Source organism: Agrobacterium sp. lyk4-40-TYG-31 (assembly GCF_030209855.1).
Classification (GTDB): domain Bacteria; phylum Pseudomonadota; class Alphaproteobacteria; order Rhizobiales; family Rhizobiaceae; genus Agrobacterium; species Agrobacterium vaccinii.
In genome coordinates this window covers 1-114,834 of the sequence record NZ_JARVRE010000007.1, presented here as the reverse complement: position 1 = coordinate 114,834, position 114,834 = coordinate 1, and the positions used below count along the sequence as shown (strand labels likewise).

Annotated in this window: 109 protein-coding genes and 1 pseudogene (1 of these 110 only partly in view); 49 read left to right on the top strand and 61 right to left on the bottom strand. The window is 58.8% G+C overall.

The genetic code is table 11. The annotated features are described in order from the left end of the window. From QRN55_RS15660 to QRN55_RS15650, 3 genes are all read right to left on the bottom strand, one after another. Positions 1–332, bottom strand: partial view of a GNAT family N-acetyltransferase gene (locus QRN55_RS15660; RefSeq protein ID WP_284777411.1) — the start only. Its footprint begins 457 nt before the window's first position; 332 of the gene's 789 nt are visible here — the first part of the coding sequence; it begins with the start codon at positions 330–332; its stop codon lies beyond the left edge, outside the window. Between the two features lie 3 nt (positions 333–335). Next, entirely contained in the window at positions 336–1,577 is a 1,242-nt protein-coding gene (gene argJ, locus QRN55_RS15655) for a bifunctional glutamate N-acetyltransferase/amino-acid acetyltransferase ArgJ (RefSeq protein WP_284777410.1), read from the bottom strand. A gap of 78 nt (positions 1,578–1,655) precedes the next feature. Further along, positions 1,656–2,531 (bottom strand): peptidylprolyl isomerase, encoded by an 876-nt coding sequence (locus QRN55_RS15650; RefSeq protein WP_233137567.1) that lies wholly within the window; start codon positions 2,529–2,531, stop codon positions 1,656–1,658. A gap of 240 nt (positions 2,532–2,771) precedes the next feature. Between QRN55_RS15650 and secA the strand changes: the two genes are divergently transcribed. The 5 genes from secA (at position 2,772) to QRN55_RS15625 (ending at position 9,981) form a co-directional block, all read left to right on the top strand. After that, on the top strand, positions 2,772–5,483 hold the full coding sequence (secA, locus tag QRN55_RS15645) for a preprotein translocase subunit SecA (RefSeq protein WP_284777409.1): 2,712 nt from the start codon (positions 2,772–2,774) through the stop codon (positions 5,481–5,483). A gap of 48 nt (positions 5,484–5,531) precedes the next feature. Continuing rightward, the gene (locus QRN55_RS15640) at positions 5,532–6,413 is read left to right on the top strand and encodes a glycosyltransferase family 8 protein (RefSeq protein WP_284777408.1); all 882 of its coding nucleotides are present in this window, start codon (positions 5,532–5,534) and stop codon (positions 6,411–6,413) included. 131 nt (positions 6,414–6,544) lie between these two features. Further along, the gene (locus QRN55_RS15635; RefSeq protein WP_284777407.1) at positions 6,545–7,432 is read left to right on the top strand and encodes a DMT family transporter; all 888 of its coding nucleotides are present in this window, start codon (positions 6,545–6,547) and stop codon (positions 7,430–7,432) included. Positions 7,433–7,654: 222 nt separating this feature from the next. After that, complete coding sequence (locus tag QRN55_RS15630; RefSeq protein ID WP_502871332.1) at positions 7,655–8,935, top strand: GNAT family N-acetyltransferase; 1,281 nt, start codon at positions 7,655–7,657, stop codon at positions 8,933–8,935. A gap of 149 nt (positions 8,936–9,084) precedes the next feature. Continuing rightward, complete coding sequence (locus QRN55_RS15625) at positions 9,085–9,981, top strand: LON peptidase substrate-binding domain-containing protein (RefSeq protein ID WP_284777406.1); 897 nt, start codon at positions 9,085–9,087, stop codon at positions 9,979–9,981. Positions 9,982–10,120: 139 nt separating this feature from the next. Here QRN55_RS15625 and QRN55_RS15620 read toward each other — a convergent pair whose 3' ends face one another. Next, entirely contained in the window at positions 10,121–10,708 is a 588-nt protein-coding gene (locus tag QRN55_RS15620) for a hypothetical protein (protein ID WP_284777405.1), read from the bottom strand. 376 nt (positions 10,709–11,084) lie between these two features. On the opposite strand from QRN55_RS15620, the gene QRN55_RS15615 reads away from it, so the two are divergent. The 7 genes from QRN55_RS15615 (at position 11,085) to QRN55_RS15585 (ending at position 17,553) form a co-directional block, all read left to right on the top strand. Then, positions 11,085–12,695: an ABC transporter substrate-binding protein gene (locus QRN55_RS15615; RefSeq protein ID WP_284777404.1), complete on the top strand. Its 1,611-nt coding sequence runs from the start codon at positions 11,085–11,087 to the stop codon at positions 12,693–12,695. Positions 12,696–12,730: 35 nt separating this feature from the next. Next, positions 12,731–13,687: an ABC transporter permease gene (locus QRN55_RS15610; protein WP_502871331.1), complete on the top strand. Its 957-nt coding sequence runs from the start codon at positions 12,731–12,733 to the stop codon at positions 13,685–13,687. Then, a complete protein-coding gene (locus QRN55_RS15605) occupies positions 13,684–14,514 on the top strand; it encodes an ABC transporter permease (protein ID WP_284777402.1) in 831 nt (276 codons plus the stop codon). Before QRN55_RS15610 ends, QRN55_RS15605 begins: the two co-directional genes overlap by 4 nt. Then, on the top strand, positions 14,511–15,305 hold the full coding sequence (locus QRN55_RS15600) for an ABC transporter ATP-binding protein (RefSeq protein ID WP_284777401.1): 795 nt from the start codon (positions 14,511–14,513) through the stop codon (positions 15,303–15,305). The genes QRN55_RS15605 and QRN55_RS15600 overlap by 4 nt, the downstream gene beginning before the upstream one ends. Beyond that, positions 15,302–16,102 (top strand): ABC transporter ATP-binding protein, encoded by an 801-nt coding sequence (locus QRN55_RS15595; RefSeq protein WP_284777430.1) that lies wholly within the window; start codon positions 15,302–15,304, stop codon positions 16,100–16,102. The genes QRN55_RS15600 and QRN55_RS15595 overlap by 4 nt, the downstream gene beginning before the upstream one ends. Beyond that, a complete protein-coding gene (locus tag QRN55_RS15590; protein WP_284777400.1) occupies positions 16,089–17,186 on the top strand; it encodes a pyridoxal-phosphate-dependent aminotransferase family protein in 1,098 nt (365 codons plus the stop codon). The genes QRN55_RS15595 and QRN55_RS15590 overlap by 14 nt, the downstream gene beginning before the upstream one ends. A 184-nt stretch (positions 17,187–17,370) precedes the next feature. Then, complete coding sequence (locus QRN55_RS15585) at positions 17,371–17,553, top strand: hypothetical protein (RefSeq protein WP_111841692.1); 183 nt, start codon at positions 17,371–17,373, stop codon at positions 17,551–17,553. A 244-nt stretch (positions 17,554–17,797) separates the two neighbouring features. Here the strand turns inward: QRN55_RS15585 and QRN55_RS15580 are convergent, their stop codons facing one another. The 6 genes from QRN55_RS15580 to QRN55_RS15555 form a co-directional block, all read right to left on the bottom strand. After that, positions 17,798–18,643 (bottom strand): dipeptide ABC transporter ATP-binding protein, encoded by an 846-nt coding sequence (locus QRN55_RS15580; RefSeq protein WP_111841691.1) that lies wholly within the window; start codon positions 18,641–18,643, stop codon positions 17,798–17,800. Beyond that, a complete protein-coding gene (locus tag QRN55_RS15575) occupies positions 18,640–19,506 on the bottom strand; it encodes an ABC transporter ATP-binding protein (protein WP_284777399.1) in 867 nt (288 codons plus the stop codon). The genes QRN55_RS15580 and QRN55_RS15575 overlap by 4 nt, the downstream gene beginning before the upstream one ends. Before the next feature lies 1 nt (position 19,507). Then, positions 19,508–20,374, bottom strand: a complete 867-nt coding sequence (locus QRN55_RS15570) for an ABC transporter permease subunit (RefSeq protein ID WP_422387372.1) — start codon at positions 20,372–20,374, stop codon at positions 19,508–19,510. 67 nt (positions 20,375–20,441) lie between these two features. Beyond that, positions 20,442–21,446, bottom strand: a complete 1,005-nt coding sequence (locus tag QRN55_RS15565; protein ID WP_111841689.1) for an ABC transporter permease subunit — start codon at positions 21,444–21,446, stop codon at positions 20,442–20,444. A 140-nt stretch (positions 21,447–21,586) separates the two neighbouring features. Further along, positions 21,587–23,188, bottom strand: a complete 1,602-nt coding sequence (locus QRN55_RS15560) for an ABC transporter substrate-binding protein (RefSeq protein WP_284777398.1) — start codon at positions 23,186–23,188, stop codon at positions 21,587–21,589. Between the two features lie 290 nt (positions 23,189–23,478). Next, positions 23,479–24,165, bottom strand: a complete 687-nt coding sequence (locus QRN55_RS15555) for a superoxide dismutase (protein ID WP_284777397.1) — start codon at positions 24,163–24,165, stop codon at positions 23,479–23,481. 135 nt (positions 24,166–24,300) lie between these two features. On the opposite strand from QRN55_RS15555, the gene QRN55_RS15550 reads away from it, so the two are divergent. From QRN55_RS15550 to QRN55_RS15540, 3 genes are all read left to right on the top strand, one after another. After that, on the top strand, positions 24,301–25,365 hold the full coding sequence (locus QRN55_RS15550; protein WP_284777396.1) for an NAD(P)-dependent alcohol dehydrogenase: 1,065 nt from the start codon (positions 24,301–24,303) through the stop codon (positions 25,363–25,365). Positions 25,366–25,465: 100 nt separating this feature from the next. Next, positions 25,466–26,518 carry a sugar phosphate isomerase/epimerase family protein gene (locus QRN55_RS15545; protein ID WP_065699303.1) on the top strand — a complete coding sequence of 351 codons (1,053 nt, stop codon included), beginning with the start codon at positions 25,466–25,468 and terminating at the stop codon, positions 26,516–26,518. A gap of 19 nt (positions 26,519–26,537) precedes the next feature. Continuing rightward, positions 26,538–27,725 carry a Gfo/Idh/MocA family protein gene (locus tag QRN55_RS15540; protein WP_284777395.1) on the top strand — a complete coding sequence of 396 codons (1,188 nt, stop codon included), beginning with the start codon at positions 26,538–26,540 and terminating at the stop codon, positions 27,723–27,725. A gap of 758 nt (positions 27,726–28,483) precedes the next feature. Here QRN55_RS15540 and QRN55_RS15535 read toward each other — a convergent pair. The 4 genes from QRN55_RS15535 to QRN55_RS15520 form a co-directional block, all read right to left on the bottom strand. Then, on the bottom strand, positions 28,484–32,119 hold the full coding sequence (locus QRN55_RS15535) for a putative Ig domain-containing protein (protein WP_284777394.1): 3,636 nt from the start codon (positions 32,117–32,119) through the stop codon (positions 28,484–28,486). Between the two features lie 438 nt (positions 32,120–32,557). Further along, a complete protein-coding gene (locus tag QRN55_RS15530; protein ID WP_112501780.1) occupies positions 32,558–33,085 on the bottom strand; it encodes a GNAT family N-acetyltransferase in 528 nt (175 codons plus the stop codon). Positions 33,086–33,103: 18 nt separating this feature from the next. Further along, the gene (locus QRN55_RS15525) at positions 33,104–33,427 is read right to left on the bottom strand and encodes a DUF6916 family protein (RefSeq protein ID WP_112501779.1); all 324 of its coding nucleotides are present in this window, start codon (positions 33,425–33,427) and stop codon (positions 33,104–33,106) included. Beyond that, positions 33,424–34,113, bottom strand: coding sequence for a phage tail protein (locus QRN55_RS15520; protein ID WP_162694746.1), 690 nt, complete (start codon positions 34,111–34,113; stop codon positions 33,424–33,426). The genes QRN55_RS15525 and QRN55_RS15520 overlap by 4 nt, the downstream gene beginning before the upstream one ends. A 343-nt stretch (positions 34,114–34,456) precedes the next feature. On the opposite strand from QRN55_RS15520, the gene QRN55_RS15515 reads away from it, so the two are divergent. The 6 genes from QRN55_RS15515 (at position 34,457) to QRN55_RS15490 (ending at position 38,825) form a co-directional block, all read left to right on the top strand. Beyond that, positions 34,457–35,131: a permease gene (locus QRN55_RS15515; protein WP_284777393.1), complete on the top strand. Its 675-nt coding sequence runs from the start codon at positions 34,457–34,459 to the stop codon at positions 35,129–35,131. A gap of 125 nt (positions 35,132–35,256) precedes the next feature. After that, positions 35,257–35,658: an energy transducer TonB gene (locus tag QRN55_RS15510; RefSeq protein ID WP_284777392.1), complete on the top strand. Its 402-nt coding sequence runs from the start codon at positions 35,257–35,259 to the stop codon at positions 35,656–35,658. A gap of 149 nt (positions 35,659–35,807) precedes the next feature. After that, complete coding sequence (gene rpsU / locus QRN55_RS15505; RefSeq protein ID WP_111841677.1) at positions 35,808–36,068, top strand: 30S ribosomal protein S21; 261 nt, start codon at positions 35,808–35,810, stop codon at positions 36,066–36,068. Positions 36,069–36,699: 631 nt separating this feature from the next. After that, the gene (locus tag QRN55_RS15500) at positions 36,700–37,071 is read left to right on the top strand and encodes a response regulator (RefSeq protein WP_284777391.1); all 372 of its coding nucleotides are present in this window, start codon (positions 36,700–36,702) and stop codon (positions 37,069–37,071) included. A 217-nt stretch (positions 37,072–37,288) separates the two neighbouring features. Further along, the gene (locus QRN55_RS15495; RefSeq protein ID WP_111841675.1) at positions 37,289–37,618 is read left to right on the top strand and encodes an ArsR/SmtB family transcription factor; all 330 of its coding nucleotides are present in this window, start codon (positions 37,289–37,291) and stop codon (positions 37,616–37,618) included. Between the two features lie 457 nt (positions 37,619–38,075). Beyond that, a complete protein-coding gene (locus tag QRN55_RS15490; RefSeq protein WP_284777390.1) occupies positions 38,076–38,825 on the top strand; it encodes a Crp/Fnr family transcriptional regulator in 750 nt (249 codons plus the stop codon). A 36-nt stretch (positions 38,826–38,861) separates the two neighbouring features. On the opposite strand, the gene QRN55_RS15485 is transcribed toward QRN55_RS15490, so the two are convergent. Next, complete coding sequence (locus QRN55_RS15485) at positions 38,862–39,830, bottom strand: isocitrate lyase/PEP mutase family protein (protein ID WP_284777389.1); 969 nt, start codon at positions 39,828–39,830, stop codon at positions 38,862–38,864. 178 nt (positions 39,831–40,008) lie between these two features. On the opposite strand from QRN55_RS15485, the gene QRN55_RS15480 reads away from it, so the two are divergent. The 14 genes from QRN55_RS15480 to QRN55_RS15415 all read left to right on the top strand — a co-directional run bounded on the left by QRN55_RS15480 (position 40,009) and on the right by QRN55_RS15415 (position 55,132). Continuing rightward, on the top strand, positions 40,009–40,488 hold the full coding sequence (locus QRN55_RS15480) for a tripartite tricarboxylate transporter TctB family protein (protein WP_284777388.1): 480 nt from the start codon (positions 40,009–40,011) through the stop codon (positions 40,486–40,488). Positions 40,489–40,499: 11 nt separating this feature from the next. Continuing rightward, on the top strand, positions 40,500–42,014 hold the full coding sequence (locus QRN55_RS15475; RefSeq protein WP_111841671.1) for a tripartite tricarboxylate transporter permease: 1,515 nt from the start codon (positions 40,500–40,502) through the stop codon (positions 42,012–42,014). A 16-nt stretch (positions 42,015–42,030) separates the two neighbouring features. Then, positions 42,031–42,978: an isocitrate lyase/PEP mutase family protein gene (locus QRN55_RS15470; protein ID WP_284777387.1), complete on the top strand. Its 948-nt coding sequence runs from the start codon at positions 42,031–42,033 to the stop codon at positions 42,976–42,978. Beyond that, positions 42,975–43,943, top strand: coding sequence for a Bug family tripartite tricarboxylate transporter substrate binding protein (locus QRN55_RS15465; protein WP_284777386.1), 969 nt, complete (start codon positions 42,975–42,977; stop codon positions 43,941–43,943). Before QRN55_RS15470 ends, QRN55_RS15465 begins: the two co-directional genes overlap by 4 nt. Then, on the top strand, positions 43,943–44,995 hold the full coding sequence (locus tag QRN55_RS15460; RefSeq protein ID WP_112501769.1) for an AbrB family transcriptional regulator: 1,053 nt from the start codon (positions 43,943–43,945) through the stop codon (positions 44,993–44,995). The genes QRN55_RS15465 and QRN55_RS15460 overlap by 1 nt, the downstream gene beginning before the upstream one ends. Positions 44,996–45,097: 102 nt before the next feature. Next, positions 45,098–45,862, top strand: coding sequence for a GntR family transcriptional regulator (locus QRN55_RS15455; protein ID WP_284777385.1), 765 nt, complete (start codon positions 45,098–45,100; stop codon positions 45,860–45,862). Between the two features lie 170 nt (positions 45,863–46,032). Then, positions 46,033–46,224: a CsbD family protein gene (locus tag QRN55_RS15450; RefSeq protein WP_111841667.1), complete on the top strand. Its 192-nt coding sequence runs from the start codon at positions 46,033–46,035 to the stop codon at positions 46,222–46,224. 835 nt (positions 46,225–47,059) lie between these two features. Then, a complete protein-coding gene (locus QRN55_RS15445) occupies positions 47,060–47,536 on the top strand; it encodes a hypothetical protein (RefSeq protein ID WP_284777384.1) in 477 nt (158 codons plus the stop codon). Further along, positions 47,533–50,631, top strand: coding sequence for an HsdM family class I SAM-dependent methyltransferase (locus QRN55_RS15440; protein WP_284777383.1), 3,099 nt, complete (start codon positions 47,533–47,535; stop codon positions 50,629–50,631). Before QRN55_RS15445 ends, QRN55_RS15440 begins: the two co-directional genes overlap by 4 nt. Continuing rightward, on the top strand, positions 50,631–51,284 hold the full coding sequence (locus QRN55_RS15435; RefSeq protein WP_284777382.1) for a hypothetical protein: 654 nt from the start codon (positions 50,631–50,633) through the stop codon (positions 51,282–51,284). Before QRN55_RS15440 ends, QRN55_RS15435 begins: the two co-directional genes overlap by 1 nt. A gap of 28 nt (positions 51,285–51,312) precedes the next feature. Then, positions 51,313–52,134: a hypothetical protein gene (locus QRN55_RS15430; protein WP_284777381.1), complete on the top strand. Its 822-nt coding sequence runs from the start codon at positions 51,313–51,315 to the stop codon at positions 52,132–52,134. Beyond that, positions 52,131–53,015: a hypothetical protein gene (locus QRN55_RS15425; protein WP_284777380.1), complete on the top strand. Its 885-nt coding sequence runs from the start codon at positions 52,131–52,133 to the stop codon at positions 53,013–53,015. Before QRN55_RS15430 ends, QRN55_RS15425 begins: the two co-directional genes overlap by 4 nt. Positions 53,016–53,033: 18 nt before the next feature. Then, positions 53,034–53,654 (top strand): hypothetical protein, encoded by a 621-nt coding sequence (locus QRN55_RS15420; RefSeq protein WP_284777379.1) that lies wholly within the window; start codon positions 53,034–53,036, stop codon positions 53,652–53,654. Between the two features lie 143 nt (positions 53,655–53,797). After that, positions 53,798–55,132, top strand: coding sequence for a hypothetical protein (locus QRN55_RS15415; RefSeq protein ID WP_284777378.1), 1,335 nt, complete (start codon positions 53,798–53,800; stop codon positions 55,130–55,132). A 186-nt stretch (positions 55,133–55,318) separates the two neighbouring features. Here QRN55_RS15415 and QRN55_RS15410 read toward each other — a convergent pair whose 3' ends face one another. The 17 genes from QRN55_RS15410 to QRN55_RS15330 form a co-directional block, all read right to left on the bottom strand. Then, complete coding sequence (locus tag QRN55_RS15410) at positions 55,319–55,549, bottom strand: DUF2274 domain-containing protein (protein WP_284777377.1); 231 nt, start codon at positions 55,547–55,549, stop codon at positions 55,319–55,321. 2 nt (positions 55,550–55,551) lie between these two features. Continuing rightward, a complete protein-coding gene (locus QRN55_RS15405; protein ID WP_502871334.1) occupies positions 55,552–56,652 on the bottom strand; it encodes a TraB/TrbI/VirB10 family type IV secretion system protein in 1,101 nt (366 codons plus the stop codon). A 29-nt stretch (positions 56,653–56,681) separates the two neighbouring features. Continuing rightward, the gene (gene trbG, locus QRN55_RS15400; protein ID WP_284777375.1) at positions 56,682–57,695 is read right to left on the bottom strand and encodes a P-type conjugative transfer protein TrbG; all 1,014 of its coding nucleotides are present in this window, start codon (positions 57,693–57,695) and stop codon (positions 56,682–56,684) included. Further along, complete coding sequence (gene trbF / locus QRN55_RS15395; protein WP_284777374.1) at positions 57,692–58,381, bottom strand: conjugal transfer protein TrbF; 690 nt, start codon at positions 58,379–58,381, stop codon at positions 57,692–57,694. The genes trbG and trbF overlap by 4 nt, the downstream gene beginning before the upstream one ends. Further along, complete coding sequence (trbL, locus tag QRN55_RS15390; protein ID WP_284777373.1) at positions 58,378–59,745, bottom strand: P-type conjugative transfer protein TrbL; 1,368 nt, start codon at positions 59,743–59,745, stop codon at positions 58,378–58,380. The genes trbF and trbL overlap by 4 nt, the downstream gene beginning before the upstream one ends. A 3-nt stretch (positions 59,746–59,748) precedes the next feature. Continuing rightward, on the bottom strand, positions 59,749–60,036 hold the full coding sequence (trbK-alt, locus tag QRN55_RS15385) for a putative entry exclusion protein TrbK-alt (RefSeq protein WP_284777372.1): 288 nt from the start codon (positions 60,034–60,036) through the stop codon (positions 59,749–59,751). A gap of 20 nt (positions 60,037–60,056) precedes the next feature. After that, positions 60,057–60,839 carry a P-type conjugative transfer protein TrbJ gene (gene trbJ / locus QRN55_RS15380; RefSeq protein ID WP_284777371.1) on the bottom strand — a complete coding sequence of 261 codons (783 nt, stop codon included), beginning with the start codon at positions 60,837–60,839 and terminating at the stop codon, positions 60,057–60,059. Positions 60,840–60,841: 2 nt separating this feature from the next. Continuing rightward, the gene (gene trbE, locus QRN55_RS15375; protein WP_284777370.1) at positions 60,842–63,292 is read right to left on the bottom strand and encodes a conjugal transfer protein TrbE; all 2,451 of its coding nucleotides are present in this window, start codon (positions 63,290–63,292) and stop codon (positions 60,842–60,844) included. A gap of 9 nt (positions 63,293–63,301) precedes the next feature. Further along, positions 63,302–63,583, bottom strand: coding sequence for a VirB3 family type IV secretion system protein (locus tag QRN55_RS15370; protein ID WP_009450537.1), 282 nt, complete (start codon positions 63,581–63,583; stop codon positions 63,302–63,304). After that, positions 63,583–63,915: a TrbC/VirB2 family type IV secretion system protein gene (locus QRN55_RS15365; RefSeq protein WP_284777369.1), complete on the bottom strand. Its 333-nt coding sequence runs from the start codon at positions 63,913–63,915 to the stop codon at positions 63,583–63,585. Before QRN55_RS15365 ends, QRN55_RS15370 begins: the two co-directional genes overlap by 1 nt. Continuing rightward, a complete protein-coding gene (gene trbB / locus QRN55_RS15360; protein ID WP_284777368.1) occupies positions 63,912–64,892 on the bottom strand; it encodes a P-type conjugative transfer ATPase TrbB in 981 nt (326 codons plus the stop codon). Before trbB ends, QRN55_RS15365 begins: the two co-directional genes overlap by 4 nt. A gap of 145 nt (positions 64,893–65,037) precedes the next feature. Then, the gene (locus QRN55_RS15355; RefSeq protein ID WP_284777367.1) at positions 65,038–65,499 is read right to left on the bottom strand and encodes a ribbon-helix-helix domain-containing protein; all 462 of its coding nucleotides are present in this window, start codon (positions 65,497–65,499) and stop codon (positions 65,038–65,040) included. A gap of 14 nt (positions 65,500–65,513) precedes the next feature. Beyond that, positions 65,514–67,502: a conjugal transfer protein TraG gene (locus tag QRN55_RS15350; protein ID WP_284777366.1), complete on the bottom strand. Its 1,989-nt coding sequence runs from the start codon at positions 67,500–67,502 to the stop codon at positions 65,514–65,516. 142 nt (positions 67,503–67,644) lie between these two features. Next, the gene (locus tag QRN55_RS15345) at positions 67,645–68,637 is read right to left on the bottom strand and encodes a LysR family transcriptional regulator (RefSeq protein ID WP_284777365.1); all 993 of its coding nucleotides are present in this window, start codon (positions 68,635–68,637) and stop codon (positions 67,645–67,647) included. Positions 68,638–68,727: 90 nt separating this feature from the next. Next, positions 68,728–69,570 (bottom strand): enoyl-CoA hydratase/isomerase family protein, encoded by an 843-nt coding sequence (locus tag QRN55_RS15340; protein WP_080801681.1) that lies wholly within the window; start codon positions 69,568–69,570, stop codon positions 68,728–68,730. Between the two features lie 538 nt (positions 69,571–70,108). Continuing rightward, positions 70,109–70,903, bottom strand: coding sequence for a DUF3313 domain-containing protein (locus QRN55_RS15335; RefSeq protein ID WP_111783421.1), 795 nt, complete (start codon positions 70,901–70,903; stop codon positions 70,109–70,111). 149 nt (positions 70,904–71,052) lie between these two features. Further along, positions 71,053–72,348, bottom strand: coding sequence for an FAD-dependent monooxygenase (locus tag QRN55_RS15330; protein WP_284777364.1), 1,296 nt, complete (start codon positions 72,346–72,348; stop codon positions 71,053–71,055). A gap of 86 nt (positions 72,349–72,434) precedes the next feature. Between QRN55_RS15330 and QRN55_RS15325 the strand changes: the two genes are divergently transcribed. Further along, complete coding sequence (locus QRN55_RS15325) at positions 72,435–73,025, top strand: TetR/AcrR family transcriptional regulator (RefSeq protein WP_111783489.1); 591 nt, start codon at positions 72,435–72,437, stop codon at positions 73,023–73,025. A gap of 125 nt (positions 73,026–73,150) precedes the next feature. On the opposite strand, the gene QRN55_RS15320 is transcribed toward QRN55_RS15325, so the two are convergent. From QRN55_RS15320 to QRN55_RS15310, 3 genes are read right to left on the bottom strand one after another with little or no spacing between them, the layout of a single operon-like run. Further along, on the bottom strand, positions 73,151–74,047 hold the full coding sequence (locus tag QRN55_RS15320) for an efflux RND transporter periplasmic adaptor subunit (RefSeq protein WP_284777363.1): 897 nt from the start codon (positions 74,045–74,047) through the stop codon (positions 73,151–73,153). After that, entirely contained in the window at positions 74,044–74,259 is a 216-nt protein-coding gene (locus tag QRN55_RS15315; protein ID WP_284777362.1) for a DUF1656 domain-containing protein, read from the bottom strand. Before QRN55_RS15315 ends, QRN55_RS15320 begins: the two co-directional genes overlap by 4 nt. Beyond that, complete coding sequence (locus tag QRN55_RS15310; RefSeq protein WP_284777361.1) at positions 74,249–76,363, bottom strand: FUSC family protein; 2,115 nt, start codon at positions 76,361–76,363, stop codon at positions 74,249–74,251. Before QRN55_RS15310 ends, QRN55_RS15315 begins: the two co-directional genes overlap by 11 nt. A 77-nt stretch (positions 76,364–76,440) precedes the next feature. On the opposite strand from QRN55_RS15310, the gene QRN55_RS15305 reads away from it, so the two are divergent. Then, positions 76,441–77,247: an AraC family transcriptional regulator gene (locus QRN55_RS15305; protein WP_111783416.1), complete on the top strand. Its 807-nt coding sequence runs from the start codon at positions 76,441–76,443 to the stop codon at positions 77,245–77,247. Between the two features lie 77 nt (positions 77,248–77,324). Here QRN55_RS15305 and QRN55_RS15300 read toward each other — a convergent pair whose 3' ends face one another. The 9 genes from QRN55_RS15300 to QRN55_RS15260 form a co-directional block, all read right to left on the bottom strand. Then, entirely contained in the window at positions 77,325–78,830 is a 1,506-nt protein-coding gene (locus tag QRN55_RS15300) for a DUF3363 domain-containing protein (protein ID WP_502871333.1), read from the bottom strand. A gap of 880 nt (positions 78,831–79,710) precedes the next feature. Further along, complete coding sequence (locus QRN55_RS15295) at positions 79,711–80,421, bottom strand: lytic transglycosylase domain-containing protein (RefSeq protein WP_284777360.1); 711 nt, start codon at positions 80,419–80,421, stop codon at positions 79,711–79,713. 4 nt (positions 80,422–80,425) lie between these two features. Beyond that, positions 80,426–80,761, bottom strand: a complete 336-nt coding sequence (locus QRN55_RS15290; RefSeq protein ID WP_284777359.1) for a DUF736 domain-containing protein — start codon at positions 80,759–80,761, stop codon at positions 80,426–80,428. A gap of 35 nt (positions 80,762–80,796) precedes the next feature. Continuing rightward, entirely contained in the window at positions 80,797–81,342 is a 546-nt protein-coding gene (locus QRN55_RS15285; protein ID WP_284777358.1) for a S26 family signal peptidase, read from the bottom strand. Beyond that, positions 81,339–81,857 carry a DUF2840 domain-containing protein gene (locus tag QRN55_RS15280; protein WP_284777357.1) on the bottom strand — a complete coding sequence of 173 codons (519 nt, stop codon included), beginning with the start codon at positions 81,855–81,857 and terminating at the stop codon, positions 81,339–81,341. The genes QRN55_RS15285 and QRN55_RS15280 overlap by 4 nt, the downstream gene beginning before the upstream one ends. After that, the gene (locus QRN55_RS15275; RefSeq protein ID WP_284777427.1) at positions 81,854–82,135 is read right to left on the bottom strand and encodes a hypothetical protein; all 282 of its coding nucleotides are present in this window, start codon (positions 82,133–82,135) and stop codon (positions 81,854–81,856) included. The genes QRN55_RS15280 and QRN55_RS15275 overlap by 4 nt, the downstream gene beginning before the upstream one ends. Continuing rightward, positions 82,104–82,757, bottom strand: a complete 654-nt coding sequence (parA, locus tag QRN55_RS15270; protein WP_284777356.1) for a ParA family partition ATPase — start codon at positions 82,755–82,757, stop codon at positions 82,104–82,106. The genes QRN55_RS15275 and parA overlap by 32 nt, the downstream gene beginning before the upstream one ends. Further along, positions 82,754–83,845 carry a replication initiator protein A gene (locus QRN55_RS15265; protein ID WP_284777355.1) on the bottom strand — a complete coding sequence of 364 codons (1,092 nt, stop codon included), beginning with the start codon at positions 83,843–83,845 and terminating at the stop codon, positions 82,754–82,756. The genes parA and QRN55_RS15265 overlap by 4 nt, the downstream gene beginning before the upstream one ends. Then, a complete protein-coding gene (locus QRN55_RS15260; protein WP_284777354.1) occupies positions 83,846–84,118 on the bottom strand; it encodes a helix-turn-helix transcriptional regulator in 273 nt (90 codons plus the stop codon). 467 nt (positions 84,119–84,585) lie between these two features. Between QRN55_RS15260 and QRN55_RS15255 the strand changes: the two genes are divergently transcribed. Next, on the top strand, positions 84,586–84,876 hold the full coding sequence (locus tag QRN55_RS15255; protein ID WP_111783487.1) for a DNA -binding domain-containing protein: 291 nt from the start codon (positions 84,586–84,588) through the stop codon (positions 84,874–84,876). 7 nt (positions 84,877–84,883) lie between these two features. On the opposite strand, the gene QRN55_RS15250 is transcribed toward QRN55_RS15255, so the two are convergent. Both QRN55_RS15250 and QRN55_RS15245 read right to left on the bottom strand, forming a co-directional pair. Further along, entirely contained in the window at positions 84,884–85,522 is a 639-nt protein-coding gene (locus tag QRN55_RS15250) for a DUF2285 domain-containing protein (protein WP_350225190.1), read from the bottom strand. Then, a complete protein-coding gene (locus QRN55_RS15245; RefSeq protein WP_284777353.1) occupies positions 85,464–85,679 on the bottom strand; it encodes a transcriptional regulator domain-containing protein in 216 nt (71 codons plus the stop codon). Before QRN55_RS15245 ends, QRN55_RS15250 begins: the two co-directional genes overlap by 59 nt. Positions 85,680–85,931: 252 nt before the next feature. Here QRN55_RS15245 and QRN55_RS15240 point away from each other — a divergent pair. Beyond that, positions 85,932–86,120, top strand: a pseudogene (locus QRN55_RS15240) (PIN domain-containing protein); the annotation flags it as partial. 79 nt (positions 86,121–86,199) lie between these two features. Here QRN55_RS15240 and QRN55_RS15235 read toward each other — a convergent pair. The 15 genes from QRN55_RS15235 to QRN55_RS15165 form a co-directional block, all read right to left on the bottom strand. Then, a complete protein-coding gene (locus QRN55_RS15235) occupies positions 86,200–86,526 on the bottom strand; it encodes a DUF736 domain-containing protein (RefSeq protein WP_112524347.1) in 327 nt (108 codons plus the stop codon). A 217-nt stretch (positions 86,527–86,743) separates the two neighbouring features. Beyond that, a complete protein-coding gene (locus tag QRN55_RS15230; RefSeq protein ID WP_284777352.1) occupies positions 86,744–86,950 on the bottom strand; it encodes a hypothetical protein in 207 nt (68 codons plus the stop codon). A 357-nt stretch (positions 86,951–87,307) separates the two neighbouring features. Continuing rightward, entirely contained in the window at positions 87,308–88,435 is a 1,128-nt protein-coding gene (locus tag QRN55_RS15225; RefSeq protein ID WP_284777351.1) for a DUF3800 domain-containing protein, read from the bottom strand. 101 nt (positions 88,436–88,536) lie between these two features. Next, positions 88,537–88,977, bottom strand: coding sequence for a hypothetical protein (locus QRN55_RS15220; RefSeq protein ID WP_284777350.1), 441 nt, complete (start codon positions 88,975–88,977; stop codon positions 88,537–88,539). Between the two features lie 151 nt (positions 88,978–89,128). After that, complete coding sequence (locus QRN55_RS15215; protein ID WP_284777349.1) at positions 89,129–90,055, bottom strand: DUF2493 domain-containing protein; 927 nt, start codon at positions 90,053–90,055, stop codon at positions 89,129–89,131. Between the two features lie 307 nt (positions 90,056–90,362). Then, positions 90,363–91,400, bottom strand: a complete 1,038-nt coding sequence (locus QRN55_RS15210; protein ID WP_284777348.1) for a DUF7146 domain-containing protein — start codon at positions 91,398–91,400, stop codon at positions 90,363–90,365. After that, positions 91,400–95,722: a strawberry notch family protein gene (locus QRN55_RS15205; protein ID WP_284777347.1), complete on the bottom strand. Its 4,323-nt coding sequence runs from the start codon at positions 95,720–95,722 to the stop codon at positions 91,400–91,402. Before QRN55_RS15205 ends, QRN55_RS15210 begins: the two co-directional genes overlap by 1 nt. Before the next feature lie 158 nt (positions 95,723–95,880). Beyond that, entirely contained in the window at positions 95,881–96,525 is a 645-nt protein-coding gene (locus tag QRN55_RS15200) for a DUF8835 domain-containing pootine (protein ID WP_284777346.1), read from the bottom strand. Next, positions 96,518–96,934, bottom strand: coding sequence for a hypothetical protein (locus QRN55_RS15195; RefSeq protein WP_284777345.1), 417 nt, complete (start codon positions 96,932–96,934; stop codon positions 96,518–96,520). Before QRN55_RS15195 ends, QRN55_RS15200 begins: the two co-directional genes overlap by 8 nt. 64 nt (positions 96,935–96,998) lie before the next feature. Beyond that, positions 96,999–97,547, bottom strand: coding sequence for a hypothetical protein (locus tag QRN55_RS15190; protein ID WP_284777344.1), 549 nt, complete (start codon positions 97,545–97,547; stop codon positions 96,999–97,001). A gap of 197 nt (positions 97,548–97,744) precedes the next feature. Continuing rightward, positions 97,745–97,909, bottom strand: coding sequence for a hypothetical protein (locus tag QRN55_RS15185; RefSeq protein WP_010335706.1), 165 nt, complete (start codon positions 97,907–97,909; stop codon positions 97,745–97,747). Positions 97,910–98,326: 417 nt separating this feature from the next. Next, positions 98,327–98,632, bottom strand: coding sequence for a hypothetical protein (locus QRN55_RS15180; RefSeq protein WP_284777343.1), 306 nt, complete (start codon positions 98,630–98,632; stop codon positions 98,327–98,329). A gap of 97 nt (positions 98,633–98,729) precedes the next feature. After that, positions 98,730–100,868, bottom strand: a complete 2,139-nt coding sequence (locus QRN55_RS15175; RefSeq protein ID WP_284777342.1) for a ParB/RepB/Spo0J family partition protein — start codon at positions 100,866–100,868, stop codon at positions 98,730–98,732. A 124-nt stretch (positions 100,869–100,992) separates the two neighbouring features. After that, entirely contained in the window at positions 100,993–101,388 is a 396-nt protein-coding gene (locus tag QRN55_RS15170) for a DUF2958 domain-containing protein (protein ID WP_284777341.1), read from the bottom strand. Further along, entirely contained in the window at positions 101,376–102,344 is a 969-nt protein-coding gene (locus tag QRN55_RS15165) for an ArdC family protein (protein ID WP_284777340.1), read from the bottom strand. Before QRN55_RS15165 ends, QRN55_RS15170 begins: the two co-directional genes overlap by 13 nt. A gap of 288 nt (positions 102,345–102,632) precedes the next feature. Between QRN55_RS15165 and QRN55_RS15160 the strand changes: the two genes are divergently transcribed. From QRN55_RS15160 to QRN55_RS15115, 10 genes are all read left to right on the top strand, one after another. Further along, positions 102,633–104,447, top strand: a complete 1,815-nt coding sequence (locus QRN55_RS15160) for an McrB family protein (RefSeq protein ID WP_284777339.1) — start codon at positions 102,633–102,635, stop codon at positions 104,445–104,447. Beyond that, on the top strand, positions 104,447–105,733 hold the full coding sequence (locus QRN55_RS15155; protein ID WP_284777338.1) for an McrC family protein: 1,287 nt from the start codon (positions 104,447–104,449) through the stop codon (positions 105,731–105,733). Before QRN55_RS15160 ends, QRN55_RS15155 begins: the two co-directional genes overlap by 1 nt. Positions 105,734–105,929: 196 nt before the next feature. Then, positions 105,930–107,990, top strand: a complete 2,061-nt coding sequence (locus tag QRN55_RS15150) for an ATP-dependent nuclease (protein WP_284777337.1) — start codon at positions 105,930–105,932, stop codon at positions 107,988–107,990. Beyond that, on the top strand, positions 107,983–109,743 hold the full coding sequence (locus tag QRN55_RS15145; protein WP_284777336.1) for a UvrD-helicase domain-containing protein: 1,761 nt from the start codon (positions 107,983–107,985) through the stop codon (positions 109,741–109,743). Before QRN55_RS15150 ends, QRN55_RS15145 begins: the two co-directional genes overlap by 8 nt. 217 nt (positions 109,744–109,960) lie before the next feature. Then, complete coding sequence (locus QRN55_RS15140) at positions 109,961–110,623, top strand: Fe(II)-2OG oxygenase family protein (RefSeq protein WP_284777335.1); 663 nt, start codon at positions 109,961–109,963, stop codon at positions 110,621–110,623. Next, a complete protein-coding gene (locus QRN55_RS15135) occupies positions 110,620–111,573 on the top strand; it encodes a hypothetical protein (protein ID WP_284777334.1) in 954 nt (317 codons plus the stop codon). Before QRN55_RS15140 ends, QRN55_RS15135 begins: the two co-directional genes overlap by 4 nt. A 108-nt stretch (positions 111,574–111,681) precedes the next feature. Continuing rightward, entirely contained in the window at positions 111,682–112,464 is a 783-nt protein-coding gene (locus QRN55_RS15130; RefSeq protein WP_284777333.1) for a DUF6650 family protein, read from the top strand. A 158-nt stretch (positions 112,465–112,622) separates the two neighbouring features. Further along, positions 112,623–112,814, top strand: coding sequence for a hypothetical protein (locus QRN55_RS15125; protein WP_284777332.1), 192 nt, complete (start codon positions 112,623–112,625; stop codon positions 112,812–112,814). A 71-nt stretch (positions 112,815–112,885) separates the two neighbouring features. Next, positions 112,886–113,086 carry a type II toxin-antitoxin system Phd/YefM family antitoxin gene (locus QRN55_RS15120; RefSeq protein WP_284777331.1) on the top strand — a complete coding sequence of 67 codons (201 nt, stop codon included), beginning with the start codon at positions 112,886–112,888 and terminating at the stop codon, positions 113,084–113,086. A gap of 39 nt (positions 113,087–113,125) precedes the next feature. Then, on the top strand, positions 113,126–114,823 hold the full coding sequence (locus tag QRN55_RS15115; RefSeq protein WP_284777330.1) for a recombinase family protein: 1,698 nt from the start codon (positions 113,126–113,128) through the stop codon (positions 114,821–114,823). Positions 114,824–114,834: the final 11 nt, after the last annotated feature.

Sequence of the window (114,834 nt, the reverse complement as noted above, 5' to 3'; positions counted from 1 at the left end):
ACCTCTTCGAACACGTTCCAGCCATCGCCGGTCAGATGTTCCACAAGTTGCGGCGGCATCAGGGTCGTTTCCCGAACGATCAGCGGGCGCCCGAAATCCTCGAAGCGTTTGCGCGCCTTTTCCAGACGCAGACCGCACTGGCCGTAATCCGAAGGGTCGAGAGGCACCACGCAGTTGATCCGCTTGGACGGGTGAGAACCCGTCAACCGTACCTGCCAGCTGCCATCATAGACGACCGAAGACGCAGGCCATGCCCGGAAGCTGACCGCTTCCAAACGCCGCACGAGGGGAAGATTGACGGTGAGATTGCGCTTATTATCGAAAGAACTCACCGATCAGCTCCGGTAGTCGCCGTTGATCTCGACATACTCCTTGGTCAGATCGCAGGTCCAGACCGTGGCCGTTCCCTCGCCCAGACCGATATCGACCTTCACGGGAATATCCTGCTGCTTCATCGCGGCACTGGCATCGGCTTCCGAATAATCCGGGTCACGCTCGCCATTGACCGCCACGCGCACGCCGCCGAACCAGATGGCCAGACGGTCACGGTCGGCCATTTCACCAGCCTTGCCCACGGCCATGACGACACGGCCCCAATTGGCGTCTTCGCCTGCAACCGCCGTCTTGACCAAAGGTGAGTTGGCAATGGAAAGGGCAATCTTCTTGGCAGCAGCATCGTTTTCAGCGCCAGTCACGGTGATTTCCACCATTTTACGGGCGCCTTCGCCATCGCGGACAACCTGTAACGCCAGATCCTTCAACAGCGCGTTCAGCGCGTCTCGGAAGGAACCCAATCTCGCATCGTCGGCGTTTTCCACGCGTGCCTGTCCGTCTGCACTGGCAGCACCGGTCGCAAACAGCATCAGCGTGTCGGAAGTGGATGTATCGCTATCGACTGTTACAGAATTGAAGGTCGGGCCGACACCGGCAGACAGCAGTGCCTGCAAAGCCTGTGGCGCAATATCGGCATCCGTGACCACGAAAGACAACATCGTCGCCATATCCGGTGCAATCATGCCCGCGCCCTTGGCAATACCGTTGATCGTGACGGTGACGCCATCGATTTCAGCGCTGCGTGTCGCGACCTTCGGATAGGTATCCGTGGTCATGATCGCCTTGGCCGCTTCCTGCCAGAAATTATCAGTGGCGTCGCTGTTCATCTGGCCCAGAACGCCTGCGAACTTTGTCGCGTCCAGCGGCTCGCCGATAACGCCGGTGGAGGCGAGGAAGACTTCGCTTGTCGCACAGCCCACAGCTTCGGCGGCAGACTTGCCGGTCAGCTCCGTCGCTGCCTTGCCCTTTGTCCCCGTAAATGCGTTGGCGTTGCCGGAATTGACGACGACTGCGCGCGCAACGCCGCCTGCAAGGTTGGCCCGGCAGAAATCGACCGGGGCGGATGGGCATTTGGATTTGGTGAAAACGCCTGCAACGCTTGCAGGCTTGTCGAACACCATCAAAAGAACGTCGGTGCGGTTCTTGTACTTGATGCCAGCGGCAGCCGTTGCCATTCGCACCCCGCGAAGCGCGGGCATGTCTGGATATGATTTCGGGGCGAGCGGAGAAACGGCAGTGGACATTGGCGGGGAACCTGCTTTTTTCGGAGTGGATAAAACGAAAACGGGGCGGCTTGGCGCCGCCCCGTAAATTGCGGAGAATTACTGCTGTGCAGGTGCAGGTGGCTCGGCTGCCTGCTGCTTGCTGGCTTCTTCGTAAGCCTTGCGCATCGCCTCGTCGGGAATGTCGATCTTCTGCTCGGCCTTGGCCTTTTCGATCAGCGCAACATACTTGTCGCGCATGACGAGCTGGCGAACCTGAGCTTCGACCTGATCGAATGCCGGTGGCGGTGCAACGCGCTTGTCGTCGAGCTTGATGACGTGGAAGCCGAACTGCGACTTCACAGGCTCCTTGGTGTAGGCGCCCTTCTCAAGCTTGAAAGCAGCTTCTTCAAATTCAGGAACCATGCGGCCCTTGCCGAACCAACCCAGATCGCCGCCGTCATCCTTGTTGGAATCGGTGGACTTTTCCTTGGCCAGCGCTGCGAAATCCTTGCCAGCATCCAGCTGCTTGATCACGTCCTTGGCTTCTTCTTCGGTCGCAACCAGAATGTGCGAAGCCTTGACTTCCTCTTCCTGTGGCAGGGCGGCGACTTCCTTTTCGTAACGCGCCTTGACTTCTGCGTCGGTGACGGCGTCCACCACATGCTTGCGGAAATAGGCATTGTGCAGTTCGCGGTCGGTGATGAAAGCGAGGCGCTTCTTGAAGTCCTCGGTCTTCTCAAGACCTTCGGCAGTCGCATCCTTCACCAGCAGCTTGACGTCGATAGCGCCGGACAGGGCGGCAACTTTCTTCTGCTCATCGGGAAGCTGGGCCAGCTGCGGGTCGAGGTTGCTCATGGCCAGGTCGAGTTCGGACTGGCGGATTTCCAGATCGCCGACCTTGGCAACAACGGCATCTTCCTGCGCGAAAGCGGGAAACTGAAGACCAAGGGTGGCCACGATCACAGCAGCCGCAATTCTATTATAGCGCAACATATTAAACCTTTCGGAGACAATGCCGGCTCCAGACGTGGTTTTCCGGCTGAAAAAACTTCCAAACACCGGAATGTGGCCATTCTGTAACGGGCAGAACCGTTGACATCATTTGCCCCCCCTCTTATCTGTCGCGTAACCTCGCGTCCAGATACGTTTCAGGGTCAAGTCTGTCATTTGTGCTTTATTGCGATGGCAGACCCCGAAGACGTGGCAAACGGAATTTCAGAAAGGGCCACTAAGATGGTCAGTCTCGGCGGAATCGCCCGCAAGTTGTTCGGCTCGGCAAATGAGCGCCGTGTGCGCTCCTATCGTAGCAATATCAGTGCCATAGGCGCGCTCGAAGAGGAGATGAAAGCACTCTCCGACGAAGCGTTGAAGGCAAAGACGGTGGAGTTCCGCCAGCAGCTTGCCGATGGAAAAACCTTGGACAGCCTTCTCGTTCCGGCATTCGCCGTGGCGCGGGAAGCATCCCGCCGCGTGCTCGGCATGCGCCCCTTCGACGTTCAGTTGACGGGCGGCATGATTCTCCATTCCGGCGATATTTCCGAAATGAAGACGGGTGAAGGTAAGACGCTGGTGGCGACACTTGCGGTTTATCTGAACGCGCTCGAAGGAAAGGGCGTTCACGTCGTGACCGTCAACGACTATCTGGCCCAGCGCGACGCCGCCACCATGGCACGCCTTTACAGCTTCCTCGGCCTCACCACCGGCGTCATCATCCACGGTCTCGATGACGACCAGCGCCGCGAGGCCTATGCCTGCGACATCACCTACGCCACCAACAACGAGTTGGGCTTCGATTATCTTCGCGATAACATGAAGTACGACAAGGCGCAGATGGTGCAGCGCAGCCACCACTATGCCATCGTCGACGAAGTCGACTCCATTCTGGTCGATGAGGCGCGTACGCCGCTCATCATCTCCGGCCCGCTGGACGATCGCTCCGATCTCTACAACACCATCGACGCCTTCATTCCGATGCTGTCGCCGGAAGATTACGAAATCGATGAAAAGCAGCGTTCGGCCAACTTCTCCGAAGAAGGCACCGAAAAGCTCGAAAACCTGCTGCGCGACGCCGGTCTTCTCAAGGGCGAATCGCTCTACGACATCGAGAACGTCTCCATCGTTCACCACATCAACAACGCGCTGAAGGCCCACAAGCTGTTCCAGCGCGACAAGGACTACATCGTCCGCAACGATGAAATCGTCATCATCGATGAATTCACGGGCCGCATGATGCCGGGTCGTCGTTACTCGGAAGGTCAGCACCAGGCTCTCGAAGCCAAGGAAAAGGTGCAGATCCAGCCGGAAAACCAGACGCTGTCTTCCGTTACCTTCCAGAACTACTTCCGCATGTACAAGAAGCTGTCCGGCATGACCGGTACGGCCTCGACCGAAGCGGAAGAGTTCAACAACATCTACGGCCTCGACGTTATCGAAGTGCCGACGAACCTGCCGATCCAGCGTATCGACGAAGACGACGAAGTCTACCGGTCCGGCGAAGAGAAGTTCAAGGCGATCATCGAAGAGATCAAGGCCGCGCATGAGCGTAACCAGCCGGTTCTCGTCGGCACGACCTCGATCGAAAAGTCCGAACTTCTGGCCACCATGCTGCGCCAGACCGGCTTTGAGAATTTCCAGGTTCTGAACGCCCGCTACCACGAGCAGGAAGCCTATATCGTCTCGCAGGCCGGTGTTCCCGGCGCCGTCACCATCGCCACCAACATGGCCGGTCGCGGTACCGACATCCAGCTTGGCGGTAACGTCGACATGCGTCTGGAGCGCGAGCTTGAGGGTATCGAGTCCGAAGAAGAGCGCGCCGCCAAGGAAAAGACCGTCCGCGAAGAAATCAAGGTTCTCAAGGAAAAGGCGCTCGCCGCCGGTGGCCTCTTCGTCATCGCGACGGAACGCCACGAAAGCCGCCGTATCGACAACCAGCTGCGCGGTCGTTCCGGCCGTCAGGGTGACCCAGGTCGCTCCAAGTTCTACCTGTCGCTTCAGGATGACCTGATGCGCATCTTCGGTTCCGACCGTATGGATTCCATGTTGCAGAAGCTTGGCCTGAAGGAAGGCGAAGCGATTGTGCACCCGTGGATCAACAAGGCGCTCGAGCGTGCCCAGAAGAAGGTCGAAGCCCGTAACTTCGAAACCCGTAAGAACCTTCTGAAATATGATGACGTCCTCAACGACCAGCGCAAGGTCATCTTCGACCAGCGCCTGGAGTTGATGGAAGCCAGCAACATCGGCGAGACCGTTGCCGATATGCGCCACGAAGTCATCGAGGCGCTGGTTGCTAAGCACGTTCCTGAAAACGCCTATGCCGAACAGTGGGATATCGTCGGGCTTAAGGCTGCCATCGAGCAGTCGCTCAACCTCGATCTGCCCGTCGACGAATGGGCCAAGGAAGAAGGTATCGCCGAAGACGACATTCTTCAACGTATCACCGAAGCGGCTGAGAAGGTCGTCGCCGACAAGGCCGAACGTTTTGGCCCCGAGGTCATGACCTATGTCGAGCGCTCGGTTATCCTCCAGACCATCGACCACCTGTGGCGCGAGCATATCGTCAACCTCGATCACCTTCGCTCCGTCGTCGGTTTCCGTGGTTATGCGCAGCGCGATCCGTTGCAGGAATACAAGGCCGAGGCTTTCGAGCTCTTCCAGGCCCTGCTCGCCAACCTGCGCGAAGCCGTCACGGCACAGCTGATGCGCGTCGAACTGGTACGTGACCAGCCAGAGCCCGAACTTCCTGAGATGACCGCCCATCATATCGATCCGGTCACCGGCGAAGACGAATTCGCCAACCACGAGGAAGCCCCCGTAGCCTTCGTTCCACCGGAACAGCGCGACCCGAACAACCCCGCCACTTGGGGCAAAATCGGCCGCAACGAAGCCTGCCCATGCGGCTCCGGCAAGAAATACAAGCATTGCCACGGCATTTTCGATCAGGCGTAAGTCTGGTCGAAAACCACTCTGACGATACCTTCAGCCACAGAGCCAAAGATGATTATTGCCTGCGCGACAGACCGAAATTACGCCGAGCTTGCAGGCGTACTGGTAAACTCCATTGTCATGAACGGCGACGTTCCAGAGGCAAAAATCATCATCTGTGACTTCGACCTTCGCGAGAAGGACCGGGAAAACATCCGCGCCTGCGCCATGGGCCGTGAGGTCGTTTTCATCAAGATCGAAGATGAGGTGAAGGGCAAGCTTTCCTCCTACCGCCGCACGGTCTCGTGGTCACGCGCCATGTACTGCCGCCTGCTTCTGCCAGATCTGATCAGCGACACGGGCCGGATGATTTACCTGGACAGCGACATGGTGGTGTTACAAAGCCTTCGCCCGCTGTTCGACATGCCGATGAACGGGTCTGCCGTCGGTGCCGTGCCCGATGCCGGTCGGCCCGACAACATCAGACGCCGTAACCTGCGTCTGAACCGTGATGAAAACGCGCGCTATCTCAATTCGGGAACGTTGCTGATCGACCTCGAAAAATGGCGCAGCGACGAACTGGGCGCAAAATGCCTTGCCTATCTCGACCACACGTCGACCGGCTATCCCGATCAGGACGCGCTTAATGTCGCCTTGGGTGACAGCTGGATCGAGATCGAGAAAAAGTGGAATTTCACCGAACTGGTGTCCACCGATTTCCCAAGAGAACATTACTTCCAGGCCGCGGTTCTGCATTACACGTGGCGCAAACCTCATCTTGCCCATTGCGAACACCCTGCCCGTGATCTCTACATCACGCAGCGCCAGAACACGCCTTGGAAGAACAAGCCTCTGGTCTCCAACACGAAGCGTCGCATGCGACGGGAGATCAAGAAGCTGGATGTGCTGTTCGAGAAGATCGTGAAGCGCGTCCGCGCTGCGTTTGCTCGCTAAGCGCTGACAGGGTTCTGTCGCATGCGTGCGGCTGACGCTTGCTGGGCCGAAGGCTGTCCACAATTCGTTTGACGCGGGATGCACTCTCTTCTAACCGTTCGCCTCGCATCTCCTTGTTGGACTTAAACACCATGAAACCCGCAGAACTGGCCGCCTATCTCTTCCTCGCAGTTGCGTGGGGGCTTTCGTTTCTGCTCGTATTGCATGCCGTTGCGGCTTTTGGCTGGGTGGGCGCGGTCACACTGCGATGTTTCATTGCCAGCTTTACACTGCTCATCATCGCCCGTGCCACCGGGCGAAAGCTCGATTTCAGTGCCGGATGGCGTGCCTTTGCCGTGGTGGGTGCCACGACGGTCGCAGGGCAATTGATCGGCCTGTCCTACGCAACCCCAATCATCGGCACCGCCATGGCCGCTATTCTGGTGGCCAGCATTCCGTTGTTTTCCATGTTGATCGGGCAGGTCTGGGGTCTGGAGAAAATATCACCGCAAAGCCTGCTTGGCATGATCCTCGGTTTCGGCGGCATCGTCATTCTGGTGGGCTTTCCGGCGGTCCCCGTTACCACCGCCTTCATCATCGGCTGTATCGCCTCGCTGCTGGGCTGCATCTGCGCGGCCTTCGGCAGCAACTACGCCAGCCGCCACCTCAAAGGCTCCGGCGCGTGGGAAATCACCATCGGCGCATTTCTGGCGGGCGGCATTCTGACATTGCCGTTTCTTTTGGTCGTGCCTTTGCCCAAAACGCCAGGTCTGGTGGATTTCGCCTATCTCTTCGGTCTGGCGATCTTCATGAGCGCCTTGACCTACATCACCTATTTCCGGCTGGTCTCGCTGATCGGCGCGACCAAGACCATCAGCGTCGAATTCGTCGTCACCATCATCGCCGTCATCGTCGGTGCCGTGGTGCTGGATGAGCCGCTTTCTGCCCTCCAGCTTCTCGGCGCGGGCATCATCATCCTAGGTTGTGCACTGGTTCTGGGACTTTATCCTAAGCGTAAAAATACGCTGATATTGCCTTGAACCAAAGTGACGCTTAAACGGTTTATCATACACGGTTAATTTACTGCATCGATGCTCTCAACATTGTTAATGTTTCGATGTATGATTGAAACGGTTTGAAATTTCACCGAAGAAAAAGTCTGGTGTTCATCGGTTGTCGTATAAATCGCCGTGCCTCTTCAACGGGCTGCTTTTGACAACTACATTGTCACGACATGGGTGACAGAGACGGTATAGGCAGGCATGGCAAGCGATCCGAATGATCCAGATATGCGAGACAGCCGTTTCGCGATGCTGCTCGCCAAGGCCGTGTCGGAACGTCCCGCCGCAGACAGCAGCATCCGCGTCGGTCGTGCCGGTCGCGAGTTCTGTATCTATCCGGCACAGTTAGGCTATGACCTTCAGGAAGAATTGGATTTCCTGTCAAACCGGGTCATGGAACCCAACATCTTCTTCACCGGAAAGCTTCTGGCCCCGGCCATGCCGCGCGTGGATGAGAAATCCGTGCGGTTTGCGCTGATGCGCGATGAAAACGGCGCGCGCAGTCGCATGCGTTTCCTCATGCCGTTTACCGTTGAAAAACCTGGCTTTTCCGTGGGGCCTTCCATTCTGCGGGCCTGGGCCAATCCTTTCGGACCGCTCGGCACGCCGCTGGTGGATTCGGAAGGCGCTGCCGAAACCATCGATAACCTGCTGGATGCTCTGTCCCAGCCCGAACTTCGCCTGCCGGAGATTCTGGTTCTGCCGCAATTGCGGCTAGATGGCGCGTTCGTGCGCATGGTCAAGGCCATCGCGCTCAGCCGAAACCTGCCGCTTGCTACCGCAGAACCACACCGCCGCATGATGCTGGAAAGCGACGTGGATGCGAGTCTCTATCTGCAAAACACCATGTCAGCACAGCAATTGCAGACCCTGCGTGGCCATTGGCAACAGCTGGAGGCTACGGGCAACTTTACGCACGACATTGCCAGACAGCCGCAGGACATCAGGTTGCGCACGGAAGAATTTCTCGCGCTGGAAGCCAGTGGCTCGAAGGGTCGCCGCCGTTCGGCCCTCGTCAGCGACAGATACCGCGCCGCCTTTGCGCGTGAAGCCATCACCAATCTGGCTGAGATCGATGCTGTTCGTATTCACACGCTCAACCTCGATGGTGCCGCCATCGCATCTGCCGTCGTATTCATGACCATGGGCGAGGCGTATGTCTGGAAAATTGCCTTCAATGAAAATCACCAGCGGCACGCCATCGACCGTCTGCTGTTCCAGCGCCTGACCGAATGGCATCTGGATGACGCCAATATTCTGCGCACGGACAGTTGCGGCGCTGATGAAGATGGCGCTTTGGAGGGTTTCTGGGGCGAGAAATCGGAGATGGGCACGCTCGTCATCGGCCTTGCTCAGAACAACGACCGCGATGTGCGCCAGGTCGCAGCGCAAGTCCACATGTATCGCAACACCCGCAATTTGGCGAAGGTCCTGCGCGAGCGCATCATGTCGCTGGGCCGCAAGAACGGCAGCGCAGCGTAAGGCGAAGAGATTCTTAGCCTAACGGCATTGGATATCGCTCAAACAACCGAATATTGACAATGAAAGAGCTTCCGCGCACAATTGGTGCTAGGTAGATACAACCTGCTGCTTGCGCCCCGTAGGGGTACGGTGAATGTATCGAGCCACCTATGGCTCTCTTTGCCCGAACGAACGGCTCAGCAACGCAAGCCCCTGATGCTCTCCGTTCGTTTATGCAGAGGATCATCTTATGCGCGATTTCCGCGATGCCAAAACTATGGCGAAAACGTGAAGCGCTTCACGCCAAATCAGTTACCTTCACCAACAGTGAGAGCCAGGAGCTCATTGCTCGAATTCTTGGCTATCGAGACTGGAATGTATTGGCCGCAAGGATCCAAGCGACTCATTCGTCCACGACCTCGGCCCAGGCCAACACGCCTTATCCAGCCAAGGCGGAGATTCCCGTTGTTCCTATGCGGGACATGGTCCTGTTTCCACACATGATCTCGCGGATTTTCGTGGCGCGCGACAAAACTCGTCAAGCCGTGGAATACGCTCTTGTCAATGATCGGCGTGTTGTCGTTGTCTCCCAGAGGCACAGCTCCGACGATCTTCCCACCACTCTTGATGCACTCCATCCGGTGGGCGTCATAGCAAACGTGGTCGATCGCCAGACACAGGTAGACGGAACTCTCAAGGTCACCGTCTGTGGGCTTGAGCGAACGGGCATCGCCCGCCTTATCGATGGCGAGTTCTTGGCGGCAGAGGTTAAGCCGATTGAAGAGTTGAGCGGCCAGTCGAAGGAGGCCGCCGCTCTTTCGAACGCAGTTCTCGATGCCTATAAGACTTACGCCAATGTCGATTTTTCCGCACTTCCGCCAGGATCAAAAGCTCGTTTTGGCCTGCCCTCGATCGGCGATGCAGGCCTGCTGGCTGATACAGTCGCACCTTTGCTATCGATTAGTCTCGAACAGAAGCAACAACTATTGGAAACCCACGACGTGGTTACCCGCCTCGAAAGAATCATCGAGTTGATGCGCGCTGGTCGCTCCGAAGCTGTCGCATAAATAAAAACTTTCGCAAAAAATCGGGATCGCTACTTTTTCAAAAACTATTGCCGCAAAAGTCGACGTTTTGCGGCAGCGAGTATTCTACATTTCAGTTAGGGGTGGGCCTGAACCCACCCCTTTCCGTTGCTGATTCCTATCAACGCGATGCCGTGTGGATCATCCGGCACAGCTGCGTCAGGGCCGCATCATAGCCACCGCCCAAAATGTCCACGCAGCGTTTGGCCAGTCTGACCTGCTGAGTGCGCGACATGTTGTTGTAAGAGATGATGGCATCCCTGACAGCACCGGGAGGTGTCGTGCCGGGGCTGATCGGTCCACCGGGAACACCGGGGGTGCCGATACCAACACCAACATTCACGCCGACACCGGTGGTCGTACCCACGCCCACCTTGGCATTGGCGTTGACCTTGCCAGCAGACGCGTTGACATTGGCGTTGATGCCGCTTTTGCCGCCGACACTGGCGCTGGTATTGGCATTGACGCCACTTCTTCCGCCCACGGAGGCGTTGGCGTCGGCACCGAGGCCCCCACCGCTTCGTCCGCCGACATCCGCACCGGCATTGATACCACCGCTCCCTCCCACAGAGGCGCTGGCACTCACACCGCCGCGATCATTACCGCCAACACTGGCGCTGACCCCGCCCACGCTCACATCGAGTGAATGCGCCTGAAACGGCAGCGCAAGACAAGCTGTGACGAACAAAGAAGATGTTATTTTTCTCATTGGTTTCTCCTCCTCCTTGTGGGCTTGCTGGACATAAGCTCTCCTAACCCACTGGGACGAATAATATATAAGCATCACCTTTAATTTAGAAGTCTTAAAGTTAGAGTTCACTAATATTTGCTTTTCACTAAATCCGCAGGTGTCCTGAAACGATAAACAGTAGCACTCCCGAGGAGCAGCTTCTCAAGGCACCATCTGGTTGCGGGTATACAATTCCAAATGCATCAGACGCTTCGCAACAATGATCCCGCCACTGCTCTGCGGAGGTAAAATCATTGCTGTCACCGGCCTTAATTGTCGTGGACACTGGGCTTGCCGAGGCTTTACACTGCGTCCTGCGGTGTTGCCTGCGCCTGTTCCATTTCTGGAGTTATCCATGCCGACCCTGTCGCTTTCCCGACGCTCCCTCATCAAGACCGCAGCCCTTCTGGCAGCCTCAACAACGCTTGTTCGCCCCGGCTTTGCGTGGGCAGCGGGCGGCAGCGGGCGCCTCGTCGTCGCGGCGGACTCGGAACCGAAAAATCTCAATCCGGCCATCGTTGCCTCCAACGGCGTCTTCTATATTTCCAGCAAGATCGTGGAGCCGCTGGCCGAAGCATCTTTCAAAGGCAAGGATGGGCTGGAACCACGTCTGGCAACGGAATGGGAAGGCTCTGCCGATGGCCTCAGCGCCACGTTCAAACTGCGTGAAGGCGTGACGTGGCATGATGGCAAGCCATTCACCTCGGCGGATGTCGCGTTTTCGGCACTTTCTGTGTGGAAGCCGCTGCAAAACCTTGGACGTCTCGTCTTCGCCAATCTCGAAGCGGTCGATACGCCGGACGAACACACAGCCATCTTCCGTTTTTCCAAGCCGACACCCTTCCAGCTTCTGCGCAACGCCCTGCCGGTCGTCACCAGCGTCATTCCCAAACATCTGTACGAAGGCACCGATATCGCCACAAACCCGGCCAATACAAAGCCCGTTGGCACGGGTCCATTCGTGTTTGCGGAATACAAGCCGGGTGAATATTACAGGCTGACGCGCAACGAGAGCTATTGGGTCAAAGACGCGCCGAAGCTCGATGAAATCATCTACCGCGTCCTGCCGGACCGGGCGGGTGCAGCCTCAGCGCTGGAAGCCGAAGAAATCCAGCTTGCAGCCTTTTCCGCCGTGCCACTGTCGGATCTGGCTCGCATTGCCAAGGAGCCGGGTATCAAGGTCATCGCTGATGGTTACGAGGCGCTGACCTATCAGCTGGTGGTCGAGATCAACCATCGCCGCAAGGAACTGGCAGACCTGAAGGTCCGTCAGGCCATCGCCCATGCAATCGACAAGAAGCTCGTCGTTGACACTGTCTTTTTAGGCTATGCCACCGCTTCCACGGGCCCGGTGCCGAAAAACGCGCCGCAATTCTATACACCGGATGTCGAGACCTATGATTTCGACATCGCCAAGGCCAATGCGCTGCTGGATGAGGCGGGTTACAAGCGCGCCGCCAACGGCACCCGCTTCTCGCTGAAGCTTCTGCCCGCACCCTATTTCAACGAGACCAAGCAGTTCGGCGCCTATCTGCGTCAGGCTCTGGCAGAGATCGGCATCGATGCGGAACTGGTCAATAACGACGCCGCTGCCCACCAGAAGGCCGTCTATACCGACCACGCCTTCGATCTGGCCGTTGCACCACCGGTCTTCAGAGGCGACCCTGCCATTTCAACCACCATTCTCGTCAAGTCGGGCACGCCCGCGGGCGTCGGCTTCTCCAATCAGGGTGGTTATGAAAACAAAGAGCTAGATGCGCTGATCGACAACGCCGCTGAAACCATCGATGAAAAAGCCCGCACCGAGCTTTACAAGCAGTTCCAGAAACAGGTGACGCAGGACCTGCCGCTCATCAATGTTGCGGAATGGGGCTTCATCACCGTTGCGCGCGATACGGTCAACAACGTTGCCAGCAATCCGCGCTGGGCCGTTTCCAACTGGGCGGACACGGCGTTGCAGGCATAGCGGTGAAGGGTGCGGGCAGGATCATAGGCCGTCGGTTGCTCAGCGCCATTCCGGTGCTGGCAATCATTCTGCTGCTGACCTTCTTGCTGCTCGAAAACGCCTCGGGCGATGCTGTCGATGCCTATCTCGTCTCCATTGGCGGCGGCGATGCCGCTCTTCGTGAGACATTGCGCAGCCAATACGGCCTCGACCAATCCATGCTGGCCCGCCTGTGGCTTTACGTCTCGTCCGTTGCGCAGCTTGATCTGGGCTGGTCGGTCGCGTTTGACCGGCCGGTTCTGTCGCTGATCCTCGAGCGTCTTCCCAACACATTGCTGCTGATGGGAAGTGCTACGGCGCTGTCTTTTGCGCTCGGCTCCACGCTCGGCATCATTGCGGGTGCAAAGCCCGGCAGCGTGCAGGATCGGGCACTGTCCACGCTGTCGCTGGCGCTCTATGCCATGCCGGGTTTCTGGCTGGGGCTGGTGCTGGTCATCGCCTTTTCCGTCAAACTGCGCTGGCTACCGACATCGGGCATCGAAACCATCGCGTCCGGCAAACAGGGGCCGGAAAGAGCGCTGGATATCGCCCGGCATCTCGTCTTGCCCGTTGCCAGCCTTGGCTTCATCTATCTGGCGCTGTTTCTGCGGGTTATGCGCAGCGCCATGGCTGAGATATGGCGGCTGGAATTCGTTGATTTCGCACGCTCCAAAGGCCTGTCTTACCGCCGCATCGTCCTGCGCCACGTCGCCCGCAACGCTGCCTTGTCGCTGGTTACGGTCCTCGGCCTTCAATCCGCAGCCATGCTAGGCGGCAGCGTCGTCATCGAAAGCGTCTTTGCCGTTCCGGGCTTCGGCAGGCTGGCGCAGGAAGCCGTCAGCGGGCGCGATACGCCGCTGTTGATGGGCATTATCCTGACCAGCGCCGTGTTCGTCATCCTGATCAATCTGGTGGTCGATCTCCTCTATGCCGTGCTCGATCCGCGCATCGGCGCGCAGGAGGGCAAGGCATGAGCCTTCTGCGACAGATACCACGTAGCGCGGAAGGCCTGATTGGCCTCTTCATTCTGCTCCTCATTGCCAGCGCCGCCATAGCTGCCCCCTTTCTGTTTCCCAGGGACCCACTGTCCATCGTCGGCGCGCCGCTGATTGCACCCTTTGTTAATCCCGCCCTGCCGCTGGGCACCGATAGTCTGGGACGCGACGTGCTGGCAGGGCTGTTTCACGGCGCGCGCATTTCGCTGACCGTTGGCATCAGTGCCGCTGCCGCAGCCCTCATCATCGGTGCTGTCATCGGTACGCTCGCAGGCTTTGCCGGCGGCCTTGTCGATGAGGCGCTGATGCGGCTCACGGATGCGTTTCAGATCGTGCCCAGCTTTCTGCTGGCACTGGCCTTCGTCAGCACCATCGGCGCGTCCACGCCCATCGTCGTGCTGGCCATCGCACTCAGCGCATGGGCGGAGCCGGCCCGGCTGACACGGGCGCAGGTGCTTTCCATCCGCGAGCGCGATTACGTGGCATCGGCGCGCGCCATCGGCATGCATCCGCTGGAAATCGCCCTGCGGCAAATCCTGCCCAATGCACTGGCCCCGGTGCTGGCGCTCGCTGCCATCATCGTCGCCGCAGCCATTTTAACCGAGGCCGCTCTGTCCTTTCTCGGCCTTGGCGATCCGAACGTCGTCACCTGGGGGTCGATGATTGCGCAAGGCCGCAATGTGCTCCGCTCCGCCGCCTATCTCTCCATCATTCCCGGCCTTGGCCTGCTGGTCACGGTGCTCGGCGTCTATCTCTTTGCGGAAGGCATCAACAAGGCGCTGGCCAGACAGGTGCAAACGCCATGAGCCAGAACCCGATCTGCGATATTCATGATCTCAGCGTCACCTATGCGGGCGCAACCAGTCCTGCCCTGCAGAATGTCTCGCTATCGATAGCCGCCAACCTTCGCCTGGCCATCATCGGCGAAAGCGGTTCGGGCAAAAGCACGCTTGCCAGAACACTGGCGCACCTCCTGCCGCCGGGTGCTCAATGCTCGGGCGACGTCGTCTGGCATCTTGAGACCGGCATCCCCGCTCCACTGGCCGGGCGCGATATCGGCTATGTATTTCAGGACCCCGGTGCCAGTCTCAACCCCGTACTGACCATCGGCGAACAGGTGGCCGAAGGGGCCGTTCGGCATCTGGGCCTGTCGTGGAAACAGGGCCTTGCCCACGCCCGCGATCTGCTGAACGAGGTCCAGCTTCCCCATCCCTCATCCCTATTGGACGCCTATCCGCATCAGATGTCCGGCGGGCAGCGCCAGCGCGTGGCTATCGCCGCCGCCATCGCCGCCAGGCCTAAAATTCTGATTGCGGACGAAGCCACCAGTGCGCTCGATACCATCACGCAGGCTGCCATCGCCCGGCTGCTGGACAGGTTGGTGCAGCAAAACGGCATGACGCTGCTGTTCATCACCCATGATATTGCGCTGGCCTCGTCGCTTGCGGATGACATTGCCGTGCTGAAATCCGGTCGTCTGGTCGAGACGGGTAGAGCGGCAAGTGTGCTCTCCACCCCGCAGCATGCCTACACGAAAAGCCTGCTCGCCGCGCATCTTGATATCACCACGCCACCGCTGATCGAGAGTGTGCGCTGATGGCCCCTCTCCTATCCGTCGACGGCATATGCAAAACCTACCGCGATCGCAAACGCGAAACCCATGCCGTGCGCGATGTCTCCTTCACGCTGGAACGAGGCGAAACGCTAGGGCTTGCCGGACCATCGGGCTGTGGCAAATCCACGCTCGCGCGCCTCATCATGCGCCTGATCGAACCGGATGCGGGCAGCGTGACGTTTCGCGGCGAGAGCTGGCTCGCCCTATCCGGCAGCAGTCTGCGCCATGCAAGGCGGCATATGCAGATGGTGTTTCAGGACACCCACGCCGCCTTCAACCCTCGGTCCACGGTTGCCACCGTTATCGGCGAACCACTGCGCATCCACGAGATCGTTGCAGCAAAGGCGCGGGCGGCAGAGGTTGCACGGCTGCTGGAACGTGTCGGTCTGCCAGCCGATGTCGCGGCCCGGCCCGTGTTGGAGCTTTCCGGCGGGCAGCGACAGCGTGTCGCCATCGCCCGTGCACTCGCCACCCGCCCGTCGCTGATCGTCATGGATGAGGCGGTGTCGGCGCTCGATGTGTCGGTCCGCGCGCAAATCCTCTCGCTTCTTGTGTCCCTTCAGCGCGAAACCGGCCTTGCCTGCCTTTTTGTCTCCCACGACATTGCCGTCATCCGCGCCGTCTGTCACCGCGTCGCCATCATGGAGGCAGGGCAGATCGTGGAATATGGAGAGACGCAACGCATCGTTTCCAACCCGCAATCGCAGACTGCCCGTCGCCTCGTCGGCGCTGTTCCTGCCTTGCTGCTTGATAAGGACCTAAACCATGCCCAACCGTGACTGGAGCCACCTGCTCGACATTCCAGCCTTTCCCGCAGAACGCTACGCGATGCTGGCAGACCGATTGGCGCATGTGATGGGCACGAAAAACGATGTTCTGCTGATACAGGCCGAAGCGGTGGTCGCGCTGGAAGCGGTGGCAACCAGCCTTGCACGTCCCGGTCTCTGTGCCCTCAACATCGTCACCAGCCCCTACGGCACGTGGTTCGGCCACTGGCTGCAACGCGGTGGTGCCGATGTCATCAATCTGTCCGCAGAACAAGGTCACCCGATCACCGTGCAGGCAGTGCAAGCGCAACTGGACGCCAACCCCGACATAGCAGCACTTGCCCTCGTGCACGCCGAATCCGCGAGCGGCATTCTCAACCCGCTGGAAGAGATCGTTGCCCTCGCAAAGAGCCGTGGCATCCTCACCATCGTTGATGCTGTGGCCTCCATCGGCGGCCATCCGCTCGATGTCGACGGTCTGGGGATCGACATCGCCGTGATCGGCCCGCAGAAATCACTCTCGGGACCGGCAGGGCTTTCGGCAATCTCGGTTAGCTCCAAGGCATGGACCCTGTTGGACCACTCGACAGCCACCCGAACCTCCATCCTGTCGCTGATGGATCAGAGGGAGCAATGGCTCGACACAGGCCGTGGCACCATTCCCGGCACTCCCGCCCCGCTCGAATTCTTTGCCCTGCAATCAGCGCTCGACCGGATCGAAGCTGAGGGCATGGACAACGTGCTGCGGCGACATGATCTGGCAAAGCGTGCGACACGCGCCGGGCTTGTGGCGCTGGGGGCGCAACTCTGGGCACAGGAGCCATCCGCATCCGCCCTCGTCACAACAGCCGTTTTACCGCCGGATATCGACCGCGACGCTTTCCTCTCACGCCGCACGATTGCCGGTGCCGATATCACCGCGGGTGTTGGCCCTGGAACAGAGCGGCTGGTTCGCCTGAACCACACCGGACAGCGCGCCAATGAGGAATCCGTGCTCGCCAATCTGACCGCTTTTTCCCGCGCGCTCGAGGCCGCAGGCCAAACCGTCGATCTCGATCAGGCCCTGCACGCCGCCGTACAATCCTACCGCTCGTAAGGGAGCTTTTGAGCGGCATTTCGCGACGTTGGAATGAATCTTCGCATATTAGCGCTTTTCAAGAATGGAATCTCGCAACTCATCCACAGGAGTAACAGACTAATTCCCTCGGCAATCTTGACGAAAACGTGGCAACGCGCAAAACTTTACCTGTCGTTAAACACTGTGACGAAGAGGGACAAAAATGGTTGCTGGCTTCAATATGCTATCCTTCGACCTGTTCGGACTTGGTCGCAAGGCCCAGGAAGACAAGCTCAATCGCGAGCGCGGCTTCACCACGGAAACGAAAACCAAAGACGAGTCGGAACAACACGACAAGGATCAGGAACACGAGCTGTTCTTCTGGTCGCTCTATCCGGTGATCTAGGGCTTGCATGAGATTTCGGGCGGGTGATGGTGCATCGCCTGAGTAAGGTGCAAAACATCCACTACCTCCGTCTTCCTCGGGCTTGTCCCGAGGATCTAATCACGCTTCTGCGGATACGACGTGGCAGATATCAGGGACGAGCCAGAGGCTGACGGCAGCTAATGTTGCTATCCGGCGGACAGCAGGCATAACCCACAACCACCCCAACATCAGAGCCCGGCCATAACCGGGCTCCTCCTATCCCTCAACCAGCCTTGGCCATGTTCTTCGCTGCCATGCGGGCGCGGATCGAATCCACGTCGGCTTTAGGGGTGGCGGCGAACAGGGTGCGGGTGTAGGCGTGCTGGGGGTTGTTGAACACCTCTTCACGCGTGCCGTATTCCACGGCTTCGCCGAAATACATCACCATCACCTCATCGGCGAGATACTTCACCACCGACAGATCGTGGGAGATGAAGACGTAGGTCAGGCCGAACTCGTCCTGAAGGTCGGACAGCAGGTTGAGCACCTGCGCCTGAACCGAAAGGTCGAGCGCCGAGACAGGCTCGTCCAGCACTAGGAGCTTCGGGTTCAGCATCAACGCACGCGCAATGGCGATACGCTGGCGCTGGCCGCCAGAGAACATGTGCGGGTAGCGATTATAGTGTTCAGGCCCCAGACCCACGCGCACCAGCATCTCGTTTGCCTTCTCGCGACGCTCCGCAGCCGACATCTTGGTGTTGATGAGCAGCGGCTCGCCCAGCACGTCGCCGATCTTCTGGCGCGGGTTGAGAGAGCCGTAGGGGTTCTGGAACACGATCTGCACCTTCTGGCGCATTTCAGCCGTTAGATGGCCGGGACGGGTGTCCACCTTCTGGCCGTCGATCAGCAACTCGCCAGAAGTCGGCTCATCGATGAAGGTCAGCATGCGGGCCAGCGTGGACTTGCCGCAACCGCTTTCGCCGACGATGGCCAGCGTCTTGCCGGTTTCCAGCGCAAAGGACACGCCCTTGACCGCGTGAATGGTCTTGGAAGGCTTCATGAAGCCGCCCGCCATATGGTAATCCCGCTTCATATTGCGGATTTCGAGCATGGTGTTGTTGCCGGTCATGCTGTTTCTCCCGCAACTGATGGGGCCGGTGTCGGTGTGCCATCGAAGAACTGCGACACGGTGGTCAGGCGATCGCCCGTCGCGTTTTCAGGCAGTGCTGCCAGAAGAGCCCTTGTGTAGTTGCTCTGCGGGTTCTCGAACAGCGAAAGCACGTCGGCTTCCTCCATCTTGCGACCCTTGTACTGCACCACCACGCGGTCTGCCGTTTCGGCCACTACACCCATGTCATGGGTGATCATGATGAGGCCCATGCCGTTTTCGGCCTGGAGCTTCATCAGCAGATCGAGAATCTGCTTCTGGATCGTCACGTCGAGCGCGGTCGTCGGCTCGTCAGCGATGAGGAGCTTCGGATTGCAGGCGATGGCAATGGCGATCATCACGCGCTGGCACTGGCCACCGGACATCTGGTGCGGGAAGTGCTTGAGCCGTTCTTCCGGGTCGGGCAGACCGACCAGATTGAACAATTCGATGGCGCGGGCGTGGCGGGTTTTCTTATCCATGCCCATGTGGATGCGCAGAACTTCTTCCAGCTGGAAACCAACGGTGAAGCACGGGTTGAGGCTTGCCACTGGCTCCTGGAAGATCATGGCGACATCCTTGCCGATGAGCTTGCGGCGTTCGGCAGCGGTCAGTGTCTGGATGTCGCGACCTTCGAACAGCATGCGGTCGGCAGTGATCTTCGCCGTCCAGGGCAGAAGCCCCATGACGGCCAGCATCGAGACCGATTTGCCGGAACCGGATTCACCGACGATGGCGAGAACCTCGCCCTTTTCGACGGAGACGGAGATGCCATCGACGGCGCGAAACCAGCCTGTGGCCGTTTCGAACTCGACGACGAGATTATCGATTTGCAGAAGTGCCATGTCAGGACCTCTTCAGTTTCGGGTCAAGCGCATCACGCAGACCATCACCCACCAGATTGATGGCGAGCACGGTGACGAGGATGGCAATGCCGGGGAAAGTAACGACCCACCATGCGCGCAAAATAAACTCACGCGCTTCGGCAAGCATGGTGCCCCATTCCGGTGCAGGCGGCTGTGCGCCCATGCCGAGGAAGCCGAGTGCTGCGGCATCGAGAATGGCGTTCGAAAACGACAGCGTTGCCTGCACGATGAGCGGCGCGGTGCAGTTGGGCAGAATGGTGCGGAACATCAAGCGCAAAGGACCTGCGCCTGCCAGCCGCGAGGCGGTGACGTAGTCCTTGGACTTTTCCGCCATGACGGCAGCACGGGTCAGGCGTACGAAATGCGGCTGAAGAACGAGCGCAATCGCGATCATGCCGTTGGTCAGGCCGGGGCCAAGGATCGCGACCAGAACGAGCGCGAGCAGCAGCGACGGGAAGGCCAGAATGATATCCATCAGGCGCATGATGACCGTATCGAGCCAGCCGCGATAATAACCGGCGAGAACGCCGATGATAACGCCGGTGGAGAGCGACAGTGTGGTGACGAAAACGCCGATGAACAGCGAATATTGCGCACCGTAGATCAGACGCGACAGGATATCGCGACCGACCGGGTCTGTGCCCAGGAGGTAGGACAGGTTACCACCTTCCATCCATGCGGGCGGCAGCAGAACGAAATCGCGGTACTGCTGGAACGGCGAATGCGGTGCGATGACGGGCGCCAGAATTGCGACGATCACAAGGGCGACGAAAACATAGAGGCCGATGACGGCGCCCTTGTTTTCGGAGAAATAGAACCAGAATTCCTTCAGCATCTGCTTGCGCATGGCGGAAGAAGAAACCGGCTCGGCTTTTTTAATGATGGCGGTATCGGCCATGAAACGATCCTCTTCTTTAATGCCGGATGCGCGGATTGATGAGGCCATACATGAGGTCAACGATGAGGTTGACGACCATGATGATGCCCGCAATCAGCAGGAGACCGCCCTGAATGACAGGGTAGTCACGGCGGAAGACGCTATCGACCATCCATTTGCCGATGCCCGGCCAGGAGAAGATCGTTTCGGTAAGAATGGCACCAGCCAGCATGACGCCGACCTGAAGACCGATGGTGGTGATGACGGGGATCATGGCATTGCGCAGCGCGTGGATGCCGATCACTCTAAACGGCGACAGGCCCTTGGCGCGGGCGGTGCGGACGTAGTCTTCCGACAGCACTTCCAGCATGGCAGAGCGCGTCTGGCGCGCGATGACCGCCAGCGGAATCGTGGCCAGCACGATGGATGGCAGCGCCAGATGGCTGAGCGCCGATGCAAATGCGCCCTTCTGTCCGGATAGCAACGAGTCGATCAGCATGAAGCCGGTGACAGGCGGGAAGTAGAACATCAGCGAGATGCGTCCCGAGACCGGCGTCCATTGCAGGATACCGGAAAACAGGATGATCAACAGCAGACCCCACCAGAAGATCGGCATGGAGTAGCCGACGAGTGCCACGCCCATCACGCCCTGATCGAAGATCGATCCGCGCTTGATGGCAGCGATGACGCCTGCCGGAATGCCGATGGCGATGGCGATGATCATGGCGCAGAAAGACAGTTCCACGGTGGCCGGGAACAGTGCCTTGAACTGCGTGAGAATAGGCGTCTTGGACACGATGGACGTGCCGAAATCACCCATCAGAATACCTTTGAGGTAATCCAGATACTGGATGATCATGGGACGGTCCATGCCGAGTGCCGCGCTGATCTGCGCATGGCGCTCCGGCGACATGACACGTTCGCCCGACAGAAGTGCGACCGGATCGCCCGGCAAAAGCCGGATGAACAGAAACGCGATAATGGAAACCCCGATGAATGTCGGGATGAGCACGGCAATGCGCCGCACGAGAAAGCCAATCATGAGAAACCTTCGATCTGTTCCGGCCGGAACCTATGCGCGGGTAGCGACCTTTGCGGCCTGCTTCTTACTTTTGTTGTTCAAAACGCAAGTGCCGCGCGCCTTGAGACAAGACACGCGGCATTTTTCTATGCGTCGGATTGTTACTCGGCAATATCCACGTTTTCGAACGTGAAGTCACCCAGCGGGCTCTGGACGAAACCAGTGACTTCCTTGCGCATCGGAACGACGGACAGGGAGTGGTCGATGGTGGCCCAAGGTGCCTGCTTCTTGAACACGACTTGAGCTTCTTCGTAGAGCTTGGTGCGTTCTGCCTGATCGGTGGTGATCTTGGCCTTCTTCACGAGAGCGTCGAAGTCCTTGTCGCACCACTGAGCACGGTTGTTGCCGCCAACGGCATCGCAGCCGAGCAGCGTGTCGAGGAAGTTGTCCGGGTCACCATTGTCGCCGGTCCAGCCGAGGAACACGGCACCGTCACGGTCCTTTGCCTTCGAACGGTCGAGATATTCTGCCCATTCGTAGGAAACGATCTCGACCTTGACGCCGATCTTGGCGAAATCATCCTGGATGACTTCTGCAGCGCGGCGGGCGTTGAGCATGTATGGACGCGAAACCGGCATCGCCCAGACCTTCATCGACAGGTCCTTGACGCCAGCGTCTGTCAGCATCTTCTTGGCTGCTTCCAGATCGTAGGTGTCGTCTTCGACCTTGTCGTTGTAAGACCACATTGTCGGCGGCAGCGGGTTCTTGGCAGGCGTGGCCATGCCCTGGAACACGGCGTCAACGATGGCCTTCTTGTTGATGGCCTTGTTCAGCGCCTTGCGGACTTCCGGCTTATCGAAAGGAGCCTGCGTGGTGTTGTAGGCGAGGTAGGCAACGTTGAGGCCTTCCTGCTCCATAACCGTCAGGGTCTTGTCTTCCTTCATGGACTTCACGTCGGCAGCGTTCGGGTAAGGCATGAGGTGGCATTCGCCAGCCTTGAGCTTCTGGAAACGAACGGCGGCATCGGTGGTGATGGCGAAAACGAGATCATCGATCTTCGGTGCGCCGCCCCAGTATTCCTTGTTGGCCTTGAAGCGGATCACGGCATCCTGCTGGTAGGCGACGAAGGCGAATGGACCGGTGCCGACTGGCATCTGGTTCAACTGTGCCTGCTTGCCTTCAGCGGCCAGCTTGTCGGTGTATTCCTTCGACATGATCGAAGCGAATGGCATGGCAAGGTTGGCGAGGAACGGTGCTTCAGGGCGGTTCAGGGTGAACTTGACCGTCATGTCGTCGACTTTTTCGACAGACTTGATCAGCTTGGGGAAGCCCATGCCTTCGGCATATTCCCAGGACGTGCCTGGAACATACTGGTGCCATGGATTGTCGGTCTTGATCTGGCGCTCGATGGAAAAGACGACGTCGTCTGCATTGAGTTCACGGGTCGGCGTGAAGAATTCCGTGGTCTGGAATTTGACGCCCTTGCGAAGCTTGAATGTGTAGACGGTGCCGTTTTCCGAAACTTCCCAGCTCTCGGCCAGGCCAGCGACTGGCTTGGTGGTGCCGGGTTCGAATTCCAGCAGACGGCTGTAAACGGTGTGGGCCGAGGCATCGAATGTGGTGCCGGCGGTGTAGAGGCCCGGATCGAAACCTTCCGGCGAACCTTCCGAGCAATATACGAATGTCTTTGCGCTTGCAGCAGCAGGTGCAAAGCACGTCGCCGAAAGCAAGGCTGCAGCGATTAGGCCAAGTTTGTATCTCATCAAAGAGCTCCCAATTTTTGTATCCGGCTCGCTTATTCTGCGACTACCGATGCAACGTGGTTATAAGAAACCTTGCACATACTCAAGCGGGCAAGTTGCGCCAATTCAGAGGTTTTTGATCAAAAGTTCAACTTCGCGCGATTTTGATACTAATTTAGGCGAAGGAATTAGAATGTTTGTTTGGAAATGGTGGAAAAAACCATGCGTTTCTTCCCAAAAGCCAGGCAATAAAGAAGGCGCCCTGAAGGATCAGGACGCCTTTGATAATGAAACAGCTTTTATTGTTACACTCAAGCGATCTTATCGCCCACGACTCGCCAATTGATGAGGTTTTCCAGCACGGCTTTGATGTGCTCCGGCTTGCGGTTTTCATAATCCACGTAATAGGCGTGTTCCCAGATATCGACGCCGAGATAAGCGGGACGACCGACGGCAACCGGGTTGTTGGCATCCTCATAGCCCACGAGTGCCAGCTTGCCCTGATCATCGCGCGTCAGCCACACCCAGCCGGTGCCGAAGACTTCGTCTGACGTGGCAACGGCCTTGGCAATAAACGCATCGTAATCACCGAAGGCCGCGCTGAGCTCCTCGGCGGCCTTGCCATCCGGTCTTTTCGGGCCGCCCGGCACGAATTGATCCCAATAGACCACATGGTTCCACGCTTGGGCTGCGTTGTTGAAAATCTTCTTGTCGGCAGTCTTGCCAGCGGAAGCCTTGACGATCTCTTCCAGCTCCATATCGGCGTATGGTGTGCCCTTGGCCAGCGTGTTGAGCTTGTCGAAATAGGCCTTGTGATGCTTGCCGTAATGCAGACCAACGGTTTTGGCCGAAATGTGCGGAGCAAGCGCATCTTCCGCGAATGGCAAGGCCGGTTGTTTCAACGGCAGGGCGGCGCGTGCGATGGACGGCGCGGAAAGGGCGGATGCTGCGGCAGTGGCTGCTGTGGCCGCCATGATGGCGCGTCTGGTCAGTAACATGTGTGGGTCTCCTCCTGTGGGTGTCTGGAACGCAAACATGCTCACTCTCTAAAAGTTGCTTTTAAACCTTGCTTCTTCGCCCTCTTCGCGATTTTGTTATCTGAGCAGATGCTGTTGAGAGTCGAGGAGAATGCAATGCAATCACAGGTGAAACCCCGCGAAGAACGCGCACTCGTTCTGGAGGAAATCGGCAAGCTTTCGCTGCGTCCGTTTCCGCTGGAAGAGCAAGTTGGGCCGCATGATGTACGCATTGCCATCCATACAGTCGGCATTTGCGGCAGCGACGTGCACTACTATACCCACGGTGCCATCGGCAATTTCGTGGTGCGCGAGCCAATGATTCTGGGACATGAGGCCTCCGGCACCGTGACCGAAATTGGCTCCGCCGTAACCAACCTGTCGGTGGGAGACCGCGTGTGCATGGAGCCAGGCATCCCTGACCCAATCAGCCGCGCAAGCCGCATCGGCAATTACAATCTCGATCCCGCCGTTCGTTTCTGGGCAACGCCGCCGATTCATGGCGTGTTGCGTGCATCCGTCGTGCATCCGGCGGCCTATACGTTCAAACTGCCCGACAATGTCTCCTTTGCAGCGGGCGCGATGGTAGAACCGCTGGCGGTCGGCGTTCAGGCGGCTACGCAGGCCAAGGTCAAGCCGGGTGATATCGCCGTCGTGATCGGTGCCGGTCCCATCGGTCTCGTCACGGTTCTGGCCGCCCTTGCTGCCGGTTGCGCGCGCGTCATCGTGTCGGATGTCGATCCGGTGAAGCTGGATATGGCCCGTGGTCTAGGCCCGGTCGAAACCGTCAATGTCCGCGAGCATGATCTTGCCGAACAGGTGCTGAAATCCACCGGCGGCTGGGGTGCGGATGTCATTTTCGAATGCTCCGGTGCAGAAGCGGCCATCACCCGCGTGTTCGAGCCGCTGAGACCCGCCGGAACGGTCGTTTTCGTCGGTATGCCGACCAAGCTGGTGGCCTATGACGTGGTGGCAGCGCAAATTCGTGAAGCGCGTGTCGAGCATGTTTTCCGCTATGCCAACGTCTTTGGCCGCTGCGTCGATATGTTGGCGTCCGGTGCCATCGATGTCTCCGCACTCATCACCCGCACCTTCGATTTCGAAGACAGCATCAAGGCCTTCGACATCGCCGCATCTGCGCCTGCCGGAGAGGTGAAAATGCAAATTCTCATGCCGCAATGATGATTGAGGGTTGCACGAAAATAATCAGCGGTTAGCTTGAGCGCCGGTGGCGAGTGGAGGCTCAAACCGCTTATCTGTATCGATGCAGGAGGATCAATTCATGAAGACGATCAAGGGACCGGGGCTTTTTCTCGGTCAGTTTGCGGGCGATGCTGCACCTTTCAACACGTGGGACGGCATCACCAAATGGGCGGCTGATAAAGGGTATCTCGGTGTACAGGTGCCCACATGGGCCGGACAGTTGATCGACCTTAAAAAAGCAGCCGAATCCAAGGACTACTGCGACGAGTTCGCCGGTGTGGCCCGGAGTAACGGCGTCGAAATCACCGAACTTTCTACTCACCTGCAAGGTCAGCTTGTCGCCGTACATCCTGCTTACGACGAAGCCTTTGACGGCTTTGCTGCACCTGAAGTGCGCGGCAACCCGAAGGCGCGTCAGGAATGGGCGGTCGAGCAGGTGAAGTTGGCGCTGAAGGCATCGCGCAATCTCGGCATCGATGCCCATGCCACCTTCTCCGGCGCACTCGCATGGCCCTTTATCTACCCATGGCCGCAGCGCCCTGCCGGTCTGGTGGAAGCCGCTTTCGATGAGCTGGCCAAGCGCTGGACGCCGATCCTAGATTATGCCGACGAGCAGGGTGTGGACGTCTGCTACGAAATTCACCCCGGCGAAGACCTGCATGACGGCGTGACCTTCGAGATGTTCCTGGAGCGCGTAAAGAACCACAGCCGCGCCAACATGCTCTATGATCCCTCGCATTACGTGCTGCAATGCCTGGATTATCTCGACAATATCGACATCTACAAAGACCGCATCAAGATGTTTCACGTCAAGGATGCGGAGTTCAACCCCACCGGTCGCCAAGGCGTTTATGGCGGCTATCAGGGCTGGGTCAACCGCGCTGGCCGCTTCCGGTCGCTGGGCGACGGGCAGGTGGATTTCGGCGCCGTGTTCTCGAAAATGGCCGCCAATGATTTCGATGGCTGGGCCGTTGTCGAATGGGAATGCGCGTTGAAGCACCCGGAAGATGGCGCTGCCGAGGGCTCTGAATTCGTCAAGGCACACATCATTCGCGTTACCGAAAAGGCCTTCGACGACTTCGCTTCAAGCGGCACTGATGATGCCGCCAACCGCCGCATGCTGGGCCTATAAACCATTTCGAGGACATTTCATGGCTATTGAAGGAAAGACGACCGACAAGGCGAGCAAGCGCATTCGCCTTGGCATGGTGGGTGGTGGCGCAGGCGCCTTCATCGGCGGCGTGCACCGCATGGCGGCACGGCTGGACAACCGGTTTGAGCTGGTGGCAGGCGCTTTGTCCTCCACTCCTGAAAAATCCAAGGCCTCCGGTCTCGAACTGGGACTGGACGAGGACCGCTGCTACGGCTCCTTCGAGGAGATGGCCGAAAAAGAAGCGGCACGCGAAGATGGCATCGAGGCCGTCGCCATCGTCACGCCCAACCATGTGCACTATCCGGCGGCAAAGGCATTTCTGGAACGGGGCATCCATGTCATCTGCGACAAGCCGCTGACCTCCAATCTGGGGGATGCGAAAAAGCTGAAAGCGGTGGCGGACAAGTCCGATGCGCTGTTCGTGCTGACCCACAACTACACCGGCTACCCGATGGTGCGCCATGCGCGCGAACTGGTGGAAAGCGGCGCACTGGGTGATATCCGGCTGGTGCAGATGGAATATCCACAGGACTGGCTGGCAGAACCCGTCGAACAGACCGGTGCCAAGCAGGCCGTATGGCGCACCGACCCGGCGCAATCGGGCGCTGGCGGCTCCACCGGCGATATCGGCACCCACGCCTATAATCTCGGCTGCTTCATCTCCGGTCTCGAAACCGAAGAACTGGCCGCAGACGTCCACACCTTCGTGGAAGGGCGTCGTCTGGACGATAACGCCCATGTCATGCTGCGCTTCAAGGCCAGGGATGGCAAAGCCTCTGCCAAGGGTCTGCTGTGGTGCAGCCAGGTGGCTGTGGGCAACGAGAACGGCCTCAAGGTTCGCATCTATGGCAGCAAGGCTGGCATCGAGTGGACGCAGGCCGATCCGAACTATCTGTGGTTCACCAAGCTTGGCGAGCCCAAGCAGCTGATCACCCGCGGTGGAGCAGGTGCCGGTGCATCTGCCGCCCGCGTCAGCCGCATCCCCTCCGGCCACCCGGAAGGCTACCTCGAAGCCTTTGCGACAATCTACACCGAAGCCGCAAACGCCATCGATGCACGGCGCAACGGCACGGCGCTGGACAAGGCGGTCACCTACCCCACCATCGACGACGGCGTCAAAGGCGTCGCCTTCGTAGAGGCCTGCATCGCCTCGTCAAGGCAGAATGGCGGCTGGGTGAAGCTGTAATTCTTTGATACGACCGGGGTGCGGTGCGCCCCGGTCGTCGGCTTGCAGAACCTGCGTGAGCTCTTGGTAAACCGCGGCTCCTTCTCCACGTCATCCATGAGTTTCACGCGAAAATCAAAAAAATAAATAAAATCAACGCATTGAAGAATCTTCGAGCTTTCCAGCGTCAGAAGCGGATAGATCAGGCCATGCCGCCTATGATTGTCATTTGAAAAAAGATCCGTTAAAAATCAAAGCCTTATCGAAAAAACGCAAAAAATCGACAAAAGCTTTCTCAATGGTCCCCGAAGCTGTGCCTACAATTGCCTCGCTTCCATCGGCAGGGTGTATCGCGAGACATCGTGGCGGCTGGAAGTGGTGTTTGGGTTTGGCCGGAACGTGCGGTCGAAACCGAGACATCGGTGCCACGACCCCAGCCGACGGCCCCGGACCCATCGAGAGCTCCGGCAAGCCAAGATGTCTGGTTGCGTGGCAAGACGGATGGAGGGTTTGTATGGGAGCCATAACGCCTCAGACAAACCCTCCCCTCGGCTTAGGCTGAGGAAACAGGCGGACGGAACGACCAGTGACCACGCAAATGCGGACACGAAGACCACCATACCAGAGACATCACCGCATTTGCGTGTGTCCTCCGGGTCTGAACGACTGCACACCACGGACGCTCCGCGCCGCGTGAACGCTTCGGTGTGCTCAACGCTAGGAAAGCAGGACAGGCACCGGCAACCGCCGAAACCCTTTTCCCCGGTGAGAACCTCGGATCAGAATCGCTTACTCATCCTTGCGCGTGCCCCTCCATACCTGTCGCCATCGCCTTCCACATTGAAAAGCAGGCTAAAATCGAGGTTCCAATCGTCGGGGGTTGCAAGCGATATTCCCGTCGATACCGTGCCAAAAGCACCGGACCCGTCAAGACCAGCGAACCCGCCTGTGAGGCCAATCTTCGGGGTCAGCGTGGTATCATTGCTCAGCGTGAACTTTCGCGCCACTTCGGCGCCAAGGCTCACTCGCAGTTGCTCGGAAGTGAAGCCATCGAGGGTCAACTCATCGCCTGCGGCATTGGACACAGTGTAATCGTTGACCTGTTCGGAGAGATAGACAGCGCGTAACTTGGGCGTCAACACAGTTACCTCATCCAAACGCCATTGCCCCTTGATCGTCGTATCAGCCATCCAGCGTTTGGTGTCGAATGTTCCGTCCCAGAAAGCGGTGTCGATGTCATTGGCCGAACCGCCGTAGAGAATACTAGTATCCCAGTACACGCCCTTGCCAATCTCCAGTGAGCTATAGGGCCCTACCAGCCAGCCGTTGCCCGTAAGTTTTGCATCCGCATCGGTCGGATCGGTCATTCTATCCAGGTGGAACGACAGACCGACGAGTGCCTTGTCAGTAATCAGGTAATCAGCGCCCGCCGAGAGCATGCCAAAGCTACCCCACCTGCGATCGTCGTCATCATCGCGATTGTGCATCAGAAATGCACCGCTCAGCCAGACATTGAATGGCGACGACGATATTCCGCCCAGGGATTGCCCGGAAGCATCGCCAGCACCGTTTCGATAGGCCTCAATCTGGGCGAAACTGGTTGAAAAGCCGATTGTCATACCATTGGAAGAGGGAGATATCCTCGTCGTCACCGGCTCGTTCGCGTTCTCTGCCTTCCGTCTTTCCAGAAGACCCGGCACGTTGATGGTTGATGAGATCATGCTTTGTCGCGATCTCACAAAATCCCTGACGAGGCCATCGATCTCGGTTGCGACCTCGGCTGGATTGTAACCAAGGTTATAGGTCACGGTTCCCGTGCTGCTGCCAAGGCCGCTCGTGAGGCTGAAGGTGATCACGACAGGCCCGGAAAAGCCCGGCGTCGGAGTAAACTTCAGATACCAGCCAACCGGAGAAACCGGACCGGATTGTGCATAGTCACCCATGGTGAGAACAGCCCTGCCCGCATTCGACGGCACGACGGAAACAAGCTCTCCACTATCGAAGGGACCGCCGGTCGCATTCTTGTCGAGACGCGTATCTGGGGGAGAGGAACCCGCCTCGACAGTGATCGTCTGACTTACAACCTGAACGGATTGCTCCTTTACCGTCAGATTGTATCGAGCTTTTCCGATCATGTTTTGCGCGTCCCTGACCTGGACCTCGAAAACATAGTCGTTCTGCGTGTTGTCAGCCAATGTACCGGACAATAAACCGGATGTGCTCAATGTGAGCCCATCCGGCAAGGTGCCCGAAATGACATTGAACGCGAAAGGGGCGGTTCCGCCTGAGACCGTGACCTGTTGATTGTATGTTTCTCCAGCCATCGCATCCGTCAGATTACCTTCAGAGGGAGACAGAACGAGATCTTCTATCGCAGCGATGACGCTCAGCGTATAGGCCGCCGAGTCTTGTGCAGTGTTTGCATCCTTTGCGGTGATGGTGAAGCTCGCGTTTTCAGCCGCTATCGGGGTGCCGGAAATGACGCCGGTTGAGGAGTTGAGGTCGAGACCTGCTGGTAGCTCACCTAATGTGACCTCGTATGTGTAGGACGCCGTACCGCCCGAGGCCGCGATGGTCACGTTATAGGCCGTGCCTACCGTGCCTGCGGTCAGAGCTCCTGCGGGTGGCGAGAAGGTGAAGGAGGTCGGGGCCGACACGGTGATGGAGACCGTTGCAGCTGGCGATGTCCCGCTCGCATTCGTCGCCGTGTAGGTGAAGCTGTCGACGCCGGAATAGCCTGCCGTCGGCGTGTAGGTGATGTTAGTGCCGGATGCCGTTGCCGTGCCATGGCTGGCTTGCGTATCAACGGCGACCGAAGCGGCAGCACCACCTGTTATGTTGAGGGTGATGGCATTGGCCGACGAGTTAGCAGCAACTGTTTTCGAGACGGCGTTCGCCACAGGAGCTTCAACCCCAATCACCAGCGTATAGGCCGCCGAGTCTTGTGCAGTGTTTGCATCCTTTGCGGTAATGGTGAAGGTCGCGCTTACAGCAGCTGTCGGCGTACCGAAAATGACGCCGGTTGAGGAATTGAGGTCGAGGCCTGCTGGTAGCTCACCTGATGTGACCTCGTATGTATAGGACGCTGTACCGCCCGAGGCCGCGATGGTGACATTATAGGCCGTGCCCACAGTGCCTGCTGTCAGGGCGCCCCGGGGTGGAGAGAAGGTGAACGAGGTCGGGGCCGACACGGTGATGGAGACGGTCGCCGGTGACGACGTGCTCGTCGCATTCGTCGCCGTGTAGGTGAAGCTGTCCACGCCGGAATAGCCTGCCGTCGGGGTGTAGGTGATGGTGGTGCCGGATGCCGTTGCCGTGCCATGGCTGGCTTGCGTATCCACGGCGACCGATGCGGCAGCGCCACCTGTTATGTTGAGGGTGATGGCGTTGGCTGACGAGTTGGCAGCCACCGTCTCTGAAACGGCGTTAGCCACAGGAGCTTGAACCCCAATCACCAGCGTGTAGACCGCCGGGCTTGTCGCGGCGTTTGCATCCTTTGCGGTAATGGTGAAGGTCGCGCTTTCAGCTGCTTTCGGGGTGCCGGAAATGACGCCGGTCGAGGAGTTGAGGTCGAGGCCTGCGGGAAGTTCACCTGATGTGACCTCGTATGTGTAGGACGCTGTACCGCCAGATGCCGCGATGGTCACGTTATAGGCCGTGCCCACAGTGCCTGCTGTCAGGGCGCCCCGGGGTGGCGAGAAGGTGAAGGTTGCGGCATTATATGTGAATCCACTTAGGAGCGTCGCCGTATTCGTTCCATCCGACAGCACGACATCGACAGCACCAGCCACATGAGCTGGCGTGGTTGCGCTGATGGATGTTGCGCTGTTGACGGTGAAATTTGTGGCAGCTTCCGTTCCGAATTTGACGCTATTGATGGAGGCGAGATTGGTGCCAGTGATCGAGACGGATGTTCCACCATTGGTGGAACCGCTTTCGGGAGATATGGATGAAATAACGGGGCCCGCTTCGCGCGTAACCGTGACTGTGTAGGTTTTTGAACTGCCATATTCCGGCGTCACCACAACAGGGATTGCGTTGGTACCCACGTTGAGGGGGATGGAGGATGATGCGGCACCGGATGTGACCGCTACGCCCTTTACTGTTATGGTTGAGTTCCCATCATTGGCCGTTGGGGTGATGGCTATAGAGCTTACTGAATTGGCGACTGAGACCGTGTAGCTGGTTGTCGCAGACGAAAAGCCAGGATCTAAGCTGCCGTTGTCGAGCGCAAGTGCTGACAGTGTTGCGTCGGATGAAGCCGTTGCACACGTCAGTATGAGGGTAGCGCCAGTATTGACCGGTCCAGTCAGACTGACTTCGGCCCCCGAATCAGATGGTAATACGAAGCTTGAAGAGACAGTATCATTTCCAGATGCATTACTAGAATTTAGAACGATTCCGTAATCATACACATCAATTACAGCGGCTGCATATTTATTTTCCGAACCAGTCCCTGTAAACGTGACCGTCCAGCTTAATTTGTCACCAGCGTTAAATTCATATTCTGTATATATACTAGTAGAGCCATTCGCTACTGTTACGCCACTGCTCCAGTCCGAGTTCACATCCTGACAACTCAGAGCTTGCGCCTGGCCCGCGACACCAAAGAAAACGGCCAAAGACAGAAGAAATTTAGCCGATTTTCGCGTCGGAAACGAAAGAGCAGACGCGACCTTATGAAACGCATCGTTAGACGTTTTCTTCTGCACGAAACTTCCCCAAAATACACGCGGAACCGCAACCACGAGTCGTTATCCCACTGCCCCGTATCTCAAAAATTACTATCACGTAATTTATCGATTTCTAGTACAGGTGGTATTTTGGTTTCAAGAAAAGTGTATTAGTTTTTTCTACTGTTGCATCTTCGATACAACCTGTGGGCGGGGTAACCATCGCATGTGGTAGTGTGGAGGTTCAGTGCCTGTTAGCTGAAAGCCAAGGCGTTCGTAGATGTGTCTGGCGCTTGTGCCAAACATGGGCGTGGAAAGAGTGATCGGAATGTCCATATTTTCAGCGGCGGCCTGAAGCCCCCGCACCACATTGGTCCCAATGCCTTTACCTCGGGCTGCGGTCATGAGTTGCAACTCCGACAGGCGCCAGTTGCTGTAGCCCAGCGAAACGACAAGTCTTCCAACGCGGTTGCAATTATCTTCAATAACCATGTCCATATGCTCAGGGTAGGCGTTGCCCAGCCCTTCGCGCAGAGTATCGAATTGTTGCTTGTGCAACATGCGTAAAAAATCCGGCTTGCCATCAACCCAGGACAGCCACGGCCTGGCCTCGATAAGCAATTGCAACAGAAATGGCTCATCCTGAGCCCGGACAAACCGCAAAGCCAGATTGCCGGGCAATGGAAATGAGCCGTTCAGCGCTGCCATGTTGGCTGCTCCATTGTTTTAGCCGAATACAACTTGAAACAGAGCCCTGGTCGGGGCTGTAGGGTTCAGGATACGCGAAACGTGAACCGGTCCAATGGCGGGAACATCGGGATGAAAAAACGAGAAGTCCCCCCATTGAAAAGGCGGCACAGTTTCATCTTCAGCCTCGAATTCCAGTGAAAATGGCGTTCGAGGTGTACCTTGCATCCTTCCTTCGGGAAATTCACTACATCGTTTCAATTGCACGGGGATGGCGAGATCGGGGGAATGCACCATCTGGAACAGTTCGCCGACATAGGGTTGAAGCAATGAAGCCCTTATCGTTGCCATGTCCAGCGTCATGGTCGATCCGGATAAATGCCGACCATGGCGATGACGAAGTTCATGGCGAGATACGGTTGCATCAGGGACACCGACTCGCTCTTGCCCGCGGCAGCTATGGTCACGGCACCGCCTGTGAGAGCGTTGATTTTTACCGTTGCGCCGGGTGAACCTGCATCGCCGGTGACCTTCGTGTTGACGTTGCTCAACTTCACGAGATCGGCAGTCTTGGGAGAGGCGTACATTCTGTTGTTTGTACTGGCAACGCCGGACAACATATTGTTCGTGCTGCTTGGTAAATTTGCATCGCCGACAGCACCGTAAACATCCACATCAACGGCAACATTGAGAGTACTTGGAACGCCTGGAATTGTTACATTCTGCTCTGTTAAGACCGGAGCGAAGCTGGCTTGATGGCTGTGAACAGGCATTTGGTCCTGAGTAAGCGTATGCGCGGTTTCGCCCTGGGAACTTGCGAAGGGGAAAGTTCCAAGAGTAGGGCTCACGCCCGCCCCCAGCGGCACTCTGCCGCGCAAATCCGGCAGCATGAAATTACTGTTGACAAGACTACCACCATAAGTTTCCCCAATAAGCGAATAGAGCCCCTGATACTGCATGACCTGGACAGTCTGCCCCTGGCAGACGCTATAACCGTTCGGGGCCCATGAAAACGGGAGCAAGTAAATCATTCCGAGCATGGGATCCATATCAATACCCTCAAAGGTTGTTGTTTTATTTTCTGTAACCAGTGAGGGTGCTCGCGTCAAGTGACACATCAGAAAATTAGCAGCAAAAAATATTACAGCCTTGCATGCTTCATCGATATCCCGTCAGGTCTGGATGTTAAGACGAGATTCAAACTGTGTTGGAGAAATCGGCGGACGGCACAGGCAGCGTATGCCGTCCGTTACAATGACGAGCATCGAGTAGATGCACTACGGCATGTTCCGATGGATATTCGAATGAAGGACCGCATTTCCGTATTCGCAATCTCTAACAGACAGGCTACGTAAAGACTGGCAGCGGTGACAGGAGGCGGATTTGGATTTTATGAAACTTCTGAAGTCGCTTGAAGAGCTGCTTTACGAGCTGGTCACATGGCTGCTGTTTTACCCGCTCACCATGTGGCGATCTGTCGTCAGGCCGCTGAGCATGATGCGCTATGCCGATACGGAGCTCGCCGACCGGCTTGAAGATCAGTACGACGATACCTTGAGCCCTCCCCTGTTTCTGCTGATCACACTGCTCCTGTCACAGGGCATCTCATCCGCTTTTCCCTCTGCCTATGATACCGCCGCTGCCGCCAAGGAACTGGGATCTGGCTCCAACCTGCTCATTGCGCGTGGCGTGGTCTTCGGGATTTTTCCGCTGTGCATGTCGGTTACAGCGCTGCGACAGCGGTCGGCGAGAATCACCCGGAATTCTCTACGGCCACCCTTTTTCAGTCAGTGTTATGTCGCGGCACCCTTTGCATTCGTCGTCGGCCTGGGATTTGACTTCATGTTCATGCCCCACGCACAGGGGATGATGATTGGTGCGATGACGCTGACGATTGCCATAGTATGGTATGCGCAGGCGCAGATACGATGGTTTATCAGGGATATGCACATGGGCGCGGTCAGGGCGACGGGCGCTTTCATTCTGGCGTTCGTCACTGCGAGTGTCGTCGCACTGATGCTGGCCATTACGATTAGTGTGGAGGCAAAGACCATGGCAGCCGGCTGATCTTTGAACCGCAATCAGGGCTCGACAAATGTTGTGCCGAGCGGGCTATGCGATGTAGTGTGGTGGGATCGCATACAACTGCTGATAGGATCGAGATGAAGCTGTCTAGAGTCGGTCTGGTTATAATGCTGGCGCTCGCCTTACCATTTACTGCAGATATTTCAGCGACTTCTGCGGAAGCGCCGTCCGCACCGCTGCCGCAAAATGCGACTGAGTGGAACAGATATGTGAGTGCGCGATTGAGACGCGCTTCGATTCCAATCGCGAATGCAGCTCGCAAGCGCGGAATTGTGGGGGACTACGCGTTAAAAATTGACTTTACCATCAAGCCCGACGGGTCGGTCTCCGATGTGCGCCTTATGGAGGGGTCCGGGGATGACGCCCTTGACGCGGCCGCATTGGAGGTTCCCGTCAAGGCCGTACCCTTTCTTCCCTTCACCAAGGACATGCCGCAAACGCCGAGGCGTATCAGTGCGCCCCTGGTTTTCAAGCTGATTCCGGAGCCTCCGAAGCCACCGACACCCTAGTGTGGCCTCCGCTCTCACCCTATTTACCCTCCAATCGCACGTTCATTACGCAATGTTATGCTCAGTATGTGACGATACACTTGCCAAAAGCCCCAATCGCAGGGTATGGACTGTGCATAATTGCCAGAATGTTACCCAGGAGCTAAAGCTTGCAAGTCCTCGTCCGTGATAACAATGTCGATCAGGCGCTACGCGTACTGAAGAAGCGCCTTCAACAGGAAGGCGTGTTCCGTGAAATGCGTCTCCGTGAAAGCTATGAGAAGCCATCAGTCAAGCGCGCCCGCGAAAAGGCTGAAGGCATCCGCAGAGTCCGTAAACTCGCTCAGAAGAAGCTGAACCGCGAGCTGGGCATCGTAGCACCGAAGAAGCAGCGGCCTGCTCCGCAGGCCAAGCCTGCTTCTACGACCTAATTACTCGATCAGCACTTCGTCGTGACCGCACTTGCTTTTTGGCAAGTGCGAGAAGACCGTCTAGTCAAAAGTGGGGTTCAGCTTTGAATCCTGCCTTTAGGCGTGTGTCATTGGTTCCGTCGGCCTTGGCCTCGTAATGAGTGCCGAGCCGATGGCGTTTGCGTTGTGGTGTTGGAGATACCAACTCCGTCAGAACCCGCGCCGCGTGTTGTTTCATCAACGTCAGCGCGACTCATCCTACGGTGACAGACTAGGTGAACGGGCCAGCTCTGGTCTCGTTGCAGAATCGCGTCCGCCAGAGACGAGTCACGGGGTTCTGATGATCGCCATATAGGGCTGGTGATCGATTGCGCTATTGCGCTCAAGTGCCCTAGCGCGGCAGACGTTGGTCGTCTCTAGCGCACACACCTTCTCACAAATGCCCCTCCAAATACCTGAATCGCGCACCATTCAGCCCCATGCCGATGGTGTATCGCCAGCGCACGGATTGCGTCTCGTTGGCGAAAACCATAGGCCTGGCGGAAAGATAAGGTGGAACCTATTCGAGGTCGGATCTTTAATGTCCGATAAAGGACATTAAAGTGGTGTACACCACCGTTCGTGAATTGCCTCCTACCGAAGCGAGACCTTCGTGCCCCAGGACCGAATTGCCGTACTCGTCGTTGAGAACGAGGCACTCATTCGATCTGCTATCGTTGCGGATTTGGAAGCAGAGGGCTTTGAGGTCTTTGAGGCTGCAAACGCAACGGAAGCGATCGTCGTGTTGGCAATCAACCCTGCCATTCGCGCCCTGTTTACCGACATCGATATTCCCGGTGATGTGGACGGCCTGAAACTCGCGGCGTTTGTGAGAGATCGATGGCCACCGATCAAGATCATCATGACATCCCGTCATCACCATCTGCGCGACAAGACGCTCGGTATCGGAGAACATTTCATCCCGAAACCGTATCAGCCAGACCATGTCATTGCTTCGCTGCGTAAGCTCGTATCGCTAAACTGACTACCGCGCCAAGGGCATGTCGCTTCTGACCCGCACAATGTCCGATATCGGACATAAATGTGATTACTTGTATTGCATGAACACTCGGAAGGTGACACTCTTCGTTTCACCGCTGGATAAGCGGTCACATGCGAAAGCGGAGTGATTCGCATGCGCACTGGTTCTCGTATCGCTTCTTTTCAATCTGAACGACGTCCTCCCGTGACGGGAATTGCCTATGAAAACTACGTTCTCCGATGACCGTGCGGTAATGGATTCTGCGGGCATTTTGGCAGCGATGGCCAATGCAAAGCGCCTGCATATTCTCGACATCATAAGCCAGCGGGAGGTGCCCGTCGGTCAGTTGGCCGAGATGGTAAACCTCAGCCAGTCTGCCCTGTCACAGCATCTGGGAAAACTTCGAGATGCCAATCTCGTCAGTACACGGCGGGATGCGCAGACGATTTATTACTCCTGCAATTCCTCGGCAGCTATTCATCTCCTCGCGACGCTCTATGATATTTTCGGAATACCGAAGCATCCGTTGGCAACTGAGTCGTCTGCCTGACGTAACGGTGTTCACGTACCACAGTTAAGTAATGCTCGCATGGGTTTCAAACACACGGCCTTTTGCGTTCGTCCGATTTCGGACTGAGTATCAGCGTCTTCCGTAGGGTAAGGTGTGGTTTTCATTGCAACATAGCAGGCACAAGGATTTAATTAGAAATCTCTAATGTTTTGCGATCGATAAGAGAATACAACGAGAACGAGCCGGAAACAGTATATCCACAACACAGTTTTTGAGACTTAAGGTTACTAAAAATTGCTGTGTCTATAACTTCACAGATCGAAGTTGTAATCTGTGATATCAAGCGATTTCTATTAAAAGTCATGCCGAATTGTCCCATTTCGGACATGGAGTCTGGAGGCCTTGCATAGTGATCTCCAAGGCCGCCATACATCCGCCACGCCAATGGCTTAAAGCGACTCATCGTTCGCAACTTCATGGCGCGAACGGCTAGGAGATGATCATTGCTCTTGCCCTCACTGAGGTTAAGAATATGAGCAATCTTCAACAATCGACGGTTCATAATAAACTCCTCTCGGCGTTGGATCCGGTCGATTTCTCCCGTCTTGCCCCCCATCTGGAAGCGCTGGAACTGCCGAGGCTGTATGAGCTCTCGTCATCCGGCAAGATTGCTAACTACTGTTATTTCCTCGACCGAGGAATAGCGTCCGTCGTTGCGCAAGTCAGCGGAGGCCGGAAGGCGGAGATCGGCATATTTGGTTCGGAAGGCATGTTCCCGACCTCGCTCATCATGCACGATCCGACCGCGCCCTATTCGACATTCATGCAGGTTGCCGGACACGGCTACAGAATCCAGAGCATCCATGTGTCCCATGCCATGGAGCAGAGTTTTAATCTTCGATCCCTGCTGTTGAGATTTGCTCAGGCGATGTCTGTTCAGACGGCGTTTACGGCGCTGTCCAACGCCACAGATAACATCGAGCAGCGCCTCGCTCGCTGGCTGCTGATGTGCCATGACAGATCGAATGGCGAGGCCATCGGCCTCACACACGCGTTCATTTCAGAAGTGCTGGCCGTGCGTCGTCAAAGCGTCACCACCGCACTCCATGTACTGGAGGGTCAACATCTGATTTCGGCGGAACGAAATCAGATCAAGATACTGGATCGACAGGGTCTGGAGAGCTTTGCAAGCGGCACCTATGGCCCTGCCGAAGCAGAATACCGACGTCTGGTCGGGCCGTTCTAGGCGAACGGCGACCGGCGCGGCACAAGAGCGACCAGCTTATCCCCTCGGGTCATACTCCCCCAGTGACCCCGCATATTTGGCTAGGCTTTCTTCCGGCAGGAAGCGCTTTTCGATGTCTAGAACCGCCGGGAAGCCGGTGAGATCGAGATAGGAGAAGGTGCCGAGTTTCGAGGATTTCTGGGTTTCCATGAAGTCGTTGAAAGCGTCGGCGTTTCGCTCTTTGCAATCGCGCAAAAATGCTTCCATCATCAATTGGGAAACTTTCGAGATGGAAATATTGTAGACAGCGGCACCGCTTGCCTCGTACTCGGCTGCCGACAGAGCAGGCTTGATCGAGCTTGCGTTGATGTAAATATCCGCCTCTGGGAAGGTTTCCAGCACGCGCTGCATTTCTTCGCGGCTCTGAAGCGCCATCACCATCAGCATATCGACGCCACAAGTCAGATAGGCCTCGCAGCGGCGCAACACCTCGTCCACGCTACCGCCCACGGCTGCACGCGAATCCGTTCTGGCGATGACGACGACATCCGGGTCCAGCTCATCGCGCTTGGCGCAGGCGGCGCGGTATTTGGCGCTGGCTTCCGAGATCGGCACCACCTCGACACCCTTGGTAAAGCCGCAGCGCTTGGGAAAAGTCTGATCCTCAAGGAAGAACCCAGCGACACCGGCAGTGATGAATTCGTGCACGGCGCGTGTAGTGTTGACCGCATTACCAAAGCCCGTCTCGCAATCGGCGATGACAGGAATGGTAATGGACTGGCAGATACGGCGTATATTATCGACCGCTTCTGTCAACGTCATCAGGCCCGCATCCGGCATGCCCATGATATGGGCCGCTGCCTGTGAGCCGGACTGGAAGAATAGGCGAAAGCCTGCCGCTTCCGTCAGTTGCGCATGATGCGGCGTTGCGCCTGAGATGCCGACCAGCGGCTTGCGGTCTTCCCGCAGCTGACGTCGCAGCTCCGAACTCATACGACCGGATATGACGGTTGGGCGAAGATGCATGTGAAACCTCCCTGAAACACTGCCGCATGTTTTCCATAGCATGGATTTTATGTCAACATTCTATCTGTATTAGCGCATTTATTCATCGTTAATCGGATTTTATTGCAAATAGTGTTGACAGATTTACAAGTCTTGGGCTTAAGTGAGATGACATTAATATGACGGCATGGGAGGAGCTATGACTGTCAGAAACTGGCCACTGGCCACATTCGGCATCACCATATTCGCAATCGGGATTGCGGTGTTTCTCAATGCCCGCGGCATTCAGGGCGGGTTTGGCTATGACGCCGTCGGCCCCGCTGTCTTCCCGATGATCATCGGTGGAGGCTTCATGGTCTCTGCCATTTTGATGTGCCTGGAAAGCCTCAGCGTCGATGCCGAGGCGACTAATAGCGATGAAAAAACAAACATCTGGCCGGTCATCGTCATTTCGGCAGCCGTGCTGATCGAGGCACTGCTGATCAAGAAGGCCGGTTGGGTGCCCATGGCGACGCTTGTCTTCGTGGCTGGCGCCTGGGCCTTCGGTGATCGCAGGCTGCTGCTGAATGCTGTGTTCGGCCTCGTGCTGTCCGGCATCATTCTCTTCGCATTCAACTGGGGGCTCGGCCTCGATCTTCCGCTCGGCATTCTCGCGCCGATCCTTCCTGCCAACCAGTAGGCCCGGCTCAAATGGATACTTTCTTCGATCTCATGAACGGCTTTGCCGTTGCCCTCACGCCCGCCAATATCGGCTGGTCGCTTCTGGGCGTCACACTGGGAACCGCCATCGGCGTGCTGCCCGGCATCGGCCCTGCGACAACAGTGGCACTTCTGATGCCGCTGACACTGGGGCTTGATCCCATCTCGGCGTTCATCATGTTTGCGGGCATCTATTACGGTGCGCAGTATGGCGGCTCGACAGCGTCCATTCTGCTCAACACGCCCGGTGAAGCGGGCGCGATGATGACAGCACTCGACGGCAACGCCATGGCCCGAAAGGGCCGCGGTGCGCAAGCGCTGGCCACCGCTGCCATCGGCTCCTTCATTGCCGGAACGATCGCCACCATCGGCCTGACATTTGCAGCGCCACTGCTGGTCAATGTCGCCCTGCTTTTGACCGCACCTGATTATTTCGCGCTGATGATCCTGTCGCTGGCGACGGTGACGACCGTCATCGGGCGGTCCATCGGCAAAGGTATCGCCGCACTCTGCTTCGGCCTGTTCCTCGGCTGCATCGGCCTCGATCCGCAGACCGGACAGGAGCGCTTTACCTTCGGCATCATCGAGCTTCTGGATGGCATCGACACCGTGGTGGTTGCGGTCGGTCTGTTCGCTGTCGGCGAGACGCTGTTCGTGGCGGCGCGTGAAGGCGGTGTTGCCGATAAGATTCATGCGCTGAAAGGCTCGATCTGGATGAGCCGCGAGGACTGGTCTCGGTCCTGGAAGCCCTGGCTGCGCGGCACGCTTATCGGCTTTCCCATCGGTGCCATTCCCGCAGGCGGAAGCGAATTGCCGACAATTCTCTCCTACACGCTGGAAAAGAAGCTGTCCCGCAACCCCGAAGAGTTCGGCAAGGGTGCCATCGAAGGTGTTGCCGGGCCGGAAGCTGCGAACAATGCCTCGGCGGCTGGTGCCTTGTCCCCGCTGCTGGCGCTCGGGCTGCCGACCTCCACGACAGCCGCTGTTCTGCTCGCCGCCTTTCAGCAATATGGCCTGCGCCCCGGCCCGCTGCTGTTTGAAAGCAACAGCGATCTGGTCTGGGGCCTGATTGCCAGCCTCTACATCGGCAACGTGCTGCTGCTCATCCTCAACCTGCCCATGGTCGGCATCTGGGTCAAGCTGCTATCGATCCCCAAGCCCTGGCTCTATGGCGGCATTCTGGTCCTGGCATCGCTTGGTACCTACAGCATCAACGGCAATGCAATCGATATCTTCCTGCTTTGGATCATCGGTATCATCGGCTTCTTCTGCCGGGTTTTGGATGTGCCCATCGTGCCGTGTATTCTCGGTCTCATTCTGGGCCCGATGATCGAACAGCAGATGCGCCGTTCGCTGGCCATCAGCCAGGGTGACTGGACCGTGTTTCTGACCCACCCGGCCTCGGCACTCATGCTGGCGCTGGCGGCCTCCATCATCTTTATTCCAGCCCTTATGCGCCTTCGCCGGTCCAACGACCCGGCTCCCGGCAATGCCGAAGCGCCCTGAAAGAACGGAAACCATCATGTCGCTGAGAGCCGAATATCGAAAACTCATCCGTGAGCGCGCAGGCCACATCATGCCCGGCGTTTACGATGCCCTGTCTGCCAGAATTGCCGAACGCGCAGGCTTCAAGCTGATCGGTGGCGGAGGCTTTGCCGCCATCGGCACCATGCTGGGCGGCGCTGATATGGGGCAGTCCAACATGCGCGATTATGCTGACCATTACGGTCGCATCTGCGCGGCGGTCAACGTGCCCGTGTCCGTGGATGCCGATACCGGCTTCGGCGATGTGCACAATGTGACCCAGATGGTGCGCAGTTTTGAAACGGCAGGCGTTTCCGGCATCATGATCGGCGACCAGAGCTTTCCCAACCGCTGCGGATATCTGCCGGGCAAGGACGTGATCTCCGTCGAGGAAATGATCGCCAAGATACGCGCCGCCGTCGCCGCCCGCCGCGATCCCGATCTGGTCATCATTGCGCGCACCGACAGCCGCAGCGATTTCGGGTTGGATGAAGCGATCATGCGCTGCAAGCTCTATCTCGAAGCGGGTGCAGACCTCGCCAAACCACAAGGCGTCGACAGGCCGGAGGAAATTGCCCGCTGCCTGCAGGAAATCCCCTGCGAATTCGCCGCAACCCTGTCTCAGGCAGCCAAGCAGCGTTTTACCGACATTGCCGAGTTGAAGGCGCAGGGCGTGGCCACCATCAGCATGCCATCCATCGCGCTGTTTGCCGCTGCCCACGCGGTCGATACGACCTTGCGTTCGCTTGCCACGGCAGGCTCGCTGTCTTCAGTGGAGACGGGGCTTATGCGGCTGGATGACTACAATGAACTCGTCAATCTCAATGGCATGATGGCCAGTGAAATCGAGTTTCGGGAGGAGGCAACACGCCTCGTCCAGCGCCATAATGGGCGCTCCACCACACACTCTTCAGAAACCATCGACATGGGAGGAAACCTTCGATGATATCACGCAGACTGTTACTGGCAGCTTTTGCCACCACGCTTGCCTTGCCGGCACTACCCGTCGCGGCACAAAACATCCGAACCCTAGACGTAACCGTGCCTGGCGGACCGGGCAGCGGGCTGGACCAGGTGGCACGCGCCATCGAAGATACGGTGCGCCATGAAAAGCTGGCGCCATCTGTCAAGGTCACCAACATCCCAGGTGGTGGCGGCTTTGTCGCCATCTCGCAATTCGTGACCAGCAAGGAAGGCAATGGCAACGCCGTTGTCGTGCAGGGTGCCGGAACGGTGTTCTTCCCGCTGACCAACAAGACCCCGGTGACATTGGCAGATGTGCGTCCGCTGGCGCGATTGGCGGGTGAATATGAGGTCATCGCAACCCGCGCCGACTCCGAGCTCACCTCGTTCAAGGACCTGATGGACAAGTTCAAGGCCAATCCGGGCAGCGTGGCCTGGGGCGGCGGATCGCCGGGATCGACCGAAAACATCTTCTTCGCACGCCTGGCAAAGCAGGCCGGTCTTCAGCCGAAACAGGTGAACTTCATTCCGCACCCGAACACCGGTGAAGTCGTCGTCTCGGCGCTGAACGGACAGGCGACTGTTGTCGGCGGCGGTTTGCAGGACTTCCTCACACAGGTGCAAGCCGGAAAGATGAAAATTCTGGCCGTTGCCGCACCGGAGCGCCTGCCGGGCGTAGATGCCCCTACTCTGCGTGAACTCGGCGTTGACGTCGTGTTCGCCAACTGGCGTGGCATTTCGGTGCACAAGAGCCTCGATGTTACCCAGGCCAAGACGATTGCCGCCTTCGTGGAGAAAATGAAGGACACGCCACGCTGGAAGCAAATCCTTCAGGATCGCGGCTGGCTGGATATGTATATGAACGAGGCCGACTATCAGGCCTTCATCAAGAAAGAGACCGACAGCGCCAAGGAAATCCTCGGCGAATTAGGTCTTGCTGCGAACTGATGCCTCCCAGGGCAAAAATCCTCACTGTCGGGCTGGTGCTGGCAGCTGGGGTGGCAGGCGGAATTCTGTTCCGCCTGCTCCATCTTCCCCTGCCCTGGACGCTGGGGGCGATGTTCGGTGCGGCCCTTCTTTCGTTTTACGACCGTAGCCGAGTTCTACCCACAATCTTTCGCGATGGTGCGCGCCCGGTGATCGGCGTTATGGCCGGAAGCGCGTTTACGCCGCTGGTCGTCCAGACTATCACCGGCTGGTGGATGCTGGTGCCGATACTGATCCTGTTCTTTCTGCTGGTGACGACCTGCGGCTTCTACTTCTTTCGCTTGCTCGGCTACGACCGCTCGACGGCCATTTTCGCCTCGATGCCCGGTGGGCTGGGAGAGATGACGTTGCTGGGTGCGCAGTTCGGCGCCGACATTCGCAAGCTGGTGCTTGTGCATTCCGTGCGCATCATCATCGTCGTCTCTGCCGTGCCGTTTCTTTTGACGCTGATGACCGATGTCAATCTGGTAAAAGGTGCTGCACCTCTCGGTGATCACGCCATTGCCAGCGCAGTCGACTGGCTGATTTTACTCCTGTGCGCGTGCCTCGGATATCTGGTCGGGCGACCGCTGCGGTCATTCGGCGGCATCATGATCATGCCGTTGCTATTCAGTGCCATCGCCCATGGCACCGGCCTGACCGCCATTGCACCGCCCGCGTGGTTAGTGGCGGGCATGCAGGTCGTCATCGGCTGCATCACCGGCGCTCGATTTGCCGGCATCAAGTTTCACGAGGCACGACTTGCGCTGATGCAGGGCGTTTTCTGGACATCGATCCTCATCGCTCTGGCACTTGGAGCGGCAGAGATCACCAGCGTCCTCGTTGACCAACCCTTTGCCGCGCTGTTCCTGGCCTTTGCGCCCGGCGGCTTTGCCGAGATGAGCATCATCGCCTTTGCAGCGAACATCGAGGTGGCCTTCGTCGTGACCTGCCACGTCTTCCGCACCATTTACGTTGTTTTAGCGGGGCCCTCCATTCACCGTCTTCTTGCAGGGAAAGATGATCGGTCATGACACTCTAAGTCATTGAATCGACGCATCCGCCTTCGAAAATCCATTCCGGTCTTCGGGCCGATGCGCTAGTATCGCGCGAGATAAACAAGGTTGGCATTGAGCATGGATCGCATCGACACGCTGGGCGCAGGCATTCAGGACCGCGCTATGGAAGTGGAAGGAACACTGGCGGAACGACTTTTCCACCAATTGACCGAGGCCATTCTTCTGGGCGAAATTCCGCTCGGCTCGAAAATCAGCGAGCCCGCACTGGCTCAACGTTTCGGTGTCAGCCGCGGCCCCCTTCGCGAAGCCATGCACCGCCTGCAGGAGCGCCGCCTGATTACCCGCACCGCCAACCAGGGCGCACGCGTGACCGAAGCGACACCGGAACGACTATCTTCGCTGTTTTCCGTGCGCGAAATGCTGGAAGGCCTCGCTGCTCGCGAAGCTGCCGTCAAGATGACGTCAGCCGATTTCCTCAAGCTGCGCGAAACCATCGAGCATCACGAAGCCGGGCTGGCAGGACTCGAGCCCGGTCAGCATAATGCACTGGGCACTGTCGACAGGGACTTTCATTTTCAGATCGCGCAATCCAGCCAGAACGACCTGCTGATAAAACTGCTCTGCGAAGAACTTTATCCGCTGCTCCGTCTCTATCGCAGCCGCAACGACAGTCTCGTTCTGCGCCAACGCGCCGTGGTCGAACACAAGCGCATCTACGACGCCATCACCGACCGCGACGCCGACCTCGCCGAAATCATGATGCGCCGCCACATCGGCAGCGCCAAAATACGGCGGGTCGAGGCAATGCAGCGCGATATGCCGTTTGAGGAAGCAGCGCCATTATCTACAGGTAAACGAAAGGCCAAGCCAAGAACGTCCTGAAGCTTCGATCAAGCGCTTGCCAATGGGGCGATGGCGTTCGACTGTGCCACCTTCAACCAGATCGGGATTGGCAAAATGGAAGCGGCCAACAAATTTTCCAAGGAACCATAACACGCCCTAACCCGTTGTTTTACCAATCGAGCAATACAGCTCATATAAGGAGAACGACAATGGGAAGCACCATGGACAAGGTTAAAGGCAAGGCCAACGAAATCGCTGGCGAAGCTCGCCAGACAGTAGGCGACGCAACCGACAACCACGAGATGGAAGCTAAGGGCGCGGCCCAGGAAGCCAAGGGTCATGCACAGCAGGCCAAGGGCGACGCGAAGGAAAAAGTCAAAGACGTGATTGATCGGGCATAATGGCCTCGATCATAAAAAGGGCTCCGAACTCAGTTCGGGGCCTTTTTTGATTCCGTTGTTTCGCGATTGGGTTAGTGCATCTAACCAGCATAGAGTCAGCCGATCTCGTTGGGCCAAACGTTGCTAGACCGGACAATGTTTAGCAGAGAAGCGACCATACTTCCTGCGAGCGTTGAGTACCAAGTTTCGTCATCATCAATCGCCGCCATGTAGGATGGTTTTCTCGGAAGTTTGCGGCTGAACAATTTGAAAAACTGATCAAGCTAGCAGCTCGGACGAAACATCGCGCAGCTTGGATCGACGGCAAAGCTCGTTCAACAAATCATTGGTACTGCTGATAATTTTCATATGCGCGCGAGACGCCCACAAGCGGCTTAGGCCACCTTGTTATGGCGGATGGGTTCAGGGATCTCAGTGAGAAGCTTGCACTTGGGCGCGTTCGAGCGGTTTAGATTGACTGGAAGTTGTCACCATTTTTGGTTGCGGGGGCGCGCAACTACCGATACCGACACTCGCTAAGAGTGGGCATCTAGGCCGTTTGGTACCGGCAGAGGTGAGGAATGAGCAAAGTAGCCGGAAATACCCTCTCCTTCCTGCCATCACCCACATGCTTTGCAAAAATGCGTCGAGAATTGGTGCCGCGTGAGCATCGTATCGACTAACCGCACCGAAGGGATTGACCAAACTCAAGAGCGGGAAATCAAGATCGATGCTGACAAGTCCAGCAACACCATAGCCGCCACCTTCACCTTCGACACTTTCAGAAACGAAAAAGGAACAAATATGGGGTCTACCCCGTGTTGATATGGGCGCCACTCCGTACTAGAATGGCCAAATGCGTTACACTCAAAGTCAGATTCGTGAACTTCTGTCCATTTCGGTGGATGCATTCCGCACGTGGCGGGATGCCATCCCCGCGCTGGCTTCGCACAAAGGGCACGCTCCCAGCTTCACGCCGGGGGATGTTGTCGCTATGGCGATTGTTGCCGAACTCGTCAGAGATTTCGGTGTGCGCGTGGGCACGGTCGGCGATCGTTTCGATCAATTGTTCAAGGAGTGCCGGGGGCGGTCGTGGCTTTCGCTTGAGCATTGTGTCGCCTTGATCGAGGCCGGCAGCTTTCGCCTGGTCGATGCAAATGTCGCCCAACGTCGCTCGCCGGACGCAACCACTCTATGCGTACCGTGTGCGCCCATAATAGCCCGATTGCGCTCGGCGCTTACCGCGACGGAAGTCGATCAAGTACAAGGTTATCTTCAGTTCCCCCCTACTTCCGTGGCCATGCAACCGGAACGGCGCGGTAAACGAGCATGACCTCCTCTCTGGCATCCGCATTGGCGCCGGAGTGGAAAGACCGCCTGGGGCTAACACATCGGCGCTCGCCTGAACTCTACGAGTCAGCCGACGCAGTAAGCGACGTTCCACATGCTCCGGCCATCCGGGCCGCCCTCAATGAAATGGGCGTGTCCGCGATGTTCTGCGTCCAAGGCGTTCCCACGGTCGCTATCTTGGAGGCCGACAGCTATGATCGCGCCGCGGTTATCGATCTTCACGGTGCGCTGTGGAACCAGGGCCTGGCAAGCCTCTTGCTGGTCATCGCGGAAGATACGCTCAGAGCGTTTTCGCTCGCGCGTACTCCGCTTAGCGATCCGGGCGATGCCTTCGAGACACGCTGCCTCATTGATAGCCTCAGCCTGACGACCGAAGCCCTAAGATTTCAAAATCTCATTTATGGTGCAGAATCTGGGCGCCTGTGGAAGGACTACGGCGAGTATTTCCCGCCAAAGGAACGTATCGATCAGGTTCTGCTCGATAATCTCAATGCGTCCCACAGCCTCCTGCAAGCTGCCGCGCTCGCCCCCGATGCCGCGCAAGCCTTGCTTATACAGGCGATGTTTATCGCCTATCTTGAGGACCGTGAGATCGTCACACCCGCATATTTTGCGGCGGTATCCGAAAAAAGCTCCGACAGCTTCTCGGCGCTACTGGAAACAGGCGACGTTGACCTCTTCAGGTCGTTCTTCCGAACGCTCCATGCAGATTTCAATGGCGATCTGTTTGTCGCCCCCTGCTCATTCGAGCCGATGGGCGAGGCCCCGGAGGTCACGTCCGCCCACCTGACAATTCTGGCCCGGTTTCGGTCGGGGCGTGAAGAAATGGCGAACTCGGGCCAGCAGCGTTTCTGGGGTTATGACTTCCGCTATATCCCGATCGAGCTCGTCAGCGCCGTCTATGACCGTTTTCTCGGTGAACGTGAGGCCGAGCGCCGCGCCAATGGCGCCTATTACACGCCCATGTTTCTCGCCGACACGGTCGTTTCCCAAGTCTGGGAGATGCTGCCGGGCGCAACTCGGACAACCGGAAATTTTCTAGACCCTGCCTGCGGTTCGGGGGTCTTCCTCGTCCGCTCGTTCCAGCGGCTGTGTGAGCATTGGCGCGCCAAACACAAGACGCAGACGATCTCATGGAAGACTCTGCTATCTTTACTGAGCCAGATTCACGGCTGGGATCTGAATGGCGGGGCGGTTCGCGTCGCGGTATTCTCGCTCTACGTTGCACTGCTCGAAGAAGTGTCCCCCCGCGATATCCGCAAGCTCATCACGCGAGGAAAGCTCCTGCCCGAACTCTGGGGCAAGACGCTTGTCTGCCGCGACTTCTTCGAGGTGTCGCCGGACAGCTTTAAGTGCGAGGTGATTATCGGCAATCCGCCATGGACCAGCCGCCGCGGCCTGGCGCGCTCTTCCGTGAAGTGGAGCAAAAAGACGGGCTACCCCATGCCCGGCGGCGAGGACGCCTGGGCCTTCAGTTGGAAAGCTCTTTCTCACCTGACCGATGGGGGACTGATCGCGTTCCTGTTGCCGGCAATGGGATTTTTGCACAACCATGCCCAGAACTCGGTCGATGCACGCGACGCGTTCTTTCGGAAATCTCAGGTTCGCCGCGTCATCAACTTCGCGGACCTTCGCTTTCAGCTTTTTGAGAAAGCCCACCGCCCCACCGCTCTGATCATCTACGGCAGCGCCAAGACGGACGGTTTCCCATATCGTTTCGACTACTGGGCGCCGAAGGCCGACCTCAATCTTCGGATCAAACGCGTCATCACCCTAAGCAGCACCGACAAGGCCATGCTTAGCGTCGGCACGGTTCTGGATAATCCGCTCATTTTCAAGCAGCGGTTATGGATGCGCGAACCAGAGGCCAAGCTCTTCGGCTACCTCGCGCGGCTCCCCAAACTGGGAGCTTTGGTCAGCGATTTTGGCAGCCTTAGCCGTCGCCGCGAAGAGCCGGGCGACCGTTGGGTGATCGGGCAAGGCTATCAGCCCTACAATGAGGACAGCGAAAGCGACGCGCCTCCTCTCGCGAGCGATTACGTCGGCAAATTGCCGGACTTGCCAATCGCTGCTTACTCGCGCCTAGCTCAGGCTACCGAAGGCTTGCAGCCAGCCCCCTCCTCAACGGTTCGTCGCCGGGGATTCGAGGCTGGGTTCAAGGGCACGCGCATCCTCATCCCGCGAGGGGTCGAGACGTCGCAAAACCGTCTCCGGGCTGCCTATTGCGATGAATCTCTAACCTTTCAGGATATATTGCAGGCGATCGTTGTGCCCGCTGGGGAAAGTCTCCGCGCAAAAGTTCTAACCGCGATACTCAATAGTCGTATCGCGGTCTGGTATGCCTTCCATGGCACCGCGTCGTTCGGATCCGATCGCCCGGAGGTCAAGCAAGCCGACTTACTGCGGTTGCCTTTTCCGTCACCCGCTGATGTTCCCGATCAGGGTGCCGCCGAGCAAGCTGCTCTTGAGCTGATTGCCATCGTGGATGACGCACGCGAGCGCTCCCGCCAACATTTCTCGATACAGGTCGATGAGGGTGAGATTCTTCGATCAATTGATCGTCTAGCGTACCAGTATTTTTGTCTGTCACCTGACGAAATTGCTCTGATCGACGACACCGTCGAGGCGATCCTACCCGCGCTTCAGCCCCATGAAGGTCACTTCCCGAAGCTGTGGGGCGCGCCGGACGAACCGCAACGGGCGCAATATGCGCGTACCCTGTCAGCCAGCCTGGCCGACTGGTTCAACGGCAAGAAAATCGATGCTCGCCTTATGGCGCGCGGGGCAGATCTGGCGATCCTTCGGCTGCGCTTGGGAGGTCAGGAAGACTATGCCGAAGATGCAGACGGAGAACTGAGCGCCGTTCTTGAGCAACTGGCAGCGCATATCCAGCGGCCACTTGATGGCAACTTCCAGTTAATCCCGGACCTGCGGGTTTTCGTCGGTGATTGTCTCTACCTGATCAAACCGATGCAGATGCGCTTCTGGCTACGCTCCACGGCACTTGCCGATGCCGATGGAATAGCACTGGATCTCCAGCAGGCAATCGCCGTGCCGAACCAGCGGGGTGCCGGTTGATGCTGATCGGCGATGTGCAGGGATGGGCTGACAACTTTATTTCATTCGATGATCGTTTTTTGGAGAGGATCGCCGCAGCTTGGCCAGCTTGTATGGCCATTCTTCCCGCACAGCCTGGGGAAGATGACATCACCATCAACCTCGTCGACCGTCTAGCGAAAGATGCGGTGGTACGTCGGCTATGCCACTGGGTCGAGTATCAGTTCGAACCATTCGGGCTTGCGGCGGATGGTTCGAAATACAGCAAGGGCATCATCGACATCGCCGTTCTCTTCGATTGGGAACGGGAGCGCTATCTGGCCTATGAGTGCAAGCGGCTCAACGTGATAAACGCCGGAAGTCGCAGTTCCCTGGCTACGGTCTACGTGACCCAGGGCATGATGCGTTTTCTTAAGGAACAATATGCTGAGCAGCTACCTGTGGGCTGTATGCTTGGTTATGTGCTCGACGGAGATGTGAGCTTTGCGCAGGAGCGGCTTGCCGCCGCCATCGCCAGCCACTCGCCCCTCATACTCATTGATGGCCCCACGCCACTTGCGTCGATCGACACCATCGAGCGCTTCCGAACGCGGCATACTCGTCCAGCCGGCTCGCAGATTGAATTGCGGCACGCCCTATTTACGAAATTAGCCGTGATGGAACCAAACGGCTGACAAGCCGAGTATCGGCGAGGATAAGCCTTTGGATAGCAGCAAAATCGTCGAGAATGCGGTCAGCAAGCTCGCAAACACCATGAGAATTTATGTCGAAGCGCAAAGCCGTTTTGGCGATCTGTTAAAGATCGACGCCGAAGAAGCGATTGATAACGTCGATCGTGGCTTCGAGATGAAGCTTGAGGCGTTCCATACGCTCTATGATGTCTCCAAGAATCTCTTTCCCTATTTCGATCATGGGGACACCGCCCTGATGATCGCCATACGAAATGCAATCCATCACCGCGATCACCCACTCTTCATAAGTCTGAATCGACGCTTGCACCTAGAGCGCGGTGGACTGGAACCCTGGCTCGGCGCATCCTTTTTGCTGGCCAGCCACCCAACGACCCACGGCGCTCCGATCCTAATGTCCCATCATGTAAGATTGGACGATCTGGACGCGCGCCTCGATCCTTCTCGCGCATCACCATATCTGGACCTCTCCGTGAAAGGCGCGAAAGCGACCAACCGTTTCACGGTGATCGATTCTCAACTGGGGCTGCCAGAAATCCGCGCTCTCCATTCGCAGCACAGATTCCCCGAAGATCAAGTATATCTCGATCTTATGCCGATTTTTGTTTCGGCTACATGCAAGGTCTTCAAGGCGCTGAAGGCTGGGGGCATAAATTTCAACGGTTTCGACGCCAGTACCTATCTCATTCCCTTCACGTCAGAACTCGACATTGACCTTTCTAGTCAAAAATTCTCGCAGTTGCGCCTACGCGGTTTTGGGCCACTCGACCTTATTCCCACTCCCATCGAGCAAGAACGGAAACGGAGCTTAGCAGCAAAGGCAGATCGAGCATGAGTTCATGGACGTTGGATGATCTGCGCCGCCTCGATCTAAGATATGCAGAGGAAGGTATCCATATCCATCAGCGGCCATTCCGGGCCGCGACAGAAATCCTCGGCTCCAGCTTCGTCATCGGCGTCGGCGGGAACCCCGAAGTCAAACGGATCATGGACGCCTATGCCGCCATGATGCCCGAGGTCGATACCAACTGGCCAGGAGCCGGGATAGGTTTCGCCGCCTCCGTCGATCAGGTCCGCAAGCTGACCTTCCCGGTCGTGTTTGGCCAAGTCTCGCTCCAGCCCTGGCAGGTCGCGGGCTTCGCCAGCGTTGAGGAATGGTGGATCTGGTGCAGACAGGATAGAACAATTGCAGGGAACGTCGCTTTCTCGGTCGCCGACCTCCACGATTTCACCAATGGCCTGAGCGAAATCGAACACGCAGTACCGGCGGCAACTACATTATGGCACATGGCGCGGTCCAACATCGAGGACATTGCCAACACGCTACCGACCTCCTTCAGCCACGACTCGGTCATTCAGCCGATTTGCATGGTTGCCGAACTCTCGATGAAGGCATCCCTCGTCCACGACGGCGCCGACCCGGATTCCTTCCGGAAAGGCAAGAATGGCCACAATCTATCGTCAATAGCTCTTCGTATGGCGGAAGGACACCCCCACCGCGATGATGCGCGGGTTCAGGCCATTGTCGGCGCACTGCCGCCCTATGTCGAAAGCCGGTACAAGCCTGCCGGATTAAAGCGGCTTCAGGTCGTGAAACTCGCCCTCGGCGTGCAGTTCGTCGCCGCCTCAAGCCTTCGGCGGCTGACTGGGGCTGATCTCGCCCTCCAGATGGAAGGCGACGAGTGGCCCGGCCCGCGACAGCCATTCGGCATCTAACGATATTTAGGATTTGCTATGCCCTATGAGGAACTCATCGACCTATTGAGCTCACGCAACGCGCTCATCGTGCATTGCTCCCGGCCAGGGAAAGGCGACGAAGGGCTGAACGGTCGCCTGTTTCCCGACGACCTGCGCGATGCCATCAAGGTTTGCGACACCGGCGTCGGTGACGTGAGTTGTTCTGTGATTTGGCCTGGCCACTGCAAGACCTTCGGCTCTATCGGCATTGTGCTCAAGCCACGATCCATCGCTTCAATTACGTCGGCCCACTCGACTGATGCCGGCACCGTCCGGGACAAGAACGGCCGCCGAACGGGCCTTGGCACACCCTACTCCCGGCAGGCTGTCACGGACACCTTCGCCAATTCGACAGACTATAACGAATGGACCGTGATGGACGCGGACACCATCGGCGTCTTTATCAACCTCCAGGACCCGCCTCTCGAAGTCGCCAAGATCGTCGATCTCACGCAATTGACCGACTACAACGCCACCATCATGCCCGCCGAAATCGTGATGCCACAGCAAATCACTCTCAAGGAGGTGTGCGCCGCTTTTCCGGAGCTGCCTGTTTACGCCTTTCTGGATACTGAGATTGTTCAAATCGGCATTGAGGCAAAGGCGCTTTATCAGTAATTCGAAAGACCAATAGAAATCATTTTATCCAGCGCGATTAAAGATAGATGATACGCAAATCCGTAGATAATTTAGTCTCATTCGACATCGCATTTCTGAGGTAGAGCGCCGTGGATTCCGGATTTATTGATCTCGATATTTTAATGACCAAAATTCGTAACCCCCAATCGAAAATCTACTTTCTCGACGCGGTGAAGGCCTACAAGGCGGGTGCGCTGCGCGCTTCGTTGACGTCTGTTTGGGTTGCCCTAGTCTATGACCTTATCGCCAAGTATCGGGAGTTGAGCGCCATGGGCGATGCGGCCGCGACGACCTTCATCACCGCTTGGGATAACGCCACCGCCGCAGCCGACATCAGGAAGCTGCTTCAACTTGAGGCGGATATTCTCGAAGATGCGACTGCCAACACCCAGGTCGTCAACCGCATCGCCCAAAATCAGTTGGCACGCCTTCGCGAAGACAGGCATCTCTGCGCCCATCCGGCGTTCTCGGCAGAAGCTGAACTGTTCGAGCCGTCGCCGGAACTGGCGCGCCTTCATCTGGTCAATGCGGTCGATCTCGTCCTCTCGCAGGAACCCTTGCAAGGCAAGGCGATCTTCGACCTCTTCGACATCGATGTGCAATCGTCCGGTTTCCCTACCGCTCATGCGCGCATTCTTGACTATGTCGAACAGCGCTATCTCGCCCGCGTCCGCACCCAGAACATCCGCAATTTCGGTACGGTGCTAGCGAAATCCCTGCTCAAGGGCGTGCCGGCTCAATGGGAAACCCAACAGCGTAAGATCACCTCTTCCCTCGTTGCGGTGCGCGAACGCGCCGCCCCGTCATGGCCAGACATCTCCGCCATCATCGTCAGGCTGATCGACGGCCTCGCCCCCCAACACAGACCTCGCGCAATCGCGTTTATCGCCTCCTTCCCAGACTTCTGGGCGCTTCTGCTGGAACCGACGCGGATGGCCCTGCAAGCGACAATCGATAATGCCGATGCCACCACCATCACAGATTACAGCATCCTCCCAGGCGTAACCCTGCCGCATTTCCGCGCGCCACTCCTCGCCCTGATCGCGGCCTTGAATGGGGAGCACCTGGCCAATGCAATCGCCATGCAGCCGCTCGTCGACCTATGGCCTCGCGCGGTCACGCTATATCAGGAGTCCGGAAGTTGGCGTGGTTCAGAAGCCAATTTTCGCGACCTGATCTCCCCATTCGCCGGTCGTCTGGCCAGTTACCAGATCGATCAGCTTCTCGATGCTATCATCGAGAACGGTCAAAACTGGGACGCTGCCGAAACCGACACACTGCTACTTGAAATTCTCCGCAACGCGGAAGCGGCCGAGCAGCCAACCCCGGATGCGCGCGATCGCTTTTATCAGCATGTCCGCGGCGTGCGCCGTACCGACAAATACGATGAGGTTCTGACGTTTTTTCAGGCCGATGGCTGGGTGCTGCCTCCGCCCGAACAGGAAGAAGACCAATAAGTCTGGTCCGTTTCACGCTCTATCTACGTGCTAGCGAATTGGCTTGAACATGCAGCTCGTCAAAATACTCGCTTCGGCTGCTCACACCGCATCAGCAAAGGTGGCTACTCCAGCAAGTGCTGACATCCAACGTAAGAAGAGGACGATCCGCCGAAACGATCCGCCGATATCTGAGATCTTTTTCAATCACTGTTCCCTGCCGCTCTCGCGGCGCGCCTTTGCGAACCCGCGATCGGTGGCGATGAATCGCTCCAGCATCGGCACGATCAGCCTGACGGGATCGGCGGCGGGTTGGCCGCTTTCGCGGCCGAGCACTTCTGCATAAGCGATGAGATTACGGTGGAGCGTTCCCGGCAATTCCACCGTGACCTTTACAGCTTTGTCTTCAACGAGTGGCCCAAGTTTCAGCTTTGTCACGGTCAATTCCGGTAAGGTTCGAGGACTAAATCCCGCATCACGATGACCCTGACCGGGTATCCCGGTCGAATGGTCAGCGTTGGGGCAACCTGCAACTGACGCTGGACGATCTGCTGTCCAGCCTGATTGATGGTGTCCTGCGCCCCGTCGCGGATGGCGCGGATCAGGCGGTCTTCGTCGTCGGTCGCCAGCTCCGTACCGATGCCGAGCAGCGTGGACAGGCCCGCCGCTTTCATCAGATCCCACCAGTGGTAATCGACGCCATCTTCCAGACCGGCATATCCGGAAGCGTCAGCACCGGGCTGGCGCTCCAGCACGATGGAGCGGCCATTGGGGAGGATCAGGCGGTTCCAGACCAGAAGCACACGGCGCTGGCCGAAGGTCACACCGGCGTCATATTGACCGATGATCCGCGTTCCTTGCGGGATCAGGAGCAGGCTGCCCGTCGGGCTGTCATAGACATTTTCGGTCACCTGCGCCGTGATCTGTCCAGGCAGATCGGAACGGATGCCGGTAATCATGGCTGCCGGGATCACGGCCCCTGCCTGAAGGATATAGGGCGACGCGGGCGCCATGATCCGGTCTGCGGCAACGGTCTGACGGTCCACCGGCCCATTCAGAAATGCCGCATGCCGGTCCTGCGTGGCGGGCTGACCGCCAAGGTTAAGGCCAGCGAGGCCCGGCATACTGGAGCCAGATGTCGTCGCTGATCGCTGCCCCGACTGGAAAAACACCGTGCTGAGACGTGCGGCTTCTTCCTCCGCGAGACGTCGCTCCTCGGCAGGATCACGAGTTGGCGTCACCATTACGGGCGGCGTAACGGGTTGCCCCCTGTTCTGCGCATCGAGTATCGGGCCGCCGAGGTCTCCCGGTAAAGCTGGTCCTAGGACGGGGCCGGTATAGTCACGCGGCAGGCCGGACAGTCCATCCGCTGTGGGGCGGTTCTCGGTCGAATAGAGTTCCTCGCCATTTCCACTCATGTCGCGGGTCTGGAGGGCATAGATCAATGCACCGCCAATGCCGAGGAGCGCGACGGCACCCACGCCGGCCAGCATCTTGCGTGATAGGCGGGTCACGCGCGGCGGCTCGGCGCGCAGACGCATAGGAGGCGCATTGGTGGTCGTCTCTTCGCTCATGACGGGTTCTCCCCGGTCTTTGCGGGCTGGGCCGCCTGCCTTTGTTCGATGCGGACAATCCTGACGGTCTGCTGGCGATCTCCGCTGCCAAGGCGCAACTCAGCTGCCCCGAACAGGCGATCCACGATCAGGATGTTCTGGTGAATGCGGCTGTTAACGATCTGCGTTTCGCCCTCGGGGCCGATGACGAAGATCGGCGGCATCTCGCCCTGCACGATGCCGCGCGGGAAGACGACATAGACGCGGCGGCCGTCGTCGAAGACAGAAATAGGCCGCCAAGGTGGCGTGTCACCGGTCAGTCCGTAACGATAGTTTCGGGCCGTCTCGACAGGGATGATGGGGGCTGCCGGAACAGTCACGCGTTGACCGGCAGGTAGCGCGGGATAGGCCCAGGCCACAGCGGGCATATAGAGCGCCGCGCGGGCGCGAAGCTCAATGAGATAGACTCGGCGATCCGTGCTGATGACAAGATTGGTAGAAATATCCTCACGGGTCGGTTTGACGAGGATATGGGCGCGGCGGCTTGTACCCGATCCGCTTTCGGTATCACCGATGATCCATCGGGCGGTGTCACCTGCTGCAACCGGTCCCGCGCCAGTCAGGCTTTCGCCGGGTTCAAGCGCGATTGTCGTGATCTGCCCCGGTGCGGCATAGACCTGAAACAGCGCCCCTTCCGACCAGGGGTAGATCTGGATGGCGTTGTAATAGCCTTCCCGGCGCGGTTCGACACGGGCGGCGGCATTGGCATTCTCGACGCGGCCAGTCGGTGTTCCGGCAGCGGTTCCGCCGCGCGCCACAGTCCATGCCGGCGGCGTGTGCAAAGGCCGAGGCCGTTCATCGGTAACGGCTGCCGGCACGACAGGAAGCGCTGGTACATCGGCATCATAGCTGAACTGCGGGGTACGGTTGGTTGCGCAGCCGGCCAGCATGGTGGCGGACAGCAACAAAGCCGCCAAAGCGGGTTTACGAAGAACCGGCAAGCCGGAGTTACGGACCATTGTGCGGGTCATTGGCTCATCTCCCGCGACCATGAAATTGCATTGACGTAGATGCCGAGCGGATTGGCGCGCAGGCGTTCAGCATCGCGCGGCGTCTGGATTACGATGGTCAGGATCGCGGTCCAGCGTTCGGTGGACGAGAGCTGGCCGTTTTCGTAATGGCGCTCCGTCCAGGCGACACGGAAGCTGTCGTTCGAGGCGCGGATCACCGACGACACCTCGACAGCAATCTGCTGCCTGCCGACCTTGGTGAACGGGTCATTGGCGCGGGCATAATCATTGAGGGTTGCAGCACCCCGGTCCGTGGTGAACTCATAGGCACGCAGCCAGTTCTGCCGCACGATGATGGCGTCGGACGGGATCGAGCGCGTCTGCTCTATGAAGCGGCCGAGATGGAATGCTATCTGCGGATCGGTCGGGCGATAGTCAGCCACGGCAGGCGCGACGGCTTGTGACTGGCCGAGATTATCGACCTGTACCACCCAGGGAACGACCGTCCCCCGCGCCGATTGCCAGATCAGGGCAGAGGCGAAACCGGCCGAGAGGATCAGCGAGCCGAAGGCCATGATGCGCCAGTTCTTTGCCTGCACGCGAGCCGAACCGATACGCTCGTCCCAAGCCTGGGCAGCTTTTTGATAGGGCGTCTCGGGTTCGGGCGATTTGCCGTAATGGGCCGATGGACGTTTGAAGATGTTCATGAGCGGTCACTTTCAGAAAGATTGATGGAGGAGCCGCCGCCATGGCTGTCGCCGGAGCGCACGGCATGGGCGGCCATCGACGTGCCGTGGCTGAGTGTCTGTTTGCGCTGCATCTGCTTTGCCCATGCCGGAAAACCGCCAGCCTGAGCTGCGGGTGATGGGGCAGCGTTCGCGGCCTCGCTCGCGCCTCCGACTGTTCCAGCCGTCGAAGACCCGCCGCTGACGCCGAAACCGGCACGCGCTCCATCGGAAAAGCTGGACTGGACGCTTTCCGATGCCTTCGAGGCGGCACGTTTCAGGGGCGATGCGGCGGCGGAGCCTGCGGCACGGGCAACACCACCCAGACCGGAGGCGACACTGGCTGCGCCGGACTGGCCAAGCGAACCGACACTGTAGGCGGCGCTCGCTGCACCTGCGGCGGTGGCACCACCCCGGACGGCAGCCGCTTCACCAGAGAGCGCTGCGGCTCCTCCCTTCGCGGCCATGCCAGCGGCCGCACCCCCGGCAAGCATCATGCCGCCTGCGGCAAGGCCGGTTCCAACGGCAGCACCTGCGCCAAGCTGCGGGCCGCCGGAAACCAGCCCGGAAGCGATGCCGGGACCGAATATGCCAAGGCCGAGAAGGGAAAGTGCAGCCAGCACGATCGCCATGGCGTCGTCGATGGTCGGCGTCACGCCGCCGAAGCCTGCCGTGAACTGTGAAAACAGCGTCGATCCAATGCCGATGATGACGGCCAGGACGAGTACTTTGATGCCGGACGAGACTACATTGCCGAGAACGCGCTCGGCCATGAAGGCGGTCTTGCCGAAGAGGCCGAAGGGAATCAGCACAAACCCGGCTAGCGTGGTCAGCTTGAACTCGATCAGCGTGACAAAGAGCTGCACGGCGAGAATGAAGAAGGCTAGCAGCACCAGCGCCCAGGCGAACATCAGGCAGGCGATCTGGATGAAATTCTCGAAGAACGACCAGTAGCCCATCATATCGGAGATGGATTCGAGCAGCGGGCGACCAGCATCAAGGCCGGTCTGCGCCACCTTGCCGGGACGCAGCAGATCGGCGGCGGAGAAGCTGGTGCCTGATCCCTTGAGGCCCAGACCGGCAAAGCTGTCGAAGATGATCTGGGCGAGATTGTTCCAGTTGCCGATCAGATAGGCGAAGACGCCCACGAAGAGCGTCTTCTTGACCAATCGCGCGATGATGTCGTCGTCGGCACCCCAAGACCAGAACAGTGCCGCCAGCGTCACGTCGATGACGATCAGCGTGGTGGCGATGAAGGCGACTTCCCCGCCAAGCAGACCAAAGCCACTGTCGATATAGCTGGTGAATACGCCTAGAAACGAGTCGATGACGCCGGTGCCACCCATGGTTCACTCTCCCCCGTTCTGATGCGGGGCGGTGGGCACCGGCGTCCGGCCGAGAAAGCGGTCGCGGTTCTCGGCCCAGGTGGCGAGGCAATCGTGATCGCTCGCGGCGGCCTTGCCAAGACGCTGACAATCGCGCAGGCTCTGGCGCAGCGGATCGGCAGAGGGCTGAAGCGAAGGAGCCGGACGGTTCTGCGCCGGTTCATCCTCACGGGCCATTTCGATCACCGTGGCGGTGATGGCGATAGCCACGAAAATGATCGCGCCCAGTCGGGCCAGCATCTTGCCGTCCATGTCGCGCCCCTCCTGTCCGGTCAGTTGTTGCCGTTGCCGAACATCTGCGCGTTGCCGGGCTGATAGCCCGATCCCGGCGTCAGGAAGCGTTCACGCTGGACGCGCCCCTGTTCGGCGGCGGTGGCGCGTTCGGCCTCGATCAGCGCTTCCGAGCGGCCATTGGCCGACATCAGCGCGATCAGGTCGGAAAACTGCTGCGACTGGAGGGCGAGAAGCTGGTTGCCCGCTTGCGTTGCCTGCAAGGCGCCGGTGGCGTTCTGGCTCTGGCCGACCAGAGCCGACATCTCGGCGCGGTTGGTGTCGATATTGCCGACCACACCAGCCTGCACGCGCATGGCATCCTGCAAACCGCCAACTGTGTTCTGCCAGCGCGAACGGGCATCCGCGACAAGCTGGGTGTCGGTGGCCGACAGCGAGACATTGCCGTATTTTTGACTGAACATCTGATCGACGTTCTGCACGTCGAAGGCGATGTTCTGCGCCTGGGCGAGAAGCTGCTGCGTGCGCTGCACATTCTGCTGCAAGGTCTGGAGCGAAGAATATGGCAGGCTGGTGAGATTGCGCGCCTGATTGATGAGCATCTGCGCTTCGTTCTGAAGCGAGGTGATCTGGTTGTTGATCTGCTCCAGCGTGCGCGCCGCCGTGAGCAGGTTCTGCGCATAGTTGGTCGGGTCATAGACGATGCGGCCGAAACCGAACTGTGCGTGGGCCGGGCTGGTCAGCATGGGTGAGAGCGCAAGCGGCGCGGCAAGCAGTGTTGCCGCCATGAGCATGGCCCGCAAACGGGAAAGACGGATCGTCATGGTCAGGACTCCTTTTCGGTCTGGGGGATGAGATTGGTGAGATCGGGGATCAGCTCCGCCGCCCATTCGACGCCGCGATCGCGCAGCCAGGCGGCGAGGAAACCGTCCTGCCCATGCTCGGCAACGAGATCGGCGATGCGGGTCTGATCGGTTTTGGATGATGCGGCGCAGAGCGCGAGGCCGACTTCGGAAAGACCCAGCTCAAACAGGCGGTTGCCGCGGCGCGACTGGCAGTAATAGTCCCGCTTGGGTGTCGCCCGCGCGAGGATCTCGATCTGCCGGTCATTCAGCCCGAACCGCCGATAGATCGAGGTGATCTGAGGCTCGATGGCCCGTTCGTTCGGCAGGAGCAGCCGTGTCGGGCAGCTTTCGATGATGGCGGGCGCGATATTGCTCCCGTCAATGTCCGAGAGCGACTGCGTTGCGAAGATGACGGAAGCGTTTTTTTTGCGGAGCGTCTTCAGCCATTCGCGGAGCTGATTGGCGAAACCCTCGTCATCCAGCGCCAGCCAGCCTTCGTCGATGATGAGCAGGGTTGGCCGACCATCGAGCCGGTCGCCGATCCGATGAAACAGATAGGCCAGCACTGCCGGCGCAGCGCCCGTGCCCACCAGTCCCTCGATCTCGAAGGCTTGCACATCGGCATGGCCGAGATGTTCGGCCTCGGCATCGAGCAACCGGCCATAGGCACCGCCAATGCAATAGGGTCGCAGCGCCTGCTTGAGGTCGTTGGCTTGCAGGAGAACCGCAAGGCCCGTGATGGTGCGCTCATTGACGGGTGCGGATGCGAGCGAGGTCAGAGCCGTCCAGATATGCTCCTTCACCTCCGGCGTGATGGTCATGCCTTCTCGCATCAGGATGGCGTCGATCCAGTCAGCGGCCCATGACCGCTCATAAGCGTCATCAATTCGCGCGAGCGGTTGTAGAGAGACGGAAACCTCCGATCCCTCGGTCAACCCGCCGCCGAGGTCATGCCAGTCGCCGCCCATTGCGAGCGCGGATGCGCGGATCGATCCTCCGAAATCGAAGGCGAAGATCTGGCTGCGTTCATAGCGGCGAAATTGCAGCGCCATCAGCGCCAGCAGCACTGACTTGCCCGCGCCGGTCGGGCCGACGACAAGGGTATGACCGACATCGCCGACATGAAGGGAAAGCCGGAACGGCGTCGAACCTTCGGTCTTGCCATACAGCAAGGGGGGCGCTCCGAGGTGTTCGTTCCGTTCCGGCCCCGCCCACACGGCCGATAGCGGGATCATGTGGGCAAGGTTGAGCGTCGAGATCGGTGGCTGACGGACATTGGCGTAGGCATGTCCGGGGATCGAGCCGAGCCAGGCATCGACGGCATTGACGGTTTCCGGCATGGCCGTGAAATCGCGGCCCTGAATGATCTTCTCGACCAGACGCAGCTTCTCGTCGGCGACCCGCGGATCAGCATCCCATACGGTGACGGTCGCTGTGACATAGGCCATACCGGCGACGTCAGCGCCGAGTTCCTGCAAGGCCATATCGGCATCAAGCGCCTTGTTGGACGCATCGGTGTCCACCAGCGCCGATTGTTCGTTGGTCATCACCTCCTTGAGGATCGCCGCGATGGATTTGCGCTTGGCAAACCACTGGCGGCGGATTTTGGTCAGCAGCTTCGTCGCGTCCGTCTTGTCCATCAGGATGGCGCGGGTGGACCAGCGATACGGGAACGCGAGTCGGTTCATCTCGTCGAGCAGGCCGGGTGTGGTCGCTGTCGGGAAGCCGATGATGGTCAGGACGCGCAGATTCTGGTCGCCAAGACGCGGTTCCAGCCCCCCGGTCAGGGGCTGGTCGGCCAGCAGCGCATCGAGGTGCATTGGCACTTCGGGTACGCGGACGCGATGACGGTTGGTCGAGATGGTGGCATGCAGATAGGTCAGCGTACCGGCGTCATCGAGCCAGCGGCATTCCGGCATGAAGCCGTCGAGCAGCGCCAGCACGCGGTCAGTGCGGTCGATGAAGCCGCTCATTAGCTCCCATGGATTGACGCCGGATTGCTCGCGGCCCTCATAGAGCCAGGCTTCGGCGCGTGCGGCATCTTCGGCGGGCGGAAGCCAGAGGAAGGTCAGGAAATAGCCGGACACGAAATGCGTACCCGCTTCCTCGAACCCGGCCTTGCGCTCGGCATCGACCAGTGCGGAAGCCGCATCTGGAAAACGGCTGTCGGGATAAATTGCGGCCTCGGAACGCTGCGCCTCGACGAAGATAGACCAGCCGGAGCCAAGACGGCGCACGGCGTTGTTGATGCGACCGGCAACCGCAACCAGTTCGGCGGCGACAGCAGAATCCAGATCCGGCCCGCGAAACTTCGCGGTCCTCTGGAAGCTGCCGTCCTTGTTCAGCACAATGCCGGCGCCGATCAGGGCTGCCCATGGCAGGTAGTCGGAAAGGCGAGCGGAGGTGCGGCGATATTCGGTGATGTTCATCATGCCCGCGCCTCACACCGACAGATGACCCGGAATGCGCAGATGCCTGCGCCCGACCTCGACGAAGAGCGGATCGCGTTTGGCTGCCCATACTGCGAGGAAATGACCGACCGCCCAGATGGCGATGCCAACCAGCCAGAGACGAAGGCCGAGACCGACGGCCCCGGCCAGCGTGCCGTTCACAATAGCGATGGAGCGCGGTGCGCCGCCGAGCAGTATATGCTCGGTCAGCGCCCGATGAACCGGGATCGAAAACCCCGGCACCGCATCGAGCTGTTCGAAGCCGCCCGCCATCAGATGAGCGCTCCGCCGCCGAAGGAGAAGAACGACAGGAAGAAGCTAGAAGCCGCGAACGCGATGCTGAGGCCGAACACAATCTGGATCAGCTTCCTGAAGCCGCCACCGGTGTCGCCAAAGGCCAGAGCAAGGCCGGTAGAAATGATGACGATCACTGCGATGATCTTGGCGACCGGCCCCTCGATCGACTGAAGGATACTCTGAAGCGGTGCCTCCCAAGGCATGGAAGAGCCGGAAGCGTGTGCAGCAGGCGCCAGCATCAGGCTGATGGAAACAGCGGCAGTGGCGGTTGCCATGATGCGGCAGCCGCGCGAAATCGTGCGGATCATGAGTGATCTCCTTTCGAGATGGTTGCGGGGGTGACTGCGTAGTCGCCGTCCGGCCCCAGCCCATCGACGCGGGCGAGTTCAACCAGCCGGCGGGAAGATCCGCGTCCGGCAAGGACAGCAACAAGGTCGATCGTCTCGGCGATTAGCGCGCGCGGGACAGTGATGACAGCTTCCTGGATGAGCTGTTCGAGGCGGCGCAGGGCACCGATGCCGGAACCTGCATGGATGGTGCCGATGCCGCCCGGATGGCCTGTTCCCCAGGCTTTGAGCAGATCGAGAGCTTCGGAACCGCGAACCTCCCCGACCGGGATGCGATCAGGCCGTAAGCGCAGCGATGAGCGCACCAGATCGGAGAGCGTGGCAACGCCATCCTTGGTCCGCATGGCCACGAGATTGGGCGCGGCACATTGCAGCTCGCGCGTGTCTTCAATGATGACGACGCGATCCGAGGTCTTCGCCACCTCGGCCAGCAGCGCGTTGGTCAGTGTCGTTTTGCCGGTGGAGGTGCCGCCGGCGACGAGGATGTTTGCGCGCGTGGCGACGTTCAGGCGCAGCACCTCCGCCTGAAGGCTAGTCATGATCCCGGCGGTCACATAGTCATCAAGCGTGAACACCGCGACGGCAGGCTTGCGGATGGCGAAGGCAGGTGCGGCGACGACAGGCGGCAATAGCCCCTCGAACCGTTCGCCGGTTTCGGGAAGCTCAGCCGAGACGCGGGGTGCGCGGGAGTGAACCTCCGCACCAACATGATGGGCGACGAGACGCACGATGCGCTCACCATCGGCGGCAGACAGCTTTTCCCCCGTATCGGCCAACCCTTCGGACAGACGGTCCACCCAGACACGGCCATCCGGGTTCAGCATCACCTCAACCACACCGGGATCTTCCAAAAACCGGGCGATGGAAGCCCCAAGAGCGGTGCGTAGCATCCGCGCGCCACGGGCAATCGTTTCCGGCTTTTGATGTGATGCAGTCATAGCGGCCCCGTTCATGACGGGCGCGCAAAAGACGGGCCCCGGATCGGGGTCGATTAAAAGAACCTGATTTTGGGCTGTTTCAACAGATGTTTACGCGCGTGCGGCCATCGGCGGAGCCTGGCGGTGAATAGGACGGGTTGCAATCCTAGACCCCATCGCCGTCACCTTCGATTTTATCGCCCAGTGGGGTGCCGTGTAGCGCAGCCATATCGTGCGATATTTCTTTGAGAAACCTATCACCGGTAGCGAGACGCTTACCAAGCGACTGCATGAAGCCCTCAAAGCGCTCGTTTCCCTTGATGCGCGCAGATTGTTTTGCACTGTCGGGCAGCGGCGGCGTGAGGGTCAGCCAGAATTGTACGAATAGCGAAAGGGTTTCACCCAGCACGGCGATATCCTCGTCCAGTATGTCGAACTGACGGCCAAGTTTGTCCAGGCGGCGCGACATGGCGGCTTCCAGTCGCTCAGTCGTATCGCCTGACATGAAGGATGCTACCGCCGCCTCGATCACTGCGGATTTCGAGACATTGCGGCGCAAGGCGAGCGCTTCCACCTGTTTCAGCAGAGCGGGATCGAAGTAGACATTCATGCGGGTGCGCGTCGTCATGCCTGTCTCCGCTCTCAAAGCTCGATGCCGTCATTTGGGTCAAGCGACGCCTGCCGCGCGACCATGCGCATACGCTGGCGCATAGCACGGGCCTTGGCGGCATCGACGTCCGGCTCATCATCGAGAAAATCAAACTCCTGCGATGGTGGTGGAGGTGGCGGGATGATTTCCTCATGCTCGGGCAGTTCCGGTTCACGCCGGATACCTGCATTGGCCGGATCGTCATCGGATGTATCTGAGGCGGAGACATTGCCGGTCGCAGCCGCAACAACGCGGCTTGTCCAGTCGTCCTGCGCCGATGTGGTAATTTTCACCGGCTGCTTGCGCAGATCGGGCGGTGACATCACCCGCTCCTGAAACCGCGCATCAGCATAGTAGCGTGCCTTGGCAGCACGGATCGGCGGCACCCCCGCCACCATGACGATCTCGTCGGTGGGTGGAAGCTGCATGATTTCACCGGGCGTCAGCAGTGGACGCGCCGTTTCCTGACGAGACACCATGAGGTGCCCCAGCCATGGCGCGAGGCGATGGCCGGCATAGTTGGTGGAATCGCGCATTTCGGTTGCCGTGCCGAGCGCATCGCTGATCCGCTTGGCAGTACGTTCGTCATTGGCCGCAAAGGCAATGCGCACATGACAGTTGTCGAGGATGGCATTGTTCTGGCCATAGGCGCGCTCGATCTGGTTCAAGGATTGGGCGATCAGGAACGCTTTCAGACCGTAGCCAGCCATGAAGGCGAGCGCCGATTCAAAGAAATCCAGTCGTCCGAGTGCGGGGAACTCGTCCAGCATCAACAGCAGCCGATGCCGCTTGCCGGACGTTTCCAGTTCCTCAGTCAGACGCCGCCCCACCTGATTGAGGATGAGGCGGATGAGCGGTTTGGTGCGGTTGATGTCCGAAGGCGGAACGACGAGATAGAGGCTTACGGGTTCTCTTGCACCGACCAGATCGGCAATGCGCCAGTCGCAGCGTTCAGTCACGCGGGCCACAATCGGGTCTCGGTAAAGACCGAGAAACGACATGGCGGTCGAAAGCACGCCGGAGCGTTCGTTCTCTGATTTGTTCAAAAGCTCCCGCGCAGACGAGGCAATGACGGGATGCACCCCGGCTTCTTCAAGATGCGGAGTGTCCATCATCGCGCGTAAGGTCGCCTCTACAGGACGGCGAGGATCTGACAGGAAATTGGCGACACCAGCCAGTGTCTTTTCCTTCTCGGCATAGAGAACATGCAGGATCGCGCCGACGAGCAGGCTGTGCGAGGTCTTTTCCCAATGGTTACGTTTGTCGAGACTGCCTTCGGGATCAACGAGAATGTCTGCGATGTTCTGAACATCACGGACTTCCCATTCACCTTGCCGCACTTCCAGAAGCGGGTTGTAAGCTGCCGAATGCACATTGGTCGGATCGAACAGAAGGGCGCGGCCATGACAGGCCCTGAAGCCTGCGGTCAGGTTCCAGTTCTCGCCCTTAATGTCATGGACAATGCAGCTTCCCGGCCAGGTCAGCAGCGTCGGCACGACGAGGCCAACGCCCTTGCCGGATCGGGTTGGGGCAAAGCACAGCACATGCTCGGGGCCGTCATGGCGCAGATAATCCTTACTGTGCCGCCCCAACACGACGCCATCCGGGCCGAGTAATCTAGCCGCATGGATTTCCTTATCCTCGGCCCATCGCGCCGAACCGTAGGTGGCGACATTGCGGGCTTCCCGTCCCCGGATGATCGACATGAAGAGGGCGGCGGCTATTGCAAGAACCGCCCCGGACGTGGCGACGAACGCACCTTCGGTAAAGATGCCGGGCGCATAGGCGTCATAAGAAAACCACCACCAGAAGAAGGCAGGTGGATAATAAAATGGCCATCCGGCAATATCGAACCAGGGGGCGCCGAGCTGGGGCTGGAAGCCGAGCCGGAAAGCCACCCATTGCGTTGCAGCCCAGACCATCACCACGACGATGGTGAACACCACAATGATCTGGCCCCAGAGTATTCGGCCTCCACGCATACAGGCTCCAATCGGCAAGAGAGACGGCGCCGATCAAAGAATAGCGGTTTACGCGAGTGGCAACAGAAAAGGGCTTGCCGGAGGGACGCCGGATACCATCGGGGGCAAATAGGATGGGCTGCAGCGGCACCATGAGGGTGCGTTATCGTGTGTCAGAAGAAAGGTGTGGGCAGTCCACTGTCTTCGTGACGCTGAGGAGTTTCAAAAGCGCAGGATCGCGGTTTTGGGGCGACCACACAGCAGAAAAGGCGATCGTTTCCGGTTCGTCGCTGATCGGCAGAAAGCAAACGTTCGCAGTATTGGCTTGGACCACTTCCTCCACGAAAAGAGAAATACCGTGTCCGGCCGCAATCATCGACAGCAACGTGCTGCGTCCAACATCGCAACGGTGAATGGTGGGCGTCAACCAGTTTCCAGTCGCCCGCGTGACGATCAGGTCATGAATCTGTGGGCCGCTTCCGCCATGCCGAACGAGAAATGCTTCCCCGGCGAGTTGACGCCACTCGATGTTTGTCTGCAGGGCCAAGGGATGCCCAAATGGTAACGCGACCACCAGACGATCGCGCCATATGACGCGCGAATTGAGGTCAGAAATTTTATGATTCTGAGCCATGAAAGCGATATCAATTTTGCTTTCACGAAGCATGATCTCAGCGTCACGTGCCGTTGCTTCTGTGATTTGCAATTGAACATCTGGATACGCGTCTTGGAATTGATTTAATAATTGGTCGAGGAGCCAGCCTGCTGTAAGAGCATAAACGCCAATCCGCAGTTCGCCCTTACCCCCGCGCGCGTTGATTCCCGCGGTGTTGATCGCAGCATCAAGAATGCTGATAGCTTCCTGAACCTGATCGACGAACTCGCGTCCAGCATCGGTGAGTCGAACGCCGCGCGTGTTGCGCTGGAAGAGGATGACGCCGAGGTCCTCCTCCAACTGCTTGATCCGGGCGCTGACACTTGATTGACTGGTGCCCAGCGCCGCAGCGGCCCGTTGGAAACTCAAATACTCGGCAACAGCAAGCGTTTGGACGAGCGATTTCAGTGAAACCCGCCCGTCTATAAGTGCGTAAACCCGTGACGCTCTTGCAGCCCGACCTTTACTACGACGCAAAACTACCTCTTCGATAAGATTCACAGCAACGAGCAGGCGCTTTTTACACGAGGATCTACCCACTGAACGAGATCGATGACAGCTTTCGGCCTCAATATGAGCGATGTCGAACGATCAACGATCTCGGAAACGGTGGGCGTTCTTCATGAGGCGTGCGAATGCGCCTTCACGATCGGTCGTCATCTCATACGATTGATGCATCAGGTGAAAGCCCATGTCCTGTACCACTGCTTGCTTCCAGGGCCTGGATAGGATTGCGTGCGTTAGATGACGGGTCATCTTAGACCGTTCCATCATCATTCCGGCGATCTCCCGAGCCCGGGGCAGCAACTCTTCACGTGGCAAGCACTCATTTGCCAACCCAAGTTCCACAGCGGTGCGCCCGTCGATGCACTGGCCAGTGTAGGCGTAGTAGGCCGCTCGCTTAACGCCTATAGTCCGCTGAAGGATCAGCGCCATTCCATCACCCGGAGGCGTACCGCCAAGGAAATGTGGATCAAAGAAGTCAGCGTCTTCTGCACAAAGCGTAATGTCGCAAAGCGTCGCGAGTTCGCAATGGGTACCAGGACCGTTGATTATACCGATCGTAGGTATATCGATGTTGAATACCATGTTTTCGATCAGACGCCTTGAGTCGTGAAATAGTGCCAGTTGCTCTTCGCGATCCCATTCGCGAAATGGCGTCGTCCACACCTCGGGATTACCGATTTGCCAGCGATCCCCGGTCCCCGTCACGATAAGAACTTCATTTTTGCGATCTCGACCGATATCGATCCAGGCTTCGCGCCAAGCATGATGAGCTTCCCAGCTATGAACCGCGGGTCCTCCCTCGTGATGAAACCGGCACTCAATGACGCCATTCTCCCTGGTTAGAGCGATAAACTTCTCGTACGACGATTTGTATTGTTCAAATGAACTGCAATGGCTGGAGTCTAGGAAGCTTTTGTGTTCCGACATATCTAGTGTCCTCTCTTTGATTAGATGAAGAATTCAAGGTAAGTAAATTTGGGAATATGCCGCTGTTCAGACCTCACAAATCCAACGTGTCCTGACACGTTTTGGAGAACTCCTGGATGGAATCCCGTAGGCAGCTTTTGATTGTGAGCGGATTTAGCCCGCCACAGATATTCTTCATCTCCGCTTGGCACATCTGGGCCGTATCCCAAAAAATCTGGCATGCTGGAGAAAGTTTCTCTCGATTTTGACGGGCACATTGGTTGATGCTGTCAGGCGATAGCCGCCATGGTCGAACGCAAAGCGAGCGTATCTCCGCGCCGCACGCCTCTTTGACGGCAGGTGACGGCGAGTTTGCCAGCGCTACTTGCGAGCACATGCCCACCAAACCGCTCACTACGAACCGGATGAGAAGGCGATGCATTGAGTTGTATCCGCAGTCTAATCGCCACTTTAAAGTCTTATGCGTCAACATGTGCTCGATCTCTGTTGTTTCGTGACGGCGGCATGGCGTATTCATTAAACTCCTTCAGCACATCCATTACTTTGATGCACTTGGTTGGGGTTGGTTCTCCGTCCATTTTGGTGGCGCTCCAAACCGACTGGCGATCAAGCCAACCAGACCTGGAGAACGCCCAAAGGTCTCGCACGCGGCGTGCTTGGGTGTGCCGCCGAACCAAGACTGGACGCGATGTGCTGAAGGCAGCGAGAGACCGGAGCCATTTCGATCCTGACCGTCGACTATGAGTTTCGAGAACTCGTTCCCAAAGGTGGCTGCTAACGTGTAAGCATCCCCGACCTGGGATACTCGCGGCGTGTTTGAAATCGAGTTGGCTCCGCGTGCCCAGACTGTCGCTGCAAGCTGATTGCCTGAGTGGTCAACCGCTTCTGCTTCAACGGCAATGCCGCCGAGCCCGATTGGCAGGCGTGGAGCTGCTATCGGAAGTGCAAATCCGGTCCCGAGGGTTAATGCCGCCGAAGCTCCCGCTGCGACCTTGTCCGTTGGCACGAGACCTGTGACGACAGCACGAACGGTCATGTCGGCGACCTGCCCGTAGGGCACCATCTCAAACCTATCGCTGAGTGATATACAGAGCGCGCGATCGAGGATGTTCGCAACCATCCTTCGATCATCTAGGGATCCTACCTGCGAGGCGGCATCATGGGTGAAGCTCGCAGGAATGATCGTAGCTGTCCTCAATCGTGACAGAGCTACGCTGTCAACATATGTGCGCCGCTTCGATAGGGTGCCTTTCTCAGGACTGAGACGACTGTACGAGCTTAGCGTGCCGCCCTCTTTCAGAGGCACGGAAGTACATGCTGCAAGCAACGGCATAGCCAAGAGAAAAAAAAGCCGAGTACGGCACGGCGATACCGATGCTCCACCAAGACGCGACGCGTGATCCTTGGTGAAACGCTGCCTGCCCGATCCGGAACCTATCGCAATTGTATGCGCGGTTTCGCGCCTCGCAGTATATAGTCCTATCAACGTTCGGCACCCCTGCCCGCGGGCTCAGTCGGGCCAGAAGGCAACCTCTCTGTCGCAAGTCCAGTTGCACCCTCCGGTTGCCGCGAGACGGCGGTTGGAAAACGGTATTCGTGGATATCGGCTGGCGTGTCCTTGCCCTGCATCCTTGAGACTAGCGCATTGAGCGGTGGAGACAGTAGCCAGTTGCGAGTGATAATACCCAAGCGGGTGCGGGGCGTAGATAGCCCCGTAAATAACTGCTTTTGCTTTTGCGCGACCAACGGGCGCTGGGCGGCTTCGTAGCCTGACAAGGCGGCGGACGAAATACCATGAGTGGCCAGTTCTCCCGCGAGCCGGTAACCGCCGGTTAATGCAAGAAGCGCACCTGCACCTGACGCAGGTGACGCGCAATATGCGGCATCGCCGACGAGAACCACCCGCCCCGACGACCATGATGGCATCTGCACTTGAGCGAGCGCATCAAAGTAGAAATTGGGAGCGCTGTCGGTCTTCTCAAGCAATGCAGGTACATGCCAGCCGAGACCCGTAAAGGCTTGGCGAAGCAAATCGCGCTGTTTATCGACATCGCGGTAATCGTAGCTGAGCGGAGTCTCGCTACGGAACATGAAGTTGATCTGTCCAAGTCCGGGCTCGGCACGGAAGATTGCCGCGGATTTTCCAGGCTCGTTGTAAAACGTCACCCAGCCGTGTTCACCCATGGGAAGATCGACGTTTAGAAACGCAAAGTAGTGTTGCTTGAATTTTAAAAACTCTTCTTCTGCTCCGAACACGGAGCGACGAACGCTCGAATGTAGCCCATCCGCGCCGATAACGAGATCGAATCGTCTAGGGGGCCCTTTTGCGAAGGTGACATCTACCCCGCCTTCATCGTCCTGGAGCGTTTTGATCGTTTCGCCAAATACGTAATTTACGTCATTCTTGGTCGCATCGAAGAGCAGTTCCGCCAGATCCCCGCGCTTGATCTCCAAATCTTCGGAACCCACCATCCGTTCCATCGCCTCAAGTGGCATTCTCGCGCGTTCCCGATCGCGGTGATCAACGAAGCGCATGCCCTTGATTCTCAGCACCTTGGCGCGAACGGCAGATGTGAGGCCCATTCTCTCGACAACGGCGAGAGCTTCGGACCTTATATCCACACCGTTTCCGCCGCGGCGCAACTCTGGCGCCTGCTCCACGATAGTCACATCGAAGCCGGCGCGGACAAGCCAGAAGGCGGCTGTCGGTCCAGCAATACTGGCGCCGACGATCAGAACTTTGGGCCGGTTGCCGGCAAAACTATCTGCTTTTGACATATCTCATGCTCCTGCATATAAGATACACGTCGCATCCTATCTCGCAAGAGTCAAGATGCGGCTCGCATCTTATTTTTGAGGTCGTAATGGATACAAAGGCGCAAAGACGACGTGGCCCTGAGTTGGACGAAGCCATTCTTCAGGCTGTCTGGGATGAGCTATCGGCGAAAGGCTATGGTGGATTGACGTTAGATTCGGTTGCAAGCCGAGCCGGCACTAGCAGACCAGTGATCCACCGTCGGTGGAAAAGCTTAAACGACTTGGTAATGGCGGCCTTAGCTCGCTACGTAGCCCTCAACCCTATTTCGATTACAGATCAGGGCAGCGTCCGCAGCGAAATGGTGCTCCTACTGAAGCGGCTTTCAGACCGAGCTCAACCTCATTTGATGCGGATCCTCGTCGATATGCGTGAGGATCTTTTGAAAGACAACCTGAGTTTCGTCGATGTTCCTAGCAGGATCGGTGAACATGGACTGGTTGCCGAGATCCTGGAGCGTGGAGCAAATCGTGGTGAAATTGACCTCGCACGCATTACCCCACGAATTGCCTCGTTACCAATCGAGCTAGCGCGTCACGACATGCTAATGACTCTCAAACCTCTCTCTGACAAAAGCATCGAAGAAATCATAGACGAGGTCTTCTTGCCCCTAGTTCTCCGAAGCTCGAAAGAATACTAACTGCTGGAACGTTCGGCTGGGGCGCTTCGGAGCTGTGAAACGCCGTATCGGAATATAGCGTGAACGTCGTTTATCGCTCCCATGAAGTTAGACAATTTACAGGGAACGGCCGAGTGATATGGCCATCATGGCCGCTCTCTCGTTCCTGCCTCAGCATCTGAGGCTAATATCTCAACCGTTGCCGTCATACCCGCCGCTAGTTCCACACCGGACGGCGCCCGATCAATTTTGATGCGTACCGGGATGCGCTGGGCAAGCCGCACCCAGGAAAATGTTGCAGCCACATTGGGCAGCCCGAGATGGCCGGGCGCATCGTTGCTGTTCTCGATTCCCCGACCGAGGCTTTCGACATGACCAGTGACTGGCTGATCAAAACCCATCAGCATGATGTGAGCCTGGTCGCCAACGCGGATCTGTCGGATCTTCGTCTCCTCGAAATAACCGGTGATCCAGAAGCTGGCGGCGTCGAGGACGGCGACCTTCGTCACACCAGCCGTCGCATAGTCGCCCGGCCGAAGCCTCAAATTGGTTACATAACCGTCGACCGGCACGCGGACCGTCGAGCGGGCAAGGTTAAGCTTGGCCAGATCGAGCGCCGCCACCGCTGACTGATAGGCGGCGCCTGCAACCGCAGCAGCACCGCTCGATTGCTGAGCCACCTCCTGGGAGACGACGTCCTTGAGTTGGCTGTGCCGCCGCGCCGTTGCCTGACGAACGATCATATCCTGGCGCTTGGCTTCGACCTCAGCCTCAGCCAACGCCACTGCCAACCTGAGCCGCTCGGGGTCGATCTCGTAAAGGATGTCACCTCGACGAACATATTGGTTATCAACCACGGAAACAGCGTTGACCGTGCCGGAGACTTCCGGCGCGATCTGTACGACATCGACGCCAACGCGTGCGTCGCGGGTCCAGGGTGTCCGCTCGTAGTGGTTCCACGCCTTCAGCGCGATAAAGGCGGAGACGGCGACGAGGCAAAGGGTCAGGGCATAGCGCCCAAGCAGGGATAGGACAGGTTTCAAGGCAGGAGTCCGATCGATGGCAGGTACTGCACGAGCAGACCGTAGATGATGACAAAGGTGGCGAGTTCGACCAGCGGCCGATAAGCGAACCGGCGATTGAGACCCGAGGCGGTAAACAGGCGGAGCACTGACATGGTGGCGACCAGAGAGACGAACGCGATAACTACAAGGCCGGGGATCAGGACGCCTCCGATATTGAGATCAACGATCATCGGTCGTGATCCTCCTGTCTGCCTGAGAGCCAAGCGCGAACCGCATGTCGATGAGCAGATCGACAATCTGCAGGCGGTTCTTGAGCACGCCGCCGGCCGTCTTCTCGATCAGGGTCTCTATCCGCTTATCGAGGTCGAGGAGGTCGGCAGGCGTTGACGGCCTCCGGCCACTGAAGCGTGCGGCGATGACGAATAGAAGCTCGTTCAGTTCAACGCCGGCCTCGCCCTTGATCTGCGGGATTGTCTTGCGAAGCTGTCCGGCGGCATGCCCGATGCGAAGATGGTTCAGCGTATCGTCGAGCACATCTGGATAGGCTTTGCCGGTCAGCCGCAACCTTGGCAGCAGCAAGGCTGTCCGATCAATCATCAGGCTTGCCCAGCGCGCTTCGTCGGGTGCAGCGCCGAGCGCGCGTCGGCCAACGTCCCGGCGACTCAATCGAAGCAAGCGGTTGATCGCTCCATCGACCGGCAAGGTCTGAAACAGGGACATACTTACGGCGCCGAAGCCTACCGCCGCGAACAGCGCGATCACACTGTTGAGTGAGGTGGCGAAGTCTCCGGTGTAATAGGGACCTAGGGCCGAGAGGATCGGAATGGTCAGCGTGATGCCAAGCGCCATGAAGGTCGTCGGCAGGCGTGCTTGGAGAGAGCCCGCGAACAGGAACGCTGGCGCAAGCACCGCGACCAGAACCCGAAAGTCCGTGACCTGGGGCAAGATGAAGAAGCTGTAGATAAGGCTGATTACCACCCCGTAGATGGAGCCGACGAAGTATTTGATGACAAAAGGTACAGGCGCATCAAAATTGGCGAACAGCGTGCAGCAAACGCCTAGAATGGAGACGGCCATTCCTCCCTCCGACCAGGCCGACCAGATCCAGAAGGCGCAGCCGATGACGATGCCGACGATCGCGCCGAGCGCGGTTCGCCCCGCCATCCAGGGATCGCGATGATAGACATAGCCTTTCGCTCGCTTCGGTCCATGAAGCGACCTAGCGTCGCGTAATCGCCCGGTCGCCGCAATGGTCCGCCCGAGCCTGTCGCAGTCCTGTAGCAGACCGACCATCTCGGCGAGGTGACCTGCGAGGTTGGCTGCAAGCCTGTCGCCGGGTATCGCAGCCTCGGCGCCAAAACGCTTCTGGACTGATCGTGCGTGCGCGATGAGTTGGGCTGCGGCAGCCTCCCGGTCTTCCGTTTCGGCGCTTGCGGCCCAGACACCGACGTCACCGACCAAGGCGATCAGCTCACCGGGCGCATCGCTGTCGCCTAAGCGAAGGACCTCAATCCGGTCTTCGATCTCGGCTGCGAGCCACAGCAAGCGGGCAAGCCGGTCATGGATAAGTTGCAGTATCTGGCGTGACGGTGTGGGCGCCGGATCATAGGGCAGATGCGTGGCAAGCCCCTGGATTGCCAATAGGTCCCCTGCGAGTTGATGGCGGTCGCGGCGGTTTTCTCCCGGCGTTCCACGCAGTGCATCGCCTGCCAGCCGACGAGCGTCCCGCAACGTGGCCGACAGCTTGCCGGTGAACTGGCCGGTCATGCGTTTCGGGACAATGTAGCGATGGATCAGGACGGCACACAAAATTCCAATCAAGATTTCCTGAACGCGCACCGACGCCGTCTCGAAAATCGCGCCTGGATCAAGCACACTCGGGAACCCGATCAGGCTTGCGGTATAGCCGGCAAGAACAAAGGCATAAGCGCGCGGTGTGCGATCAAGCAGCGAGAAAAACAGGCACAGTCCGATCCAGGCCGCAAGCACGACGCTGCACACCATCGGATCGTTCACGAAGTTCGGAACGATCGCGACCGTTGCTATGGCGCCGACCAGCGTCCCGGCAAAGCGATAGACACCACGGCTAAAGGACGCCCCGGCAGACGTCTGTGAGACGATGTAGACAGTTACGATGGCCCAGAACGGCTTGGGAAGCCCGATCCGCAGCGAAATGTAATAGGCCAGCATAGCCGCGGCGAAACTCTTCGCCGAAAACAGGATCGCGTCCGCATCCGCCTTCAGGGAGGATGCGCGCAGGAAGCTCGTTCCAGCTTCAAAAATGGCTGCAACAGTCTTGCTTGAGGGGGTGTTTACGGATGGCACGGTGTTCATGCCGCTAGTTATGATCGATTTGCAACATCACATAAATTGGCTATTATGACATAAAATACCTAAAACTGGCCATTCTCATGTCTGTGGTACGATCTGTCGTTTCCGTTTTCGATCCTGACCTCACCTCTCTGCCTGCGGTCGCCCACAAGCTAGATTTCGCCGATTACGAGGCGGAAGTGCCTCTGCACGTTCATCGCAAGGGTCAGTTGATTCTCGCTCTGCACGGAGCTGTTACCTGCACTGCGGGCAACGAAATCTGGATCGTGCCGCCCAATTGCGGTGTGTGGATTCCGGGCGGCGTGCCCCATAGTGCACGCGCAACCGCCAATGCCCGGCTTAACTATCTGTTCGTCGAACCGGGGTCTGCCAAACTGCCTGAAAACAGTTGCACGCTGGCAGTTTCCCCAATGATCCGCGAAATGGTCGATCGGCTTGCTCGCGAGGGTGCGGACTATCACGCCGACAGCCATGCCGCCCGCATCGCGCGGGTGATCCTCGACGAACTCGCGCAGATGCCGCATGAGCGGTTCAATCTGCCAATTTCCAGCCATCCGAAAATCCGAGCGATGGCAGACGCTCTAACAATCGAGCCTTCCGATCGCAGCACGCTGAGCGATTGGGCGAACCGGGTCGCGATGAGCGACAGATCATTAGCTCGGCTGCTGATACGGGAGACAGGACTGACGTTTGGACGTTGGAGACAGCAACTCCATCTGGTTGTCGCACTTCGTGAACTCGCAAGTGGTGAAAGCGTTCAGAATGTTGCGGCGACACTGGGATACGATTCCGTGAATTCGTTCATCACGATGTTCAAGAAGGCTCTCGGCAGCACGCCGGCGCAGTATTTTGCTACCCGAAATCCACCGACTGCTAAATCTGCTTAAGTCATGCGCTTGTCACCGGCTGGTGCGGCACAAGAAAAAGTGACGCAAACGTTTTGCAAGCGATTGAACAGAAGCTCCTACAATCCCAAGCCCCGGTGCCGCCCAAGCTGCCACGACACTGATCCGCCCTGCACAATTCCGGCAACCTGTCGGCCAAGTTGGCGGTCGATAACCGGCCGCCATGGGACAAGGGTGAACTCATGGGATTTTTCGACCACGGCGAACTTGCCGCTGGATAGCTGCACTGTCCCGGTGAACTTACCACTGACAGTTTCTCCATCGGCAGCCGAGCGGAACGGCAACCCCTTGCTCCCCGCCATTTCCGCACCGACGCGGGCCACTTCCCGTTCCCGCAGATTGGCAAGCAAGTTACGACGATAGAGGATGCGTCCATTCTGCTGCCGCGCGGCATCGCCCTGTGCGATATGATGCTCGCGCCGCTGGTCCATAGCCTCGCGCACCTGCTGACCGAACCCTGCCGGTGTAAGATCCGAAGCTTCCGGCGTCACCAATCTCCGGTCCAGCCAGGTCGCACCATCGGCGCCGATCTGCTTTTCCAGATCGAAGGTCGAGACAACACGGATGCTGGCCTGCCGGTTACGACCTGCATCATAGGCCGTGGCGCGGCTCTCGAAGTCATCGGGGATGCGCCACTGGTCAGCGTCGATCCGTTCAGCGATGCCGGCGCGGCGCAACGCCTCCAGTCGCCGGACATGGGCATCGACATAGCCCTCGTAATCACCGCCTGGCACACCTCCCTCGAACTTCGCCTTTTCCAGATGGCGGCTCGGTCGGTAGATACCATTCTCCGAGATCGCAGCGATGGTACGATCTGAGGGACGTTGCGCCGTATCGGCGGGACCGACTTCCACGATGCTACCGATCCGGGCATCTTCGACGCGGGCCGGATCAATGCCGGGAAGATGGTGTGTTCGCCCGTCGATGCCGTCCACCACGAGCGTCAGGTTCTCGCCCATCTCGTCGGTGAGATATTTGTCCACAACGCGGCCGGTGATGGGTGCCGCAGGTGCTGCATCGTGAAGCTGGAAGGTTATCGGATCACGTTCCTGCCCATCAGCCTTCAACGCCTTGTGCATGTTGCGGATGATGTCGCCGCGTTCACCCAGTTCACGCAACGCCGGTTCCATCTTCGCGCCAAGCTCCCAGACGCCCTGCGCGTGTTCGGTGGCCAGCCCCATCTTTTCCAGCTTGGCGAGACGGTGCAAGCGAAGCGTGCGGTTGAACTGGCGGCGTGCATCTGCCGGTTCATGGCGCAGGTCGATGAAGCGTTCGTCGGCTTCCTCGGTCATCGCCCTGTCGATGCGAGTGAAGCGGTCCTGATCTACCTCGGCGGACAGCTTGCGGGTCTGCTCGATCTCGGTGACGGGGCCAAGCTCCAGCGTGGTCAACTCGCTGGCCCGCTCGCGAATCCCATTGGCGAGATATTCGCCGTTGATGACAAGATTCTCGCCCAGATCGTCCTTGCCTCGAACGATGACATGGACATGGGGATGGCCGGTATTGTGGTGATTGACCGCGACCCAATCGAGTTTCGTGCCAAGGTCGCCTTCGATGCGGCTCATCAGATCGCGGGTGTGCTCGGTGAGATCGGAAAGATCGGCGGCATCTTCGGGCGAAACGATGAAGCGGAACTGGTGGCGATCATCCTTGCCGCGATCAAGGAAGGCATCTCCATCTGCGCGGTCCTCGGTGGCGGAATAAAGCTGGCCACGTTCGCCATCACGCGAGGTTCCGTCTCGCTGGATATAGCGCAGATGGGCAGTCCCCTTGCCGTTCTTCCCCGCGCTCTGGACGTACCGGGTTTTGACGACGACGCGGCGCACGCCGGCCGCACTGTGGCGCCAACCGCCCGACAGGGCTCGGGCGCGGACAAAGGCCGCGCCGCGGCCACGCTTGACGCCCGCACCTTTGCCAGCCCGCGACGCCTTCCCGCTCTTTCCGGCCGAACCAGATAAAGGCGTCGAGGACGTCCGTGATGCGAATGATGTTGATCTGCCGGGGCTGTTGCTATGCTGACGCGCCAGCTTCTTCGCCTGCGTCAGAAAACTCTTCGCCTTGCCCGCCTTCGGCACGTCCGACCTGATCCGACCTGGCCTGGGGCGAAAGCGGTTCTCGTCGTCGGCGCTCATGAGCGCATCCCATGCTGTTTAGGCGCGCAAACGGCAGATATTCGGCTAGAGTGCCAGGCAAAACCCAGTAAAGCCAAGGCTTTGCGCCAGATCGCGGCACGCGAGGCCCAAAAGCAGGGTGCCGTGCGCCGCGCCCCAAAACAGTGTGCGGCCAAGGGCTTGCCCAGAAACCGACCCGACAGGGTGCCGGTTTCCTTTATCTTGCCCTCCGCCTTTCTTTCCCTTTTTGCCCTTCCTGCCGGGAATGCAGCCAGGCGACCCCTTGCCTGACTGCACACCGGAAGCGGACCGAAGTAGCGTGGAGACGCTATGCTCATGGCGCATCTCCATTGCTCGCACGGGCCACGAATATGCCGCCGTCCTGCGGCTCCTGATCGACGGAAACGCGCGTCGGAACGGTTGCGCGGACGTCGCTCGACGGCTGATTGGCCGCTGCAGAATTGCCGCTGGATTGCGCAACGAAGAGCGGAGCTTCGCGCCAATCCGGCGGTGGCAGCGGCACGATCATCGGCACATCAGGCGCAGCCGCATGCCCGAGAACAGGTGCGAGCATGGCGACATAGGCGCGTGTTTCTGTGGGCAAAGTGCGGCCAGTCGCCAGATGCTCGTCATAGCGGCTGGGACCGGCATTGTAGGCGGCAAGCATGGCCGCGACATTGCCATAGCGATCCCACATCTCTCGCAGATACGCTGTACCTGCGAGGATGTTGTCGCGCGGATCGTAAGGATCGCGCCCGAGGCCGTGGCGGCTGCGCAGGCCCGCCCAGGTATCGGGCATGACCTGCATCAGTCCCATTGCACCCGCCGACGAGATAGCACGCACATCGCCCGCGCTTTCCACACGCAACACAGCCCGAATCCAGTGCTCTGGAATGCCGAAGCGCTGTGACGCGTCGGCAATGAAAGCAGCATGGAGATGCGCTGCGACAGGCGCGGGTTGCGGCGTGACCTGCGCAAATGCAGGCGTCAATCCGCTGCCAGCCGACAGAAGGGCCGTGAAGAGAAGAAGGGCGCGGGATCGCATGATCTCAGTCCCGATCTTCGCGGGGCCGCGGGCGGCTCCAGTGCAGCGACCATGACGAGCCTGCATCGTCGTCGCGGAACAGATTGGCGCGGATCGGCTGCGGCAAGGCGGGATCGTCGAGCAGCACCGAGAGATATTCGCCAGCCTTTTCTCCGGTGCGTTTCCATGCTGCACCGACCTCCGGCCCGTCATGTTCAATGTAATGGACGCGATAGTCCGGCGCATTCTCCGCATCGGAATGCTCATTGGGCACGATAACAAGATCGCGCTTCATGGTAAGCGTGACGAGCTGACCGGCGAAGCCGGATGCGTCACGCACGAATTGACCGATCTGTGGCATGGTATATCTCCTGTGTTGGTGGATTTGGCGTGGGTTCAATGCGTGGCCGCCCGCCATTCGTAGTGGCCATCGCCTTCCTCATCGGTCCAGAGCGGGAGCGCCCGACCGATAACGGAACTGGCGGGAACAGGTCCGAAGTAACGGCCGTCGAGGCTGTCCCGGATGTCCCAATTCATGAGGAAGAATTCACCCTCGCCGATGATACGGCAGCCCTGCCAGACCGGCAGATCGCGGCCCATGCGGTCGTGCTCCAGCGCGTCCCCCATCTCGACATTATCAACGGTAATGGTCGCACCGTTGCGGCAGACGCGCTGTCCCGGCAGGCCGAGGACTCGCTTCAGCAGCGGTACGCCGCGTCCGATATAGCCGCGCTCGACCATGAAGCGCTCCAACGGCTCAGACGGCATGATGGCGACCAGTTCGGGAACTTCGAGCGCATTGGCGGGAGCAACTGTGTAGAAGCCGATGGGCGCGCTGGCAGTCGCATTCCAGATCAGCCGGGTTGGCAGATCGGCAACCCCCGTGGCGACAAGTGTTACGACCGCCAGCATGGACACCGCGAGGGTATGACGGCGGCTCATGGTGCGATCCTCCGGCGGTTGACCCACGCGGCATGGCGCTCCGGGGTGTAGGGATTGGGTTCCTGACCGGCACTCAAACGGTTATGGACGTGCCGCCAATGGTCCGGCGCAACATCCACCGGGTCGACGCCAAGCGCGTCCACGGCATCAATCAGGGCCAGCACCCGCTGGACGTGTCGCCAGCCATCAATACGCAGCCGGATCTCGCCGCCAGGACGAACGAAGGGCACGGTCTGGTACGGTTCACCGCGACCAACGGCGCGCAGGATGTCGAGCCGCGAGACGATGGTGCCGTAATCGTTGGAGGCCCAGCGAACGAAGGCGAAGATGCTGTCGGGCGCAAAACCGATCAGACTGCGGCGACGGTCGATGATCTGCTCAAAGCACTTGTGACCGAACCTGATCCAGCGCTCGACCTTCTTCTTCTGGAAGGTCAGTTCGACCAATGTGGTGAACGGTGCTGGCCCGTCCGCCTGCGGATGTTCATGCGCTGCACGCGCAATTTTGCCGGTCATGGCTGATCTCCTTCGGTGGGTGGAAACTCGCGGACCAGCAGCTCGCGCAGCATCACGGCGACGGTGATGCCACGCCGGAAAGCGGCAACCTTGATGCGCCCGCGCAGTTCGGGCGTAATGTCGATGGTCAGACGGGCGGTGTACGCCTCCGTAGCCGTCTTGCCGGTTGTCGGCGCATCGGCGGCTCTGACCCAGCTATCGAGATTGCCCGGACGCGATGCGAAGCCGGATTTGGCGGGGGACGTGTCATGGCACGATCCTCCCGGTGCCGAGCGCATCGATCTCGGCTGCAAGTGCTATGACCTCCTGTGCGGCGCGTTCTCCGCCATCGGTCTCGGCGACCAGCCGTCCGGTCTGCGCGACTTCGGCGAAGACGACACGCTGGCCGATCGTCGTGGCCCGCAAGGGCGGATCATGGTCTGCCAGCGTTTCGGCCGTTTCGCGGGCGATGACGGTGCGCGCACCGGATCGGTTCAGCAGAAAACGGGCGGCCAGTTCAGGGCGATAGATGCGTGCTTCGTTCGGAAGCGACAGCATCTCGGCAGAGGCCCAGCCGTCGAAAGGAGATGGCTGCACCGGGACCAGCACCAGATCGGCTGCAAGCAGCGCTGATCGCATCAGACCGGCGACACGGGGCGGACCATCAATGACGACATGATCAGCGTCACGCGCCAGTTCCGGCGCTTCCCTGTGCAGCGTATCGCGGGCTAGGCCGATGACAGTGAACAGCCTTGGCAGCCCTTCATGGCTGCGCCGCTCCGACCAGTCGAGTGCGGAGCCTTGCGGGTCGGCGTCGATCAGGATGACGCGCCTACCTGCCGGAGCCCAGGCTCCGGCAAGATGCAGCGCCAGCGTGGTCTTGCCCACGCCGCTTTTCTGATTGAGGAGCGCGACGATCATGGCGTACCCCGCGCAGGTCGGCGGGAAGTGGCACTGGCACCGTGCCTTTCATGCGCGCGCGTCAAAGAAGAAAAGTTAGATTCTATGTTAGATTCTAAGTTAGCAGCCGGATTCTGCTTTTCATTCCAGATACTTAACTGGGGTTCGTGCGCCTGATGTGCCGACAGTGCTGCGCCTGATGTACCAATACCCTTTGCGCCTGATGTACCGACGGCATCCACAATGTTATCCACAGGCACTGTGGATAGATTTTCAGGGCGGATTCGCAGCAGTTCGCGGCGATCTTGGCGCAGGATCTTGAGCCTGTAGCCGGGCAGCGGCTGGCGGGCAGCAATGCGGCGCAGGTCCAGCGCAAAGTCCGATGGCCGGGCCATGCTGCCAGATTTCTGGTAGAGGTGCGCAACCTCGAACAACCAGCCATGCGGCTGATGTCCGGCATGTTTACGGGCAACACGGTAGAGCCAGCGCTCGATACCGCCGGTCAGCCGAAAATAGTCCGGGTCGATGGTCAGGACCAGCGAACGGTCAAGGACACTGTTGTAGAACCACTCGGGCAGGACAAACTCCATGCCCTCGACGCGACCGTCGCGCGTGGTCATCTCCTCCCATTCGTTGATCCAGGAGAACTGGCGGCGGCGCCAATGCGTGCCGTTACGGATCGTCGTGGCGACGACCGTGGATTGCAGCCGGGCAAGCGCTGCCTTCAGCAGCAGATATTGCCGGTTTCCGGTGTCGCGGCCGATGGCGCGCAGCAGATGATAGGGCGTGAAGCGGAAGAAGCGGGATGTCTTGATGCCGTTGTTTTCGGCGGCAACGATCTGGCTTGCAGCCCAGATCAGCACATCAGCATCCCAGATCGTCGCCATTCCATGTTCAGGCATCCCGAATACCTGCACCTCGACATCGGCAGTCTTGTAGAGAATCGGCTTCGTGCGCGGCGTCTTCGCCAGCGAGAAGAAAGGCCGTTCCATCAGATCGCGCTGGTCGCGCGGACTGGCATCGCCGGTTGCGACGACGAAGGGATCGAGGTGGCTGCGCTCGCTGCCGCCTTCTCGCCGCAGGGCGTCATAGTGATCGACGCGCCGCATTCAGAGTTTGCTCCGCTCTTCAGACGTCAGGGGGCGCGCCGGAAAGACCGTGCCAGCACCCTCGTCGCTGGTGGATTTGCGCGCGCCGATGTCGGCCCAGGACTGGAGATCCTCGACCGTGTAGAGGACGCGGCCGCCGATTTTACGATAGGTCGGGCCGGTCCCGTAGGTCCGGTGTTTTTCCAGCGTGCGAAGAGAAATACCGAGGAAACGTGCAGCTTCCTGAGTGCGCAGCATGCGCGGTGGCATTTCCGTATTGCGGCGCTCGGCCATGAGATCACCTCCGGTTCGTCAGGTTGATGCGGCTGCCGGAGACGGCGGCGCGCTATGGCGAACCATGGGAAGTGATCGGCGGCGTGTAGCGTGCCGCATTTGTGCCCCTGCGCAGACGGCACCCTTCATAGGGGCTGGGTCAGCGCGAAAAGACGTGAGATTTCAGCGACTCAGGGAGTCCGATGCGGATTCGCTCAAGACATCCGCACGCAGTTCGGCTATAAATGCAGATGGAGCAGACGCACTGCTCCGGGGCTTAGTAACCCCTGTTGGCGGTTGGTGTCGGCCGTGACGATGCCACACTCCTTGACCCTATGGTCGGGGAGCCCTTGGCGTATGTTCAGGGCTTCTCGCCTAAAGGCCATGGGGCCGTCCAACACGGTTACTAACTCCCCGATCACCAGGAGTCAGAGAGTTTTATTGCGGGGGCGAACCGCAGAAACTCTTCTGAAAGAAGGGGAATGACCGTGAAAGCTCCCGTCGAACTTGATCCCGATGTGGATGACATCGCGCCGACTGGCGACGAGATCACGACCTATGACGAGCAGCATTTCGTGACTTATCTGCGCCTTCTCGACGCCAAGGCCGAGGATGCGGACTGGACGGAAGTGGCGCAGATTGTTCTGCACCGCGATCCGGCATCAGACGAACTGCGAACCCGGCGATGCTGGCAAAGCCATCTGGAACGCGCTGAATGGCTTTCGCGGGAAGGTTACAGGCAAATACTGGAACAGGCTGCGGCAAACAGGAATCGGTGAGATTGCCTCAGTCGCCTTTTGATCGTGGATCCGGCTTGACCGGATAATGCAAAAGCAGCCGATAGCCGCCGCGCATCATCCTGATGCCGTGAGCAACAAGACGACGTGCCTTGTTCTTGCGCGGATCAGTCTCGAAATCTTCCTTGTCGCCACGGAAGCCGAGCAGGACTTCGGCAACGGCGCGATAGCTTTCGCCATGCAGCCGTGCGTCCAGCGCCCGCAGCGACAGAAGGTGCCATTGCCGAAGCTGCGCTGGCATGGCGCGAATATCCGGCCCCGGAGAGCGGCCTGTCAGGCACCGCCAGAGTCGGCGGGCCGCATGGGCGCGTAATTCCATGAACTCGTCCATGGGCAGGATTGCAGCATAGAAAGCTGCCGCATCGATTGCGCCCTGTGGCAGCCAGAATTGATGCTCCATCCCACCGACACGCCAGATTGCGTGCCAGCCATCCGGCGCGCGGCGCAGGATCAGGCCATCGAGATGTGCGAGAGCGACAAGCCGCCCGCCATCCGGATCGTTCTGCTCGACCGGAGACAGAATAATGGCCTGCGGATTGAAATGCGGCGACCAGAAAGGCGGTGCGCCGTCAGGCTGCGCATCGGGGTCGTGTGCGAAATCGCACCCCCCAGCGGGAAGCAAAGGCATCAACCTCTTCTCCCGCGGGTTCTCTCCTCTGCGTGAGTCTCTCGACGTCATGGCGATAGTCTTCGTTGCGACGAAGATATTCCCAAGCGAAACCGGCGGGCGGAAGGTCTTTAATGCGTCTATAGGCCGCCGGAGTACGCCAATCTATGCTCTGCATGGCGCGTCCTCCCAAAGCCGGACGGCACAAGGCTACGTCCGACTTGAAAAGGCTGCGGTATTGAATGGTTTTGCGGTAGCGCATCTAACGCGATAAGTGGATCGCCTAACCCGATCAATCCACTAAAGAATCTCTCGTTAGCACTGTTGCGCATCACATGGGAGACACCCTGACGACATTCCCGTGTCAGTGATCGAAGCCGAATGGCGGAAACGCGCGATTGCGCGGTTCCGGCGCAGACGAGAGCGCGGCCCGCAGGGCGACAAGGCGGCCGCCCATTTTGCGCAGGTCCGCGCCGAGTTGGAGCTTGCGGGCACACCTTGCGGGCCGCACGACATGCAGATCGGCGCGCATGCCCGCAGCGAAGGGCTGATCGTGGTGACGAATAATATGAAGGAGTTCGTCCGCATGCCCGGCGTGCGGGTGGAGAACTGGGTGTAGCGGTTGCGGTAGGCGCGACCGCTTTCCCGCGGGCATGAGAAAGGCCCCGACCTTGCGGTCGGAGCCTTTGTGCCGCGCCTCAGTCGCCGCGGCGACCGTTGGGGCGGGACCAGATGAGGGAGAAGGTTTCACCTTCTTCGTCATCAAAGAGGTTGGCATAGATCGGGGCGTTGAAGCTCGGATCGTCCAGCTTGAGGCCCAGATAGTCGCGGCCCTCGTTGGAGCGCTTGGACCAGGCGGCGCCGATCTCGGCGCGGCCGACCAGGACCCGGTGGCTGGGGGCGTTCTCGCCGGTGGCGCGCAGGTCGGGAACGATGCGCACGCCCTTGGCCTGGACGCTGAGGGTGACGATTTCGCCGGTGAAGTCGTTCGAGCCGGTCTTCTTGAAGGTGCCGATGGTTGCCATTTTAAGTCTCCGTTTTCCGTTCCCGAGCCCGCACCATTGCGGCCTCTATGGCGATCGACCGGCCGGAGACGAACGCTGGCGCACCCCCTTTGGGGGCTGGACAGCACAGGAGAAACTTTCTTGTTCCGCGCGGAATGGTGGCAATACCGGGGTCCCCATGCGGCTTGCCGCATGGGGTGGGCCGTCAGGGGAAGAAAGTTGTGACGACGCTGTTGCGCTAAAGCGGTCGAAGCGCATCGCGCTGTTCTTCGGCCAGATCAGGCCATTCAAGAGGCCGTTTGGAGCGGTCGAGACACGGGGCTGAACGGAGATGATGGCAACCTTGAGGCTCCATCAGGATGACCAGACGGGTAACACCGGCCTTGCCTGTCGCCCTGCGTCTAAGGCCATGCGCATCTCCCTGCCCGACCTGCTCTACTGGCATTGCCCCCAACCGGGCTCTGGTCAGACCACAAACGCTAGCGCTGACCGTTCTGCGCTCCTATGGGCCTCGTATGCGCCTCAAGCTGATCCGATGCCCGATCGCTCTCTGCCACCATTTTCCTGACGAAGTTGGAAGATGATCCGCATCCGCGTCTGGTCGCCATCAACGGATTACTGGATTCAAGTGGATGCAAGGTTTCCGTCCGCAGACCCGGTTGCCGCCATGCCCACTTCGGGTCGAAAAGCAGCTATGCTACGATGGCGGCCATGACTGTTCTGCGGGACAAAGCTACCTTTCTTTCCCTTGTTCTAGTGAAGAAACTGAGCTCTACACACCGTGTGTACTCAGTCTGCGGTTCTATGCATATCGACCATCGGCAAAGCGAAGAAACCGATCCAGTTTATCAATGTCATGTAGGCTAGCAACGTGATGTAGAAACGCCCGATTGGCGGCATTGGAATTATCGATCAGGTCGCGGAGCAATTCGGCATTCTCCAGAGCAGTTCCAATCAGGGCCGCACGTTCTCTGTCGACCTCTTCCGCCGATGTTTGGGACAGATAAGTATGCATCTTGCCAATCACGCCGACTGCAATGTCCGAGAGCTGAATTCCGGCTTCCGAGTGCGAATCTGAAAAGAGGTAATTAGTGAAAGGCTCGCCATTACAGGAAAGCTGAACGTCCTCGAAAGCATCACGGATTTCTGTTTCCATATCCATAATGTGCTTAGAATTTTTGAAAACGGCTACACGGTTGCGATAAAAGGCGCTGAAATCTTCGATCAGTTTACGCGCGGAAAACCCTTCGATAAACGCAAGCTCATCCAGAGAACGACCTGCCTGCAGGACGCCCTTGAGCATCATTGCATTCATCCCTTCATCAAGAAGGCCCGCATTTCTTTCAACAAGATCGATCAGCTCGTTCAGAAACGGCTCTCGGTTCTGAGGAGCGATATCCGGATAATCATACCGGCGGAACAGATCGACCACAAACGGCAGCTCATGCCTGACGATTTCTGCGAAATCGCTTTTCAAGAGTGCATGATACTGAATCAGCGTTGGGTTCCCGAGTTCGGGCAAAATGGAGTCGATCACATCGACGACCGACCAGTACAAGGGATCAAGCTCGTGATAGTGCAGCATCAGATCGTTGTCGGCGATCCACTGCAAAAACGAAGTTAACTTGCTCGATTTGAGGATGTCAAGGAATTCACCCTTCGCGACATGTTTAAGTTTGATCTCATGCGCTGAAGGCTGAATGCGCATAGCCTGGCGAAGCGATGAAAGGTCCAGTGAGCGCTGCGGTCCTTCATGAACAACGCCGCCGAGAACAAATGTTTTCAGCTCGGGGACGTTTAGCCCCTGCTCGTCGACATGAAGCTTGCGGATGTTGTTCGTCTCGTCATGGTAAAACGTGTAGACTGTGTCTGCCCCTGTCAGCCCGAACATCTGAATTTGTGGATTACGTATTTCGTCGACATCAATCATCCGATCAAACTAATACGTATTGTTACTCTCACCAAAGGGAAACGGACAACGCACTGGCACGGATGTGTCACATTGGGCTCAAAGTAACCACGCAAGGCATTTTACACGCGCGCGACGGTCTCGTCTGCTGTTCCGGTCGCCGCCATGCCCGCAACACGCAGGAACGCCGTCACGCCCACTGCAACCGCGCCGATTACCGAGAAGATGAGCTGCCATGTCTCAGACGGCATCATGTGCTTGACGATACCAAGCGTGGCATAGAACCCGGCCATGCCCGCCGGAGCGACGAAGGCCAGAGCGATCAGCAGCCGCGCCCAGAGCGGGCGGACCAGCATGAGCAGGCCCTGACCGACGGCCAGTGTCAGACCGGCGGCGAGAAGACCGACGACGATGCCGCCGAGCCAGCCAGCCCCTGTGCCAAAGGCCCAGATGCCTGAGTTCAGACCGATGAAGAACGGCAGGGCGAATACGGCGAGATTAAACAGCAGCCAGCACATGGTGCCGATGGCTGCGATGGAAATGAGGATTCCGAGAACGATCATGGTGGTGTCTCCGTGCAAAAGGTTGGACGGTTGCGCCTTCCACCACCACCATGGCGCACTGCGACATATACCATGAATATGCCTGTCTCGGCGATATGGAATGATCGGCGGGCGCTATCGTCGTGCTCATGATGAGGTGGGAAGACAGCACTCACGCGCTGCCGGTCCCGAAGCGATAGACCGGGATGCCCATCTTGCGGGCCTTGTCGGCCAGGTTGTCCTGAATGCCTGTGCCGGGGAAGATGATGACCCCGATCGGCATGATGCCGAGCATCTGGTCGTTGCGCTTGAACGGCGCTGCCTTGCCATGTTTCGCCCAGTCGGGTTTGAAAGCGACCTGTGCGACCTTGCGGTTATTGGCCCAGGTGGCCGCGATGCGTTCCGCGCCCTTGGGTGATCCGCCGTGCATCAGCACCATGTCCGGGTGCTTGGCGTGGACCTGATCGAGCTTGGCCCAGATCGTCCGGTGATCGGTGGTGTCGCCGCCCGAGAAGGCGATCTTGGGTCCGGCGGGCATCAGTACCTCGTTGTCGGCCCGGCGTTTTGCGGCGATGAAGTCGCGGCTGTCGATCATGGCCGAGGTCATCTGGCGATGGTTGACCCGTGAGCCGGAGCGTTGCGACCAGGGCGTGCCGGTGGTGCGTAAATAGATGTCGGCGGCGGTATCGCGGAAGGTTTCCATGCTGTCGCGACGCTCGATCAGGCTTTGGCCCGCGCCGATCAGGGTTTCAAGCTGGACGGATTTGACCTCGCTGCCATCCTGTTCGCGCTGAAGTCGCTTCTGTGCCTGCTCGTTATCGTCGAGTTTGGTCTCGATCCGCTCGACAGCGCGGTGGAAGGTGTTGACGGTGGACCAGAGGATCTCGTCGAGGTCGAAATCGAGGCTGGTGTCGGCCATGGTGGAAATCAGGGCGTCAAAGATGTCGGAGACTGCGCCCCGGATGAAGTGATCTTCGGGTGTGATCCGGGGATCGGCTTCGGCTTCGGAGGGGCGGTAGCCGTAAAGTTCGAGTTCTTCGATGGCGTGGCCGGTCGGGGAAGTGCTGTGATCGGGTTCGAAATCGTCGTGCGCGTACATGGGATGCTTCCGTCAGTTGGACCGCGACCGTCGCGGCCTTCATGGCGACGAAAGCCCACGGGCGCTCCGGTCTGGCAGCGCGAGCCTCTGGCGAGTGCCTTGATGGCAAAGCCCGGCTGATTTGTTTCGCGCTGTAAAGGCGGGCTTGCCCGCCGACGGAAATCAGTCGGGCGCCGCCATTGCCTGACCGGAGCGTTTGTGGGCCGATCGCCCTCTCGGAAGGCCAAGGCGCGGTCCTCTGCTGATGACAGGATGTAGCCTATGCGCATGACAGGATCGGAGCGCCCGGATCACGGATCCGTAACGGCTATGTACTTGAAGTCATGAAGCGGCTGACGTCCTGGGGAGCGATTTGCACCCGGATCTCTGCCCGAACGGCATCCACCCCGCGAGTTGCGAGATCTTCGTTAAAGTCCCCCATCATGGGCGAGAGCGTGAAGGCCTCGATCCCGACCTCGTGCGCCCGGTCCACCAGGCTATCGCGGGCACTGTCACCTGCCGGATCGTTGTCGCGGACGATATAGAGCCGGCGCAGTTGCGGCGGGAACAGGATGGCAGCGAGGTGTCCGGCCGAGAGTGCTGAAACCATCGGCATGGTGGGCAGAGCCTGACGCAGCGACAGGATGGTTTCGACACCTTCCCCTGCCGCCATGACATCCTGCGCATTGCCAAACCGGGCGGCATGTCCGAGCAGGTCGCCCATTGCCTTCCTCGGCAGATCGACGGGTGCCTTGCCGGAACCGTCCGGGGCCAGCCATGTGCGGTGTGCGCCGGTGATCCTGCCATCGAGGTCGGTGACAACGGCGATCATGGCGGGCCATGTTTGCGTCGGGCCATCGTCCTCGGGCCGCCAGTAGCAGTTGGGATGGAAGCGCAGATTTGCGGTCTGGCGTAAATCCGTAATGCCGCGTCCGCGCAAATACGCTTCTGCTGTACTGCCGAGCAGAGGCTGCGTCATGCGCCAGAGGCGGCGTGCGGCCTCGGATGATCCCGATGGTACTGGCGTTCGGGAGTGACGGGATGGCGGCTGCGGTTCAGGATGCGGCAGGCTGAGGAAGCGCCGTGCCTCTTCGGCAACGTCTGCGAAATCGATCAGACCGAGCGAGTCCCGGATCACGTCCAGCAGATCGCCATATTCCCCCGTGGCCGAGTCCTGCCATTTACCGGCAATGCCTTTCACGCTGTCGTGCAGCCGGACGAACATGGAGCGGCCAGCCGTGTTTCGGACATCGCCGACCTGCCAGTAATTGCCCTGTTTGCGACCATTCGACAGATAGTGACGGCACACCGCCTCGGCCTGTCGGCCGAGACGCTGCGCCAGTTCGGAAGCGTTGAGACGCGCCATTATGCGGCCTCCCGCTCACCGATGCGCTCAACCGGAAAGCGGTCAAGCAGTTTGCCTGTGATCTCCGGTCCCATCGCGTCGACGGGCACGAAGAAGCGCAGTTTCCACGAGATGATCTCGCTGAAGAGGCCCCAGGCCCGCAGCCGGTCGCGCATCGCGTCAGTGAAGCCGGTCAGTTCGATCCGGTTGGCGCCCATGACGCGGACACGGCGCAGTTGCAGCCCCTCCGCGAGATCAAGGATCGTTCGACCTTCGATCATCGCGGCATAGGCGGCATCCGGTGTCAGGCTGCTGGCAACGCCACTGGTCGAGGCATTGGCAGCCCAGGCAGGCGATACGCGGCGACCGATGATGCGTTCGCCCTCGTCGGTCTGGAGCCGATAGACGCGGGACGAGTCATGCGGCAGGCGTTTCCATATCGGCAGAAGTAGCCCCGTCACCATATGCAGGTTGCTGTCGGTGAACTCCGGCACCTCTGCCAGTTCCGCCTTCCAGGCCACTGTGAAGGCGGCACCGTCGGCCTCGATCCAGTGGTTTTCACCCATGGCTCGCACCGGAATGTTCATCGCCTCCATCGGCCGGATCAGCCGCACGCGCCGTTCGATCTCGCCATCATCCAGCATGACGCTGGTGGTCGGAATCTGCACGGCAGCACGACCGGATCGCTCGTTGATGAGCAATCTTGCGCGGGGATCATCCAGTTCCGCCAGGGCTGCTTCGAGCGTGACCGGCCGATTGCGTTTGCGCTCGGTGAGCGTCAGGAGCCGGGTTTCCGCGCCGGTGCCCGGATGGGTGTGGATCACCTGCCGTTCTGTGACGATGAAGCTTTCGGCCTTCAGCGTCTCCAGCCCCATGTCATAGGCGCCGGATGCAATCGCCCCATCGATCCGCGCCTGCAGAAGCTGCTCGAAGGCCGAGAACAGGATGCCCTGCAATTCGATGGTCAGCGACAGCAGGCGGTTGAGGAAGGTGGTGATCGGTGGGAGTTCGTCCTTCACACCATTACTGTCCATCAGCTTCAGCCCGGTGGCGGATTCAAACCGTTCGAGCGAGCATCCCTCGATCTTGCCGCGCACAATCAGCAGATAGAGCTGGCGCAACGCATCGCGGGCATAGGCGGATTCGAGATTGTCTTCGGGACGGAACAACCCCTGACCGCCGGTCTGGCGCTGGCCGCGCGTGATCGCGCCCAGCGTGTCGAGGCGACGGGCGATGGTCGAGAGGAAGCGCTTTTCGGCTTTGACATCCGTGGCGATGGGTCGAAACAGCGGCGGCTGCGCCTGATTGGTCCGGTTGGTGCGGCCCAGCCCCTGAATGGCGGCATCGGCCTTCCAGCCCGGCTCCAGCATGTAATGCACGCGCAGCCGCTGGTTTTTCGCCGAGAGTTCGGCGTGATAGCTGCGGCCCGTGCCACCGGCGTCCGAGAAGATCAGAATGCGCTTCTGGTCATCCATGAAGGCCGAGGTCTCGGCAAGGTTGGCGGAAGGCGCCCGGTTCTCGACTGCAAGACGGGCCGATGCCCCTTCGCCCTTGCGCACGATGCGGCGCGAACGGCCTGTGACCTCTGCCACCGTGTCCGTGCCGAAACGCTGCACGATCTGGTCGAGCGCACCGGGGACTGGTGGAAGCGAACCAAGCTGCTCCAGCATCTCGTCGCGCCGGGCAACGGCTTCGCGGCATTCCACCGGCTGACCATCGCGAAAGACGGGGCGTGACGAGAGGTTCCCCTCGCCATCGGTAAACGGCTCATAGAGCTGAACCGGGAAGGAATGCTGCAAATACGAGCCTACGTACTCCCTGGGCGTGACATCGACGGAAATATCGTTCCATTCCTCGGTCGGGATTTCGGAAAGCCGCCGTTCCATCAGCGCTTCGCCGGTCGAGACGATCTGGATGACGGCGGCATGGCCCGCTTCCAGATCGGCATCGATGGACCGGATCAGGCTCGGGGTTTTCATGGAAGTCAGCAGATGGCCGAAAAAGCGCTGCTTGGTGCTTTCGAAGGCCGAACGTGCCGCAGACTTCGCCTGCCGGTTCAGAGTGCCCTCATTGCCGGTGATATTGGCGGCTTCCATCGCTGCATCGAGATTGTTGTGAATGACGGCAAAAGCCCCGGCATAGGCATCATAGATGCGCCGCTGTTCATCCGTGAGCTGATGCTCGATCAGTTCATATTCGACGCCATCATAGGAGAGCGAGCGGGCGGTATAGAGGCCGAGAGATCGCAGATCGCGGGCAAGCACTTCCATGGCCGCGACGCCACCGGCTTCGATCGCCTCGACGAACTCGGCGCGGGTATGGAACGGAAAATCCTCGCCACCCCAGAGGCCGAGGCGCTGCGCATAGGCGAGATTGTGGACGGTGGTGGCGCCGGTCGCCGAGACATAGACCACGCGGGCATCCGGCAGCGCGTGTTGAAGTCGCAGGCCCGCGCGTCCCTGCTGTGAGGCGGCGACATCACTGCGTTCACCTTTTCCGCCACCGGCATTCTGCATGGAATGGCTTTCGTCGAAGATAATGGCTCCATCGAAATCGGACCCCAACCATTCGACGATCTGCTTGAGGCGGGAAACCTTCTCGCCCCGGTCGTCGAAGCGCAGCGTGGCATAGGTGGTAAAAAGGATGCCCTCACTCAGGGTGATCTTTGCGCCTTGAGGGAAGCGTGACAGAGGGGTGACAAGCAGCCGTTCCATTCCGAGCGCCGACCAATCGCGCTGCGCGTCCTCGATCAGCTTGTCGGATTTGGAGATCCAGACCGCCTTGCGACGACCGCGCAGCCAGTTGTCGAGAATGATGGCGGCGGACTGGCGACCCTTGCCGGCGCCGGTTCCATCACCGAGCATGAAGCCCCGGCGGAAGCGGATTGATCCGGCAGCATCCTCGGGCGCGGCGCTCACAGTGTCGAAATGCTCGTCCACAGTCCATGCGCCAGCGAGATGATCGGCATGGGCTTCCCCGGCATAGATCACCGTCTCAAGCTGGGCGTCCGACAGACGCGTGCAGATGTCAGCGGGCAGTATGGGCCGGTAGGAAGGCTTGGGCGGTGCGACCGAGGCCATGGCGGCGGATTGCACCAGCTTGGTCGGATGCGGTTGTGCGCCAGCAATACACAGCGATTGCAGCGCATATTCCTCGTAGATGGCGTCAGACAGGCGAGCGCCTTCCAGTGGCGTCCAGTCCACGGTCTCATAGGCAAGTTCGACACCCTCGTGATCATTGGCGGGAGCAGCGGCAGGCCGCGGTGCTGTCGCGCGGGCCAGATAGCCTCGCACGGTTTTCGGCGCGGCGGTGGAAGCGGGCGCGACGATCTTCGGCAATAATATCGGCGAACGCTGTGGGACATGCGCCTCGATCCATCCGATCATCGTGGCAACATCAGGCGCGATCCCCGGCGAGGCCGGAAAACTCGCCGGATCGTCGGCGGGCAGCTTGTCGATCACGGTCAACCGCGTGTCGATTGTGGTGCCGTGCTTTGCATAGACCGCACCATCGACGGCGGCGGTGAACACCACACGGCCACGCGCCTGCAAGAGGATGAAAGCCTCCCGCCATGCCGGAGTTTCGGGGCCAAAGCCTGCACCGGTGATCGTCACCAGCCGACCGCCAGGAGCAAGACGGGCCAGTGCCGAGGCAACATGGCGGTAGGCCGCATCGGACGACCGCCCGCTGACATTGGCCATGACCGAGAATGGCGGGTTCATCAGCACCACGGACGGGATGGCATCCGGGGCGAGATGATCGTCGATCTGGGCGGCGTCGAACCGGGTGACGGCGAAGGCCGGAAAGAGTTGGGAAAGAAGATGAGCGCGGGTCTCGGCGAGTTCATTGAGGATCAGCGAGCCACCTATGGTCTGCGCCAGGATCGCGAGAAGGCCGGTGCCCGCCGATGGCTCCAGCACCCTGTCATCAGGTGTGATCGCAGCGGCTGTCAGAGCGGCAAGGCCGAGCGGGGTCGGTGTCGAGAATTGCTGGAAGGTCTGGCTTTCCTCAGAACGCCGGGTCTGCGTGGGCAACAGCCCCGCGATCTTTGCCAGCACGGTAATGCGTGCAGCCGGAGACGCGGCTTTACGGAAAAGCGCCTTTCCGTATTTGCGCAGGAAGAGAACGGTAGAGACTTCACACGCCTCATAGGCCAGCTTCCAGTCCCAGACGCCGGTAGCGTCCGACGCGCCGAAGGCCGCTTCCATCGCACCGCGCGATGTCACGGCATCGATCCGCTGGCCGCGTTCGAGATGGGGGAGCAGAAGATTGGCCGCAGCCAGGATCGCGGGCGCAGCCGCCAGTGGCGTGACCGGATCGGCCACGGGGAAAACCATGTTCATGTCGGGAACCTCAGGAGAGCGGGAAGGACAAGCCCGGACAGCGCTCTCTCTCTACCACCCGGACCTGACCCTTTCCGGCCCGCCTCTCACTCTCAGAGCGCAGCATAAAAAAAGCGCCCCGACCGGACGGCGGGGCGCTTGTCAGTGTCTTCCCGGGATCATCCGAAGCGGCGACCGGCTTCGGTAAAGGTGTATTCATTGGCGGCGATGGTTTCATCGACCGTCTCGTCCAAGGACTGATAATCATATTCGCGTTCAAGCTGGCGGTAGAGCCAGCGAGCCAGATCGCGCAGCGCCTCGATGATCGTCTGCTCGGCATCGGCGGTCATGCCCTGCCAGGTCGGGCTGTCGCGCTCGACCGAGATCGCCATGCAGTATTCGGGATAATAATGGCCGCGATGGCTGGCATCGGCGCGAAGCTGATAAAAGTTTCGGCGCTGGATCGCCTGAAGGGCATCGGCGATGCGGTGCAGTTCGGTGTCTTGCGGGTCGTATTCCCGGATCAGGCGTGGCGCGTGTTTCCGGTAGGAATACCAGGATTCAAAGCACGCGCCGTCCCCCTGCGAGGAAAAGCCCCGGAACCAGATGCAGGGGTCTTGCCGTGTGCCGCCGCCCATCGACCGGACGGATCGGGTCTTGAGGTTCAGCCCGAGGATTTCCGCGATGCGCTGGAAATCCTCGTAGACGGCATCGTACCAGTCATAGTCGAAGCCGCCCTCACGATACCAGGCACGGGCCTTGTCCTTCGCCGCATCGGACAATTCGTCGAGGCGGTAGACGGTGGTTTCGATGATCTCAGGCATAGGGATAGCCTCCCTCCAGCACGGTGGAAAGCCAGCCATCGGTGTCGATCCAGTCCACGGTCTCGCCGGCGGCGAGATCGAGAACATGCGCGCCGCCACCGAACCCATCCAGGCGGGGTCGAGAGCAACTGTTTGCCCATTGCAATCCCCATAATCCGGTCAGGCCGAAGGTAGTCGCGCAGTGCATGACGAACCGGATGACATGCTCGGGGTCGCCGGTGTCATCGTCGCGGATCCAGAGCTGCGTGCCGTCATGTTCCGGCTGGATCGAGAGCAGGAAGCTGTTGGCGGGTTCATGTTCGGCACTGCTTCCATCCGGCAAGGCATTATAGAGATCGACGGCACGGATGGCATTCTCATGCGTCCCAACATCGAGCAGGCAGGAAAAATGGGTGTGGTAATCGGCCATGTCAGCCTCCTGAAACAAGAAAGCCCGGCATGGCACCGGGCAAAATGACGGGGATGGGTAGCGGTCACGCGGCCTGTGGCAGGCGGAGCAGATCAGCCGCGGCATCGCGCCAAAAGGGATCGACCAACCGTGCCTCCAGCGCAGCGGCGCGGTAACGCAGCCGTCTCGCATCAACGGGGTCTGATGTCCGAAACGCCATGCCACGCAGTCGGCTGGCCTCGGTCACGATCCTGCGTGCCTCGGCATCGCATGCGACCGGCTGTTGCCAGAGGATAATGCCGGCGCGGATTTCGCCGGCGAGGACCAGACGCTGATCATGGTCCTGAATGAGCATGATGCGCGGCTGAAAATACGGGAAGCTGTCCGGCCCCGTGCAAATATCGCCGCGCGACAGGCGCAAGGCCGCCGTCTGAATGGCCTCTTCCGGTGACGGGCATTCCCCAAGCGAGATTACGCGGTCAAAGCTGTTCGCCGTGTCACTGGCGTCATAGCTGGCCACACCAAGGCACGAGATGCGCAGCGGCAGCTTTTGCGCCCGATAAAGCGCGGGCAGAACATCGGCGGCCAGAATCTGACCGATGGAGCGGAAAGTGTCAGAACGGGCAAAGGTCATCAGGATCACTCCATGACGGGCGCCGGTGAGCCTCTCTCTCCGACCCTCAACCCGTCACGGCCGAACGGCCCGCACTCTTCCTCTCTGACCGGGTGCGCCCCGGTTCCGTTGCTGGCGATGGGCAACCATCGCAAAGCTGAAGGCCCGAAGCGCGGGCTGCCGCACTCGGGCCGTCGGGGATGAGGCGCTTTCGCGCCTTATTCCCACGGGTCCAACTCCAGCTTTACCATGTCGTCGTCGCCGTCGAACTCGGCGGCAGGGCAAGCGGCGTGGGTGCCGTCTCCGGCCTGGAACACGACGATCGAAACCATCAGCGTGGTGGCGAGGCTGGCGGCGAAGGCAGTGGCGTCTGCATAGGACATGGGTTCCGGCTCCTGTCTTTGGAGGCGGGGGACCATCCCCCGCGCAACAGGCGCCCGAAGTGTCTGACCGGATCTGCAATCACCCGAGGGCGTTCGGACTTTTTCCGAATCCCCGAGGGCGGCACGCGCGCGTAAGCCGACCCCTTTGAGGTTGAATGTCAAAGAGTCGGATCGGACCAAGGTTTGCGAATGGAAGCGGGGGTGGTTTTTCGCATCTGACAGGATGCCGAATACCCGTCGCAGATGCTCTGCCGCGCCAGCCTTGCAACCATGCTGGCAACAGGATCGTGTTCCCTTCAGGCCAGAGATGGATGCCGCTTGTCCTGATGGAGACGGCGGATTGCATGGTGAAGCCGGATTGGACCCGTCCGGTGCAGACCTCCCATCCTCTCTGCCCGACGCCCTGCGATCGGGTCTTCAGCTCCAAAGCTCATCGGCGATTTCGCGGGCGATCATCGCGCGTGCTTTCATCATCAGATCGTCGCCCGATGTGTCGATATGACCATAGAAGCGCGCGCGGCCGCCATGGGCAGTCCATTCGGCGTAGCGGCAATATTCACGGGCATCGAGCCGGAACACTCGCATGTCTTCGGCCCAATGGGGCTTTGGCTCGACGACTACGGTGATGCCGTCGGGGGTTTCCTCCCAGGGCAGCGTGCGTTCGTTCGGATGGTTCTCCCGATCCTGGGCAAAGATTTCGTCAATGCTGATGCTGGCAGCCATGGCGGCTCTCCAAAGAAAAAGCCCGATCACGAGGACCGGGCGAGTTGCGGAAATGGCGGGTGATAAACGGGGCGACCGAAGCCGCCCCGCATGAGTGCTATTCAGCAGCGACCATATGCTGTTCTTCCTCGTCTTCAGCCGGGTCGTCCTCGCCATCACCGGAGAGGAAATCAGGCAGATCGTCGGCTTCCGCCGCAGCGCCCGATGCCGGATCGACTTCGATACCATCGTCCACCATGCGCAACGGCTCAGGCAGCCAGCCGGAATCGGCCAGCAGGCGTTCGGCTTCCTTGGCCATGTCGCCCTTCTTGAGGTGCCCGATCAGATCGGCAGCCCGGTCTCCGGCCCCTTCGCGCACAGCTTCAAGGATACGCGGCTTGGTCACGCGGCCGAGATAATTGCCAACCGTCGGCCGCCAGCCCACGGCCACCATGTCGAGGCCAGTTGAACGCGCGAGCCGGTCAGCCTGCGACAGGCGGATGTCCAGCCCGTGCTGGCTGACGCTCGTGCCGCTGTAAGGGTTCGGCTTCTCATAGAGCGCATTGACACCGAAGCTGACGCAATGGGCGAGCAGATCCATGCGCGAACCATCGTCCAGATCGGTCAGCCAATCCCAGAGGGCGGCATCGTCTGCGGGGACATGATCGCCCCAGCGCTCGTGCCGGTCAGCGATAGCCTTGGCCGACGCGCTGTCGCGCAGATCCTCGGCCTGTGCGGGCAGATGAACCTCCCGGACTTGTGCTTCCAGGCAACCACGACTGGAATGCGGCATGAAGCAATCCATGACCAGCCGGTGGAGCAGTGCCGTCATGGCGACATGCGGGTTCACCGCGACGGCATCACGCAATGCCAGGGTCCGATGCGCCGTCAGCTCACTGACCAGACGATCAGGCAGAGGCTTGATGGTCTCGGTCTCGTCGTCATCCTCCTGTTCGACCGGCTGACCGCCCAGCGTGATCACCGCACGCATGCGGCTCACCTCCGGTTCTGCCCGCTGGATTACCTCGCCGGTTTCCGGGTCAACGATCACAGGCTCCGGTTCCGCAGGCGTTTCATCCTCGGCGCGAACATAGCCGCGCTCGACCAGCAATGCGCCATCGGCCTCGATGCTGATGAACACACCGGCAATGCCCATCTGATCCGGGTCGAAGGTCATCGGGCGGCGCTCGAAGGTTTCCAGCGCCTGTTCGATCTCCACGAGGCGGGCGTCGATCTCGTCAGGCAGTTCGTCCGCCTCGCCATATTCGGCTTCAAGCCGGTCATATTCGTCGCGCAGAGCCTCGCGGGTGGCGCATTCCTCTTCGCTCAGATCGACCGTCGTGCCGACAATCTGGCGAAGGCCATGATCGTGACCGTAAGGAAAGGTGATGGCGACCTCGATCCACTTCCAGCCCTCGGCGGCAATGGCTTCGGCCTCGGCCTTCAGCTTTTCGCCCACCAGCCGGTCGAGCAGCACCGGATCTTGCAGCCAGCCGCCGTCATCCTGCTGGAAGAGATCGCGCAAGACGCAGCCCCCAGCCTCTTCATAGGCGGCAATGCCGACAAACACTGCCCGCTTGTCGGCGGCGCGGACCGTGGTTTCGGTCAGCAGGCGCCGGATGTGGTAGGGTTCCTTCTGCCAGCCGTCCTTGATCGCCTCCCACACCTGCTCCTGACGGGCATGGTCAGAACTGACGCTGAAGGCCATGAGCTGTTCCAGCGTCATGCCGTCCTCGGCATAGATTTCGAGCAATGCCTGTGAGACGGAAACCAGACGCAAGCGCTGCTTCACCACCTTGGCATCCACGAAGAAGGCGGCGGCGATGGCCTCCTCGGTCATGCCCTTCTCGCGCATGGCGTGGAAGGCGCGGAACTGGTCGAGCGGATGCAACGGTGCGCGCTCGATATTCTCGGCGAGCGATACCTCGTCGATCAGCACATCGGCGCTGGCCTCCGACACGACGCAGGGGACCGGCGCGACCTTGGCGAGGCGCTTCTGCTTGACCAGCAGTTCCAGTGCCCGGAAACGGCGACCGCCAGCAGGCACCTCGAACATGCCGGTTTCCTTGCCCTCGGCATCCACCACCGGGCGAACATGCAGAGACTGGATCAGGCCGCGGCGGGCGATGGACTCGGCCAGTTCCTCGACCGAGATCCCGGCTTTGACGCGCCGGACGTTGGACTGGCTGAGAACCAGCTTGTTGAAGGGAATGTCGCGCGAGGACGACAGGGTGATCTTCTGAACGGCAGTGGCCATGTCAGTTACTCCATGACGGACGCCGGTGAGCCTCTCTCTCCGGCTATCAGCCCGTCACGAAGCGAAGCCCCGCCCTCTTCCTCTGAAGAGAGCGACGCCAGCCGCAGAACCTGAAACCCGGAAATCAGGCACTCCGGTTTTCTGTATCGGCGGATGTACGGGAAAAGGCCGCGCCGACGCGGTAGAGCAGGCGCTCGGCGGCGCCGATGCTGCCGGTCTCACGGGCGGCATGTGCCCAGACCGAGATCGGGAAATCGCCGGTGAACAGCAGATCGCGCTCGATCCCCATGCCGAAGGGCAGCCGGACTGACTGCATCTCGCCAAGGCTCCACGACCCCAGTTCGGGAGAACCGAGATCGGCCAGACCGAACATGATGTCGCCATCCTCATCCAGTTCGGTGGCGAGCCAGACGCCTTCACCGAGAGGATTGAAGAACTTCACGACAGGGATGTGATCCTGATCGCGCTGGCGGCCATTGGCCAACAGCCGGTCGCGCTGTGTGCCGGTCAGGAGGAACATGCCGCAGCCCTCGGCTCGGCCGCTGCATCCGGCTCCCCGGTGTCTTCGGCAGGCAGATGCGACAGCAGCCAGTCCGCCGCCTTGCTGGCCTGTGAGGCGGCGCGGACGATGGCGCGGGAATCCTCGCGCATGACCTCCAGCCACGACCCGATGTAATCGGCATGGCGCACGGTCGGCAGGATTCCGAGCGCGGCGCAGCTGAAGGCCGCAGTCTGTTCCGCAATCATTTCCTCGAAGGCGTATTTCTTCGAGCCGAACGAGCCGGTCAGATCGCGGTTGAGACGGCTGTGATGGCCGCTGGCGTGCCCCAACTCGTGCAGGGCCGTCCGGTGCCAGTTGATCGCCTCGAAATAGGCTTGCGGAGGCGGCACCTGCACATAGTCGAATGACGGCATATAGAAGGCGCGGTTATCGCCGATACGGAACTCGATGCCGGTGGCCCGGATCAGCGCCTCGACCCTAGGTTCGATCAGGCCCGGCGGCGGTGGCGGCGCGACTGCCGTGATGTCATCGGGCAGGCCATCGCATTGCGCGGCGTTAAAGACCGTGAACCGCTTCAGGAACGGGATGGAATGCGCATCCTCACCCGTTTCGCGGACACGGCGCTTTTCGTCCTCGGGGGTGAAACGGTCAGCATAAACTACGGTCGTGCCGCGCTCGCCCTTCCTGACATTTCCACCGAGCGAAAGCGCCTGGCGGAAAGTCAGCCACGCCTGACCGGGGAAGCCATGCTGGATGACAGCTCCCCAGAGGATTAGAATATTGATGCCTGAATAGGACCGGCCGGTTGAAGCATTTTTCGGCAGGCCCAGCGGGGCGGTATCCGGCGACGCGCCCCAGGGCTGGACCCAGGGGAGCCGGCCTTGCTCCAGCTCAGCGATGATCTTGTTGGTGATGTCGTCGTAAAGGTTACTGCGCGCGCCACCGTCAGCGGGGCTGTGATCGTGTCTGGCCATCGGGATGATCTCCGCGACGGGCGCCGGAAGCCTCTCTTCCAGTCCTCAACCCGTCACGGAAAATCCGTCCGCACTCTCTCTCTCAGGGGCGTTGCGGGGTCTCCCTGCTGATGGGGGTGCGTCGGCAACGCCAGTGCCGACCAGGGGGAAGGCTTTCCCCCAAATGCCTCTGTATACTGGACAAAAAGAGCTTTGCTGGTTTCTTATGCAAGCTGGACCGACTCGCGCCGGTCGGAAGACGAATATTGCATGCCGCAATGATTATCTAAGTATTTCCGAGGAATTTTCGTGGCCCGTTATAACCCAGATGTTGATCTTTCTCCCCTTTACGAGACGATGGATCGTCTTCGCGCTGATTGCCTGATCGGCGATGGTTCCCTGCTTTCACCTGGACGCTCACTCTGGACCGCTGAACACTTTGCAGAGTTGCAGCGTACCTACGTGCAGAACCTCGATGAGGGCGAAGGCAAGTTCTTCGAAAAGCTGAAAGTCCAACTGTCTGACGCCACCGCTGAAGCGCACTGCCTGATGGCCGAGCTGATCTGGCTACTTTATGCCTTCCAGCGCCGCGATGTCTCTCCCCCGACCAAGGATCGGAAAGTCCGCGAGGTTTGGTCCTGGTCAGGGCAGGATTTGCCGCAAGATGTCGCGGCCCTGACCGAACAGGTTCTTTACGGTGTCGGCCGGGCTGGCCAAGGATATAACAACAATAAATGGCGCGAGCTCGTTCTGTTGATTACCGCAATGCAGGATCTCAAATCCAGGCCTGTTGAGGAACGTCGACGCCTGCTTGGGGACGGCGGCGCATTTGCAAGTTGGTTCGAGATACAGGTGAACGGCGAAAATCGGCAATTGCGTCATATCCTGCCCTTCCTGCTTTTTCCTGACAGCTTCGAGCGCATCAGCGCCGGCCAGCATAAACGGGATATTCTGGCTGGCTTCGGGGCCGCAACCGCAGCCGATGTCGGTGCTATGGGCATAGCCAAGCTCGATGACGCACTTCTGACTTTGCGCAAGAGCCTTGAAGCCAAGCATGGTTCACACGTCGATTTCTACGAGGGTGACTTCAGGCCTGTCTGGCAGAAGCCGAAAGAAAAGAAGGCGCACTCGAGAGATAAACTGGATGAAGAAGCCGTCGTGCCAGCTCCATCCGGTTTTGAACTGAATACGATCCTCTATGGCCCTCCGGGTACGGGCAAGACGTTCAGCACCGCACAACGCGCCGTCGAGATATGTCTAGGCCAGGTGGCGTCCGATCCGGGTGCAGTGCGCGCGTCCTATGAGCAACTGGTCAAGGACGGGCGCATCGACTTCGTCACCTTCCACCAAAGCTATACCTACGAAGATTTCGTCGAGGGACTGCGACCCAAGCCGATGGCATCGGGGGCAGGCTTCACGCTCGAACCGGAAGCTGGTGTCCTGAAAGTGATGGCAGAGCGGGCGTCGAAGCAGGCCAGCAACCACGTCCTCATTATTGACGAGATTAATCGCGCCAACATCTCGAAGGTTCTGGGCGAACTCATCACGCTTCTGGAGGCAGACAAGAGACGGGGGGCGCCTGCGGCGATCACCGTCACACTTCCTTATTCCAAGACCGCATTCTCCCTTCCGGCAAATCTGTACATCCTTGGCACGATGAACACGGCAGACAGATCCATTTCGCTGCTGGATACAGCACTGCGTCGGCGTTTCGTGTTTGAGGAACTGCCACCCGATTCCGCAGAACTCGCAGGCATCGAACTCGACGATAGTGCGCTCGATCTTGCAGCCATTCTGGACAACCTCAATCTGCGCCTTGTCTATTTCCTGGGAGAGGATGCCCAGATCGGCCACGCCTGGTTTATGGGCGTCAAGACGAAAGCCGAACTCGATCGCGTAATGGCATTCAAGGTCATCCCGCTGCTGCGAGAGTATTTCCATGACGACATTGAACGGGTTCGTATTGTTCTGGGTGGCGGCGACGGCTTCCTGAATCGAACCCTTATTCCGGTTCCCACGGGGGCTGAGGGATTTGCTGAGGATCGGTATCGCTATTCCGATGTTTTTCGGGAAGAAGGCGCATACCCTGAAGCAGCTTACATGGCTCTTCTGGGACACGAATAATGCCCAAACAGAAAAGCCATTACTCTCTGCCGGAATGGTCCTCTCTGCCCATTGGACCCGACGGAATCAGCGAAGGACAAGCCGAGCAACTGCATCTTGCCGCAATCACGGCAGCCCGCAGGCTTGGCGTGGCAGAGAACGGCGTACTGGCGCGCGGCTTTCGGAAGCTTGAAACCAAGCAGGTTTGCGGCATTATTTCCGTTCCAGGGATAAGTTTGGAAATCCTGCCCAAGCTCCCCGACGAGGACGGTGCATTGCGAGCGACCCTTGTGCGGATGATTGCGGTCGCCTTCGACATCCCGCTTTCAGAGGGGCAGATCGCGCAGATGGCCGCACAGGAGAGCGACCTTCTCGAAGCCTTTATCAACCTGTTTGTCACACGGCTCGCGGAGCAAGCGAAATCCGGTCTGACGCGCGACTATGTGCCAGAGGAGGATGTTTTGCCTAAGCTGCGGGGAGCGCTCGATGTGCGGCAGCAGATCGCTCGCCGTTCGGTTGATCCTTCCCGCCTGCATTGCCGGTTTGACGAATTTTCCGAGAACACACCGCTCAACCGGCTGTTTAAGGCCAGCTTGTTGCGCATCATCTCCTTTGTGCGCTCCGAGCCTCTGCGTCGTCGAATCGCTAACTTGACAGGGCGCTTCGCCGACATTCCCGGCAGCCCCGCCCCACTGAGGGAGCGTATCGTCTGGAACCGGATGAATGAGCGCTTTCGTCAGGCGCATATGCTTGCGCGTATGCTGCTGGAAGCAGAGTGGCAAAACACGAGTTCCGGACACGGCACGGGCATTTCGTTGCTCTTTCCGATGAACCTGCTGTTTGAACGCTACGTTGCCCGCTGGCTGCAACGGGTCCTTCCGCCAGGATCGGTGTCAGTTCAGCGCCGACAGTACACCCTGCTGCAGAATGGCGCCTACCCTCTGATCCCCGACATCGTAATTGACACCCCTGATGGCCCATTGGTCATTGATACGAAATGGAAGGATCTCGGCGAACATTCAGGCTCCGCGCCAAATGTGAGGCAAGCCGATCTTTACCAACTCGCGTCCTATGGGGCGGTCTATAACGCAAGCCGCGTCATACTTCTTTATCCTGGACGGAAGCGCACGCCACCAACGACATGGCACTATACCGCCACAGACCGCAGAGTGGAAATCTGGCAAGTCGATTTGGCTCAGGTCCAACAAAGAAAGGATTGGGAGATCATCACTGACGCCATGATCCATTATATGGAAAACGGCATTCCTCCTAGGGTAGATATCCTGCTGACGAGATTAGTTTCGTGATGAGCCTGTAGGCGGTTCGAGCAATATTTGAAAGAAATAGAGAAGCAATGAAAATTCATGGCTTCAGAATCAGTTAGAGCCATGCAAAAATACTCGTTGCGCCGATCCGAATCGCAGATTTCATGATGTATAATCACAGAACTAACGACTAGACGTTGGAATTATATTGGGGCCGTGAAAGTTGAAGTTACACAATGTGAAGATTGAAAACTTCCGATTGCTGCAGGACGTCGAGATTGGATTCGAAGATAGAACCACGCTGATCGTGGGACGAAACAATAGCGGCAAAACATCGATTGCAGAGCTTTTCCGCCGACTCCTCTCAGAAAAGGCTCTCACCTTCCGTCTCGAAGATTTTTCTCTCGGCTGTCACGAGAAATTCTGGAATGCATTTGAGGCGTTCAGTGCTGGAGCGGACGTATCGGACGTACTGGATACCCTTCCGGTAATTCGTATAATAATTGATGTTTTGTACGACGTTGAAATGCAAGACCTTGGAGCATTGGGCGATTGCATCATCGACCTAAATCCAGACTGTACATATGCGCGTCTTGTCCTGACTTTTGGCCCTCGACCCAACGCAACTACATTGCTCTTCGCCGATCTCCCTGCACCAGAAGAAGATGGGGAGAATGCCAAAAGCGCGCTTTTCCGTGCTCTGGGAGCGCGGGTTCCTGTCGCCTACAGCTCGGCATTAGAGGCGATTGACCCTAACGACTCCACGAATAGGAAGCCTCTCGAAACGAGAATGCTCACTACTATAATACAAGGCGGTTTCATCAATGCACAACGTGGATTGGACGATGACACGAAACGCGAACGAGATGTTCTTGGTAAAGTAGTAGAAATACTTTTTCAGTCGGCGCTGAACGATCCGATCGATCCTGAAAAAAGGACTACCGCCGAGCAGCTGAAAGTCGCTGTCGAAGATATTCAAAGCGATCTGCACAGCGACTTCAATGTAAAGCTCACATCGCTGCTGCCCACGTTCGAGCTGTTCGGCTACCCCGGGCTGGCTGATCCAGGGCTCATCACTGAGACAAGCTTTGACGTCGAGAGATTGCTAAGCGATCACACCAAGGTCCGCTATGTCGGGAAAAACGGGATAACACTTCCAGAAACCTATAATGGTCTCGGCGTGCGTAATCTCGTCTTCATGCTACTGCAAATCTTGCGCTTCTTTCGTGAGTATCAGGCGACACCGACGGCGGCTGGCGTGCATCTAATCTTTATCGAGGAGCCGGAAGCGCACCTTCATCCCCAGATGCAGGAGGTATTCATTCGGCAACTCGATCAGATCACGAATGCTTTCGTCGCTCAATTGAATGATAATCTCCCTTGGCCTGTCCAGTTTGTCGTTACGACGCATTCTCCGCACATGGCTAACGAGGCCCGCTTTGAATCCATGCGTTATTTCCTATCGAAGGCGGAAGAAGATGGCGTTCGGCGAACCATCATTAAAGACCTGCGCCGGGGTATGGGAGCTGCGCCCGAGCCTGATCGGGAGTTTCTACATCAGTATTTGACCCTCACACGTTGCGATCTGTTCTTTGCAGATAAGGCCGTCTTGATCGAGGGAACGTCGGAACGCCTCCTCCTTCCGACAATGATTCGAAAAACGGACAATGCGGCCCCTGGAGCACCACAACTGGGGAGCCAATACCTAACAGTCATGGAAGTAGGCGGAGCCTATGCTCATCGCTTCTTCGATTTGCTGACGTTCCTCGAACTCCGCACATTGATTATTACGGACATAGATACGGTTCGTCCCAATGCAAACAACAAGCGCGAGGCCGTACCTGTCGCCCAAGGGCAATTCACAAGCAACGGTTGTCTGAAGGCATTGTACGGTGCCGATATTTCCCCGGCTGCCTTGCTCATCAAAACACCAAACGAGAAGATTACCAACGGCATGCGCATCGCATACCAGATTCCCGAACAGGATGGTGGAGCCTGCGGGCGCAGCTTCGAAGATGCGTTCATAATCGCGAACCCTGGCCTTTTTGCGCTTGGAGAGGAAAATGTTGCAGCGGCGGCGTATGAACTCGCCGCGGAACAGAAAAAGTCCGCCTTTGCTCTGCAGTATGCGATCACAAACACCGAATGGAGTGTTCCCCGATACATCGCTGAAGGTTTGAGGTGGTTGGCACAGGGTAATCCTGCTCCTGTGGCCCCCCCAGAGGCAGTAGCGGTCGAAATCCTCGCCGAAGCTGCCGGGCTCGAGATCGACGCGATCCAGGAAGACGAACATGGCTGAGGGACAAGAAAGCCCAGCAGATGCCGCTGGTCGCATTGCTCTGGAACGCATGTTCGCTTGCTTGGATGAAGGACGCAGCTTTCGCCTAGAGGCGGGTGCCGGTGCCGGAAAGACCTACTCTCTTGAGAAAGCACTTCGCAGACTGATTGAAAAGCAAGGCTCCGCGTTGCTGCGGCAGCGCCAACAAATTGGCTGCATCACCTACACCAACGTCGCCAAAGACGAAATCATTGCCAGAACGAACGCGCATCCTGCGGTGAGACCCGAAACCGTTCACGGTTTTTGCTGGTCAGTCCTCCAAGATTTCCAGCCTACGCTTCGTGAACTGGTTCCCGGGTTGCCGACATGGGAAGAGCGACTTGCGGACACCGGCGGCATCGGTCAGCGTCGTATCCACTATGAACTCGGCTACCCCGGCGTTACGGACGATCAGGTTTCACTTCGCCATGAAGATGTACTGTCACTGATGATCCAGGCGATAAGCCGCCCCAAGTTTCGCCGGGTTCTGACTTCGCGATATCCCATTCTGCTTATCGACGAATATCAGGACACGGATGCCGGATTCGTTGATGCGTTGAAAGAATGGTTTCTTGATAGAGGTGAAGGCCCGTTGATCGGTCTTTTCGGCGACCATTGGCAGAAGATTTACGGCGAGGGATGCGGGCTGGTGGAGCACCAGACACTTGAGGTTATCGACAAGCAAGCGAACTTCCGATCGGTCGATCCGATTGTGCAAGTCCTGAACCGTATGCGCCCAGACTTGCCGCAGATGGTTAGCGATCCCGCTGCGCAGGGTGAGGCCCGTGTATTTCATACAAACAACTGGCCAGGGCAGCGGCGAACCGGACAAGGAGGAGGCCACTGGAAAGATGACACCAGTCCTGAGGCAGCTCGTGCTTACTTTCAGTGTGTGAAGGATCGGCTGGCTGCCGAAGGCTGGGATCTTTCTGTAGAGAAAACCAAAATCCTAATGCTAAGTCATAGTATTCTTGCTCGGGAACAGGGCTACGAAAACATTCGGAGCATCTATGGCCAGTTCAACGATCCCTGGTTGAAGAAGGAAGATCCTCACATCAAATTTCTTGCGGACCAGCTTGAACCCGCTTGCGCGGCATTTGAGGCCAACCATTATGGGCAAATGTTCGAGGCATTCGGGTCCAGTATGCCACGCATCCGCCGTCACGAAGACAAAATCGCCTGGACCAATGGCATGAACGCTCTCATCGCGTTGCGGCAGACCGGAACGATTGGTGAAGTAATCGATTTCATCGCCGCCCAGCCGCACATGCGGCTGCCGGCCGCTGTGGAACAACGCGAAGCGAAGCTCGCTGAGGCAGGAGATGAACCCGTAGAAGGGGAGTCGCGCCGGATCACCCAGCTTAGAGGGCTGCGGGCGGTTAGCTATACGGAGTTGATAGCTTTGGATCGTTTCATTGACGGGCACACGCCATTTGCCACAAAGCACGGCGTGAAGGGCGCGGAGTTCGAGAATGTTTTGGTGATCGTGGGACGTGGCTGGAACAAGTACAACTTTGTCCAAACCCTAGAATGGATGGATGCAGCACCTCCCGCTGATAAGCAGGAGTTCTTCGAGAACAATCGAAATTTGTTCTATGTTGCATGTTCGAGACCCCAGGTTCGCCTAGCGTTGCTGTTCACGCAACTCGTTAGTCCCGCAGCGATGGCGAAGCTCACAGAGCTGTTTGGTGAGAACAATCTCGTCGCTCTGCCTCCTGATCCGGTCGCAGCATGAGAGCAGCTCTAAACCCACTTCAAGAAGCACACGGAGACTATCGTCCAAAACCAGAGCCCGTTGTCTCACACGATCGAACGTACGATAGGCCCCGCGATTTCATGCAAGACGCATTTCCTCGACAGCATGGTTCTCGGGGCAATCTACATCATGCCGTCGCTCGATATCGAGTCGGCGACCTGCCGATAGCCCAGAAGCCAACTAGAATGACTGAGAAATGATGGGGTTCGATCTGAGACAGAAAATTACCGAAAGCGGCTACGCCCTAATCTCCCAGCATCGTCCTAATGCCGACATCGTCGAAGTCGCTAATGAACTCGGCGATCCGCTCACGCCTTGGGAAGGCGGTCTTGTCCAAACTTTAATTCCTCGCGAAGAATCGGCTCCGAATACATATAGCGGGAACTTTGGACTGGGCCGTTTTCCCTTTCATACCGATCTTGCCCATTGGCGCAGACCACCGCGCTACTTACTCCTACGATGCCTAATTGGATATGATGACGTTCCCACATTGCTGATCGATGGCCGCGCGCTCGTCAACACCATTTCTCGAGACACTCTCGCACGCGCAATTTTCAAGCCACGCCGGCCCCGCGATGGAGCCCTTGCGCTTCTTCGCCTGCTCGAACGTACGTCGGATGGCGCCGATCTCCTACGATGGGATGAAATATTTCTTCGGCCAGCGAGCAAAGTTGGCGACACCGCCGACGCCCAGATTCGTGATTGGCTTGCGAAACGTGCCTCGTTGTCGATTGCCCTCATTCGTCCGGGGGATACCCTGATAATCGACAACTGGCGCATGCTGCATGCCCGTTCGCCGATACCGCTAGGACGAGAGAATCGTTCTATTGAGAGAGTATATTTGGGAGGGCTAAAATGAAGACGACAATCAAGCCGGGCGCAACGCCGGCAACCTTCGATCCGGAGGCACTCTACGCGAAGGCTGTGCGCTACATCCAGAACATGGATGAATATGACAGCGATAAGTGGGAATACGCTCTCTGGTCGAGCCTCGCTCTAGAATTTCTTGCCCGCGCCGCTCTTGCAAATGTAAGCCCCGCGCTGCTTGCAGAAGCCGATAAAAATGGATCGAACCTCTATTTTGCGCTTGGCTTCACTCCGTTCGAAGAGAGGTTCTCGCCGAGATCCATCGCAATCAGCGAGGTGTTCAAGCGCCTCTCAGGGATACTGCCGGAGTTCACCAAAGAGCACGAGAGCTTCGGTGTCGTGCATACCGGTAAGCGCAATGCCGAGCTTCATACTGGCGAACTCGCATTCGAGGGAATTAGGGGATCGACCTGGCAACCAAGATTCTATCAGACTTGCCAAATCCTTCTAACGTCAATGAGCATCCCACTCGATGAATTCCTTGGCGAAGACGAAGCGGAGGTTGCGAAGAAGCTGATCGATGCAGCCGCAGATGAGAGCGCGAAAGCCGTGAGAGGGGACGTTGAGGCGCACAAGAAGGTCTGGAACGCCAAGCCAGAACACGAGCGTACGACGCTGCAAACGCAGGCGTCAGTGTGGGCCACCCGTCAAACTGGTCATAGAGTCCACTGTCCGTCATGTGCGTCGACCGCACTTGTGCTGGGAGAACCGGTTTCAGCCCCCACGCAGAAGCTCGACGACGACGAAATCATCGAGACGCAGGAGTACCTCCCGACTCATTTTGAATGCGTAGCCTGCGGCCTCAAGATTGCCGGCCTCTCCAGACTCGCAGCCGTTGGGCTCAGCGATCGATACAAGAAGACGCAGACCTACGATGCAGCAGAATACTATGCTCCTGCTGACGATTGGTCCGACTACGAAGACGACAACAACGAACGTTGATAGTCGGCTCCAAGGTAACTTGGCCCGATACACCATTGATGCGCTGCGGAGAGCAGTGGAGAGAGCCCAAAGAAATTAGCTGCCACCGAGCGGCCGAAGGAGAAGTCTATGGGGGCGCGAGATGAGTTCTCACCCAGAACCAAACAAACACTTGCAGAACGAGCTGCGCACTTCTGTTCGAATCCTGACTGCCTTAAGTTGACTGCGGGGCCACATTCGGATCAGGAGAAGAGCCTGAGAACCGGTCATGCCGCTCACATTAGGGCCGCCGCAAGCAACGGGCCGCGCTACGATCAGAACCAAACTCCGGAACAGCGCAAGCACATCTCAAATGGTTTGTGGCTTTGCAGGGAATGCGGTGACATCGTTGATAAGGATTCTTCGCCTCACAAGCCCGAACTTCTCCGCCAGTGGAAACATGACCATGAGGCGTTGATCGCGGAGGTTCGCACGAAAGGCTACGCGCAAAGCCTCGTGCTTCTGCAAACACGGCAACAGGCACCCCAGCTTGCGAAGGACATAGTCTCAGAATTTGAGGACCACCGCGCACTCTGGGAGTCGTTTGACGCAGAATTCCCCGACCGGGTTCGCCAATCGCTGGATCGTCTGCGATTCAGGTTACTTGATTTACGAAAGGGGCTACCCCAAGGTGGCGAATTGGATCTGGTACTCCAATCATTGACGAAAACGATCCTAACGTTCTTCGTTCAAGTTGAAGAAATCGACTTGGTGACGCTACGTTGCGACAGCGGAAACCCCAGTTGGTTGCGGTTTAGAGATGCGCTAGCGACGCTACGGAAGTCGGTCGGACTGCAGCTTTTCCATCTTTGCGATGCTTACAAGACTAGTCCCACCGATGAACTAGCACAAATAATGCCCAGAACCGACTAACAGAGCGATAGTGGAGTACATCGCCACCAAGCGACCCATCCCTTTTTTACGCCACGGCATCCTATTCACCGCACACGGCTGCTCAAGACCTTCCATGCGGATGTCATTCCGCGCTTCCATTCTCCTAGCCCCTTTCCGGGGATGGGATATTGGAGACGATGGCGGTCAAGCGTAACAGGATCATTATCGAGGTTACTGCCTCGACCGGACCGGAAACGGACCGGAATGATCCCGGACGTAAAGATGCAGCCTTGGTGTCGCTTGCTCGCCTGATTGGTCGCCAGATTGCCCGCGAGCAGTTCGAGCGCAAGTTGACAGCAGAACGCAAAGCTCAGCGTCAGATCCGTTGACCTGCAAATCCCCTTGCACTTATACGTGTAATACGTATTTTATAAGCAGACCTATTCCCCTGGAGTCTGCAATGCCAACCACAACCTCCCTCGAATTCCAGCGCAAGTTCGGACAGTATCTGAACGAGTCTCACCGTGAGCCGGTAGAGATCACGCGACATGGCCGGCGCGAGTTTGTGCTGATGTCAGCCGCCCAATATGACGCGCTACTGTCAGCGGCGCAGCGCAGGGGCGAGACAGTCGAAGCCGCCTCCGAACCCGAACGGAATTAAGACACCTCCCCGAACACGGAGCTTGAAAGGACTGCCAATATGACTCGCGTTGCGCTCTATGCCCGATATTCTTCCGACAATCAGCGCGAGGCGTCGATCGAGGACCAGTTGCGCATCTGCCGCGAGCAGGCGAAGCGCGAGCAGTGGAAGATCGTCGGAACCTACAAGGATGCGGGCATTTCCGGCGCGAGCATGATCCTGCGCCCCGGCATCCAGTCGCTCCTTCAGGATGCGCAAGCTGGCCAGTTTGACATTGTGATGGCAGAGGCACTGGATCGCATCAGCCGCGACCAGGCTGATGTCGCCACCTTTTACAAGCACCTCAAGTTCGCTGGTGTTCCGATTGTCACACTGTCCGAGGGCGAGATCAGCGAGCTTCATGTCGGCCTCAAGGGCACGATGAACGCACTGTTCCTGAAAGACCTCGCTGCCAAAACCCATCGCGGCATTCGAGGCCGCGTCGAGGACGGCAAATCGGGTGGCGGACTGTGCTTTGGCTATAACGTCGTCAAGCAGCTCGATGCACGCGGTGATCCCGTTCGCGGTGACAGGGAGATCAACGAAGCCGAGGCGAATGTTGTCCGGCGCATTTTCCGCGAGTTCGCCGCCGGCGTGGGTCCACGCACAATCGCCCGCACATTGAACGAGGAAGGTGTCCCCGGTCCGGCTGGCAAGCTCTGGAGCGACACCACGATCCGTGGCCATGTGAAGCGCGGCACGGGGCTGGTGAATAATGAACTCTATATCGGTCGTCTGATCTGGAACCGGCTTCGCTACATCAAAGATCCATCGACCGGAAAGCGCGTCTCACGCCTGAACCCGGAATCGGAATGGATCATCAAAGACGTCCCGGAGCTGCGCATCGTCGATGACAAACTCTGGCATTCGGTCCGTGTCCGGCAGGGCGAGATAGCCGAGAAGTTTGCCAACGTCACCGAAGCCGTGCGCAAGCACCACAAAAAGAACCGCCTGAACGGCACACGTCGGCCGAAGTCCCTTCTATCTGGCTTGGTGTTCTGTGGCTGCTGCGGAGGCCCCTACTCGCTTCGCGGCGCTGATCGGTTTGCCTGCTCTACCCACATCAGCAAGGGCGCGTGTTCGAACAGCCGCACGATCCCGCGAGAGGAGCTGGAAGCTCGCGTGCTCTCCGGCCTGGAGGACCGCATGATGGCGCCTGAGATCGTTGAGGAGGCGATGCGCGCCTATGCGGAGGAGACCAATCGGCTGAACCGGGAACGCCGCTCCAGCGGCGATGCCTGGAAAGCAGAGCTGGTGAAGATCGAGAAGCAGATCCTCGGCATCATCGAGGCGATCAAAGCCGGGATGTTCCACGAGAGCATGAAGGCTGAGATGGACGCGCTGGAGGCACGCAAGACCGAACTGAACAGCCTGCTGGCTGGTGCGCCAGAGGACACGCCGGACATTCTGCCAAGCGCCTCGGCGATCTATGCGAAGAAGGTTTCTGCCCTGACCAAGGCGCTCAATCGCAAGGAAGAGCAGCAGGAAGCGGCGGAGACATTGCGCGGCCTGATCGAGAAGATTTCGCTCACACCGGGGCCGGAACGGGGCGAGATTTACGCGACGTTGCATGGCGAACTGGGCACGATCCTGAACTGGACAGAGCGGCAAGCTATTGGAAAAACTGGTAAAACGACAAAACCCGCCGCAGGGGCGACGGGTTTGTTGGTATCAGTGGTTGCGGGGGCAGGATTTGAACCTGCGGCCTTCAGGTTATGAGCCTGACGAGC

What these genes read in the sequence shown, in the direction of transcription:
- argJ (WP_284777410.1), bottom strand. Translation starts at nt 1,577, where the DNA reads ATGTCCACTGCCGTTTCTCCGCTCGCCCCGAAATCATATCCAGACATG.
- QRN55_RS15120 (WP_284777331.1), top strand. Translation starts at nt 112,886, where the DNA reads ATGCCAACCACAACCTCCCTCGAATTCCAGCGCAAGTTCGGACAGTAT.
- QRN55_RS15260 (WP_284777354.1), bottom strand. Translation starts at nt 84,118, where the DNA reads ATGGCCGAGCGCCGCAATACGGAAATGCCACCGCGCATGCTGCGCACT.
- QRN55_RS15600 (WP_284777401.1), top strand. Translation starts at nt 14,511, where the DNA reads ATGAGCCAGAACCCGATCTGCGATATTCATGATCTCAGCGTCACCTAT.
- QRN55_RS15420 (WP_284777379.1), top strand. Translation starts at nt 53,034, where the DNA reads ATGCCCTATGAGGAACTCATCGACCTATTGAGCTCACGCAACGCGCTC.
- QRN55_RS15180 (WP_284777343.1), bottom strand. Translation starts at nt 98,632, where the DNA reads ATGGCTGCCAGCATCAGCATTGACGAAATCTTTGCCCAGGATCGGGAG.
- QRN55_RS15215 (WP_284777349.1), bottom strand. Translation starts at nt 90,055, where the DNA reads ATGTACGCGCACGACGATTTCGAACCCGATCACAGCACTTCCCCGACC.
- QRN55_RS15635 (WP_284777407.1), top strand. Translation starts at nt 6,545, where the DNA reads ATGAAACCCGCAGAACTGGCCGCCTATCTCTTCCTCGCAGTTGCGTGG.
- QRN55_RS15310 (WP_284777361.1), bottom strand. Translation starts at nt 76,363, where the DNA reads ATGAACACCGTGCCATCCGTAAACACCCCCTCAAGCAAGACTGTTGCA.
- QRN55_RS15540 (WP_284777395.1), top strand. Translation starts at nt 26,538, where the DNA reads ATGGCTATTGAAGGAAAGACGACCGACAAGGCGAGCAAGCGCATTCGC.
- QRN55_RS15135 (WP_284777334.1), top strand. Translation starts at nt 110,620, where the DNA reads ATGAAGACGACAATCAAGCCGGGCGCAACGCCGGCAACCTTCGATCCG.
- QRN55_RS15405 (WP_502871334.1), bottom strand. Translation starts at nt 56,652, where the DNA reads ATGCGTCTGCGCGCCGAGCCGCCGCGCGTGACCCGCCTATCACGCAAG.
- QRN55_RS15130 (WP_284777333.1), top strand. Translation starts at nt 111,682, where the DNA reads ATGGGGGCGCGAGATGAGTTCTCACCCAGAACCAAACAAACACTTGCA.
- QRN55_RS15605 (WP_284777402.1), top strand. Translation starts at nt 13,684, where the DNA reads ATGAGCCTTCTGCGACAGATACCACGTAGCGCGGAAGGCCTGATTGGC.
- QRN55_RS15525 (WP_112501779.1), bottom strand. Translation starts at nt 33,427, where the DNA reads ATGACGCTGGACATGGCAACGATAAGGGCTTCATTGCTTCAACCCTAT.
- QRN55_RS15550 (WP_284777396.1), top strand. Translation starts at nt 24,301, where the DNA reads ATGCAATCACAGGTGAAACCCCGCGAAGAACGCGCACTCGTTCTGGAG.
- trbL (WP_284777373.1), bottom strand. Translation starts at nt 59,745, where the DNA reads ATGGGTGGCACCGGCGTCATCGACTCGTTTCTAGGCGTATTCACCAGC.
- QRN55_RS15300 (WP_502871333.1), bottom strand. Translation starts at nt 78,830, where the DNA reads ATGAGCCGCATCGAAGGCGACCTTGGCACGAAACTCGATTGGGTCGCG.
- QRN55_RS15545 (WP_065699303.1), top strand. Translation starts at nt 25,466, where the DNA reads ATGAAGACGATCAAGGGACCGGGGCTTTTTCTCGGTCAGTTTGCGGGC.
- QRN55_RS15275 (WP_284777427.1), bottom strand. Translation starts at nt 82,135, where the DNA reads ATGCGCTCGGCACCGGGAGGATCGTGCCATGACACGTCCCCCGCCAAA.
- QRN55_RS15250 (WP_350225190.1), bottom strand. Translation starts at nt 85,522, where the DNA reads ATGCCTTTGCTTCCCGCTGGGGGGTGCGATTTCGCACACGACCCCGAT.
- QRN55_RS15565 (WP_111841689.1), bottom strand. Translation starts at nt 21,446, where the DNA reads ATGATTGGCTTTCTCGTGCGGCGCATTGCCGTGCTCATCCCGACATTC.
- QRN55_RS15350 (WP_284777366.1), bottom strand. Translation starts at nt 67,502, where the DNA reads ATGCGTGGAGGCCGAATACTCTGGGGCCAGATCATTGTGGTGTTCACC.
- trbK-alt (WP_284777372.1), bottom strand. Translation starts at nt 60,036, where the DNA reads ATGGACGGCAAGATGCTGGCCCGACTGGGCGCGATCATTTTCGTGGCT.
- QRN55_RS15155 (WP_284777338.1), top strand. Translation starts at nt 104,447, where the DNA reads ATGCCCAAACAGAAAAGCCATTACTCTCTGCCGGAATGGTCCTCTCTG.
- QRN55_RS15435 (WP_284777382.1), top strand. Translation starts at nt 50,631, where the DNA reads ATGCTGATCGGCGATGTGCAGGGATGGGCTGACAACTTTATTTCATTC.
- QRN55_RS15355 (WP_284777367.1), bottom strand. Translation starts at nt 65,499, where the DNA reads ATGACGACGCGCACCCGCATGAATGTCTACTTCGATCCCGCTCTGCTG.
- QRN55_RS15615 (WP_284777404.1), top strand. Translation starts at nt 11,085, where the DNA reads ATGCCGACCCTGTCGCTTTCCCGACGCTCCCTCATCAAGACCGCAGCC.
- QRN55_RS15630 (WP_502871332.1), top strand. Translation starts at nt 7,655, where the DNA reads ATGGCAAGCGATCCGAATGATCCAGATATGCGAGACAGCCGTTTCGCG.
- QRN55_RS15305 (WP_111783416.1), top strand. Translation starts at nt 76,441, where the DNA reads ATGTCTGTGGTACGATCTGTCGTTTCCGTTTTCGATCCTGACCTCACC.
- QRN55_RS15225 (WP_284777351.1), bottom strand. Translation starts at nt 88,435, where the DNA reads ATGATTGATGTCGACGAAATACGTAATCCACAAATTCAGATGTTCGGG.
- QRN55_RS15265 (WP_284777355.1), bottom strand. Translation starts at nt 83,845, where the DNA reads ATGCGGCGCGTCGATCACTATGACGCCCTGCGGCGAGAAGGCGGCAGC.
- QRN55_RS15365 (WP_284777369.1), bottom strand. Translation starts at nt 63,915, where the DNA reads ATGATCCGCACGATTTCGCGCGGCTGCCGCATCATGGCAACCGCCACT.
- QRN55_RS15580 (WP_111841691.1), bottom strand. Translation starts at nt 18,643, where the DNA reads ATGACCGGCAACAACACCATGCTCGAAATCCGCAATATGAAGCGGGAT.
- QRN55_RS15590 (WP_284777400.1), top strand. Translation starts at nt 16,089, where the DNA reads ATGCCCAACCGTGACTGGAGCCACCTGCTCGACATTCCAGCCTTTCCC.
- QRN55_RS15325 (WP_111783489.1), top strand. Translation starts at nt 72,435, where the DNA reads ATGGATACAAAGGCGCAAAGACGACGTGGCCCTGAGTTGGACGAAGCC.
- QRN55_RS15205 (WP_284777347.1), bottom strand. Translation starts at nt 95,722, where the DNA reads ATGAACATGGTTTTCCCCGTGGCCGATCCGGTCACGCCACTGGCGGCT.
- QRN55_RS15455 (WP_284777385.1), top strand. Translation starts at nt 45,098, where the DNA reads ATGGATCGCATCGACACGCTGGGCGCAGGCATTCAGGACCGCGCTATG.
- QRN55_RS15480 (WP_284777388.1), top strand. Translation starts at nt 40,009, where the DNA reads ATGACTGTCAGAAACTGGCCACTGGCCACATTCGGCATCACCATATTC.
- QRN55_RS15415 (WP_284777378.1), top strand. Translation starts at nt 53,798, where the DNA reads ATGACCAAAATTCGTAACCCCCAATCGAAAATCTACTTTCTCGACGCG.
- QRN55_RS15290 (WP_284777359.1), bottom strand. Translation starts at nt 80,761, where the DNA reads ATGCCACAGATCGGTCAATTCGTGCGTGACGCATCCGGCTTCGCCGGT.
- QRN55_RS15280 (WP_284777357.1), bottom strand. Translation starts at nt 81,857, where the DNA reads ATGACCGGCAAAATTGCGCGTGCAGCGCATGAACATCCGCAGGCGGAC.
- QRN55_RS15295 (WP_284777360.1), bottom strand. Translation starts at nt 80,421, where the DNA reads ATGCGATCCCGCGCCCTTCTTCTCTTCACGGCCCTTCTGTCGGCTGGC.
- QRN55_RS15170 (WP_284777341.1), bottom strand. Translation starts at nt 101,388, where the DNA reads ATGTTCCTCCTGACCGGCACACAGCGCGACCGGCTGTTGGCCAATGGC.
- QRN55_RS15450 (WP_111841667.1), top strand. Translation starts at nt 46,033, where the DNA reads ATGGGAAGCACCATGGACAAGGTTAAAGGCAAGGCCAACGAAATCGCT.
- QRN55_RS15340 (WP_080801681.1), bottom strand. Translation starts at nt 69,570, where the DNA reads ATGTCGGAACACAAAAGCTTCCTAGACTCCAGCCATTGCAGTTCATTT.
- QRN55_RS15515 (WP_284777393.1), top strand. Translation starts at nt 34,457, where the DNA reads ATGAAACTTCTGAAGTCGCTTGAAGAGCTGCTTTACGAGCTGGTCACA.
- trbE (WP_284777370.1), bottom strand. Translation starts at nt 63,292, where the DNA reads ATGATGAACATCACCGAATATCGCCGCACCTCCGCTCGCCTTTCCGAC.
- QRN55_RS15145 (WP_284777336.1), top strand. Translation starts at nt 107,983, where the DNA reads ATGGCTGAGGGACAAGAAAGCCCAGCAGATGCCGCTGGTCGCATTGCT.
- QRN55_RS15115 (WP_284777330.1), top strand. Translation starts at nt 113,126, where the DNA reads ATGACTCGCGTTGCGCTCTATGCCCGATATTCTTCCGACAATCAGCGC.
- QRN55_RS15570 (WP_422387372.1), bottom strand. Translation starts at nt 20,374, where the DNA reads ATGCGCAAGCAGATGCTGAAGGAATTCTGGTTCTATTTCTCCGAAAAC.
- QRN55_RS15445 (WP_284777384.1), top strand. Translation starts at nt 47,060, where the DNA reads ATGCGTTACACTCAAAGTCAGATTCGTGAACTTCTGTCCATTTCGGTG.
- QRN55_RS15140 (WP_284777335.1), top strand. Translation starts at nt 109,961, where the DNA reads ATGATGGGGTTCGATCTGAGACAGAAAATTACCGAAAGCGGCTACGCC.
- QRN55_RS15575 (WP_284777399.1), bottom strand. Translation starts at nt 19,506, where the DNA reads ATGGCACTTCTGCAAATCGATAATCTCGTCGTCGAGTTCGAAACGGCC.
- QRN55_RS15200 (WP_284777346.1), bottom strand. Translation starts at nt 96,525, where the DNA reads ATGCCTGAGATCATCGAAACCACCGTCTACCGCCTCGACGAATTGTCC.
- QRN55_RS15640 (WP_284777408.1), top strand. Translation starts at nt 5,532, where the DNA reads ATGATTATTGCCTGCGCGACAGACCGAAATTACGCCGAGCTTGCAGGC.
- parA (WP_284777356.1), bottom strand. Translation starts at nt 82,757, where the DNA reads ATGATCGTCGCGCTCCTCAATCAGAAAAGCGGCGTGGGCAAGACCACG.
- QRN55_RS15585 (WP_111841692.1), top strand. Translation starts at nt 17,371, where the DNA reads ATGGTTGCTGGCTTCAATATGCTATCCTTCGACCTGTTCGGACTTGGT.
- QRN55_RS15475 (WP_111841671.1), top strand. Translation starts at nt 40,500, where the DNA reads ATGGATACTTTCTTCGATCTCATGAACGGCTTTGCCGTTGCCCTCACG.
- QRN55_RS15620 (WP_284777405.1), bottom strand. Translation starts at nt 10,708, where the DNA reads ATGAGAAAAATAACATCTTCTTTGTTCGTCACAGCTTGTCTTGCGCTG.
- QRN55_RS15625 (WP_284777406.1), top strand. Translation starts at nt 9,085, where the DNA reads ATGGCTCTCTTTGCCCGAACGAACGGCTCAGCAACGCAAGCCCCTGAT.
- QRN55_RS15315 (WP_284777362.1), bottom strand. Translation starts at nt 74,259, where the DNA reads ATGATCGTTGATCTCAATATCGGAGGCGTCCTGATCCCCGGCCTTGTA.
- QRN55_RS15125 (WP_284777332.1), top strand. Translation starts at nt 112,623, where the DNA reads ATGGCGGTCAAGCGTAACAGGATCATTATCGAGGTTACTGCCTCGACC.
- QRN55_RS15495 (WP_111841675.1), top strand. Translation starts at nt 37,289, where the DNA reads ATGAAAACTACGTTCTCCGATGACCGTGCGGTAATGGATTCTGCGGGC.
- QRN55_RS15560 (WP_284777398.1), bottom strand. Translation starts at nt 23,188, where the DNA reads ATGAGATACAAACTTGGCCTAATCGCTGCAGCCTTGCTTTCGGCGACG.
- QRN55_RS15285 (WP_284777358.1), bottom strand. Translation starts at nt 81,342, where the DNA reads ATGAGCCGCCGTCATACCCTCGCGGTGTCCATGCTGGCGGTCGTAACA.
- QRN55_RS15485 (WP_284777389.1), bottom strand. Translation starts at nt 39,830, where the DNA reads ATGCATCTTCGCCCAACCGTCATATCCGGTCGTATGAGTTCGGAGCTG.
- QRN55_RS15220 (WP_284777350.1), bottom strand. Translation starts at nt 88,977, where the DNA reads ATGATCGTTCTCGGAATCCTCATTTCCATCGCAGCCATCGGCACCATG.
- trbJ (WP_284777371.1), bottom strand. Translation starts at nt 60,839, where the DNA reads ATGACGATCCGTCTTTCCCGTTTGCGGGCCATGCTCATGGCGGCAACA.
- QRN55_RS15230 (WP_284777352.1), bottom strand. Translation starts at nt 86,950, where the DNA reads ATGCCAGTAGAGCAGGTCGGGCAGGGAGATGCGCATGGCCTTAGACGC.
- QRN55_RS15190 (WP_284777344.1), bottom strand. Translation starts at nt 97,547, where the DNA reads ATGACCTTTGCCCGTTCTGACACTTTCCGCTCCATCGGTCAGATTCTG.
- QRN55_RS15425 (WP_284777380.1), top strand. Translation starts at nt 52,131, where the DNA reads ATGAGTTCATGGACGTTGGATGATCTGCGCCGCCTCGATCTAAGATAT.
- QRN55_RS15185 (WP_010335706.1), bottom strand. Translation starts at nt 97,909, where the DNA reads ATGTCCTATGCAGACGCCACTGCCTTCGCCGCCAGCCTCGCCACCACG.
- trbF (WP_284777374.1), bottom strand. Translation starts at nt 58,381, where the DNA reads ATGAACATCTTCAAACGTCCATCGGCCCATTACGGCAAATCGCCCGAA.
- QRN55_RS15440 (WP_284777383.1), top strand. Translation starts at nt 47,533, where the DNA reads ATGACCTCCTCTCTGGCATCCGCATTGGCGCCGGAGTGGAAAGACCGC.
- secA (WP_284777409.1), top strand. Translation starts at nt 2,772, where the DNA reads ATGGTCAGTCTCGGCGGAATCGCCCGCAAGTTGTTCGGCTCGGCAAAT.
- QRN55_RS15465 (WP_284777386.1), top strand. Translation starts at nt 42,975, where the DNA reads ATGATATCACGCAGACTGTTACTGGCAGCTTTTGCCACCACGCTTGCC.
- QRN55_RS15175 (WP_284777342.1), bottom strand. Translation starts at nt 100,868, where the DNA reads ATGGCCACTGCCGTTCAGAAGATCACCCTGTCGTCCTCGCGCGACATT.
- QRN55_RS15510 (WP_284777392.1), top strand. Translation starts at nt 35,257, where the DNA reads ATGCTGGCGCTCGCCTTACCATTTACTGCAGATATTTCAGCGACTTCT.
- trbB (WP_284777368.1), bottom strand. Translation starts at nt 64,892, where the DNA reads ATGACTGCATCACATCAAAAGCCGGAAACGATTGCCCGTGGCGCGCGG.
- QRN55_RS15235 (WP_112524347.1), bottom strand. Translation starts at nt 86,526, where the DNA reads ATGGCAACCATCGGCACCTTCAAGAAGACCGGCTCGAACGACTTCACC.
- QRN55_RS15245 (WP_284777353.1), bottom strand. Translation starts at nt 85,679, where the DNA reads ATGCAGAGCATAGATTGGCGTACTCCGGCGGCCTATAGACGCATTAAA.
- QRN55_RS15530 (WP_112501780.1), bottom strand. Translation starts at nt 33,085, where the DNA reads ATGGCAGCGCTGAACGGCTCATTTCCATTGCCCGGCAATCTGGCTTTG.
- QRN55_RS15490 (WP_284777390.1), top strand. Translation starts at nt 38,076, where the DNA reads ATGATCATTGCTCTTGCCCTCACTGAGGTTAAGAATATGAGCAATCTT.
- QRN55_RS15335 (WP_111783421.1), bottom strand. Translation starts at nt 70,903, where the DNA reads ATGCCGTTGCTTGCAGCATGTACTTCCGTGCCTCTGAAAGAGGGCGGC.
- QRN55_RS15210 (WP_284777348.1), bottom strand. Translation starts at nt 91,400, where the DNA reads ATGGCGCGTCTCAACGCTTCCGAACTGGCGCAGCGTCTCGGCCGACAG.
- QRN55_RS15470 (WP_284777387.1), top strand. Translation starts at nt 42,031, where the DNA reads ATGTCGCTGAGAGCCGAATATCGAAAACTCATCCGTGAGCGCGCAGGC.
- QRN55_RS15555 (WP_284777397.1), bottom strand. Translation starts at nt 24,165, where the DNA reads ATGTTACTGACCAGACGCGCCATCATGGCGGCCACAGCAGCCACTGCC.
- QRN55_RS15520 (WP_162694746.1), bottom strand. Translation starts at nt 34,113, where the DNA reads ATGGATCCCATGCTCGGAATGATTTACTTGCTCCCGTTTTCATGGGCC.
- QRN55_RS15460 (WP_112501769.1), top strand. Translation starts at nt 43,943, where the DNA reads ATGCCTCCCAGGGCAAAAATCCTCACTGTCGGGCTGGTGCTGGCAGCT.
- QRN55_RS15195 (WP_284777345.1), bottom strand. Translation starts at nt 96,934, where the DNA reads ATGGCCGATTACCACACCCATTTTTCCTGCCTGCTCGATGTTGGGACG.
- QRN55_RS15650 (WP_233137567.1), bottom strand. Translation starts at nt 2,531, where the DNA reads ATGTTGCGCTATAATAGAATTGCGGCTGCTGTGATCGTGGCCACCCTT.
- QRN55_RS15330 (WP_284777364.1), bottom strand. Translation starts at nt 72,348, where the DNA reads ATGTCAAAAGCAGATAGTTTTGCCGGCAACCGGCCCAAAGTTCTGATC.
- trbG (WP_284777375.1), bottom strand. Translation starts at nt 57,695, where the DNA reads ATGACCCGCACAATGGTCCGTAACTCCGGCTTGCCGGTTCTTCGTAAA.
- QRN55_RS15370 (WP_009450537.1), bottom strand. Translation starts at nt 63,583, where the DNA reads ATGGCGGGCGGCTTCGAACAGCTCGATGCGGTGCCGGGGTTTTCGATC.
- QRN55_RS15165 (WP_284777340.1), bottom strand. Translation starts at nt 102,344, where the DNA reads ATGGCCAGACACGATCACAGCCCCGCTGACGGTGGCGCGCGCAGTAAC.